101 protein-coding genes, 1 tRNA gene and 3 pseudogenes (1 of these 105 only partly in view) are annotated in these 114,755 nt (G+C 68.7%); 60 read left to right on the top strand and 45 right to left on the bottom strand.

Going from position 1 to position 114,755, the window contains the following annotated elements; translation table 11 throughout:
- The 4 genes from MTAB308_RS23925 to MTAB308_RS23940 all read right to left on the bottom strand — a co-directional run.
- Positions 1–1,262, bottom strand: a 1,262-nt coding sequence (locus tag MTAB308_RS23925; RefSeq protein WP_173842225.1) for a lytic transglycosylase domain-containing protein, incomplete at its 3' end; no start/stop codon positions are given.
- A 101-nt stretch (positions 1,263–1,363) separates the two neighbouring features.
- Positions 1,364–1,906, bottom strand: coding sequence for a DUF1003 domain-containing protein (locus MTAB308_RS23930; protein WP_077102741.1), 543 nt, complete (start codon positions 1,904–1,906; stop codon positions 1,364–1,366).
- Positions 1,903–3,213 (bottom strand): magnesium transporter MgtE N-terminal domain-containing protein, encoded by a 1,311-nt coding sequence (locus tag MTAB308_RS23935; protein WP_077102743.1) that lies wholly within the window; start codon positions 3,211–3,213, stop codon positions 1,903–1,905. The genes MTAB308_RS23930 and MTAB308_RS23935 overlap by 4 nt, the downstream gene beginning before the upstream one ends.
- A gap of 69 nt (positions 3,214–3,282) precedes the next feature.
- Positions 3,283–3,831 (bottom strand): DUF4190 domain-containing protein, encoded by a 549-nt coding sequence (locus MTAB308_RS23940; protein WP_077102745.1) that lies wholly within the window; start codon positions 3,829–3,831, stop codon positions 3,283–3,285.
- A 75-nt stretch (positions 3,832–3,906) separates the two neighbouring features.
- Here MTAB308_RS23940 and MTAB308_RS23945 point away from each other — a divergent pair, with 75 nt between their 5' ends.
- From MTAB308_RS23945 to MTAB308_RS23970, 6 genes are read left to right on the top strand one after another with little or no spacing between them, the layout of a single operon-like run.
- Positions 3,907–4,434, top strand: a complete 528-nt coding sequence (locus MTAB308_RS23945; protein ID WP_077102747.1) for a general stress protein — start codon at positions 3,907–3,909, stop codon at positions 4,432–4,434.
- A gap of 4 nt (positions 4,435–4,438) precedes the next feature.
- Entirely contained in the window at positions 4,439–5,851 is a 1,413-nt protein-coding gene (locus MTAB308_RS23950) for an extracellular solute-binding protein (protein WP_077102749.1), read from the top strand.
- Between the two features lie 32 nt (positions 5,852–5,883).
- Complete coding sequence (locus tag MTAB308_RS23955; protein WP_077104722.1) at positions 5,884–6,726, top strand: carbohydrate ABC transporter permease; 843 nt, start codon at positions 5,884–5,886, stop codon at positions 6,724–6,726.
- Complete coding sequence (locus tag MTAB308_RS23960; RefSeq protein ID WP_077102751.1) at positions 6,716–7,555, top strand: carbohydrate ABC transporter permease; 840 nt, start codon at positions 6,716–6,718, stop codon at positions 7,553–7,555. The genes MTAB308_RS23955 and MTAB308_RS23960 overlap by 11 nt, the downstream gene beginning before the upstream one ends.
- A gap of 4 nt (positions 7,556–7,559) precedes the next feature.
- Positions 7,560–8,738 (top strand): ABC transporter ATP-binding protein, encoded by a 1,179-nt coding sequence (locus MTAB308_RS23965; RefSeq protein WP_077102753.1) that lies wholly within the window; start codon positions 7,560–7,562, stop codon positions 8,736–8,738.
- Entirely contained in the window at positions 8,735–9,322 is a 588-nt protein-coding gene (locus MTAB308_RS23970) for a suppressor of fused domain protein (protein ID WP_108637393.1), read from the top strand. The genes MTAB308_RS23965 and MTAB308_RS23970 overlap by 4 nt, the downstream gene beginning before the upstream one ends.
- A gap of 106 nt (positions 9,323–9,428) precedes the next feature.
- Here the strand turns inward: MTAB308_RS23970 and corA are convergent, their stop codons facing one another.
- Entirely contained in the window at positions 9,429–10,532 is a 1,104-nt protein-coding gene (gene corA, locus MTAB308_RS23975) for a magnesium/cobalt transporter CorA (protein WP_077102755.1), read from the bottom strand.
- Positions 10,533–10,706: 174 nt separating this feature from the next.
- Between corA and MTAB308_RS23980 the strand changes: the two genes are divergently transcribed.
- The 3 genes from MTAB308_RS23980 to MTAB308_RS23990 are packed head-to-tail and all read left to right on the top strand — an operon-like array spanning position 10,707 to position 13,777.
- Complete coding sequence (locus MTAB308_RS23980) at positions 10,707–11,696, top strand: malate dehydrogenase (RefSeq protein ID WP_077102757.1); 990 nt, start codon at positions 10,707–10,709, stop codon at positions 11,694–11,696.
- A 60-nt stretch (positions 11,697–11,756) separates the two neighbouring features.
- Complete coding sequence (locus MTAB308_RS23985) at positions 11,757–12,929, top strand: NAD(P)-dependent malic enzyme (protein WP_077102759.1); 1,173 nt, start codon at positions 11,757–11,759, stop codon at positions 12,927–12,929.
- Positions 12,926–13,777 (top strand): glycine betaine ABC transporter substrate-binding protein, encoded by an 852-nt coding sequence (locus tag MTAB308_RS23990; protein WP_077102761.1) that lies wholly within the window; start codon positions 12,926–12,928, stop codon positions 13,775–13,777. The genes MTAB308_RS23985 and MTAB308_RS23990 overlap by 4 nt, the downstream gene beginning before the upstream one ends.
- A 26-nt stretch (positions 13,778–13,803) precedes the next feature.
- Here the strand turns inward: MTAB308_RS23990 and MTAB308_RS23995 are convergent, their stop codons facing one another.
- From MTAB308_RS23995 to MTAB308_RS24005, 3 genes are all read right to left on the bottom strand, one after another.
- On the bottom strand, positions 13,804–14,631 hold the full coding sequence (locus MTAB308_RS23995) for an SDR family NAD(P)-dependent oxidoreductase (protein WP_077102763.1): 828 nt from the start codon (positions 14,629–14,631) through the stop codon (positions 13,804–13,806).
- 318 nt (positions 14,632–14,949) lie between these two features.
- The gene (locus MTAB308_RS24000) at positions 14,950–18,630 is read right to left on the bottom strand and encodes a multifunctional oxoglutarate decarboxylase/oxoglutarate dehydrogenase thiamine pyrophosphate-binding subunit/dihydrolipoyllysine-residue succinyltransferase subunit (protein WP_077102765.1); all 3,681 of its coding nucleotides are present in this window, start codon (positions 18,628–18,630) and stop codon (positions 14,950–14,952) included.
- 173 nt (positions 18,631–18,803) lie between these two features.
- Positions 18,804–19,568 (bottom strand): hypothetical protein, encoded by a 765-nt coding sequence (locus tag MTAB308_RS24005; RefSeq protein ID WP_077102767.1) that lies wholly within the window; start codon positions 19,566–19,568, stop codon positions 18,804–18,806.
- A gap of 196 nt (positions 19,569–19,764) precedes the next feature.
- Between MTAB308_RS24005 and MTAB308_RS24010 the strand changes: the two genes are divergently transcribed.
- Entirely contained in the window at positions 19,765–21,501 is a 1,737-nt protein-coding gene (locus MTAB308_RS24010) for an MFS transporter (RefSeq protein ID WP_425436355.1), read from the top strand.
- On the opposite strand, the gene MTAB308_RS24015 is transcribed toward MTAB308_RS24010, so the two are convergent.
- Complete coding sequence (locus tag MTAB308_RS24015; protein WP_077102771.1) at positions 21,498–24,896, bottom strand: TM0106 family RecB-like putative nuclease; 3,399 nt, start codon at positions 24,894–24,896, stop codon at positions 21,498–21,500. The two genes, MTAB308_RS24010 and MTAB308_RS24015, sit on opposite strands and share 4 nt — an antisense overlap.
- Positions 24,897–25,001: 105 nt before the next feature.
- On the opposite strand from MTAB308_RS24015, the gene MTAB308_RS24020 reads away from it, so the two are divergent.
- Positions 25,002–25,361: a hypothetical protein gene (locus MTAB308_RS24020; RefSeq protein WP_077102773.1), complete on the top strand. Its 360-nt coding sequence runs from the start codon at positions 25,002–25,004 to the stop codon at positions 25,359–25,361.
- A gap of 65 nt (positions 25,362–25,426) precedes the next feature.
- On the opposite strand, the pseudogene MTAB308_RS24025 reads toward MTAB308_RS24020, so the two are convergent.
- Positions 25,427–25,982 (bottom strand): annotated as a pseudogene (locus MTAB308_RS24025) (LppP/LprE family lipoprotein).
- A 535-nt stretch (positions 25,983–26,517) separates the two neighbouring features.
- Here MTAB308_RS24025 and MTAB308_RS24030 point away from each other — a divergent pair.
- The 6 genes and pseudogenes from MTAB308_RS24030 to MTAB308_RS24055 form a co-directional block, all read left to right on the top strand.
- Complete coding sequence (locus MTAB308_RS24030) at positions 26,518–28,209, top strand: DEAD/DEAH box helicase (protein WP_077102775.1); 1,692 nt, start codon at positions 26,518–26,520, stop codon at positions 28,207–28,209.
- Complete coding sequence (locus MTAB308_RS24035; RefSeq protein ID WP_077102777.1) at positions 28,206–29,348, top strand: acyltransferase family protein; 1,143 nt, start codon at positions 28,206–28,208, stop codon at positions 29,346–29,348. The genes MTAB308_RS24030 and MTAB308_RS24035 overlap by 4 nt, the downstream gene beginning before the upstream one ends.
- Before the next feature lie 45 nt (positions 29,349–29,393).
- Positions 29,394–30,935 (top strand): DHA2 family efflux MFS transporter permease subunit, encoded by a 1,542-nt coding sequence (locus tag MTAB308_RS24040; RefSeq protein WP_083746734.1) that lies wholly within the window; start codon positions 29,394–29,396, stop codon positions 30,933–30,935.
- An 11-nt stretch (positions 30,936–30,946) separates the two neighbouring features.
- On the top strand, positions 30,947–31,753 hold the full coding sequence (locus MTAB308_RS24045; RefSeq protein WP_077102780.1) for a GNAT family N-acetyltransferase: 807 nt from the start codon (positions 30,947–30,949) through the stop codon (positions 31,751–31,753).
- A complete protein-coding gene (locus MTAB308_RS24050; RefSeq protein WP_108637395.1) occupies positions 31,740–32,996 on the top strand; it encodes a lysine N(6)-hydroxylase/L-ornithine N(5)-oxygenase family protein in 1,257 nt (418 codons plus the stop codon). The genes MTAB308_RS24045 and MTAB308_RS24050 overlap by 14 nt, the downstream gene beginning before the upstream one ends.
- 203 nt (positions 32,997–33,199) lie before the next feature.
- Positions 33,200–33,850, top strand: a pseudogene (locus MTAB308_RS24055) (PE family protein); the annotation flags it as partial.
- Positions 33,851–33,879: 29 nt separating this feature from the next.
- Here the strand turns inward: MTAB308_RS24055 and MTAB308_RS24060 are convergent.
- The 4 genes from MTAB308_RS24060 to tap all read right to left on the bottom strand — a co-directional run bounded on the left by MTAB308_RS24060 (position 33,880) and on the right by tap (position 38,506).
- Entirely contained in the window at positions 33,880–34,452 is a 573-nt protein-coding gene (locus tag MTAB308_RS24060) for a TetR/AcrR family transcriptional regulator (protein WP_077102786.1), read from the bottom strand.
- Positions 34,452–35,693, bottom strand: a complete 1,242-nt coding sequence (locus MTAB308_RS24065) for a cytochrome P450 (protein ID WP_173842226.1) — start codon at positions 35,691–35,693, stop codon at positions 34,452–34,454. Before MTAB308_RS24065 ends, MTAB308_RS24060 begins: the two co-directional genes overlap by 1 nt.
- Positions 35,694–35,886: 193 nt before the next feature.
- Positions 35,887–37,254: an FAD-binding oxidoreductase gene (locus tag MTAB308_RS24070; RefSeq protein WP_077102790.1), complete on the bottom strand. Its 1,368-nt coding sequence runs from the start codon at positions 37,252–37,254 to the stop codon at positions 35,887–35,889.
- A 10-nt stretch (positions 37,255–37,264) separates the two neighbouring features.
- The gene (gene tap / locus MTAB308_RS24075) at positions 37,265–38,506 is read right to left on the bottom strand and encodes a multidrug efflux MFS transporter Tap (RefSeq protein WP_077102792.1); all 1,242 of its coding nucleotides are present in this window, start codon (positions 38,504–38,506) and stop codon (positions 37,265–37,267) included.
- A gap of 62 nt (positions 38,507–38,568) precedes the next feature.
- Here tap and MTAB308_RS24080 point away from each other — a divergent pair, with 62 nt between their 5' ends.
- The 3 genes from MTAB308_RS24080 to MTAB308_RS24090 all read left to right on the top strand — a co-directional run bounded on the left by MTAB308_RS24080 (position 38,569) and on the right by MTAB308_RS24090 (position 41,686).
- Positions 38,569–39,396, top strand: coding sequence for a uracil-DNA glycosylase (locus MTAB308_RS24080; RefSeq protein WP_077102794.1), 828 nt, complete (start codon positions 38,569–38,571; stop codon positions 39,394–39,396).
- Positions 39,393–40,511, top strand: a complete 1,119-nt coding sequence (locus MTAB308_RS24085; protein ID WP_077102796.1) for an FAD-binding protein — start codon at positions 39,393–39,395, stop codon at positions 40,509–40,511. The genes MTAB308_RS24080 and MTAB308_RS24085 overlap by 4 nt, the downstream gene beginning before the upstream one ends.
- A 143-nt stretch (positions 40,512–40,654) precedes the next feature.
- Complete coding sequence (locus MTAB308_RS24090) at positions 40,655–41,686, top strand: LLM class flavin-dependent oxidoreductase (protein WP_077104730.1); 1,032 nt, start codon at positions 40,655–40,657, stop codon at positions 41,684–41,686.
- Between the two features lie 2 nt (positions 41,687–41,688).
- Here the strand turns inward: MTAB308_RS24090 and MTAB308_RS24095 are convergent, their stop codons facing one another.
- From MTAB308_RS24095 to MTAB308_RS24110, 4 genes are all read right to left on the bottom strand, one after another.
- Positions 41,689–41,895, bottom strand: coding sequence for a hypothetical protein (locus tag MTAB308_RS24095; RefSeq protein WP_077102798.1), 207 nt, complete (start codon positions 41,893–41,895; stop codon positions 41,689–41,691).
- A 74-nt stretch (positions 41,896–41,969) separates the two neighbouring features.
- Positions 41,970–45,944 carry a bifunctional diguanylate cyclase/phosphodiesterase gene (locus tag MTAB308_RS24100; RefSeq protein ID WP_083746645.1) on the bottom strand — a complete coding sequence of 1,325 codons (3,975 nt, stop codon included), beginning with the start codon at positions 45,942–45,944 and terminating at the stop codon, positions 41,970–41,972.
- 97 nt (positions 45,945–46,041) lie between these two features.
- Positions 46,042–46,491 (bottom strand): nitroreductase family deazaflavin-dependent oxidoreductase, encoded by a 450-nt coding sequence (locus MTAB308_RS24105; protein WP_077102800.1) that lies wholly within the window; start codon positions 46,489–46,491, stop codon positions 46,042–46,044.
- A 4-nt stretch (positions 46,492–46,495) separates the two neighbouring features.
- On the bottom strand, positions 46,496–46,930 hold the full coding sequence (locus tag MTAB308_RS24110) for an HIT family protein (RefSeq protein WP_077104734.1): 435 nt from the start codon (positions 46,928–46,930) through the stop codon (positions 46,496–46,498).
- A 47-nt stretch (positions 46,931–46,977) separates the two neighbouring features.
- Here MTAB308_RS24110 and MTAB308_RS24115 point away from each other — a divergent pair, with 47 nt between their 5' ends.
- The 4 genes from MTAB308_RS24115 (at position 46,978) to MTAB308_RS24130 (ending at position 51,897) form a co-directional block, all read left to right on the top strand.
- Positions 46,978–48,378: an amidase gene (locus MTAB308_RS24115; protein WP_077102802.1), complete on the top strand. Its 1,401-nt coding sequence runs from the start codon at positions 46,978–46,980 to the stop codon at positions 48,376–48,378.
- A 259-nt stretch (positions 48,379–48,637) separates the two neighbouring features.
- Positions 48,638–49,831: a hypothetical protein gene (locus tag MTAB308_RS24120; protein WP_157901007.1), complete on the top strand. Its 1,194-nt coding sequence runs from the start codon at positions 48,638–48,640 to the stop codon at positions 49,829–49,831.
- Positions 49,832–49,953: 122 nt separating this feature from the next.
- Complete coding sequence (locus MTAB308_RS24125) at positions 49,954–51,084, top strand: adenylate/guanylate cyclase domain-containing protein (protein ID WP_077102806.1); 1,131 nt, start codon at positions 49,954–49,956, stop codon at positions 51,082–51,084.
- A 243-nt stretch (positions 51,085–51,327) separates the two neighbouring features.
- Complete coding sequence (locus tag MTAB308_RS24130; protein WP_077102808.1) at positions 51,328–51,897, top strand: hypothetical protein; 570 nt, start codon at positions 51,328–51,330, stop codon at positions 51,895–51,897.
- A gap of 23 nt (positions 51,898–51,920) precedes the next feature.
- Here MTAB308_RS24130 and MTAB308_RS24135 read toward each other — a convergent pair.
- From MTAB308_RS24135 to MTAB308_RS24170, 8 genes and pseudogenes are all read right to left on the bottom strand, one after another.
- A pseudogene (locus MTAB308_RS24135) lies at positions 51,921–53,771 on the bottom strand (serine/threonine-protein kinase PknH/PknJ).
- Positions 53,772–53,919: 148 nt separating this feature from the next.
- Complete coding sequence (locus MTAB308_RS24140; RefSeq protein WP_077102812.1) at positions 53,920–54,552, bottom strand: class I SAM-dependent methyltransferase; 633 nt, start codon at positions 54,550–54,552, stop codon at positions 53,920–53,922.
- 6 nt (positions 54,553–54,558) lie between these two features.
- Positions 54,559–56,304 carry a serine/threonine-protein kinase gene (locus MTAB308_RS24145; protein ID WP_077102814.1) on the bottom strand — a complete coding sequence of 582 codons (1,746 nt, stop codon included), beginning with the start codon at positions 56,302–56,304 and terminating at the stop codon, positions 54,559–54,561.
- A gap of 180 nt (positions 56,305–56,484) precedes the next feature.
- Positions 56,485–57,663: a BTAD domain-containing putative transcriptional regulator gene (locus tag MTAB308_RS24150; RefSeq protein WP_425436314.1), complete on the bottom strand. Its 1,179-nt coding sequence runs from the start codon at positions 57,661–57,663 to the stop codon at positions 56,485–56,487.
- A 143-nt stretch (positions 57,664–57,806) separates the two neighbouring features.
- Positions 57,807–58,505, bottom strand: a complete 699-nt coding sequence (locus tag MTAB308_RS24155; protein WP_077102818.1) for a cysteine peptidase family C39 domain-containing protein — start codon at positions 58,503–58,505, stop codon at positions 57,807–57,809.
- A 174-nt stretch (positions 58,506–58,679) separates the two neighbouring features.
- Positions 58,680–58,967, bottom strand: a complete 288-nt coding sequence (locus tag MTAB308_RS24160) for a DUF732 domain-containing protein (RefSeq protein WP_077102820.1) — start codon at positions 58,965–58,967, stop codon at positions 58,680–58,682.
- A gap of 94 nt (positions 58,968–59,061) precedes the next feature.
- Positions 59,062–60,939, bottom strand: coding sequence for an ABC transporter ATP-binding protein (locus MTAB308_RS24165; RefSeq protein ID WP_077102822.1), 1,878 nt, complete (start codon positions 60,937–60,939; stop codon positions 59,062–59,064).
- Positions 60,936–62,678 carry an ABC transporter ATP-binding protein gene (locus MTAB308_RS24170; RefSeq protein WP_077104738.1) on the bottom strand — a complete coding sequence of 581 codons (1,743 nt, stop codon included), beginning with the start codon at positions 62,676–62,678 and terminating at the stop codon, positions 60,936–60,938. The genes MTAB308_RS24165 and MTAB308_RS24170 overlap by 4 nt, the downstream gene beginning before the upstream one ends.
- 110 nt (positions 62,679–62,788) lie before the next feature.
- Here MTAB308_RS24170 and MTAB308_RS24175 point away from each other — a divergent pair, with 110 nt between their 5' ends.
- Both MTAB308_RS24175 and MTAB308_RS24180 read left to right on the top strand, forming a co-directional pair.
- Positions 62,789–63,352: a DUF3558 domain-containing protein gene (locus MTAB308_RS24175; protein WP_108637396.1), complete on the top strand. Its 564-nt coding sequence runs from the start codon at positions 62,789–62,791 to the stop codon at positions 63,350–63,352.
- A complete protein-coding gene (locus MTAB308_RS24180) occupies positions 63,349–63,891 on the top strand; it encodes a DUF3558 domain-containing protein (protein WP_077102824.1) in 543 nt (180 codons plus the stop codon). The genes MTAB308_RS24175 and MTAB308_RS24180 overlap by 4 nt, the downstream gene beginning before the upstream one ends.
- Before the next feature lie 2 nt (positions 63,892–63,893).
- Here MTAB308_RS24180 and MTAB308_RS24185 read toward each other — a convergent pair whose 3' ends face one another.
- Positions 63,894–64,397, bottom strand: coding sequence for a SixA phosphatase family protein (locus MTAB308_RS24185; RefSeq protein ID WP_077104740.1), 504 nt, complete (start codon positions 64,395–64,397; stop codon positions 63,894–63,896).
- 5 nt (positions 64,398–64,402) lie between these two features.
- Complete coding sequence (locus tag MTAB308_RS24190) at positions 64,403–65,830, bottom strand: PE family protein (protein WP_077102827.1); 1,428 nt, start codon at positions 65,828–65,830, stop codon at positions 64,403–64,405.
- Positions 65,831–66,041: 211 nt separating this feature from the next.
- On the opposite strand from MTAB308_RS24190, the gene MTAB308_RS24195 reads away from it, so the two are divergent.
- The 3 genes from MTAB308_RS24195 to MTAB308_RS24205 all read left to right on the top strand — a co-directional run bounded on the left by MTAB308_RS24195 (position 66,042) and on the right by MTAB308_RS24205 (position 71,124).
- Positions 66,042–67,181, top strand: coding sequence for a metallophosphoesterase family protein (locus tag MTAB308_RS24195; protein ID WP_077102829.1), 1,140 nt, complete (start codon positions 66,042–66,044; stop codon positions 67,179–67,181).
- On the top strand, positions 67,178–69,808 hold the full coding sequence (locus MTAB308_RS24200; RefSeq protein WP_077102831.1) for an AAA family ATPase: 2,631 nt from the start codon (positions 67,178–67,180) through the stop codon (positions 69,806–69,808). Before MTAB308_RS24195 ends, MTAB308_RS24200 begins: the two co-directional genes overlap by 4 nt.
- A 62-nt stretch (positions 69,809–69,870) precedes the next feature.
- Positions 69,871–71,124 carry an alpha/beta hydrolase gene (locus MTAB308_RS24205; protein WP_077102833.1) on the top strand — a complete coding sequence of 418 codons (1,254 nt, stop codon included), beginning with the start codon at positions 69,871–69,873 and terminating at the stop codon, positions 71,122–71,124.
- On the opposite strand, the gene MTAB308_RS24210 is transcribed toward MTAB308_RS24205, so the two are convergent.
- From MTAB308_RS24210 to MTAB308_RS24225, 4 genes are read right to left on the bottom strand one after another with little or no spacing between them, the layout of a single operon-like run.
- The gene (locus MTAB308_RS24210) at positions 71,111–72,853 is read right to left on the bottom strand and encodes an ABC transporter family substrate-binding protein (RefSeq protein WP_083746646.1); all 1,743 of its coding nucleotides are present in this window, start codon (positions 72,851–72,853) and stop codon (positions 71,111–71,113) included. The two genes, MTAB308_RS24205 and MTAB308_RS24210, sit on opposite strands and share 14 nt — an antisense overlap.
- Positions 72,846–74,684 (bottom strand): ABC transporter ATP-binding protein, encoded by a 1,839-nt coding sequence (locus MTAB308_RS24215; protein WP_077102838.1) that lies wholly within the window; start codon positions 74,682–74,684, stop codon positions 72,846–72,848. Before MTAB308_RS24215 ends, MTAB308_RS24210 begins: the two co-directional genes overlap by 8 nt.
- On the bottom strand, positions 74,681–75,604 hold the full coding sequence (locus MTAB308_RS24220; RefSeq protein WP_077102839.1) for an ABC transporter permease: 924 nt from the start codon (positions 75,602–75,604) through the stop codon (positions 74,681–74,683). Before MTAB308_RS24220 ends, MTAB308_RS24215 begins: the two co-directional genes overlap by 4 nt.
- On the bottom strand, positions 75,601–76,575 hold the full coding sequence (locus MTAB308_RS24225) for an ABC transporter permease (RefSeq protein ID WP_077102841.1): 975 nt from the start codon (positions 76,573–76,575) through the stop codon (positions 75,601–75,603). Before MTAB308_RS24225 ends, MTAB308_RS24220 begins: the two co-directional genes overlap by 4 nt.
- Before the next feature lie 202 nt (positions 76,576–76,777).
- Here MTAB308_RS24225 and MTAB308_RS24230 point away from each other — a divergent pair, with 202 nt between their 5' ends.
- Entirely contained in the window at positions 76,778–77,269 is a 492-nt protein-coding gene (locus tag MTAB308_RS24230) for a beta-class carbonic anhydrase (protein WP_077102843.1), read from the top strand.
- Positions 77,270–77,348: 79 nt separating this feature from the next.
- Here MTAB308_RS24230 and MTAB308_RS24235 read toward each other — a convergent pair whose 3' ends face one another.
- A complete protein-coding gene (locus MTAB308_RS24235) occupies positions 77,349–77,768 on the bottom strand; it encodes a PaaI family thioesterase (RefSeq protein ID WP_077102845.1) in 420 nt (139 codons plus the stop codon).
- Between the two features lie 188 nt (positions 77,769–77,956).
- Between MTAB308_RS24235 and cysD the strand changes: the two genes are divergently transcribed.
- The 3 genes from cysD (at position 77,957) to MTAB308_RS24250 (ending at position 81,294) form a co-directional block, all read left to right on the top strand.
- Positions 77,957–78,886: a sulfate adenylyltransferase subunit CysD gene (cysD, locus tag MTAB308_RS24240; RefSeq protein WP_077102847.1), complete on the top strand. Its 930-nt coding sequence runs from the start codon at positions 77,957–77,959 to the stop codon at positions 78,884–78,886.
- Positions 78,886–80,727: an adenylyl-sulfate kinase gene (gene cysC / locus MTAB308_RS24245; protein WP_077102849.1), complete on the top strand. Its 1,842-nt coding sequence runs from the start codon at positions 78,886–78,888 to the stop codon at positions 80,725–80,727. The genes cysD and cysC overlap by 1 nt, the downstream gene beginning before the upstream one ends.
- An 81-nt stretch (positions 80,728–80,808) precedes the next feature.
- Complete coding sequence (locus tag MTAB308_RS24250) at positions 80,809–81,294, top strand: Rrf2 family transcriptional regulator (protein ID WP_077102850.1); 486 nt, start codon at positions 80,809–80,811, stop codon at positions 81,292–81,294.
- Here MTAB308_RS24250 and MTAB308_RS24255 read toward each other — a convergent pair.
- Together MTAB308_RS24255 and MTAB308_RS24260 are read right to left on the bottom strand one after the other, a co-directional pair.
- On the bottom strand, positions 81,291–81,680 hold the full coding sequence (locus MTAB308_RS24255) for a VOC family protein (RefSeq protein WP_077102852.1): 390 nt from the start codon (positions 81,678–81,680) through the stop codon (positions 81,291–81,293). The two genes, MTAB308_RS24250 and MTAB308_RS24255, sit on opposite strands and share 4 nt — an antisense overlap.
- 94 nt (positions 81,681–81,774) lie before the next feature.
- Entirely contained in the window at positions 81,775–82,188 is a 414-nt protein-coding gene (locus tag MTAB308_RS24260; RefSeq protein WP_077104742.1) for a VOC family protein, read from the bottom strand.
- Between the two features lie 39 nt (positions 82,189–82,227).
- Between MTAB308_RS24260 and MTAB308_RS24265 the strand changes: the two genes are divergently transcribed.
- Positions 82,228–83,106, top strand: coding sequence for an LLM class flavin-dependent oxidoreductase (locus MTAB308_RS24265; protein ID WP_077102854.1), 879 nt, complete (start codon positions 82,228–82,230; stop codon positions 83,104–83,106).
- A gap of 11 nt (positions 83,107–83,117) precedes the next feature.
- Here MTAB308_RS24265 and MTAB308_RS24270 read toward each other — a convergent pair whose 3' ends face one another.
- Together MTAB308_RS24270 and MTAB308_RS24275 are read right to left on the bottom strand one after the other, a co-directional pair.
- Complete coding sequence (locus MTAB308_RS24270) at positions 83,118–84,833, bottom strand: NAD-binding protein (protein ID WP_077102856.1); 1,716 nt, start codon at positions 84,831–84,833, stop codon at positions 83,118–83,120.
- Positions 84,834–84,993: 160 nt separating this feature from the next.
- Positions 84,994–85,365, bottom strand: coding sequence for a nuclear transport factor 2 family protein (locus MTAB308_RS24275; RefSeq protein WP_077102857.1), 372 nt, complete (start codon positions 85,363–85,365; stop codon positions 84,994–84,996).
- Here MTAB308_RS24275 and MTAB308_RS24280 point away from each other — a divergent pair.
- Both MTAB308_RS24280 and MTAB308_RS24285 read left to right on the top strand, forming a co-directional pair.
- Positions 85,364–85,939, top strand: a complete 576-nt coding sequence (locus tag MTAB308_RS24280) for an NUDIX domain-containing protein (RefSeq protein ID WP_083746647.1) — start codon at positions 85,364–85,366, stop codon at positions 85,937–85,939. The genes MTAB308_RS24275 and MTAB308_RS24280 overlap by 2 nt on opposite strands.
- An 80-nt stretch (positions 85,940–86,019) precedes the next feature.
- Complete coding sequence (locus MTAB308_RS24285) at positions 86,020–86,499, top strand: pyridoxamine 5'-phosphate oxidase family protein (RefSeq protein ID WP_216823692.1); 480 nt, start codon at positions 86,020–86,022, stop codon at positions 86,497–86,499.
- Here the strand turns inward: MTAB308_RS24285 and MTAB308_RS24290 are convergent.
- Together MTAB308_RS24290 and MTAB308_RS24295 are read right to left on the bottom strand one after the other, a co-directional pair.
- On the bottom strand, positions 86,487–87,026 hold the full coding sequence (locus MTAB308_RS24290) for a TetR/AcrR family transcriptional regulator (RefSeq protein ID WP_245831483.1): 540 nt from the start codon (positions 87,024–87,026) through the stop codon (positions 86,487–86,489). The two genes, MTAB308_RS24285 and MTAB308_RS24290, sit on opposite strands and share 13 nt — an antisense overlap.
- A gap of 11 nt (positions 87,027–87,037) precedes the next feature.
- Positions 87,038–88,027: an NAD-dependent epimerase/dehydratase family protein gene (locus MTAB308_RS24295; RefSeq protein WP_077102863.1), complete on the bottom strand. Its 990-nt coding sequence runs from the start codon at positions 88,025–88,027 to the stop codon at positions 87,038–87,040.
- 82 nt (positions 88,028–88,109) lie between these two features.
- Between MTAB308_RS24295 and MTAB308_RS24300 the strand changes: the two genes are divergently transcribed.
- Positions 88,110–88,922 (top strand): SDR family NAD(P)-dependent oxidoreductase, encoded by an 813-nt coding sequence (locus MTAB308_RS24300; RefSeq protein WP_077102865.1) that lies wholly within the window; start codon positions 88,110–88,112, stop codon positions 88,920–88,922.
- On the opposite strand, the gene MTAB308_RS24305 is transcribed toward MTAB308_RS24300, so the two are convergent.
- Positions 88,919–89,899, bottom strand: a complete 981-nt coding sequence (locus MTAB308_RS24305; RefSeq protein WP_077102867.1) for an Lrp/AsnC family transcriptional regulator — start codon at positions 89,897–89,899, stop codon at positions 88,919–88,921. The two genes, MTAB308_RS24300 and MTAB308_RS24305, sit on opposite strands and share 4 nt — an antisense overlap.
- A 128-nt stretch (positions 89,900–90,027) precedes the next feature.
- Between MTAB308_RS24305 and MTAB308_RS24310 the strand changes: the two genes are divergently transcribed.
- Together MTAB308_RS24310 and MTAB308_RS24315 are read left to right on the top strand one after the other, a co-directional pair.
- Positions 90,028–90,786, top strand: coding sequence for an SDR family oxidoreductase (locus tag MTAB308_RS24310; RefSeq protein WP_077102869.1), 759 nt, complete (start codon positions 90,028–90,030; stop codon positions 90,784–90,786).
- Positions 90,783–91,640: an LLM class flavin-dependent oxidoreductase gene (locus MTAB308_RS24315; RefSeq protein ID WP_077102871.1), complete on the top strand. Its 858-nt coding sequence runs from the start codon at positions 90,783–90,785 to the stop codon at positions 91,638–91,640. The genes MTAB308_RS24310 and MTAB308_RS24315 overlap by 4 nt, the downstream gene beginning before the upstream one ends.
- Positions 91,641–91,648: 8 nt before the next feature.
- On the opposite strand, the gene MTAB308_RS24320 is transcribed toward MTAB308_RS24315, so the two are convergent.
- Complete coding sequence (locus tag MTAB308_RS24320; protein ID WP_077104744.1) at positions 91,649–92,437, bottom strand: SDR family NAD(P)-dependent oxidoreductase; 789 nt, start codon at positions 92,435–92,437, stop codon at positions 91,649–91,651.
- A gap of 45 nt (positions 92,438–92,482) precedes the next feature.
- Between MTAB308_RS24320 and MTAB308_RS24325 the strand changes: the two genes are divergently transcribed.
- The 3 genes from MTAB308_RS24325 to odhI all read left to right on the top strand — a co-directional run bounded on the left by MTAB308_RS24325 (position 92,483) and on the right by odhI (position 94,136).
- Positions 92,483–93,049: a carboxymuconolactone decarboxylase family protein gene (locus MTAB308_RS24325; protein WP_077102874.1), complete on the top strand. Its 567-nt coding sequence runs from the start codon at positions 92,483–92,485 to the stop codon at positions 93,047–93,049.
- 5 nt (positions 93,050–93,054) lie between these two features.
- Positions 93,055–93,555 (top strand): nitroreductase family deazaflavin-dependent oxidoreductase, encoded by a 501-nt coding sequence (locus MTAB308_RS24330; protein WP_077104746.1) that lies wholly within the window; start codon positions 93,055–93,057, stop codon positions 93,553–93,555.
- Positions 93,556–93,743: 188 nt separating this feature from the next.
- Positions 93,744–94,136: an oxoglutarate dehydrogenase inhibitor Odhl gene (odhI, locus tag MTAB308_RS24335; RefSeq protein ID WP_425436356.1), complete on the top strand. Its 393-nt coding sequence runs from the start codon at positions 93,744–93,746 to the stop codon at positions 94,134–94,136.
- A gap of 33 nt (positions 94,137–94,169) precedes the next feature.
- On the opposite strand, the gene MTAB308_RS24340 is transcribed toward odhI, so the two are convergent.
- Positions 94,170–94,397, bottom strand: a complete 228-nt coding sequence (locus MTAB308_RS24340) for a hypothetical protein (RefSeq protein ID WP_077102878.1) — start codon at positions 94,395–94,397, stop codon at positions 94,170–94,172.
- A 299-nt stretch (positions 94,398–94,696) separates the two neighbouring features.
- Between MTAB308_RS24340 and MTAB308_RS24345 the strand changes: the two genes are divergently transcribed.
- Entirely contained in the window at positions 94,697–95,071 is a 375-nt protein-coding gene (locus MTAB308_RS24345; protein ID WP_157901008.1) for a hypothetical protein, read from the top strand.
- An 11-nt stretch (positions 95,072–95,082) separates the two neighbouring features.
- Here the strand turns inward: MTAB308_RS24345 and MTAB308_RS24350 are convergent, their stop codons facing one another.
- Positions 95,083–95,334 (bottom strand): hypothetical protein, encoded by a 252-nt coding sequence (locus tag MTAB308_RS24350; protein ID WP_077102882.1) that lies wholly within the window; start codon positions 95,332–95,334, stop codon positions 95,083–95,085.
- A gap of 271 nt (positions 95,335–95,605) precedes the next feature.
- On the opposite strand from MTAB308_RS24350, the gene MTAB308_RS29080 reads away from it, so the two are divergent.
- Complete coding sequence (locus MTAB308_RS29080) at positions 95,606–96,745, top strand: hypothetical protein (protein WP_157901009.1); 1,140 nt, start codon at positions 95,606–95,608, stop codon at positions 96,743–96,745.
- 261 nt (positions 96,746–97,006) lie between these two features.
- Positions 97,007–97,594, top strand: coding sequence for a TRADD-N-associated membrane domain-containing protein (locus MTAB308_RS30645; RefSeq protein WP_425436315.1), 588 nt, complete (start codon positions 97,007–97,009; stop codon positions 97,592–97,594).
- 117 nt (positions 97,595–97,711) lie between these two features.
- On the opposite strand, the gene MTAB308_RS24370 is transcribed toward MTAB308_RS30645, so the two are convergent.
- Positions 97,712–97,784: transfer RNA gene (locus MTAB308_RS24370), tRNA-Arg, on the bottom strand.
- Between the two features lie 87 nt (positions 97,785–97,871).
- Entirely contained in the window at positions 97,872–98,819 is a 948-nt protein-coding gene (locus tag MTAB308_RS24375; protein ID WP_173842227.1) for a GlxA family transcriptional regulator, read from the bottom strand.
- A gap of 128 nt (positions 98,820–98,947) precedes the next feature.
- Between MTAB308_RS24375 and MTAB308_RS24380 the strand changes: the two genes are divergently transcribed.
- From MTAB308_RS24380 to MTAB308_RS24455, 15 genes are all read left to right on the top strand, one after another.
- Entirely contained in the window at positions 98,948–99,406 is a 459-nt protein-coding gene (locus tag MTAB308_RS24380; RefSeq protein WP_157901010.1) for a tautomerase family protein, read from the top strand.
- Positions 99,403–100,017: an alanine racemase gene (locus tag MTAB308_RS24385; RefSeq protein WP_083746735.1), complete on the top strand. Its 615-nt coding sequence runs from the start codon at positions 99,403–99,405 to the stop codon at positions 100,015–100,017. The genes MTAB308_RS24380 and MTAB308_RS24385 overlap by 4 nt, the downstream gene beginning before the upstream one ends.
- A gap of 4 nt (positions 100,018–100,021) precedes the next feature.
- The gene (locus tag MTAB308_RS24390) at positions 100,022–100,546 is read left to right on the top strand and encodes a type III PLP-dependent enzyme domain-containing protein (protein WP_157901011.1); all 525 of its coding nucleotides are present in this window, start codon (positions 100,022–100,024) and stop codon (positions 100,544–100,546) included.
- Positions 100,547–100,660: 114 nt separating this feature from the next.
- Positions 100,661–102,313, top strand: coding sequence for an arginine--tRNA ligase (gene argS, locus MTAB308_RS24395; protein WP_077102895.1), 1,653 nt, complete (start codon positions 100,661–100,663; stop codon positions 102,311–102,313).
- On the top strand, positions 102,310–103,728 hold the full coding sequence (gene lysA, locus MTAB308_RS24400) for a diaminopimelate decarboxylase (RefSeq protein WP_077102897.1): 1,419 nt from the start codon (positions 102,310–102,312) through the stop codon (positions 103,726–103,728). The genes argS and lysA overlap by 4 nt, the downstream gene beginning before the upstream one ends.
- Before the next feature lie 3 nt (positions 103,729–103,731).
- Positions 103,732–105,057 (top strand): homoserine dehydrogenase, encoded by a 1,326-nt coding sequence (locus MTAB308_RS24405; RefSeq protein WP_077102899.1) that lies wholly within the window; start codon positions 103,732–103,734, stop codon positions 105,055–105,057.
- A complete protein-coding gene (gene thrC, locus MTAB308_RS24410; protein WP_077102902.1) occupies positions 105,054–106,136 on the top strand; it encodes a threonine synthase in 1,083 nt (360 codons plus the stop codon). The genes MTAB308_RS24405 and thrC overlap by 4 nt, the downstream gene beginning before the upstream one ends.
- A 3-nt stretch (positions 106,137–106,139) precedes the next feature.
- Positions 106,140–107,087 (top strand): homoserine kinase, encoded by a 948-nt coding sequence (gene thrB / locus MTAB308_RS24415; protein ID WP_077102903.1) that lies wholly within the window; start codon positions 106,140–106,142, stop codon positions 107,085–107,087.
- A 267-nt stretch (positions 107,088–107,354) separates the two neighbouring features.
- The gene (rho, locus tag MTAB308_RS24425) at positions 107,355–109,202 is read left to right on the top strand and encodes a transcription termination factor Rho (RefSeq protein WP_077102905.1); all 1,848 of its coding nucleotides are present in this window, start codon (positions 107,355–107,357) and stop codon (positions 109,200–109,202) included.
- 22 nt (positions 109,203–109,224) lie between these two features.
- Positions 109,225–110,799 (top strand): fatty-acid--CoA ligase FadD1, encoded by a 1,575-nt coding sequence (gene fadD1 / locus MTAB308_RS24430; RefSeq protein WP_077102907.1) that lies wholly within the window; start codon positions 109,225–109,227, stop codon positions 110,797–110,799.
- Positions 110,800–111,006: 207 nt separating this feature from the next.
- Positions 111,007–111,249 (top strand): 50S ribosomal protein L31, encoded by a 243-nt coding sequence (gene rpmE / locus MTAB308_RS24435; protein WP_077102909.1) that lies wholly within the window; start codon positions 111,007–111,009, stop codon positions 111,247–111,249.
- Between the two features lie 78 nt (positions 111,250–111,327).
- Positions 111,328–112,401: a peptide chain release factor 1 gene (gene prfA, locus MTAB308_RS24440; RefSeq protein WP_077102911.1), complete on the top strand. Its 1,074-nt coding sequence runs from the start codon at positions 111,328–111,330 to the stop codon at positions 112,399–112,401.
- A 62-nt stretch (positions 112,402–112,463) separates the two neighbouring features.
- Positions 112,464–113,324 (top strand): peptide chain release factor N(5)-glutamine methyltransferase, encoded by an 861-nt coding sequence (prmC, locus tag MTAB308_RS24445; RefSeq protein ID WP_077102914.1) that lies wholly within the window; start codon positions 112,464–112,466, stop codon positions 113,322–113,324.
- Entirely contained in the window at positions 113,321–113,974 is a 654-nt protein-coding gene (locus tag MTAB308_RS24450) for an L-threonylcarbamoyladenylate synthase (RefSeq protein ID WP_077102916.1), read from the top strand. Before prmC ends, MTAB308_RS24450 begins: the two co-directional genes overlap by 4 nt.
- Positions 113,975–114,019: 45 nt before the next feature.
- A protein-coding gene (locus MTAB308_RS24455; RefSeq protein WP_216823707.1) for a glycosyltransferase family 4 protein crosses the window boundary here: on the top strand, positions 114,020–114,755 show its 5' portion. Its footprint extends 452 nt past the window's final position; 736 of the gene's 1,188 nt are visible here — the first part of the coding sequence; its start codon is at positions 114,020–114,022; the stop codon falls past the right edge of the window.

A 114,755-nucleotide genomic window follows, 5' to 3' on the forward strand; every position in this document is an offset into this window, starting at 1 on the left:
AACGCCGGTTGCCCGAACTGCGGTTGCCCGAACGGCGGTTGCCCGAACGGCGGTTGCCCGAACGGCGGTTGCCCGAACGGGGGTTGCCCGAACGGCGCCGGCGGGGCCGCGTTTTGCGGGCCGATGCAGATCACGGTGCAGCCGGGCAGCTGCGTCGGCGCCTGCTGCGGCGTGGGTTGCATCCACGGGAACATCGGCTGCTGGCCGGTTTGCGGCGTGCCGCTCAGGTCGATCAGCGGTGTCCGCGAGAAGAAGTCGTCCGACGGCAGGCCGATGACGTTCATCGGCAGGTTGGGCCCCAGCCCCTCCGGATGGTCGTCGTGCGCATTGCCGAGTGGCGGCGGCGGTCCGGTCATCGGCGGCAGGTCGACCGGGACCACGCCGGTGGCGTACGCGGCGGCCCAGCCCAGCACGTTCTGCGCGTAGGGCACCGAGTTGTTGTAGCGCAGGATCGCCGACATCACCTGCATGGGGTCGCGCAGGTTGAGCCCGCCGCTGCACAGGTATCGGGCGGCGGCCAGCGCCGAGTCGAACAGGTTTTGCGGATCGGCGGTCCCGTCGCCCTTGCCGTCGACGGCGTACCGCGCCCAGGTGCCCGGCAGGAACTGCATCGGCCCCATGGCGCGCGCGTAGGTGGGGCGATTACCGGCCGTGCTCTGCAGGATGACCTCGTTGCCGGGCAGCGTGCCGTCCAGCGAGGGGCCATAGATCGGCACGACCGCGGTGCCGCGCGCATCGACGGCCCCACCGCCCGCGTGGCCCGACTCGATGCGCCCGATCCCGGCGAGCAGGTTCCAGCTGACGCCGCAGCCCGGGGCCGCGACGGCCATCTTCTGTTCGGCGCTGCGGTAGGCGGCCAGGGCGATCGACGGAATGCCCAGCGCGCCAGGCGCATTCACGATCATCGGGGGCGGCGGCGCCGACGGCGCGGCCTCGGCGATGTGGAAGGCGGTGGGGGTGCGGTCGGCGGCGATGACGACCGGCCCGGAGGTGTCGGGCACGCTCGGGGACACCGCGGCCACCGGGTAAATGGCGGCGCGCACCGGCGTGCCCTGGCTGTGGCCGGGTGGGACCTTGGCGTGCAGTGTGGGGCCGGCGCCCCCGACCGCCCCGGCGAAGACGAGGGGGGCGATCACCGCGACGCCGAACGCGGGCGTCTTGCTCACCCGAAGTTTCGTCACGCGGAGTTTTGTCACGCGAAGTGCTTGCTGTCGCACGGCAGCGGCGGCCGGGCGTGGACTCCAGCGTCCCCCAATGCGCACTCGACCGTCCTAATAGGTCGGGAAACTACTGCTTAGCTTCGTGAACCAGATCACAATACATAACCCCCGTGACGGGAGTGGCGCAATGGGTGAATTGATTCTTACCGGGATTTCTTAGCTATCCGGTCCCAGTCTTCGCTCGCCCCCGCGGCCTCCCCCTCCGCGCGTTCCGGCACCAGCTCGGTCAGGATAGAGCGCAGGTCTTCCAGCTCGTGGCGCAGGTACTCGCGCGTCACGACCTCGCCCACGGCCAGCCTCAGCGCCGCCAGTTCCCGGGCCAAGTACTCGGTGTCGGCCTTGGTCTGCGCGGCCCGACGACGGTCCTCTTCGAGTGCGACCCGGTCCCGGTTCTCCTGGCGGTTCTGGGCCAGCAGGATCAGCGGCGCCGCGTAGGCGGCCTGGGTGGAGAAGGCCAGGTTGAGCAGGATGAACGGGTAGGGGTCCCAGCGCAGCTCGGCCGCGGAGACGTTCAGCGCGATCCACGCCAACACGATGATGGTCTGAATCAGCAGGTAGCGGCCGGTGCCGAAGAATCGCGCGATGGATTCGGTGATCTGCCCCACGGCGTCGGGGTCGACGCGCGGCGAATACCTGCGGGAGGTCCGCGGGGTGTAGAGCCTTCGTGTTGCCGTGGACCTGCTCACCCGGATCCTCCCAGTCGTCGTTCGATCCGGCCGGTGGTGTCCAGCTGCTGCACATCCACGCGCCAGTCGTGCGGCAGCAGGTGGTCGAGCAGGTCGTCCACGGTTACCGCCCCCAACAGATGGTTCTGGTCGTCGAGCACCGGTCCGCACACCAGGTTGTAGGCGGCGAGGTAGCGGGTGACCGCGCCCAGTGGCGTCTCCGGCGTCAGGGTGAGCAGGTCACTGTCGACGATCCCGCCGACCAGCTCGGCAGGCGCCTCGCGGAGCAGCCGCTGCAACGGAATGCAGCCCAGGTAACGCCCGGTGGGGGTGGCCGTCGGCGGGCGCGCCACGAACACCATCGACGCCAGGGCGGCGGTGAGGTCGGGGTCGCGAACCCGGGCCAGCGCCTCGGCCACCGACGTGTCCGGCGTCAGCACCACCGGGTCCGAGGTCATCAGCCCGCCCGCGGTGTCGGGCGAGTGGGTCAGCAGCCGGCGCACCGGCTCGGACTCGTCGGGGTCCATCCGGGTGAGCAGCATCTCGGCGTCGGTCGGGTTGAGCACGCCGAGCAGGTCGGCGGCGTCGTCGGGGTCCATCTCCTCGAGCACGTCGGCCGATCGGTCGGTGCCCAGCTGCGAGAGCACGTCGGCCTGATCCAACTCGGGCAGCTCCTGCAAGACGTCGGCCAGCCGCTCGTCGTCGAGCGCCTTGAGCACCTCGTAGCGCCGCTTGGGCGGCAGCCCGCGGATGACGTCGGCGACGTCGACCGCCCGGCGCCCCTCGAACTGGGCGAGCAGCTGGGCCACCCCCTGACCCGGCAACGCCAGCGCCGACGGGGTCAGGCCCTGCACGTTCTGCCAGTCCACCACGTGGACGGGGCCGCGCCGTCCCAGCCTGCGCTGGGTGCGGACGGCGACCCGGGTGACCATCCAGTCCCGGGTTCGGGTCTGTTCGATCCCCAGGTCGGTGATCACCACGTCGAGGCCTGCCAGCTCGGGCAGTTCCGGGTCGTTGACCTTGACCGGGGTGTCGAGGATCTGGCCCATCGCCAGCACCTCGCCGGGACGTTGCTGAAAGTGGCGCAGGGACACGCTGCCGGTGTTGAGCGTCACCGCGTTGGGCTCGATCGCCGCGACCCGCAGCATCGGAATGAAAATGCTGCGGCGCGTGGCCAAGTCGACGATCAGTCCCAGGACGCGGGGCTGTTGGCGGACGATGCTGATGCTGATCACGACATCGCGGACGCGGCCGAAGTTTTCGCCGAGTGGACCCAGCACCAGCATCCGCGGGAGCCGCGCGACGTACACCCTGTTGGCCGGTCCCATGTAGGAGAGCCTATTCAGCCGCCGGGCCGATGGCGGGCGAGCCATGCCGTGTTCGGCGAATTGTCGCCGCTAGTGCGAGTGGATGCTGAACATCGCGATGACCAAGAACACCACCAGGGTGCCGACGCCGATCACGATGCCCGTGACCGCCAGGCCATAGCCCTCCTGGCGGGTCTGCTTGATCTGGTTCAGCGCGACCGCGCCCAGCACGATGGCCACGACCGAGCCGATGACACAGCAGAAGAAACCGGTGAACGACGCGAGGAGCGAGGCGATCGCCAGGCCGTTGGTGCCGGCCGAAACCCGGTAGTCCGGCACCCCGTACTGGCCGCCGGGATACCCCGGATAGGCGGGCGGCCCGTAACCGGGCACCGGCGGGTAGCCGGGGGGCGGGCCATATCCGGGAGACGGCGGCCCGTAGCCGGGCGGCGGGCCGTATCCGGCAGCCGGCGGGTAGCCGGCCGGGTAGCCCGGCGGGTAGCCGAGCGGTGCATACGGCTCGGGCGGGTACTCGGCCGCCGGCGGCTCCCACGGGGGTTGCCATGCGGGGCGCTCGGGGCCGCCGTCGCCGGGCGGCCGATTACCCTCATCGCCGCGGCCACCGCCGGGAGCTGCCATGGCGTTCAACCTAGCCGATGGGCTGCCGGCGGCCCGGGATGAAAGGATGGCCGATGCGGAGGAGAATGAGCACCGATGACTAGTCCTTTCCAGCCCGGACAGGTTCCCGGCGCCACGCCCGGCGGCGCGGCGGCCGCTCGGCGCGGCGTGCCCTCGCTGCCCACCCCGCCCAAGGGCTGGCCGGTCGGGTCCTATCCGACGTACGCGGAGGCGCAGCGCGCCGTCGATTACCTGTCCGACCAGCAGTTCCCGGTGCAGCAGGTGACCATCGTCGGCGTCGACCTCATGCAGGTCGAACGGGTCACCGGCCGGTTGTCCTGGCCAAAAGTGCTCGGCGGCGGCGTCATCAGCGGGGCATGGCTTGGCCTGTTCATCGGCTTGGTGCTCGGCTTCTTCAGCCCCAGTCCCTGGGCCGCACTGGCCACCGGCCTGGTCGCCGGGGTGTTCTTCGGCTTGATCACGTCCGCGGTTCCCTACGCAATGGCCCGTGGCACACGGGATTTCAGCTCGACTATGCAGTTGGTGGCCGGCCGCTACGACGTGCTCTGCGATCCGCAAAACGCAGAGAAGGCGCGGGATCTGCTGGCGCGCCTGGCGATCTGAATCGGTGGGCAGACGTCGTGGGCGCGCACGCCGAATAGGCGCATTCGTCCTGGCGACGCTCACGATCGCCGCGGCGCTGTCGGCCTGCGGGTCGGCCGGGGGCGGTCTGGTGATCAGCTTCTACACGCCGGCCACCGACGCGGCCACCTTCACCGCGGTCGCACAGGAGTGCACCAGGCAACTGGGGGGCCGGTTCGCGATCCGGCACGTCAGCCTGCCCAGTGGGCCGGGGGAGCAGCGGGTGCAGCTGGCCCGGCGGCTGAGCGCCCACGACCGCGGGCTGGACGTGATGGCGCTGGACGTGGTCTGGACCGCGGAGTTCGCCGAGGCCGGTTGGGCGCTGCCGCTCTCCGCCGACCCGGCGGGGCTGGCCGAGACCGACGCGACCGCCGACACGCTGCCGGGCCCGTTGGCGACGGCACGCTGGAAGCACGAGTTGTACGGCGCGCCCGTGACGACCAATACTCAATTGCTTTGGTACCGAACAGATTTGGTGAACTCACCGCCGATGACCTGGGACGCCATGGTGGCCGAGGCCGGCCGGCTGCACGCCGCGGGCCTACCCGCCTGGATTGCCGTGCAGGCCAACGAGGGTGAGGGCCTGGTGGTGTGGTTCAACACGCTGCTGGTCAGCGCGGGCGGACAGGTGCTCTCCGACGACGGCACCCGGGTCACCCTGACCGACACGCCCGAGCACCGGGCCGCCACCGTCGCCGCGTTGCGGGTCCTCAAATCGGTGGCCACCGCACCCGGGGCCGACCCGTCGATCAGCCGGACCGACGAGGGCACCGCGCGGTTGGCGGTGGAGCAGGGTAAGGCCGCGCTCGAGGTCAACTGGCCCTATGTGCTGGCGTCGCTGCTCGAGAACGCGGTCAAGGGCGGGGTGTCGTTCCTGCCGCTGAACCGGGACCCGGCGTTGGCCGGCAGCGTCAACGACATCGGCACGTTCGTGCCCAACGACGACCAATTCCGGATCGCTTACGAGGCCAGCCAAAAGGTGTTCGGTTTCGCGCCCTATCCCCGGGTGGCGCCGGGCCGGCCGGCCAAGGTGACGATCGGCGGGCTGAACCTGGCGGTGTCCAGCACCACCCGCCACCGTGCCGAGGCGTTCGAGGCCGTGCGCTGCCTGCGCAGCCTGGCCAGCCAGAAGTACGTATCGATCGAGGGCGGCCTGCCCGCGGTGCGCACGTCGCTGTATTCCGATTCGCAGTTTCAGGCCAAGTATCCGATGTATACCGTGATCCGCCGGCAGCTCACCGACGCCGCCGTGCGTCCGGCGACGCCCGTGTACCAGGCGCTGTCGCTGCGGCTGTCGACGGCGCTGAGCCCGATCGCCGAGATCGACCCGGAGCGCACGGCCGACGAGCTCACCGCGCAGGCGCAGCAGGCCATCGACGGGAAGGGGCTGCTGCCGTGAGCGCTTCGGTTTCCGAACGGCGGCTGGGCCTGATGCTGGTCGCTCCGGCGGCGACCCTGATGCTGGCGGTAACGGCTTATCCGATCGGCTATGCGGTGTGGCTCAGCCTGCAGCGCAACAACCTCGCCACCCCGCACGACACCGCGTTCATCGGGTTGGGCAACTACCAGACGATTTTGACCGACCGGTATTGGTGGACCGCGCTGGCGGTGACGCTGGGAATCACGGTGGTATCGGTGTCGATCGAGTTCGTGCTGGGCCTGACCCTGGCGCTGGTGATGCACCGCACGCTCGTCGGCAGGGGCCTGGTGCGCACCGCGGTGCTCATCCCGTACGGGATCGTCACCGTCGTCGCCTCGTACAGCTGGTACTACGCCTGGACGCCTGGCACCGGCTACCTGGCCAACCTGTTGCCGCACGGTAGCGCGCCACTGACGCAACAGATCCCGTCACTGGGCATCGTCGTGGTGGCCGAGGTCTGGAAGACCACGCCGTTCATGTCGCTGCTGCTGCTGGCCGGGCTGGCGCTGGTGCCCGAGGACCTGGTGAAGGCCGCGCAGGTCGACGGGGCCGGGGCGTGGCGGCGGCTGACCCGGATCATCCTGCCGATCATCAAGCCCGCGGTGGTGGTCGCGCTGCTGTTCCGGACGCTGGACGCCTTCCGGATCTTCGACAACATCTACGTGCTGACCGGCGGCGCCAACAACACCGACTCGGTGTCAATCCTGGGCTACGACAACCTGTTCAAGGGCTTCAACGTGGGGCTCGGCTCGGCGATCAGCGTGCTGATCTTCTGTTGCGTGGGCATCATCGCGCTCGTCTACATCAAGGTTTTCGGCGCGTCCTCCCCCGGGGGTGACGACGATGGGCGCTAGCGGCGGAGGCGCGCGGCGCGCCGCGTTGTGGGTCGTGGTCGACACGCTGGTCGTGGCGTACGCGCTCGTTCCGGTGCTGTGGATCCTGTCGCTGTCGCTCAAGCCGTCGTCAACGGTCAAGGACGGCAAGCTGATTCCGGCGTCGGTCACCCTCGACAACTACCGGGGCATCTTCCGCGGCGAGTTCTTCGCCTCCGCGCTGATCAATTCCATCGGGATCGGTTTGATCACCACCGCGATCGCCGTCGTGCTCGGCGCGATGGCGGCCTACGCGATCGCCCGGCTGAGCTTTCCCGGCAAGCGGGCGCTGATCGGGGCGACGCTATTGATCACCATGTTCCCGGCGATTTCACTGGTCACCCCGTTGTTCAACATCGAACGCGCGCTGGGCCTGTTCGATACCTGGCCCGGCCTGATCCTGCCCTACATCACTTTCGCTCTGCCCCTTGCCATTTACACGTTGTCGGCGTTCTTCCGGGAGATCCCCTGGGACCTGGAAAAGGCGGCGAAGATGGACGGGGCCACCCCGGGTCAGGCGTTCCGCAGGGTGATCGTGCCGCTGGCGGCGCCGGGCCTGGTGACCGCGGCGATCCTGGTGTTCATCTTCGCCTGGAACGACCTGCTGCTGGCGCTGTCGCTGACCGCCACCGAGGCGGCGATCACCGCCCCGGTGGCAATCGCGAACTTCAGCGGCAGTTCGCAGTTCGAGGAACCGACCGGATCGATCGCGGCGGGTGCCGTCGTGATTACCGTCCCGATCATCGTTTTTGTTCTAATTTTTCAACGACGGATTGTCGCCGGGTTGACCTCTGGCGCTGTGAAGGGATAGCGCGATGGCCGAGATCGTGTTGGAGCACGTCAACAAGAGCTACGCCGACGGCGCCGCGGCGGTGCAGGACCTGAGCATCACCATCGCCGACGGCGAGTTCCTGATCCTGGTGGGGCCTTCCGGCTGCGGCAAGACGACAACGCTGAACATGATTGCCGGGCTTGAGGACATCTCGTCGGGCGAGCTGCGCATCGACGGCGTGCGGATGAACGAGAAGGCGCCCAAGGACCGCGACATCGCCATGGTGTTCCAGTCCTACGCGCTGTACCCGCACATGACCGTGCGGCAGAACATCGCCTTCCCGCTGACCCTGGCGAAGATGAAGAAGGCCGAGATCGCGCAGAAGGTCGAGGAGACCGCCAAAACCCTTGACCTGACCGAGCTTCTGGATCGCAAGCCGTCCCAGCTGTCGGGTGGGCAACGGCAGCGGGTAGCGATGGGCCGCGCGATCGTGCGCCATCCCAAGGCGTTTTTGATGGACGAGCCGCTGTCCAACCTGGACGCCAAACTCCGGGTGCAGATGCGCGGCGAGATCGCCCGCCTGCAGCGCAGATTGGGCACCACCACGGTCTACGTCACGCACGACCAGACCGAGGCCATGACCCTGGGCGATCGCGTGGTGGTGATGCACGGCGGGGTCGCGCAGCAGATCGGCACGCCCGACGAGCTGTACGAGCGTCCCGCGAACCTGTTCGTCGCGGGGTTCATCGGGTCACCGGCGATGAATTTCTTTCCCGCGAGCCTGACGCCGACCGGCCTGACGCTGCCTTTCGGCGAGGTGATGCTGGCGCCTGAGGTCCAGCGGGTGATCGAGGGGCACCCGAGGCCGCAGAACATCATCGTCGGGGTGCGGCCCGAGCACCTGGCCGACGCTGCGTTGATCGACGGCTACCAGCGCATCCGGGCGTTGACCTTCGAGGCGAAGGTCGACTTGGTCGAATCGCTGGGGGCCGACAAGTACGTGTACTTCACCACCGCGGGCCCGGCCGTGCACGCCGCCCAGCTGGATGAGCTGGAGGCCGAGGGCGAAATGCATGAAAACCAGTTCGTGGCACGGGTTTCCGCCGAGTCGAAGGCGACCGTCGGACAGTCGATCGAGTTGGCACTCGACACGACGAAAGTGGTCGTCTTCGACGCCGACTCCGGGGCGAACCTGACGATCGCGCCGGCCTCCGCCGAGTGATCACAGACTTGGTGCGTGAGCACCTGCGCGCCCACTTCGCCGGCGCCGAGCCCGATTCGGCGAGCGTGACGTTTTTGGGCACCGAAACCCTCGAGGTGCTGCGGTTCCGCGCGGCCGCTGGGTTGGTCCATTTCGTGTCGCTGGGGTGCTCGCGCCATCCGATGACCGACCCGACGGACATGGTGGCCGACCGGGAGCGCGGCCCGCGCGCCGAGGTCGTCCTGCGGTTGCGGGATCCGGGGCCCGCCACCGGCATCGCCCGCAGCCTGGCGGTGCTGGCGGCCACGCCGGCCGTCGACGGCGTGGTGCTGGTCCCCGACGCCCTGATCGACCTCGGCTCGCCGCTGTGGGCGTGGCCGTCGGGGCGGGTGCCGTTCACCGCGGTGTTGTTGGGCCGCAGCGACATCGATGAGCTGCCGCTGGACCCGCCGCGCGACCCGGTGCAGTTCCTGTCGGCGACTCCGATCACCGCGACCGAGGCCGCGTGGGTGCGGCTCAAGGGCGCCGAGGCGATGCGGCACGCATGGCGCAACGACGGCGTCGACGTGCTGGACCCGAAACGCCCTGCCGCGCAACCGGGTTAAGCGCTAATGGTGTGCGCTCAGGGCTTTCAGTGTGCGGCCACGGCGGTCAAATCGCGAAATTCCCGCCCCGGATTCACACGCGAAGCCGCCGCCGCACACCAAATGGCTAGAGCCAGTTGTTGCGGCGGAATTGGAAGTACAGGACCAGGCAGACAAGGGCCATGCCGGCCATCACGCCCGGGTAGCCCCACGTCCAGTTCAGCTCGGGCATGAAATGGAAGTTCATGCCGTAGATGGCGGCGACCATGGTGGGCACCGCCAAAATACCGGCCCAGGCCGCCATCTTGCGCATGTCGTTGTTCTGCTGCATGCCCACGCGCGCCAGGGCCGCCTGGATCAACGAGTTGAGCATGTCGTCGTAGCTGGCGATGTGCTCCGCGGCCTCGGATTGGTGGTCGGCGACGTCGCGCAGGTAGCGCCGCACCTCCTTGGAGATCATGTCCTTGTTTTCCACCTGCATCCGGTGGAAGGCGCCGGAGAGCGGGCTGACGCACCGGCGCAGTTCGACGACCTCGCGCTTGAGCAGATAGATCGGTTCGACGTCGAGCTTGCGCCCCGGCGCGAACGCCACCTCCTCGATGGCGTCGATGTCGGCTTCGACGAGGCCGCTCACCTCGAGGTAATGGTCGACGACGTTGTCGGCGATGGCGTGCATCACCGCGAACGGCCCCAGGCGCGTCTGCTCGGGGCGGGCTTCCAGGCCCTTGCGCACGTCGGACAGCCCGCCGTGTTCGCCGTGGCGGACGGTGACCACGAAATCCTTGCCGACGAAGACCATGATCTCGCCGGTCTCGACGATCTGGCGGGCCGCCGCCACCGATTCGTGCGGGACGTAGTTGACGGTCTTCAGGACAAAAAACACCGTGTCGTCGTAGCGCTCCAGTTTGGGCCGCTGGTGCGCGCACACGGCGTCCTCGACGGCTAGCTCGTGCAGCCCGAAGACATCCGCCGCCTCCTGCATCTCGGCCAGGCTCGGCTCGCGCAGGCCGACCCAGACGAATGCCTCCTGCCCGACCAGTTCGAGCTGGCGCACCCGGTCGAGCGCGGCGGCGTAGGTGAACTTCCCCGGCAACCGGTGGCCGTCGGCGTAGACCGCGCAGTCGACCAGGGTCTCGTTGGGCGGCTGGGCGACGGGCTGAGTTTGCGGCTCGCGGGGCTCGCGCGCGAGCGGTCGCAGCACTTCGGGCAAGGCGTCAGGTCCGGGAAACACCTCTACCTCCGTTCACCGCGCAGGTCCGCCAAGCGGTGGTCAATGCTACGCGTCCTGGCGAAACACGACGTGAAGACTCCGCGGGGGCCCCGGACCGGAGGTTTCGGGCCGAGGGCGGTGCGCTAGTTTCGAGCACGACACAATCCTGAACTTCTCCATAAGGAGCCAACCGAAGTGAGCGCAAGTCCTGTCAAGGTCGCCGTCACCGGCGCCGCCGGCCAGATCGGCTACAGCCTGTTGTTCCGCCTGGCGAGCGGCGCGCTGCTGGGGCCCGACCGCCCGATCGAGCTGCGCCTGCTGGAGATCGAGCCGGCGCTCAAGGCGCTCGAGGGTGTCGTGATGGAGCTCGACGACTGCGCCTTCCCGCTGCTCGCCGGCGTCGAGATCGGCGCGGATCCGAACAAGATCTTCGACGGCGTGAACCTGGCGCTGCTCGTCGGCGCCCGTCCGCGCGGCCCGGGCATGGAGCGCGGCGACCTGCTGGAGGCCAACGGGGCGATCTTCACCGCGCAGGGCAAGGCGCTGAACTCGGTCGCGGCGGACGACGTGCGGATCGGCGTGACGGGCAACCCGGCCAACACCAACGCGCTGATCGCGATGAGCAACGCGCCCGACATCCCGCGGGAGCGGTTCTCGGCGCTCACCCGCCTCGACCACAACCGGGCCATCACACAGCTGGCCCGCAAGACCGGCGCCGCCGTCACCGACATCAAGAAGATGACGATCTGGGGCAACCACTCGGCCACCCAGTACCCCGACATCTTCCACGCCGAGGTCAAGGGCAAGAACGCCGCCGAGGTCGTGGGCGACCAGGCGTGGATCGAGAACGACTTCATCCCGACCGTCGCCAAGCGCGGCGCGGCGATCATCGACGCCCGCGGCGCCTCGTCGGCCGCGTCGGCCGCGTCGGCGACCATCGACGCCGCCCGCGACTGGCTGCTCGGCAGCCCGGAGGGCAACTGGGTGTCGATGGCGGTCATCTCCGACGGTTCCTACGGCGTGCCCGAGGGCCTGATCTCGTCGTTCCCGGTGACCACCAAGGGCGGCGACTGGTCGATCGTCACCGGCCTGGAGATCGACGACTTCTCCCGTGGCCGGATCGACAAGTCGACGGCGGAGCTGGCGGACGAGCGCAACGCGGTCACGGAGCTCGGCCTCATCTGAGCCGGCTCAAACAGCGAGCAGAGATTAGGCCTACTAATGGGTAGCCCTTACCCTGATGCGATGCCAGAGAGCGTGCAGCCGCAGGTCGCCATCGGAGACGACGAGATCTTCGATGCGCACGTAGGCGGGAAGCTTGCGGTGGCCCTGAGCGCGCCGCTGGACACCCAGCGCGCGTTGTCGATCGCCTACACCCCGGGCGTGGCGCAGGTCAGCCGCGCGATCGCGGCGGACCGCACCCTGGCCGCCCGCTACACCTGGTCGAACCGGCTGGTGGCCGTCGTCAGCGACGGCAGCGCGGTGCTGGGCCTGGGCGACATCGGGCCGGAGGCGTCGCTGCCGGTGATGGAGGGCAAGTGCGCCCTGTTCCAGGCCTACGGCGGTCTGAACGCGATCCCGATCGTGCTGGACACCAAGGATCCCGACGAGATCGTCGAGACCCTGGTGCGACTGCGGCCCACATTCGGCGCCGTCAACCTCGAGGACATCGCCGCCCCGCGCTGCTTCGAGATCGAGCGGCGCGTCATCGAGGCCCTGGACTGCCCGGTGATGCACGACGACCAGCACGGGACCGCGATCGTCGTGCTGGCGGCCATGATGGGCGCCAGCAAGCTGCTCGGCCGCGACATGTCGTCGCTGCGGGCGGTGGTCTCCGGCGCCGGCGCCGCGGGGGTGGCGTGCACGAATCTGCTTCTGACGATGGGCCTTTCGGACATCACCGTCCTCGACTCGCGCGGCATTCTGCACACCGGGCGCGACGACATGAACGGGGTCAAGGTCGACCTCGCCCGGCGCACCAACCCCGACGGCCTCACCGGCGGTCTCATCGAGGCGCTCGAGGGCGCGGACGTCTTCCTGGGGTTGTCGGGCGGCGTGGTGCCCGAGGAGCTGATCGCCACGATGGCGCCCGGCGGGATCGTCTTCGCGCTGTCCAACCCGGACCCGGAAATCCACCCCGAGGTGGCGGCCAAGTACGCGGCGGTGGTGGCCACCGGCCGCAGCGACTATCCGAACCAGATCAACAACGTCCTCGCGTTCCCGGGGGTGTTCCGCGGCGCGCTGGACGCCGGGGCGCGCCGGATCACCGAGAAGATGATGGTGGCCGCGGCCGAGGCGATCTTCTCCGTCGTCAGCGACGACCTCGCGGTCGACCGGATCGTCCCGAGCCCGCTGGACGCGCGGGTCGGGGAAGCGGTCGCCGCCGCCGTCGCGATCGCCGCAGACACGTCCGTGTGATCAGGCTGGCCGCGCTGCTGCTGGCCGCCCTCCTTGCGGTGGCCGGCTGCGGCGAACGCCGGCCCGCCCCGGAATTGGTGGTCGGATCCCGGCCCGACCCCGAGTCGGCGCTGCTGGCGGGGGTCTACGCGGCGGCGCTGCGGTCCTACGGTTTCGCGGCGCGGCCCCAAAGCGACGCCGACCCGATGGCGAAGCTGGACTCCGGGGCGTTCACCGTGGTCCCCGCGTTCACCGGTCAGACGTTGCGGCGGCTACAACCCGGTGCGGTCGCGATGTCCGACGCGCAGGTCTACCGCGCGATGATCGCGGCGTTGCCCGAGGGCGTCGTGGCCGGGGACTACACCACCGCGGCCGACGACAAGCCGGTGCTGCTGGTCACGCAGGCCACCGCCAAGGCCTGGGGTGGGCAGGACCTGACCGCGGACCTGAGCACCCTGCCCAAGCACTGCGACGGCCTGCTGCTCGGGGCGGTCGGCGGATTTTCCGCGCCAGCGTCCGTGGGATCGTGCCGGCTGCCCGCGTCGCGCCAATTCCCTTCGGAGGAAGCGCTTTTCGCGGCGGTGCGGGCCGGTCAGCTGACCGCGGGATGGACGACGGCCGCCGACCCGGCCAGCCCCACCGACCTGGTCGCGCTGGCCGACGGCAAACCCGCGCTGATCCAGGCCGAGAACGTGGTGCCGCTGTATCGGCGCAACGCGCTGAGCGATCGGCAGCTGCTGGCCATCAACGAGGTGGCCGGCGTGCTGGACACCGCGGCCCTCGCCGACATGCGCCGGCAGGTGGCCGGCGGCGCCGACCCGCAGGCGGTGGCCGGCGGATGGCTGGCCGAACACCCGCTGGGTCGTTAGCGCTCGCGCAGTCGCGGCGCGGAGCGTCAGACCTTGGGCATCAACCGGCCCATGACGGGCCCGAACAGCTGCTGGTAATAGGGGCCGGCCACCCGCACCATCAGGTCCATGACCTTGGCGTCGTTGCCGACCAGCACGCGCGCCTTCTTCTTGCGGACCGCGTCCAGGATGACCCGGGCGGCCTGTTGCGGGCTGGTCCTGGCCAGCCGCTTGTCGAAGAGCTTGGCCAGCTGGTCGCTGTCGAGCCCCTCGGCGGCGGTGGCGTTGCGGGCGATCGCGGTCTTGATGCCGCCGGGATGCACGGTGGTCACCGCGACCGGGTGGCGGGCCAGGATCATCTCCTGCCGCAGCGCCTCGGTGAAGCCGCGGACGGCGAACTTGGCCGAGTTGTAGGCCGCCTGCCCCGGCACCGAGAACAGCCCGAACACGCTCGAGATGTTGATGACGTGGCCGTCCCCGGAGGCGATCACGTGCGGAAGGAACGCCTTGGTGCCGTTCACGACGCCCCAGAAGTCGACGTCCATCACCCGTTCGATGTCCTTGAACTGGCTGATCTCGATGTCGCCGGTGAAGGCGATGCCCGCGTTGTTGTAGATCTGGTTGACCTTGCCGAAGTGCTCGGCGACCTCGTCGGCGTACGCGAGGAAGGCCTCGCGCTCGGTGACGTCGAGTCGGTCCGCCTTGACCGGCGCCCCGATCGCCTTCACCTGCTCCTCGGTCTGCGCCAAGCCCTCGGTGTCGACGTCGCTGATCGCGACCTTGGCCCCGGACCGGGCCAGCTCGACGGCCAGCGCCTGTCCGATCCCCGAACCGGCGCCGGTGACCACGGCGACCTTGCCGGCGAACCCCTTCATGAGCACTCTCCTGTCAGTCGGTCTGCGTCGAGGCTAGCCGGTACCCGCGGTACGGCCTTCGCAGGGCCGACGGACGAACGCGTGGCCGTCGGGCTCTAGTGCGCCGACGGGCCATTCTGGGCCTGGACGCATGGACCCTCCCGCGCACGCGCACCGGATGTTGGGGCCCGATCGGGACTACGAGCCCGATCTCGACACTTTGATTGCTGTTCAGGAATTGTGGCGCCTTGATTTCCTTGCGAACGTTTCCTAGCGCCGAACGTCGATTTATTGGCGCCGAATAGGGCTGGCGCGCACAACAAGTCGACGTTCGAGCAATCAGGCGAACGCGGTGTCGAGGATCTCCTGCTGCTCGACGGCGTGCACCTTCGACGAACCCGACGAGGGGGCCGACATGGCGCGGCGCGAGATGCGCTTGAGCCCGGTTAGCTTGTCGGGCAACAGCTCCGGCAGCTCCAGGCCGAACCGCGGCCAGGCGCCCTGGTTGGCCGGCTCCTCCTGAACCCAGAAGAATTCCTCGGCGGCCGGGTAGCGGTCCAGCGTCTCGCCCAGCCGGCGCTTGGGCAGCGGGGCGAGCTGTTCGATGCGCACGATCGCGACGTCCTCGCGGTTGTCCTTGGCCTTGCGGGCGGCCAGCTCGTAGTAGATCTTGCCGCTGGTCAACAGGATTCGACTGACCTTGCCGCGGTCGCCGACGCCGTCCTCGTAGGTCGGTTCCTCCAGCACCGAGCGGAACTTGATCTCGGTGAAGTCCTTAATGTCGCTGACCGCGGCCTTGTTGCGCAGCATCGACTTCGGCGTGAACACGATCAGCGGGCGCTGGATGCCGTCGAGGGCGTGGCGACGCAACAAGTGGAAGTAGTTGGACGGCGTCGAGGGCATCGCGATCGTCATCGAACCCTCCGCCCACAGCTGCAAAAAGCGTTCGACGCGGGCCGAGGTATGGTCGGGGCCCTGGCCCTCGTGGCCGTGCGGCAGCAGCAGCACCACGTTGGACAGCTGGCCCCACTTGGCCTCACCGGAGCTGATGAACTCGTCGATGATCGACTGCGCGCCGTTGACGAAGTCGCCGAACTGCGCCTCCCACAACACGAGCGCGTCCGGGTTGCCCACGGTGTAGCCGTACTCGAAGCCGACGGCGGCGTACTCCGACAGCGGTGAGTCGTAGACCAGGAACTTGCCGCCCGTGGGGGTGCCGTCGGGGTTCGTCGCCAGCAACTGCAGCGGGGTGAACTCCTCGCCGGTGTTGCGGTCGATGATCACCGAGTGGCGCTGGGAGAAGGTGCCGCGCCGGGTGTCCTGACCGGACAGCCGGACTAGCTTGCCCTCGGACACCAGCGAACCCAGCGCCAGCAGTTCGCCGAAAGCCCAGTCGATCTTGCCCTCGTAGGCCATCTCCCGGCGTTTTTCCAGCACCGGTTGCACGCGCGGGTGCGCGGTGAACCCGTCCGGCACGGCCAGGAACGCGTCGCCGATGCGGGCCAGCAGCGACTTGTCCACGGCGGTCGCCAGGCCCGCGGGCACGGGTTGATCGGCCTCCACCGATTCGCTGGGCTGCACGCCGTGCTTCTCCAAGTCGCGCACCTCGTTGAACACCCGCTCCAGCTGGCCCTGGTAGTCGCGCAGCGCGTCCTCGGCCTCTTTGAGCGAGATGTCACCGCGGCCGATCAGGGCCTCGGTGTAGCTCTTGCGCGCCCCGCGCTTGGTGTCGACGACGTCGTACATGTAGGGGTTGGTCATCGACGGGTCGTCGCCCTCGTTGTGGCCGCGACGTCGGTAGCACAGCATGTCGATGATGACGTCCTTGCAGAAGCGCTGCCGGAAGTCGACGGCCAGCTTGGCCACCCACGCGCAGGCTTCCGGGTCGTCGCCGTTGACGTGAAAGATCGGTGCTCCCACCATCTTCGCCACGTCGGTGCAGTACTCGCTGGACCTGGAGTACTCCGGTGCGGTGGTGAACCCGATCTGGTTGTTGACGATGATGTGGATGGTGCCGCCGACGCGGTAGCCGGGCAGGTTCGCCAGGTTCAGCGTCTCGGCCACCACCCCCTGCCCGGCGAACGCGGCGTCGCCGTGCATCATCATCGGCACCACCGAGAAGCTCTTGCCGCCGTCGTCATCGGCGCCGCGATCCAGCAGGTCCTGCTTGGCGCGCACCAGGCCCTCCAGCACCGGATCCACCGCCTCCAGGTGCGACGGGTTGGCCGTCAACGACACCTGAATGTCGTTGTCGCCGAACATCTGTAGGTATATGCCGGTGGCGCCCAAATGGTATTTGACGTCGCCGGAGCCGTGCGCCTGCGACGGGTTGAGGTTGCCCTCGAACTCGGAGAAAATTTGCGAATACGGCTTGCCGACGATGTTGGCCAGCACATTGAGCCGGCCGCGGTGCGGCATCCCGATGACCACCTCGTCGAGGCCGTGCTCGGCGCACTGGTCGATGGCCGCGTCCATCATCGGGATCACGCTCTCGGCGCCCTCCAGCGAGAAGCGTTTCTGCCCAACGTATTTGGTCTGCAGGAACGTCTCGAACGCCTCGGCGGCGTTCAGCTTGCTCAGGATGAACTTCTGCTCGGCCACGGTGGGTTTGACGTGCTTGGTCTCGACCCGTTCCTGCAGCCATGCCTGCTGCTCGGGTTCGAGGATGTGGGTGTACTCCACACCGATGTGGCGGCAGTACGCGTCGCGCAGCAGGCCGAGCACGTCGCGCAGCTTCTTGTACTCGCAACCGGCGAAGCCGTTGACCTTGAAGACGCGATCGAGGTCCCACAGCGTCAGGCCGTGGTTGAGAATCTCCAGATCGGGATGGCTGCGGAAACGGTTCGAATCCAGCCGCAGCGGGTCGATGTCGGCCATCAGGTGCCCGCGGTTGCGGTAGGCCGCGATGAGCTCCATGACCCGCGCGTTCTTGTCGACGATCGAGTCCGGGTTGTCGGTGCTCCAGCGCACCGGCAGGTACGGGTTGCCCAGCTCGCGGAAGATCTCGTCCCAGAACGCGTCCGAGAGCAGCATCTCGTGGATGACGCGCAGGAAGTCGCCGGACTCCGCGCCCTGGATGATGCGGTGGTCATAGGTCGACGTCAGCGTGATCAGCTTCCCGATGCCCAGCTCGGCTATGCGTTCCTCACTGGCCCCCTGAAACTCGGCGGGGTACTCCATCGCGCCGACGCCGATGATGGCGCCCTGGCCGGCCATCAGCCGGGGCACCGAGTGCACGGTGCCGATGGTGCCGGGGTTGGTCAGCGAAATCGTCACGCCCGCAAAGTCTTCGGCGGTCAGCTTGCCGTCGCGGGCGCGCCGGACGATGTCCTCGTAGGCGGTGACGAACTGCGCGAACCGCATGGTCTCGCAGCGCTTGATGCCGGCCACCACCAGGGAGCGCTTGCCGTCTTTGCCCTGCAGGTCGATGGCCAGGCCCAGGTTGGTGTGGGCCGGGGTGACGGCGGTGGGCTTGCCGTCGACCTCGGCGTAATGCCGGTTCATGTTCGGGAACTGCTTGATCGCCTGCACCAGCGCGTAGCCCAGCAGGTGGGTGAAGGAGATTTTGCCGCCGCGGGTGCGCTTGAGCTGGTTGTTGATGACGATCCGGTTGTCGATCATCAGCTTGGCCGGAATCGCCCGGACGCTGGTTGCCGTCGGCACGTCCAGCGACGCGGACATGTTCTTGACGACGGCCGCGGCGGCGCCGCGCAGCACCTGCACCTCGTCGCCTTCGGCCGGCGGGGGAGCGGACGACGCCCTGGCGGGCGCCGCGGCGCCGTTGCCGCCCCTGGGCTTCGCCGGTTCCGGAGCCGCCGCCGGCGCGGCGGGCTTGGCTTCCGGGGCGGGGGCTTTTGCTTCCGCGGCCTGCCCGTCACCCGTGTCGGCGGTGGGCTCGGGGTTGTAGTCGACCAGGAATTCGTGCCAGCTCGGGTCGACCGAAGAGGGGTCGTCGCGGAACTTGCGGTACATCTCCTCGACCAGCCACTCGTTTTGCCCGAATGGCGATATGTTGCTCACGGCCGCTGTTCGCCTCAATTCTTTTGCTCTGCAAGCGCTTTCCTCACGCCTGCGACTCTCCCGCGCCCCTGGTAGTGGGGCACCTCACACCCGCGCCGGTCCCGGAACGTTTCCGCCCCAATAAAGGCTAACCTTTTGCCGGCAATCCGCGAGAGCGACCGGTGAGTGAACCGCTAGCCGGCCTCGTGGACCGGAGGCAACACCCGCAGCGTGCTTGGCCAGCGGGTGGGCGCCGGCCCGAACGCCTGGCGCGCGTTGGTGACGATCTTTTTGCCCACCATCCGGTTGCCGGCGCCGCCGATCACGGCGCCGATGCCGACCGGCAGCGCCTTGCCGAACATCAGCGCACCCTTGCGCACCGTGTACCGCTTGACGAAGTACTTGAGCATCCGCGTGTTCAGCCGGCCCAGCGTCGGCAACGGTAGGGACGCCATGCCCTCGGCCAGCCAGCCGCCCTGGGTGCGGCCTGGACCGATCAGCTCGCCGATCGCGCGGCGGCTGTCGTCGCCGACCAGGACGGCGAGCACCAGCGCGCGGCGCCGTTCCCGGTGGTCGGCCGGGATGTTGTACACGGCGGCCTTCGCCAGCACGAATAGGGCCGTGGCCTCGACGAAGAACACGGTTTCCCCGGCGCCCGCGGACACCGCCGCCAGCGTCCCCACCCCGGGGAACGTCGCGGCCGAACCGACCGCGGCCCCGCTGGCCGTCAGCGCCGCCAGGAAGCGCTTTTCCAGCTTGGCGTCGATTTCGGCGGGAGTGGCGGCCGGGTGCGTCCGGCGCAGCCTGCTGACGTACGCCTCGGCCGCCGGGCCGTGGATGCGCGTACTGCGCTCGATGACCTGCGCCAACGCGCGCGCCGACGCTTTGGGCCGACCACCGTCGGCCGGCGTCTGCTCCGGCTTTGACGCGTGTGAAGCTCTGTTCCGTCGAGCCCGCATAGTGCCTCTCCTGGCCTTCCCCGCCGTATGGCGTCCTTCCCAGGCTAACCCGCGTTTGCCAAAACATCGGCCGGTCGCGAAGCCCAAGGAGCCCGCCGATTGCCGCATCGGGATAATGCGGGCAGGGTGAGGTACCGGCCGTTCGTTTCCAGGGGGAGGCCACATGACCAGGGCGACGTCGAGTCGCGCCGACTTCATGACGCGGTGGAACTCCGCGATGGCTTCTCATTCGCCGGCCTCCGGGAATCCCTGGAACGCGCTGTGGGCGCTGATGGTCGGCTTCTTCATGATCATGATCGACTCGACCATCGTCGTCATCGCCAACCCGACGATCAAGGCCGACCTACACACCGGGTACGCCACCGTGGTCTGGGTGACCAGCGCCTACCTGCTGGGATACGGCGTCGTGTTGCTGGTGGCCGGGCGGCTCGGCGACCGGTTCGGCACCAAAAACCTCTACCTGATCGGGCTGGCGGTGTTCACCGCAGCATCGATGTGGTGCGGGTTCTCGGACAGCGCAGCCATGCTGATCGCGGCCCGGGTGGTCCAGGGCGTGGGCGCCGGGGTGCTCACCCCGCAGACCCTCTCGACGATCACCAGGATTTTCCCGCCGGAGCGGCGTGGGGTGGCGGTGAGCCTGTGGGGTGCGACCGCAGGCGTGGCCACGCTGGTCGGGCCGCTGGCCGGCGGCGCCCTGGTCGACGGGCTGGGCTGGCAGTGGATCTTCTTCGTCAACGTCCCCATCGGCGTCGCCGGGCTGGCGCTGGCCGTGTGGCTGGTTCCCGTGCTGCCCACCCAGGCGCACCGGTTCGACCTGGTCGGCGTCGGGCTGTCCGGGCTGGGCATGTTCCTGATCGTGTTCGGGCTGCAGCAGGGCCAGGCCGGCCACTGGCAGCCCTGGGTCTGGGCGATGATCGTCGCCGGCGTCGGATTCATGTCGGTCTTCGTGTACTGGCAGGCCGTCAACACCCGCGAGCCGTTGATCCCGCTGCAGGTCTTCGCCGACCGCGACTTCACCGTGTGCAACGCCGGGGTCGCCGTCACCTCGTTCGCGACGACGGCGATGATGCTGCCGCTGCCGTTCTTTCTGCAGGCCGGATGCGGACTGTCGCCGACGCGCTCGGCCCTGGTGATCGCCCCGATGGCGGTCGCGGGCGGCGTGCTGGCGCCATTAGCGGGCCTGATCGTCGACAGGTACCACCCGCGCCCGGTGCTCGGCTTCGGCTTCTCGATGATGGCGATCGGGCTGACCTGGCTGTCGTTCGAGATGTCGCCGTCGACGCCGATCTGGCGGCTGCTGCTGCCGTTCGCGGTGATCGGCGTCGGGAGCGCGTTCGTGTGGGCGCCGTTGACGGCCACCGCGACGCGCAACCTGCCCGACGACCTCGCCGGGACGGGCTCCGCCGTGTACAACTCGGTGCGGCAGTTGGGCGCGGTTCTCGGCAGCGCGGGCATGGCCGCGTTCATGACGTGGCGGATCGGCGCCGAGATGCCGTCGGCGACTGCGGCGCCCGAGGACACCGCGTCGGCGCAACTGCCCGAGTTCCTGCGCGAGCCGTTTTCCACCGCGATGGCGCAGTCGGTGCTCCTGCCGGCGTTCATCGCGTTGTTCGGCATCATCGCCGCGCTGTTCCTGGTCGGGTTCGCACGTTCGGCCCTCACGGCGTGGGATGCGGCCGATGCGGGCGACGTCGTCGACGACGACTATGACGATGACGAGTACGTCGAGTTCATCCTGCTGCGCGAACCGGACGCCGGCCCCCCGCCGCCCGTGGGACCGGCGGCCCTTGCCCACAACGGTTCTCGTGGCTCCCATGTTTCTCGCGTCGAGGGCGGGAAGCCGCCCCGCCCGATGGTGTCACCCGGACACCGCCACCGACCCGATCCGGGTGAGGCGCCCACCGGCTACGGCCGGCACTCGTCGGGCAACTAGTCCCGCGTCAGCGCCAGGAAGGCGCCCAGGTCGATCAGGCCCGCGGGTGTGCCGGGGAGATACTCGGTGAGTGACTGCGAGCGGACGATCACCGCGGTGTACTGCGCCCGGCTGACGGCGACGTTGAGGCGGTTCCTGTTGAGCAGGAACGAGATTCCGCGTGGCACCACGTCTACCGACGACGCCGTCATCGAAACGAAGACCACCGGCGCCTGCCCGCCCTGAAACTTGTCGACGGTGCCGACGCGCACCGCGCCAAGCTTGGCGGAGTCCAGCCGCCGGCGAATCAGCGTCACCTGCGCGTTGTAGGGGGCCAGCACCAAGACGTCGGAGGCGGCCAGCGGCCGGGAGCCGCGCTCGTCGGTCCATGACCTGCCGAGGATGTGATCGATCTGCGCGGCGATCGCGTCCGCCTCCTCGGGGCTCTCGGTCGAATTGCCTTGGTGGGCAACGGTAATCACCCGCACACCGGGCGGGCAGCCGTCGAGGTGACGCGCCGCGGCGCATTCGTGGGAGCGCAGCCTGCCCTCGTAGGACAGCGCGGACACGGCGGCGCAAACCGCCGGGTGCATGCGGTAGGAGCGGTCCAGGAAGTAGCCGCGTTCGTCCGGCAGCGTGCGCCCGCCGTCCACCAGCCAGTCGAGCGCCGACGTGTCGACCGGTTCGGGATGCGTTCCCTGGCTGACCTGCGGCAGCTGCTGGGGATCGCCCAGCAACAGCAGATTGGCGGCCGCCGGCGCCACCGCGACGGTGTTGGCCAGGCAGAACTGGCCCGCCTCGTCGATCACCAGCAGGTTCAGGGCACCCGGCGGCACCCGAGTGGCATTGGCGAAATCCCATGCGGTGCCGCCGATCACGCAGCCTTGATTGCTTTCGATGAAGGCCGCGTACTCATTCGACTCGATCTCCCGCCATCGGGGTGCTTCGTGGCCGGCGGGTTTCTTCGCGACCCGCGCCGGGTCCAGGCCGGCGTCGATCACGCAGTCCAACAGGTTCTCCACCGTGGCATGGGATTGCGCCACCACCCCGATGCGCCATCCGTGCTCGGTGACCAAGCGTTGGATGACGCGCGCCGCGGTGTGCGTCTTGCCGGTGCCTGGCGGCCCGTGCACCGCCAGGTAGGACGAGTCCAGGTCGAGCGCGGCGGCGGTGATGTCGGCAACAGTGTCGGCGCTGCGGGGCAGCGGGTCGCCGGTGCGGGTGCGTGGCGCACGGCGCAGCAGCATGTCGGCGACGGCGCTGCGCGGTAGGCGCGGCAGCCCGGCGGCCACCGCAGCGGCGGTCGATTCGATGGACTCCCTCAATGCCGCCGTGGGGATCGGTGGGCCGGGGGTGAGCGCGAACGGCAGTTGGTGAAACGTGTTGCCGTCACTGCCGACTCGCTCAATGATGACGACCTCCGTGGGCACCGCCGGGTCGTCGACCGCGATGACGTCGGCGCGGCCGGCCGCGCGCCGGTCCGGGCTGTCGGTCATGCCCGGTGGGGCCGGGGGCTCGTAGAGGGCAAAGACGTTCGTCACCAGGTCGCCGCGCGCCAGTTGTCCGCTCAGCCGCACTTGTCGCCGCGGCTTGCGGGCGCGGGGCGGAGTGCGCCAGTCGGCGTCGACCGACGCCGACTCGGCGAGGAAGACGTCGGTGTCGTCGGACCATTCCTCGACGGGGAAGTTCAGCCGGTCGAAATGCGCCCACCAGAACGGCTTGTCCTCGCGCCGGGGGTAGCCGCGGGCCGCCGACACCAGGCCCACGGCCGTCTGCTCGGGCGTGCGGTCACCGACGCCGGCGGCGCCGGCGAACGTCGACAAGGCCGTCGCCAGCTGGTCGCGGTCTTCGACGGTGTTGCCCTCCGCAACCGGTTGGGCGCCGACCGGTACGACGCCGGCCTCGTATGCGCGCAGCATCAGCCAGTTGCGCAGCTCGCGGGTGGAGCGGCAATCGTAATGGTTGTAGTCCTCGATCTCCTTGAGCACGGACGCGGCACCGTCGTGCTCGCCGGCCGCGCGCAGTTCGCAGTAGCGGGCGTAGGAGGTGATCGATTCGGCGGCCGTGGTGACGTCACCGGCGCGCAGCTGTGTCCCCATGTAGAGCGGTTCGAGCGCCTTGAGGCTGAACGACTCCGCGCCTACGCGAATGCTCTTGCGCACCAGGGGATAAAGGTCGACCAGGGTGCCGCTGCGCAGCAATTCGTCGACCTCGTCTTCGCCGACCCCGTACCGCCCGGCGAGCCGCAGCAGCGCGGTCTTCTCGTAGGCCGCGTAGTGGTAGATGTGCATGTTGGGCCGGCGCTTGCGGCGCTTTTTGACCATCGCCAAAAAGTCGGTGAGCGCCTTGCGCTCGTCCATCCGGTCGTGCGCCCACAGCGCGTGAAATTTTCCCGTGGCGTCCAGGATGCCGAACAGATACTCGAGGCCCCAGTCGTGTGCGTCTGCCGTCCACAGCGGGTCGCCCTCGAAGTCGAAGAACAGATCACCGGGGTCCGGCTCGGGCAGCAGGGTCAGCGGCTGGGGGTCGACCATCTCGAATTGCGGTGTCCCGGTAGCGCGTTGGCGCAGCTGCAGTTTGGCTTGTGCCGTCAGTTTGTCCAGTGCCGGGGGCGCCAGGCCGGGCACCGAGGCGGTACGGCCGGCCAGCGTGGCGATCGTGGTGACCCCTGCGTCGATGAGCTTGTCGCGCTGGGCGATTCGCATGCCGGCGACCAGCAGCAGGTCATCGGTGGCACGCAGCTGCTCGGTGCACAACGGGCAGCGAAAGCAGGCGGCCACGCCGTCGTCGGCCCAGCGCACCGTGGTGCCCGCGGCATGGTGGGCATCGAGCAGTTGCTGCAAATGCGCGCGCTGCGAACGGTATACGGGAATCAGGTCACCGATCCGGTAGCGCACGACCGTGCCGTCGCCCAGTTCCAGTTCGGCCTCCGGCGCCACGGCGACGCCGGAGGCGACCAGCGCGTCGGCGTAGGCCGCCAGCTGCAGCAGGGCGGTGACCTTGGGCGAGCGCGCCAGCTTGGTGTCGGTGACCCGGTATCGCTCGTCGTCGAGAACCAGGAAGTCGGCGAACCCGGCGAAGCGCCCGTCGAACATCGCGGCCTGATACACCACCGGCGCACGGTCGGCGATCGCGCGCCGCGTCGCCTCGGCCGCTGCCATCAGCCCGGCGACGGTGTATGACGGGCGGCCGATGACCGCGACGCCCTCGCCGAGCTCCTCGCGGAATCGGGCGAGGCGTCGTCGTTCGTGCTCGGTGCCGAGAGTGGCCGTGCGCGCGAGTAATTCGTCCTCGACGCTGACCGAAGGACCCCAGCCGAGCTTTGCGTCGAAGTCCCTCAGCAGCGCGTACTCGCAGCGGGCGGCCGCCGCGAGATCCGACGCGCTGTAGACGATCCTGTCGTCGGTGACGAACACAGCAGCCACAGTAGGCGAGGGATCCGACACCGGACCGACGCGGCCGCAGTGTCGGGCCGACCGCCCTTCGGCCCTTCAGGCCGACGAAGCGGTAACTTCAGCGGGGTGATTACCGGGGCCTTTCTCGCCGAAGCGGCTTCGGTGGTGGACAACAAGCTCACGGTGTCCGGCGGAGTGCTGTCCGGCTTCAGGGTGGGGGACGACCGGTTAGCGCGGTTTGTGCTGGTCGTGCTCACCCAGGCGGAGACCGACAGTCCGGTCGGATTGGTCGAAGTCGAGATCAGACCCCCGACGGACGACGAGCCGCTCAATGTCGAATACGAGCTGCCGGAGGGCGCCGCCGGCGGCGAAATCGGGTTCGCCTTCTTCGACATCGAGGTTCGCCTGCCCTCCAACGGCCGTTGGGTGTTCGTGGTGACCGGTGGCGCGGGCGCGTTCTCGCTTCCGCTCCAGGTGAGCGGCTGACGCTCTTCGCTGGCGCGCGGCCGGCCAGTGGCCCCCTACCGCCCGAGTCGCTGAGCCATCCTCCCTCAACCGCCGGGCTTGTTCCCGATGAGCTCGACGCCGCTGCCGTTCCACCGGAACTTCACCGTGGTACTCAGGCCGATACCGCTGGGGTAGGTGAGCGCGACCGTGTCACCGGTGGTTTGCGCGGGGTCAACCCCGTTGAACCCGTAGGTGTCGGGCACGCCTTGCGGGATGAACTGGCCGAGGTGAAACAGCACCGCCCGGGTCGAGGGATTGCCCGCGTTGGTGTTGGCCTTGATGATCACCGCCGACAGCTGGGCGCACTCGTTGTAGTTGCCCGCCAGCGGCTCGGGGTTCCAGGCCTGCTGGCTGCGCGGATCACGTGGCAACTCAGAGACGACCTTTGCGATCGTGGGCGAGGCGAGGTTGACGGCGCACGGATCAGGCGCCGCGCTACCGGGGGGCGGGGCAGCCGCTGGCGTCGGGGGACGCCGTTTCGCTGGTTGTCGTCGCCTGCGGCGTCTTGGCGACGGTCGAATCCCCCGAACCGCAGGCGGTCAAAGCCGAAGTAGCGACGACGGCGAGGCCCGTCAGCGCGCGATGAATCAGCGAACACACACCGCGAAACCGTACCGTTATCGCGCCCGCGGGTGGGGCAGGCGTGGCCGAGGGCTCGCCCGGTGTCGTTCACTTGGGGGCAGTGGCCGTCGGCGACGATCGCCTCGGGGGAGGGGTGCCAGCGCTCCAGTTCGGGTTGGGCTGGCGTCGCCGCCGCGGCGGGGAACGTCGTCAGCGGTGCGTTGTTCATCCCTCTACGCGCGACGGCTCCCCGTCAAGCGCTTAAATGCCTGGTCGGGCGAGGTCATCGCAGGATACGCACGCCGCCGGCGGCAGTGCGTTATGCGCCCGCGCCGCGACCATACAGCTGTATTGTCGCCCGGTGGCTGCGCCGGATCCCCTTTGCGATGGTGCGCAGATGTACGGCTTACGCGGCGTGTCGCCGTACAAACACGCGCGTTCGCGATCCCTTAGGTGTGTGGTGACCCGCCACGCTCAGCTCCGCTGAGCTGGCGATCACCACGGGGCTCGATGGTGGTGACCCGCCACGCTCAGCTCCGCTGAGCTGGCGATCACCACTAGACTCCAGGTCCTGATGACCCTCCCCGACAGCCGCCCCGAGGCTGCCTCTCCCACGTTCGCCGACCTGCAGATTCACCCTGCGGTCCTGCGGGCCACCGCCGACGTCGGCTACGAGACGCCGACCGCCATCCAGGCGGCGACGATCCCTCCGCTGATGGCCGGGTCCGACGTCGTCGGGCTGGCGCAGACCGGCACCGGCAAGACGGCGGCCTTCGCGATCCCGATCCTGTCCAAGATCGACGTCAAGAGCACCGCGACCCAGGCGCTGGTGCTCGCCCCCACCCGCGAGCTGGCCCTGCAGGTGGCCGAGGCGTTCAGCCGCTACGGCGCGCACCTGCCCCAGATCCACGTGCTGCCGATTTACGGCGGGTCGTCCTACGGCGTGCAGCTGGCCGGGCTGCGACGCGGCGCGCAGGTGGTGGTCGGCACCCCGGGCCGGGTCATCGACCACCTCGAACGCGGCACCCTGGACCTGTCCCATATCGACTACCTGGTGCTCGACGAGGCCGACGAGATGCTCACCATGGGTTTCGCCGAGGACGTCGAGCGCATCCTGTCCGAAACCCCGGAATACAAGCAGGTGGCCCTGTTCTCGGCCACCATGCCGCCGGCCATCCGCAAGCTCACCAAGAAGTACCTGCACGATCCGTTCGAGGTCACCGCGAAGGCGAAAACCGCCACCGCCGAGAACATTTCGCAGCGCTATATCCAGGTCGCCGGCCCCCGCAAGATGGACGCGCTGACCCGCGTCCTCGAGGTGGAGCCGTTCGAGGCGATGATCGTCTTCGTGCGCACCAAGCAGGCCACCGAGGAGGTCGCCGAAAAGCTCAGGGCCCGAGGGTTTTCCGCGGCCGCCATCAACGGCGACATCCCGCAGGCGCAAAGGGAGCGGACCATCGCCGCGCTCAAGGAGGGAGGCTCCAAGGGCATCGACATCCTGGTCGCCACCGACGTGGCCGCCAGAGGCCTCGACGTCGAACGGATCTCGCACGTCCTCAACTACGACATTCCGCACGACACCGAGTCCTACGTGCATCGCATCGGACGCACCGGGCGGGCGGGGCGGTCCGGAACCGCGGTGCTGTTCGTCTCCCCGCGGGAGCGCCACCTGCTCAAGGCGATCGAGAAGGCGACGAGGCAAACGCTCACCGAGGCCCAACTCCCCACCGTCGAGGACGTCAACACCCAACGCATCACGAAGTTCGCAGACTCTATCACCGACACGCTCGCTAACCCGGGAATCGACCTGTTCCGCAAGCTGGTTCAGGACTACGAACGCGAGCACGATGTTCCGATGGCTGACATCGCTGCGGCGCTGGCGGTGCAATCCCGCGACGGCGAAGCGTTCCTGATGTCGCCCGAACCGCCGCCCGAACGGCGCGAACGCCGGGAACGTCCCAAAACGACAAGCGAAAGACCTAGGCAGTCAAGGGATTTCGCCACCTACCGGATCTCCGTGGGCAAGCGGCACAAGATCGGCCCCGGCGCGATCGTCGGCGCCATCGCCAACGAGGGCGGCCTGCACCGCAGCGATTTCGGCCACATCGCCATCGGACCGGACTTCTCGCTGGTGGAGCTGCCGGCCAAGCTGCCGAGGGCGACGCTGAAGAAGCTTGAGCAGACCCGCATCTCGGGCGTCCTGATCGACTTGCGACCCGACCGCTCACCCGCCAAGACCAAACCACGCCGGAAACACGCCGGATGACGCTGTCCGAAGAACGGGACGCCCAGGGCGGTCTCGAGCAGGTCTCCCACGTCGACCGCGTCGCATCCCTGACCGGCATCCGCGCGGTCGCCGCGCTCACCGTCGTCGGCACCCACGCGGCCTACACCACCGGTAAGTACACCCACGGCTATTGGGGCCTGGTCGGCTCACGGCTGGAGATCGGCGTGCCGATCTTCTTCGTGCTGTCGGGCTTCCTGCTGTTCCGCCCGTGGGTGAAGTCGGCCGCCACCGGTGGCCCGCCGCCGTCGCTGAGTCGCTATGCGCGGCACCGGGTCCGGCGCATCATGCCCGCCTACCTCATCACCGTGTTGTTCGCCTACGTGCTCTACCACTTCCGCGAGGCGGGCCCGAATCCCGGGCACACCTGGCTGGGACTGGTGCGCAACCTGACGCTGACGCAGATCTACTGCAACGGCTACCTGGGCAAGTACCTGCACCAGGGCCTGACGCAGATGTGGAGCCTGGCGGTGGAGGCCTCGTTCTATGTCGTGCTACCGCTGCTGGCGTACCTGCTGCTGGTGCTGATCGCCCGGCGGCGATGGCAGCCCAAGGCGATGCTGGCCGCGCTGGCGGGGATGGCGCTGATCAGCCCGGGATGGTTGGTCCTGGTGCACACCGATCACTGGTTTCCCGACGGCGCCCGGCTGTGGCTGCCCACCTACCTGGCATGGTTCCTCGCCGGCATGGCGCTGGCCGTGCTGCAGGCGATGAAAGTGCACTGCTACGCGTTCATGGCCATCCCGCTGGCGATCATCTGCTACTTCATCGCGTCGACGCCCATCGCGGGCGCACCCACCACGTCGCCGGCGACGCTGAGCCAGGCCATCTTCAAGACGGTGTTCTACGCCGTGATCGCCGCCCTCGCGGTGGCACCGCTGGCGCTGGGTGACCAGGGGCTGTATTCGCGGCTGTTGGCCAGCCGGCCGATGGTGTGGCTCGGTGAGATCTCCTACGAGATCTTCCTGATCCACCTCATCACGATGGAATTCGCGATGGTGTACGTCGTCCGCGCGCACGTCTACACCGGCTCGATGCTGTACCTGTTCATCGCGACGATGGTCATCACCATCCCGCTGGCCTGGCTCCTGCACCGTTTCACCCGGGTCAAGGACGGCTAGGTGGCCGGCGACGAAGGGGATGGGGGGACAGCGCTTCATCCTCGGCTGACGCTGCTCGCGGTCTGCCTCGCGGTGTTCATGTTGCTGCTCGACATGACCATCGTTTCGGCCGCGCTCGCCAACATCCAGGCCACCCTGGACGCCGACCTCAGCGGTTTGCAGTGGGTGGTCGACGCCTACGCGCTGCCGATGGCGGGATTGCTGCTCACCGCCGCGACGTTGGGTGACCGACTCGGGCGGCGACGTCTTTATCTGGGCGGGATGGCCGCGTTCACGCTGGCGTCGGCCGGCTGCGCGCTGGCCCGCAGCATCGAGATGCTCAACCTGTGCCGGGCCCTGCAAGGCAGTGGCGGGGCGATCCTGCTGGGCGTCTCGCTGCCGATGGTGGCCGCGGCCTTCCCCGAACAGCGGGGGCGGGGGATCGCGATCGCGATCTACGGCGCCGTGATGGGTGCGGGCGCCGCCGTCGGGCCGCTGCTCGGCGGGGCGCTGGTCGGAGCGTTCGGCTGGGAGTCGATCTTTTTGATCAACGTGCCGATCGGCGCCGTGGCACTGGTGATCGCCGTGCGGTTCGTCCCGGAAACCCGTGCCGCGCAAGATCGTCCACTCGACTTGGTCGGCACGGCCGTATTGTCGGCCGCGCTCTTCGCGGGCGTGTACGCGTTGATCGAGGGCAATCACCGCGGCTGGACCGACGGGGTGATCCTGGCGCTGGGCGCGTTTTCCGTATTGGGCCTGTTGGCATTCGGGTGGTGGGAGTCGCGGGTGAGCGCGCCAATGCTCGACCTTGGCGTGGTGCGTCGCCCGGGTTTCGCGGGGGTATCCCTCGCGGCGTTCGCCGCGGCTGGGACCCTGATCGCCGCGACCAACTACCTTGCGCTGTATTTCATGAACACGCTGGGGTACAGCCCATTTCAGTCGGGGCTGCGGGCGCTCCCGCTGACCGTCGCCTGCGTGCTGGGCGCCCCGCTGGCCATGACCGCCGCGCGTTATTTCCCGGCGTGGACGTCGATCCCGGGTGGTGTGGCGCTGATCGCGGTCGGGTTGTGGCTGATGACCGGGGTCGGGGAGAGCACGCAGTGGACGCACTTCATCGCGGGTTCCGTCGTGGCCGGGCTGGGCCTGGGCGGCCTGTTCGCGTTGACGTCCGACATCGCACTGCAATTCGTGCCGGTCGCCGACGCCGGAATGGCGACCGGCGCGGTGAGCACCGTTCGCCAGGTCGGCATCCTGGCCGGCGTCGCGGGCCTGGGGGCGTTATTCGGTCCCAGGGCGTCCGCCAGCGCCACGCACGAACTGGCTCAGCTCGGCGTCCTCGGCCCCGGCGCCGCACGCCGCCTGATCGACAGCGTGTCCGCCGGCGCGGGCCTGCGGGTGCTCGATTTCCTGCCCGCCGACTACCGTCCCGCGCTACCGGCCATCGCGCGGGCGGCCCGCCAGGCCAGTGCCGCCGGAATGCAGGCCGCGCTGGTGGCCGCGGCGGTCGCCGCCACCGCCGCCGCGGTCGCGACCGCGATCTTGATCGCGGTCGGCGCGCGCCGCCACGGTGAGCCCGAAATACCGTTTGCTGAAGGCATGTCCGTGTAACGTTCTCATCCATGTTGGGCGATGCGGTCCTCATCCCCGCGACGGATAACAACCGTTACAGCGTCATAATCTCCAGCGACCCCGCAAACATCGAAGCTGCCCAGCGGTTGCGCTACCAGACGTTTGCCGAGGAGATGGGCGCGGCACTGCCGCGGGCCGTCCGCGGACCGCTGACCGGGGACATGATCGACGTCGATCAATTCGATCCGTACAGCGATCATCTGCTGGCCCGAGACGAGACGACCGGACAGATCGTCGGGTGCTACCGGCTGCTGCCGCCCGACGGCGCCCGGGCCGCCGGCGGCCTGTTCGCCGACACCACCTTCGACATCGGTGGCCTGAACGAGTTGCGTGACCAGCTGGTCGAACTCGGGCGCGCAACGGTGCACGCCGAGCACCGCAGCGGAGCGGTGATGGGTTTGTTGTGGGCGGGAATCCTTCGATATCAGGAGATCAGCGGCTATCAGTTCGGAATCGGATCGCTGTCGGTCCGGATGGAGGACGGCGGCCCGCGCGGCGCACTGGTCCGGGGTGTGCGCGACGCGGCCCTGAGCGGGCATCGCGCCCCTGACCAATATCGGGTTTATCCGCGAAACCCCGTCACCGTCAACGGATTGAGCCTTTCCGAGTTACCCGACCCGGGCCGGGTGCGCATCCCGCCGATGGTGCAGGGATCGCTGCGGATCGGGGGGATGATCTGCGGAGAACCCTCCTACGATCCCGACTTCGACATGGCCGATTTCGTGGTGCTGATCAATAGGACCACCGTCCGCGAACGCTATCTGGAACGATTGGCGCGGTCCTATGCCCATTCCTGAACAGACCGGCCTGCTCGGCGTCGGCTTCGGGCCGTCGAATCTCGCTTTGGCGATCGCTTTGGACGAGCGAGGCTTGGCGGCGGTGTTCCTGGAGCGGCAGCCCAAGTTCGGTTGGCACCTGGGCATGCTGCTGCCCCATGCGCGCATGCAGATTCCGTTCCTCAAAGACCTGGTGACCCTGCGAAACCTGCACAGTGACTTCACGTTTCTGAACTACCTCGGCGAGCGCGGCCGCCTGGTCGAGTTCATCGGCCAGCACACGCTGTTTCCCAGTCGACTGGAGTTTCACGATTATCTCGAGTGGGCCGCGGCGCGGGTCGCCGCCGACGTCCGCTACGGCCACCGCGTCGTCGAAATCTCCCCCGGCGACACGGGGTTCGTGGTGCGGACCGAGCCCGACCGCGTTATCCATGCCGCGACACTGGTCATGGCGACGGGGCTGCAGCCGGAGCTGCCCGCGGGCGTGATCGAAACCCCCCGGCAGTGGCACAGCCACCGGCTGCTCGGTAACCTGGCCGCGCTGACGCCCTCTGCCCCAAAGCGATTCGCCGTCGTCGGCGCGGGCCAAAGCGCGGCCGAGGTGGTCGCCCACCTCCACCAGGCCTACCCGCAGGCCGAGGTGCACGCGGTTTTCGCCCGATACGGGTACAGCAGCGCCGACGACACCCCATACGCCAACCGGATTTTCGACCCGTCGGCGATGGACGAGTTCTATCGCGCCGACACGCAAGTGCGCGAACGACTGCTCGATTACCATCGCTCAACCAATTATTCGGCGGTCGATCCGCCACTGATCGACGAACTCTATTCGCGCGAGTACGCCGAGCGGGTGTCTGGTGCCCGCCGACTATTCATGCACAACACGTCCGAAGTCATTGCCGCGCAAGAATTCCCGGACAAGGTGCGACTGACGATATCCCACCTGATCGATTACTCGCGTGCCACGCTGGACTGCGATGCGGTTGTTTACGCGACGGGCTACGCTCCGATGGACGTCCGGCGCCTCCTGGGAGACCTGGCCGGCCGCTACGAATTCGATTCACACGGGCGGCCCGCCGTCACGCGGGACTATCGGCTGATACCGAAGGCGGGAGCCCCGGGCGACATCTATCTCAACGGCGGAGTCGAGCACACTCACGGCCTGTCGTCATCATTGCTGTCCAACGTGGCGGTGCGCGCCGGGGAAATCGTGACCGCATTCGAGGCGCGCCACCAGTGCAGGCCCCACGCCGCCTCCGCGTAGTGGCCCTGAGCGGCACGGAATTGATCCAATCGCGATTAGATATTTTCGGTGACAATCTCGGCAGACCGGGCGTGATGTCCCGAGCTGATCTGAGGACTTCGGGCTTCCTCTGACGCCGATTGCCGTACGTCTGTCGCAGGAGCACCTTCACGACTTCCTTCGTGTTCGCCGTTTCGGAGAACCCGGCCGACGCTTCGGCGAACCTGACCAGCCTCGGCTCATCGCTACAGCAGGCCCATGCGGCGGCGGCGGGGTCCACGACGCAGATCGCCACGGCGGCGCAGGACTAGGTGTCGGCAGCGATCTCGGCGGTGTCCGGCGACGTCGGCAAGGAATTTCAGGCGCTCAGCGCGCAGGCGGCGGCGTTTCATAGCCAGTTCGTTCAGGCGCTGAACGGCGGCGGGTTCGCCTACGAGGCCACCGAGGCCGCCAACGCGTCGCCGCTGCAGACGCTCGAACAGGACATCCTGGGTGTGATCAATGCGCCCACCCAGGCGCTCACGGGGCGCCCGCTGATCGGCAACGGCACAAACGGCGCCCCGGGGACGGGCAAAACGGCGGGCCCGGTGGGCTGCTGATCGGCAACGGCGGCAACGGCGGGTCAGGGGTGAATGGCAATGCGGCCGGTGTCGCCGGCGGACCCGGCGGTCACGGTGGCGCCGCCGGCCTCTTCGGCAACGGCGGTCTCGGCGGCGCGGGTGGAACCGGCGATACGCTGGTCAGGGCGGCACCGACGTCGACGCCGCCAACCCCGGCCCCGGCGGACTTGGCGGCGAGTCCACCCCGACGAACACCGCCGGCGCAGCTACGTCGCTGACAACGGCGGCCCCGGCGGCGCCAACGGTTCGATCGGAACGCCTGGCACCAACGCCGCCAACATCCCCTAGCGGGCGCCGACCGGCGCCACGATCGGGACGACGAACTCCTCGATCATCGCCCGCTCGTCGGCCTCATCGTGCCCCGGGAACATCAACAGCGACGTGAGCACCCGCACCACCCAGCGGGCCCGGCGCTGCACGGCGGCCGGCTCTTCCGGACCGAGCGAGCCGACGAAGGCCGCGGCCAACGCGGTGATCACCTCGGAGTGCCCGGCCAGCTCGCCGCCGAGCGGCGGGCGGCTGAGGGCGAACCACGATGACAGCGCAGGGCTTTCGCGGACCATCCGCAGCGTGGCGCTCATGCTGGCGACCAGCCGCACGCGCGGGTCCTCGATGCCGTCGATCTCGTCGGCGATCGCGCGGGCGAGCCGCCGGGTTTCGCGGTGCACGTAGGCCGTCCGCAGCGCCTCGCGGTTCTCGAAGTACCGATACAGCGTCGCACGGGAACACCCTGCAGCCCTGGCGATTTCGTTCATGCCGATCGACGCCTGGTCCCGCTGGGTGTAGAGCTGCTCGGCCGCGTCGAGGATCCGGTCGGCGGCGACTTCGCCCCGGTGGGGGGCCAGCCAGTCGGGCATCAGGCGTTCACCCGGATCGGCACCGACAGTGGCCGCCTCACATAGCTGCCGCCGGACCACACGATGCCGGACTCGTCGACTTCGAAATCCGGGCAGCGGGACAGCAATTCAGTCAGCGCCACCCGGGACTGCATGCGGGCCGCGGCCGCGCCCAGGCAGTGATGGGCGCCGTGGCTGAACGTCAGGATGTTGCGGGGGCAGCGGGTGACATCGAGTTCGCCGGCGTTGGGCCCGTATTGGCGTTCGTCCCGGTTGGCCGACCCGTACAGCAGCAAGGCCTTACGGCCGGCCGGGATGGTCGTGCCCTGAATCGTCACGTCGCGCGTGGCGGTGCGCGCCAGCCCCTGCACCGGCGACGTCAGCCGCAGCAGCTCCTCGACCGCGTCGGGAATCAAACCGGGATCGTCGACCAAACGCCGCCGCTGGTCGGGGCGCTCGTGCAGCAAAGGCATTGAGCCACCTAGCATTCCGGTGACGGTGTCATTGCCGCCGGTGACCATCGTGAACGTGAACGCGAGCACCGACAGCGTCCCGGAGATGTCGCCGTCCGCGCCCACCCCGGCCGCCACCAGGTGCGAGATGGTGTCGTCCTCGGGCTGGCTGCGGCGCCGCTCGATCAGACCGGTGAAGTAGGCCATCATCGACCCGATGGCCTCCCCGACGGTTTCCAGCGCCGCGCCGATCCCGCCGGCGACGGTGTTTCCCGCGACGATGGTCTCGGTCCAGCCGTCGAACTGCGCGCGATCCTCCTCGGGCACACCGAGGTAGTGGGCCACCACCATCGACGGCAGCGGCTTGAACAGCTCGGTGACGATGTCCCCGCCGCCGTCGGCGCGCAGCCTCTCGATGCGCTCGATGACGAAGCCGCGCACCTTGGGCTCCACCGCCTCGACCTGCCGGGGTGTGAAACCGCGCGACACCAGCTTGCGAAATTCGGTGTGCACCGGTGGATCCTGCATCACGAACGGGGGATTGTCTTTCAGCCCAATGAGATCCAGCTCGCCGTAATTGACGGTCAGGCCCTGCGCGGAGGAGAAGGTCTCGTGGTCGCGCGCCGCCGCCCAGACGTCGGCGTGCCGGGACAACACGTAGTAGTCGTGGTCGTGCCGGCCGTCGGGCACGACGTGGTGCACGGGGTCATGGTCGCGCAGCGCGCGGTACATCGGCCACGGAGCGGGCCAGGTGTCGGCGGTGGCGAGCCGGAACGCCGCCGGGGCCTCATGAGACATAACCGCAGCCATGTCTCATTCGTACGACAAGAGGGAGATGATGTCAAGGGCTGGCCAGAACGGGGCCACCTTCGCCAGGCATGCCTCATTCGGCGTGAGTTGACGGCTTCGAGGGTGCGTCCAGTGCGTAAAAACGCACGAAATCGCGCCCAACAGCGCACACCGAAAGCCACGGGCGCACACTCAACGCGCCGAGCGCACGGACCTAGATCGCCGCGCCCGGATTGAGGATGCCCAGCGGGTCCAGCGCGCGCTTGATGCGCTGGTTCAGCTCCATCACCTCGGGTCCCAGGTAGCCGTCGAGCCACGGCCGCTTCAGCCGGCCGACGCCGTGCTCGCCGGTGATCGTGCCGCCCAGCCCCACGGCCAGGTCCATGATCTCGCCGAAGGCCAGGTGCGCGCGCTCGGTCATCGCGGCGTCGGCGGGGTCGTAGACGATCAGCGGGTGGGTGTTGCCGTCGCCGGCGTGGGCGATCACCGAGATCATCAGGTCCCGCTCCGCGGCGATGGCCTCGATGCCGGTCACCAGCTCACCCAGCGCGGGCAGGGGGACCCCGACGTCTTCCAGCAGCAGCGAGCCCTTGGCCTCCACCGCGGGGATGCAGAACCGGCGGGCCGCGATGAAGGCCTCGCCCTCGTCCGGGTCGTCGGTCGAAAAGACTTCCGTTGCGCCGTTTTCCGCGAACACGGCGGCGATCACCCCGGCGTCCTGGCTGCCGGCGCGCCCCCTTTCGTCGGAGCCGGCCACCAGCATCGCGGCCGCCCCGCGATCCAGGTCCATGCGCAGGGTGTCCTCGACGGCGTTGATCGCCACCGAATCCATGAACTCCAGCATCGAAGGGCGCAGCCGCGCAACGGTTCCCAGCACCGCGTCGACGGCCGCGGAGACCGAGGCGAACGTGGCCACCACCACGCTCGACGTGTTCTGCGCGGGCAGCAGCCGCAGTGTCACCTCGGTGACGACGCCCAACGTGCCCTCGCTGCCGACGAAGAGCTTGGTCAGGGACAGTCCTGCGACGTCCTTGAGGCGCGGGCCGCCGAGGCGCACCGCGGTGCCGTCGGCCAGCACCACCTGCATGCCCAGCACGTAATCCGTTGTGACGCCGTACTTTACGCAGCACAGGCCACCGGCGTTGGTAGCGATGTTGCCCCCGATGCTGCAGATCTCGAACGACGACGGGTCGGGCGGGTACCACAGTCCGTGCTCGGCGACGGCCTTCTTGACTTCGGCGTTGAACAGTCCCGGCTGGCATACCGCGGTGCGCGTGACCGGGTCGACGGCGATGTCGCGCATCTTTTCCGTCGACAGCACGATGCCGTCGTCGAGCGCGGTGGCCCCTCCGGACAGGCCGCTGCCGGCCCCGCGGGTCACCACCGGCACCCGGTGGGCGCTGGCCCAGCGCATGACCGTCTGCACCTCCTCGGTGCGCCGTGGCCGGACCACGGCCAGCGGCTTGCCTGCCGACGGATCGAAGGCGCGGTCCTGGCGGTAGCCGTCGGTGATGGTCGGGTCGGTGACGACCATCCCGTCGGGCAGCTTGGCGATCAGCTCGGCCAGGGCGTCGGCGTTCACGCCCAAAATCCTACGGCGCGGGATCGACCGCCAACTCCGGTTCGCGGTCCAGTTCGCGCAGAGAGGGCAGCCAGCACGCGACGAGGCCGACCAGCAGGATCGGCACCGCCAGCGCCAGGAACGTGACCTTCAGCCCGGCGGCGTCGGTCAGCGGACCGGCGACCAGCAAGCCCAACGGGCCCGCCGCGTACGTCAGGCCCGCCATCACGCCGACCACTCGACCGCGCAGGTGGCGCGGGGCCCGCGTCTGCATCACGTAGTTGTAGATCGGTTGGATCGGGCCGTAGACCACTCCGGTCACCGCGCACAGCACCAGGATCACCGGCAACGGCGGCAGGAACGCGATGCCGACCGCCGCCGCACCGAAGGTCAGCATCGCGGTCAACACGGCCGTGCGCCGCCGCACGTGCGTCGACAGCACGGCGTAACCGAGCGCGCCCACGACGCCGCCGCCCGCCAGCGCCATCAACGCCCAACCCAGCTGCGCGGGCTGACGATGGTCGCTGAAGTACTTGGGAAACAGCACGCTCTCCATCGGCAGGTACAGCGCGGTGACGACCAGGTCGATCAGCCCGAGCGCCCGCAACACCCGCAGGTTCCACACGAATCGCACCCCCTCGGCGACGCCGGACACCAACCCGGCGGGCCGGGTCGCGAGGTGCGGCTTGCCGGCACCATCGAGCCGGAGCGCCCCGATCGCGAGGAAGGACAACGCGAACAAACCCGCCGTGATCCACATCGTCTTGACGCCGCCGACCGCGGCGATCGTCAATCCGCCGATGCCCGGTCCCACGATGAACCCCAGGTTCTGAATCGCCTCGTAAATGCTGTTGGTGCGGTCCAGCGACCAGCCCGCGCGGTCGGCGGCCTCCGGCAGCATCGATTGGCGCGCCGTCATCCCGGCCGGGTCGAAAGCGGCCGCGAAGAAGGCCAACACGGCCAACACCGCGACGGTGAGCGCGGCTCGGCCGGCCGTCAAAGCGATGAGCGGAACGGCGGCCACCGCCGTGCCGGACAGCGAATCGGAGATCAGCGACACGCGGCGGCGCCCGAAGAAGTCGACCGCCGTTCCGGCGACCAGCGTGGCGAACACCAGCGGCACCGTCATCGCGGCGGCCACCACCGAGGCGTCCTTCGCGCTGCCGTGGTGCTGCAACGCCAGCCACGGGAACGCGACGATCGAGATGCCGGTGCCCGCGGTCGCCATCAGGGTGGCGAACAGGATCAGGAACGCGGGGCCGCTGCTTTTCATGGGATATCGCGGCTGAATGTAGCGCCCAAGCGGCAGCCGCGGCGACCGATTTTTCTCCGCTCATGCACGATGTCCATGTGCTCGCCCACCCGCATACCGGCCAGGCGTTCGCGTCTCCGGTGGTGCCCGGCACCGGATGGCCGGGCGACCCGGCCACGCCGGCCACGCCGGTCGCTGCCGACCCGACCCAGGTCGCCGCGCTGGCCGCCCAGGCCGCTTCGATACCGGACCTGGACGCCGCGATCAGCGTGTGCCGCGCCTGCCCGCGGCTGGTCGCTTGGCGCGAGGAGGTGGCCGCGGTCAAGCGCCGGGCCTTCGCCGACCAGCCCTACTGGGGGCGGCCGGTGCCGGGCTGGGGTTCCGAGCGGCCTTGGTTGCTGATCGTCGGGCTGGCTCCCGCCGCGCACGGCGCCAACCGGACCGGGCGCATGTTCACCGGCGACCGCTCCGGCGACCAGCTGTACGCGGCGCTGCATCGGGCCGGGCTGGTCAACCAGCCGACGAGCGTCGACGCGGCGGATGGCTTGCACGCCAACGGGATTCGGGTCTCCGCCCCAGTGCGCTGCGCGCCGCCGGCCAACGCGCCGACGCCCGCGGAGCGGGACACCTGCTGGCCCTGGCTGCAGGGCGAATGGCGGCTGGTGTCCGAGCATGTCCGCGTGATCGTCGCGCTGGGCGGGTTCGGCTGGCAGATCGCGCTTCGCCTGCCGGGCCTGTCCGGCCGGCGCAAACCGCGCTTCGGCCACGGTGTGGTGGCCGAGCTGGAGTCCGGTGTGCGATTGCTGGGCTGCTACCACCCGAGCCAGCAAAATATGTTCACCGGTAGGTTGACTCCGGAAATGCTCGACGACATCTTCACCAACGCAAAGAGGCTGGCAGGCATCACGTGACGGACATCCTGGTTTCCGGCGCCAGCGTGGCCGGCATGACGGTAGCGTATTGGCTTGGTCGCCATGGCTATTCGGTCACGGTGGTGGAGCGCCATCCCGGGCTGCGGCCGGGGGGCCAGGCCATCGACGTGCGCGGGCCGGCGTTGACGGTGCTCGAACGCATGATGCTGCGGGCCGCCGCCGACCACGTGCGGACCCGAATCCGGGGCGCGTCCGTGGTGGACCGCGACGGCAACGAGCTGTCGGAGGACACCGAATCGACTCCGACGGGCGGGCTCATCGCCAGCCTCGACATCGAGCTGCTGCGCGACGACCTCGTCGAATTACTTTATGACTCAACAAAACTCGATACAGAGTACATGTTCGACGACAGCATCGCGGCGTTGGAGGACGACGGCACCTCGGTCAAGGTGACGTTCGAGCGCGCCGACGCGCGCAGCTTCGACCTGGTGATCGGCGCCGACGGCCTGCATTCCAACGTGCGCCGGCTGGTCTTCGGCCCCGAGGCGCAATTCATCGAGCGGCTGGGCACCCACGCGGCGATCTTCACGGTGCCGAACTTCCTCGACCTGGACTACTGGCAGACCTGGCATTACGGCGACAAAACCATGGTCGGCGTCTACAGCGCGCGCAACAACACCGAGGCGCGGGCGATGGTGGGCTTCATGGAGGCCGACCTGCGGATCGACTACCGGGACACCGAGGCGGTGTTCGCCGAGCTCGAACGGCGCATGGCCGACGACGGCTGGGTCCGGCCACAGCTAATGGAGTACATGCGGACCGCGCCGGACTTCTACTTCGACGAGATGTCGCAGATCAAGATGGACCGCTGGTCGAAGGGCCGGGTTGCCCTCGTCGGCGACGCCGGCTATTGCTGTTCGCCGCTGTCGGGCCAGGGCACCAGCGTCGCGCTGCTGGGCGCCTACATCCTGGCCGGCGAACTCGCGGCGGCCGGGGAGGACTATGAAGCCGGTTTCGCCAACTACCACGCCGAGTTCCACGACTACGTCAAGCGCAACCAGTGGCTGGTGATCGACAACATCCCGGGGGGTGCGCCGATCCCGCAGGAGGTGTTCGACCGCATCGTCAACTCCATCACCCTGAAGGACTACTGAGCCGGCTCCGCGTGTGAATTGCTGGCTTTGCGTGTGAAGCGAGGGTGAAAAATCGGCCGAAATCCCGCCCTGTGTTCACACCGCAAGCCGTCAGTGCACAGTCGCGGGGGAACGTTCGAGCGCCGAAGGGCGTTGACGCCATCGTGCGACTTTCCGTCCTTGATCTCGTCCCGGTGCGCACCGACCAGAGCACCGGCGACGCGCTGGCGGCCACCGTGCAGCTCGCCCAGACCGCCGACCGGCTCGGTTACACCCGCTACTGGGTCGCCGAGCACCACAACATGCCGTCCGTCGGCGCCACCAGCCCTCCCGTCCTGATCGCCTACCTCGCCGCGCAGACCACGCAGGTAAGGCTGGGATCGGGCGGCGTGATGCTGCCCAACCACGCGCCGCTGGCGGTCGCCGAGCAGTTCGCGCTGCTGGAAGCCGCCGCCCCCGGCCGCATCGACCTGGGCATCGGGCGCGCGCCCGGCTCCGACCCGGTGACGTCGTACGCCCTGCGCGGCAGCCGCGGCGACGAGGACATCGAGAACTTCCCCGAATACCTCGACGACGTGGCCGCGCTGATGAGCGCGCGGGGCGTGATCGTGCCGCTGTGCTCGGGGGACTACCGGCTCAAGGCCACCCCGGCGGCGGCGAGCGAGCCGCGGCTGTGGCTGCTGGGCTCGTCGATGTACTCCGCGCACCTGGCGGCGGCCAAGGGGCTGCCGTACGTGTTCGCCCATCACTTCTCCGGCCAGGGCACCGAGGAGGCGCTCGAGGTCTACCGCTCGAAGTTCAAGCCGAGCAAGCTGACCCCCGAGCCGCTGACGTTCTTGACGGTCAACGCCGCGGTGGCCGAAACCCGTGACGAGGCAACGGCTTTGATGCTGCCCAACCTACAGATGATGGCGCGGCTGCGCACGGGTCAGCCGCTCGGGCCGGTGCCGCGGGTCGAGGAGGCCGAAGTGGCGCAGCTCGGTCCGGAGCAGCAGCGCATCGTGGAGAGCGGGTTGCGCCGGGCCGTCCTCGGCACCCCCGCGGAGGCCGCCGAGCAGGTGCGGGCGCTGGCCGAACGGTTTGGCGTCGACGAAGTGATGGTCCACCCGGTCGCGTCGGCCCACCTCGGCACCGACCCGTCGACCGCGCCCGCGCGGGTCGCGACGCTGGAGCTGTTGGCCAAGGAGCTGTTCTAGCCCTAGACGCCGCCGTTCCCGCCGGATCCGCCGGGCAGCCCGGCCTCTGCGAGAACCCCGCCGCCGCCGGTACCGCCGCCGGCGGGACCGTCAGCGCTGCTGTTGTGGGGGTACGAGTTGCCGGCCTTGCCCGCCAGCGCCACTCCCCGCGCCGCGTCATCGGCGATTGCGCGCGTGGTCTCCCCGATTTCGTGGTCGCGGCCGATCATGGGCCAGTGGTCGAGCGCAGCAAAATGTCAGCCAGGCTTTTGCGTCCCGTCGCGGAATCGGGCCCTCCGGCCGCTCAGTCGGTCACGCGCGATTTGCTCCGCTGGGAACTGGGCGCATGGATTTCGATCCAGTCGCGCAGGTCATCCGGAGGCAACGGCGGGCTGTGCACGAAGCCCTGGGTGATGGTGCAGCCATACCGGCGCAGCGCGCGCAGGGTGACCTCGTCCTCGACCCCCTCGGCGACCAGGTCGGCGCCCAGGCTGCGGGCCAACGCCACGGTGGAGCGCACGATCGCAACCGATCGCGGGTCGTGGGCCAGCCGTGACACGAAGACCCGGTCGAGTTTCAGCTCGTCGACCGAGACGTCCTGCAGGCGGGCCAGCGACGACCATCCCGTGCCGTAGTCGTCCAGGGAGATACGAACGCCGAGGGCCTGCAGCGCGGCGACGGTGTGGCGGGAGCGCGCCGAGTCGACGAGGGCGCTTTCGGTGATCTCGACGATGAGTGAGTCGGCGGGCAGGCCATGGGTGCGCAGCAGCCCTTCGATCGTGCTCACCAGGTCCAGGTCAAGCAGGTTCGTCGTGGACAGGTTCACCGCGACGGGCAGTGGCATACCCTGCTCGCGCCAGGACCGGGCCTGCTTGAGGGCGAGGTCGATGGCGCGGTTGGTGACCTGGCGCATCAACCCGGCGCGTTCGGCGGCGCACAGGAACTCCTCCGGCAGCAGCAACCCGCGGTGGGGATGGCGCCAGCGCAGCAGCGCCTCCACGCTGTGGACGCTGTCGTCGCTGGCATTGATCTTGGGCTGGTAGTACACAGTCAGCTGCTCGTCATCGAGCAGCGCGACGCGCAATTCCTCGACGAGGTTGGGGTCGTTGTCGCGGTACATCTCGTACGCCGAGTCGTACACCGCGATCTTGCCGATGGCGGATTTCGCGTGGGGCATCGCGATCTCGGCTCGATTCAGCAGATCCTGCGGACGGTCACAGTGGTCGGGGCACAGCGCGATGGCGATGCGGGCATCGACCTGCACGGTGATCGGGTCGAGCGCGAACGGATCGCTCAGGGCCTCGAGCAACCGGCCCGCCTGGGCGCGCGCGGCGATGAGGTCCGACCCCTCGGCGAGCAGGATGGCGAATTCGTCGTCGTTCACGCGCGCCAGCAGGTCGTCGCTGCGCACGCAGTGCGCCAGGCGGTTTGCGACGTGGCACAGCAGCTCGTCGCCGAAGTGGGCGCCGATCGAGTCGCTGATCTCGTCGAACTCGTAGAGGTGCAGCAGCAGCAGCGCCCGGCGCGAGGTCGCCCCGGCGACCGCCAGGGGCCCCGGCGACGCCGAGTCGGACAGCTCCGTCAGCGCCGTCGCCAGCGACCGCCGGTTGGGCAGTGCGGTCAGCTCGTCGGTCATGGCCTGCTTGTGTCGTTCGGCCAGCATGCTGACGTCGCGGAAGGTCGCCGAGAAGCGCGCCGCGACGGCGAGCAGGCTCAACGCTGCCAGAGCCGCTGCCAGCCTTGAGTTGTGCCCGACGACGGCGACGGCGAGCGCCACGACGGTACACACCACCGGCACCGTGTAGGAGACGAGTCCGCGTTTGGGTGCGGGCGCTGTCGACGACCACGGCGCCCAGCTCGCCATGGCCACCAGCAGCGACGCGGCGGGCCACAGCGCGTCCAGCGTCGTGCCCACGCGGTACGTGCCTTCGGCGGTCTCGAAGAGATAGGCCGTGTCGGCGACGGCAAAGGCAATGAACCCTACAACCAGAAGGCCCCAGCGGAATCCGTTGCGCCAGCCCAGGATTGGCAGCATGCCCGCGGTCAGCGCCAACAGGACCAGGTCGCCCCACGGGTAGATGAGCCCCACCAACACGGTCGCCGGCGCGCGGAGCGCGGCCGCGTGGATGGGCCCCGCCCGCAGCGCCACGCCCACCGCGGCCGCGGCCAACGCGCATACCAGCGCATCGAGCCGGATCGGCAGTGGCACCGACCTCAGCCGTGACCGCATGAGCAGCAGCAGCCCGGCATACAGGAACGGGTAGAACGCGAGGTACTCCGGATCGGCGGCCGACGGCGACTGGCCCTCCGGGACCCACGTGGCGTAGACGATGTCACCGGCCGCCGACACCGCCATGCCGGCCGAGATCAAGACCCAGGCGAGGCGGTCGGCCGTGACGCGGTAGGCGCGAACGACGATCAGCGCCGCCGCCGACAGGTTCAACGTGGGATACAGGAACTTGGCAAAGAACGCGCTGCGCGCGACACCCGGATCTAACACGCTCGTCAAGGCAAAGACCGCGACACCAATCCCCAACGCGGCCAAGGCAATCCGGATGAATGTCGGCGGCCACCGCATGCCCGCCGGGATCTCGCGCGTTCGCTCCCGGTGTGAGGTCGCGGCCGCGGCGATCGGCGCCAGCGACCGTGCCAGCTTGGTCTGGGTGCCGAAGGCGCCCGCCGGGGGCGGGGCGGCCGCCCGGTCCACGCCCGCCGGCCGTTCTTGAAGCGCCGACCCCCCCGACTCCGCGAGCTGAGGGAGGGCGTAGGGGAAGGGAAAGTCGGGCAAGAAGCCCCGAATGCATTGGCCACCTTCACGTTTGGCGGCGTACATGGCCAAGTCTGCGTGCCGCAGGAGCTGGTCGACGGTGCAGTTCGACGCGGCGGTGGCCACCGTGAAGCCGATGCTCGGCCTGACCTCGATGGGAACGCCGTCGATCACGATCGCTGTGCCGAACGCGTCGAGAACCCGATTCGCGGCCGCCTGCGATTCTTCGACCGGGGCCTCGATGAGGACGGCGAATTCGTCGCCGCCGAGGCGTGCGACGATGCCGGTCTCGCCGAGCGCGGCCGTGAGCCGGTGGGCCACCCGGACGAGCAGCTCGTCGCCGGCCGGGTGGCCCAGGGCGTCGTTGACCGATTTGAAGTTGTCGAGGTCGAGGCACAACACCGCGATGGGTCCGCCGTCGCGACGCTGCCGCGCGACCGCCTGTTCCAGGCGATGCAGGAAGTGCGCCCGGTTGGCCAGACCGGTCAGGCTGTCGCGGAACGCCTCCCGGGCGACTTCGGTGAGCAGGCCCTGGTTTTCGACGAGCACGAGGAACTGCCGGGCGAGCACCGCGGCGACGAGGATTCCGAGGGCGGCGAGCAACGGCCCGTGCGCCATCAGTCCCACCGCGTGACCCAGGCCGACCGCCGCGGCCAGCATGAGCGGCAGGTAGGGCAGCCACAGCAGGGCGGGGGACATGATCTCGGCCCGCGGCTGGTCCGTGCCGGTTTCGTGGACGCTGGCCACGCCCGCCAGCGCGAGCAGCCCGAATCCGGCCACCCGCCCCAGGTCGGTCACATCGCCCAGGTGGTAGCTGCCCACCCCGGTCTGGAAAACCATCGCGATGTCGGCGGCGGCGATCGTCGCGATACCGCCGGCAAGCAGACCCCGGCTCGGGATGTCATTGGAGCGAACCCGCGACAACATCAGGATCGCCGTCGTCAAGATAACGACGTCGGCGAAGACCTCGATGAGGGTGGCGAGCCGCGAGCCCGAGTCCTCGCGCAACTGCTTGTCCAGAACGAACACCCACGAGATGACGAACAGCGAGGTCGCCACGATGAGGCCGTCCAACACCAGCCGCCGGGGGCTGTGTCGGGACAGGTGCGACAACAGCGTCAGCGACGCCATGGCGCCCAGCGGGTACAAAGTGAACACGGCCTCGGCCAGGGCGGGGTGGGTGGCGTGCTCGATCTCCGGACGCACGTCGTAACTCGTCCAGAGGACCTCGCCGGCAGCCCATCCCAGCAGGCCGATCACCAGCGCCAGCCATCCGAACCTGCGGCGACCGGTCGAGAAGCGGGCCGCGTAGCCGGCGCTTGCGCCGGCCACGAGCAGACACAGCGCGAACGCGGCCTCGTCGACCGGCCGCGTCCCGTACGCGCCGCGCCACCTGAACAGCGACGAGGCCACCACCAGCAACGCCGCGACCGCGTAAACGCTGACGAGGAGCCAACCCGCGCGGGCGGACAGCCCGAACCGCCGCCACGGATTTCCCGCCCGCCGTGTCATAGCCGCTCCAGCCGATCCCGCGCTTTGCGGTGAGCGTTCACCGCGCGTGTCAGGAGAATAGACCGCTGCGCGGCTATCCGGGCCTACCTGGCAATTTTCACCGCGGAGTCAATACAAAGATGGGGATGGGCCGCGCCGTGCGGCTTTGATAGCCGTTGTAGCGGTTGCCGTTGTTCTTGTTGACGATGTCCCACAGCCGCGCATAGTCGGAGTCGTCGGGCCCGACCTGGCGGGCGGTCACCGCGATCCGCCTGGGGCCGGCGCTGATTTCGCAGTCGGGACGTTTGCGCAGGTTGTGGTACCAGGCGGGGTTGTGGTCGTCGCCGCCCTTGGAGGCGACGACCAGGTAGGAGTCGCCGTCCTTGGCGTACGTCAGCGTCGTGGTGCGCTGCCGACCGGTCTTGGCGCCCGTCGTGTGCAACAGCAGGCTGGGCGGCATCCCCGGTATCCGGTGACCGATCCTGCCGTCGGTCTTGCGGTAGATGGTGTCGTGCAGGCGCAGGAACGGCAGCAGGACAAACTGCTCCAGCGGGGTCAGATTGCTCATGGGCTCAGTCTTGCTGACTCGCGTCGATCCGCGCCACGGCGTCCCGCAGGATCTTCGCGGTGGCCTCCCGGTCCGGGTCCCGGCGCACCAGCATCCCCTTGGCCACCGAGAGCTTGTCGCCGTTGCGGCGCGGCAGCACGTGCAGGTGGATGTGGAACACCGTCTGAAAGGCGGCGCGGCCGTCGTTGATGGCGATGTTGGTCGCGTCGGCCAGCTCCGTCGCGCGGGCGGCCCGGGCGATCCGCTGGCCGATGCCGACCATGCCGGCCAGCGTCTCGGGCGGGGTGTCGGTCAGGTCGACGGTGTGCCGCTTGGGGATTACCAGCGTGTGGCCCCGGGTGAACGGGCGGATGTCGAGGATGGCGAGGAAGTCGTCGTCTTCGTGGATCTTCAGGGCCGGGGCCTCCCCGGCGACGACCGCGCAGAACACACAGGGCATGTCGCCCACGGTACTGACCGCCGCGAACCGCGGGATACGCTGCCGCAGTGGACGCCCGCGATGTGGCTTACGCCGGCGCGGCCGCGCAGGCGCGGATGCTGGCCGACGGTGAACTGACCGCGCCGGAGCTGCTGGAAATCTACTTGGAGCGGATCGCGCGCCTGGACAGCGAGCTGCGCTGCTACCGCGTGGTGTTGTCCGACAGCGCGCGTGACGAGGCGGCCGCGGCGCAGGACCGCCTCGACGCGGGGGAGCGGCTGCCGCTGCTCGGCGTGCCTGTCGCGATCAAGGACGACGTCGACGTCGCCGGCGAGGTGACCACTTACGGCAGCGGCGGGCACCGTCCCGCCGTGAGCTCCGACGGGGAGGTGGTCCGCCGGCTGCGCGCGGCCGGCGCGGTGATCATCGGCAAGACGAACGTGCCCGAGCTGATGATGTTCCCCTACACCGAGTCCCTGACGTTCGGGGCCACCCGCAACCCCTGGAACCTCAAGCGCACCCCCGGCGGCAGCAGCGGCGGTAGCGCCGCCGCGGTGGCCGCCGGGCTGGCCCCGCTGGCGCTCGGGTCCGACGGCGGCGGCTCGATTCGCATCCCGGCGACCTGGTGCGGCGTGTTCGGCCTCAAACCGCAGCGCGATCGGGTGTCGCTGGAGCCGCACGACGACGCCTGGTACGGGCTGAGCGTCAACGGCCCGCTGGCCCGGTCGGTAATGGACGCGGCGCTGTTCCTCGACGCGACCGCCACGGTTTCCCAAGTGTCCGGCCCGAGGGGCGAGTTCGTGGCCGCGGCCGCCCGCCACCCCGGCCGGCTGCGAATCGCCTTGAGCAGCAAGGGCCCAACGCCGCTGCCCGTCCGGGTCGGCAAGGCGCAGCTGGCGGCGGTCCATGAGGCCGGCGCCTTGTTGCGCGATCTGGGCCACGAGGTCATCACCCGTGACCCCGACTATCCGCCGTCGGCCATCATCACCAACTACCTGCCCCGCTACCTGCGCGGCATCAGCGACGACGCGGACTCGTTGGCCCACCCCGAGCGGCTCGAGGCGCGCACCCGCAACCTGGCGCGCGCCGGCGCGATGTTCTCGGACCGGCGGATGACCGCCCTGCGCGACAGCGAGGCCGCGGTGACCGCCCGGATCCAGTCGATCTTCGATGACGTCGACGTCGTCGTGACGCCGGGCAACGCGACGGGCCCGTCCCGCATCGGCGCCTACCAACGCCGCGGCGCGGTGTGGACGCTGCTGGCGGTGGCCCAGCGGGTCCCGTACCAACAGGTCTGGAACCTGACCGGGCAGCCCGCCGCGGCGGTGCCGTGGGACTTCGACGGCGACGGCCTGCCGCTCGGGGTGCAGCTGGTGGGCCGGCCCTACGACGAAGCGACCCTGCTGTCGCTGTCGGCGCAGATCGAGACCGCGCGTCCTTGGGCCCACCGGCGACCGCCGGTGTCCTAGGAGGGACGCACGCCGGGCCGCCGGCTTGACGCCCGGCCGTATCGCGTGCGTTCGCCAAAGTCGTTGACCGCCAACGTTTTCACATCGACCACATCGAATCGATGCTGCCGACGCGACCGCAGGTGTGCAGCACAATGTCAAGCCCGGTGTTCGCTCGCCGATTGCGAATTGTTGGCCTAAACGCGCAGCGGCTAGCGGCGAGTCGGTGTTAACGTGAACCAGACCGGGCATCTCCTGTTCCCGGCGGCCCCGTCCGTCGGTGATCGTCGAAATCCGGGAGGTCTCAATGGCAACGTGGCGACCGGGCGATCTCAATGTTGTGGCCAAACACCACCCGGCGCCCACGGCCGCGGGCACTCCGTTCGCCTACGGCATCCCCGACTGCTCCGAATCGGGGGAGTTCGATACCAGCGGTTGTCCAATACGCGTTGCCCGCGTGGTTTACCGTGGGGCCGACTTCAATATCTACGAGCTGGCCCTGGTTAACGGACAATGGGAATGCAACAACCTTTTGGTCGCGGCCGGCACCGACTCTGCGGAGGGGCTGCCGGCGCAGGCCGTGTCCGATCCCACGGCGTACGTGGGTATCTGGAATAACCCAGGCGTGGGGGCGGTGAATTACGCAGACGAATTCGGCAACATCTTCCAACTGCTGTTGACCGGTCTTGGTTGGAGTTACATCAATATCACCAACTGGTTCACAACGCCACCCGCGACACCGGCGGCGGGCAACGTTTTTGGGTATTGGGACTTTTACAACGACATCGATCGGCTGATTTATCGGGGGCTTCACAACGACACTCAAATTTATGAAATTTCCGATCAGAACGGTAATTATATTTGCAGTAACCTCTCCACCAACGATAAAAGCGAGAAACCGGCGCCGCCGGCCGGGGGGAATCCTTTCGGGTATTGCTATGGCGACGTCCCGCGGGTGATTTACCGGGGCGCAGACGGTCATGTTTACGAACTACATCCACAGCCGTATTGGAAATGCAGCGATCTCTTGGAAGCCAGCGGCGGCGCCCCACGGGCCGCGAGCGATCCTTACGCATATGTGCCGGACATCGCTCGAGTGATTTACGCGGACACCGATCGACAGATCATCGAATTGAGTCTGGAGGGCAATTGGAAGTGGGCCAATCTCTCGACGAACGATAAAACCGCCTCGGCGCCGGCGCCGGCGGCCGCAGGCAATCCTTTTGGGTACCAGACGAGTGACGGTGTCCTGCGGGTGATCTACAGAGGTTTTGACGGCCACATTTACGAGCTACGTTCCGACCCGTCGACGATGCACGTTTGGAAGTGGGCCGATCTCTCGACTATTGATAAAACCGCTAAGCCGGCGCAGCAGGCCGCGGGCGATCCTTTCGGGTATGAAATCGTCGATAACATCCCACGGGTGGTTTACCTGGGAACTAACGGCCACATTTGCGAGCTGGCGCTGTACTGATCTGCCCCGCTAGGTGTACTGCTTTAGCGGACACCATTTGTTACCGGCCTTAGCTGCCGGTGCCCACACCTTCGGCCAGGTCGGCCCTGCGTAATGGCCTGCCAAGGTTATACGTTGGCCCAGTGGACGACGTGGGCGCCGACGACAACATCGACGATCTGCTCGAGGGGCTCGAGGGCGCCGCGCGCACCGAGCGGGCGGAACTGGTGCACTGGCTGCTGGATCAGGGCGTCACCGCCGACGAGATCCGCAGCACCAACCCGCCGCTGCTGTTGGCCACCCGCCACCTCATCGGGGACGACGGCACCTACGTGTCCACCCGGGAGATCAGCGAGACCTACGGCGTCGACCTGGCGCTGCTGCAGCGGGTGCAGCGCGCCATTGGCCTCGTCCGGGTGGACGACCCCGACGCGGTCGTGCACATGCGCGCCGACGGCGAGGCGGCCGCGTTCATCCAGCGGTTCGTCGAGCTGGGCCTGGATCCCGAGCAATTGGTGCTCGTGGTCCAGGTGCTTGCCGACGGCCTGTCGCGCGCCGCGGAGGTCATGCGCTACACCGCCCTGTCGACGATCATGCGCGCGGGAGCCACCGAGCTGGAGATCGCCCAGGCGTCCAAGGCGCTGGTCAGCCGCATCGCGCCCGAGCTCGGCCCGATGATCCAGCACATGCTGTTCATGCAGCTGCGGCACATGATGGAGACCGAAGCGGTCAACGCCGCGGAGCGGGCCGCCGGCAAGCCGCTTCCGGGAGCGCGCCACATCACCGTCGGCTTCGCCGACCTGGTCGGCTTCACCCGGATCGGCGAAGCCGTGTCGGCCGAGGAGCTGGGCCACTTGGCCAACCGGCTGGCCCACCTCGCCCGGGACATGACCGTCCCGCCGGTGCGGTTCATCAAGACGATCGGCGACGCGGTCATGTTCGTCTGTCCGGAACCGCAACCCCTGCTGGACGTCGTCTTGAAGCTCGTGGAGGCCGTCGATACCGACAACGACTTTCCGCGGTTGCGAGCCGGAGTCGCCGCCGGCATGGCGGTGAGCAGGGCCGGCGACTGGTTCGGCAGCCCGGTCAATGTGGCCAGCCGGGTGACCGCGGTGGCGCGCCCGGGCACCGTGCTGGCCGCCGACGCGGTCCTGGAAGCCCTCGGCGACCGCGGCGATTTTCAGGGATCCTTTGCCGGCGCGCGCCGGCTCAAGGGCATCAAGAGCGAGGTGAAGCTGTTTCGGATCCGTCGCGGGGAGGGTCCTTCCGCATAGGCAGGCCCGGGCGACTCTAGGGGGCGTTTGACGCTTAGGTCGCACGCGGCTGGTTTCCTACCCCGTTTCCCAGCGCTTCGAATCGGTCGCTTCCGGGCCTGCTTCGCTACCAAAAATACAACTCTGGACAGCCCTGAACAAGGGCGCCCACCGCGGGCTCCACCCACGCCGCTGGCCCCCGAAGTGTTCGCCCCCGGTGAAACGGGATTCCACTTACATGTGTAATGGTGTAATTATGTAATCATGAAATCCCACCACACACACGGGCGGCGTTACGGCCGCTCCGGGGGCTGGCAGCAGGCCCAGCAGCCCGACGCCAGCGGCGCGGCGGAATGGTTTGCCGGGCGCTTACCCGAAGCCTGGTTCGACGGCGACCCCACGGTCATCGTCGACCGCGAAGAGATCACCGTCATCGGCAAGCTGGCCGAACCCGCCAACTCCGAAGACGAGAGCGAGGCCCGCGCCGAAGGCCGGGTCTCGCGATTCCGCGAGGAGACCCGCTCGGAGCGGATGCGCATCGCCGACGAAGCGCAGGATCGCTACGGGCGCAAGGTTTCCTGGGGCGTGGAGGCCAACGGCGAACGAATCCTGTTCACCCACATCGCCGTACCGGTGATGACGCGCCTCAAGCAACCCGAGCGCCAGGTGCTCGACACGCTGGTCGACGCCGGCGTCGCCCGGTCCCGCGCCGACGCGCTCGCGTGGACGGTCAAGCTGGTCGGCGAGCACACCGAGGAGTGGCTGGCCAAGCTGCGCAACGCGATGTCGGCCGTCGACGACCTGCGCGCCGAGGGGCCCGACCTCCAGTCGTAGGCCAATGACGCAGTGCGCCTTGGCTACTCGTTTTCGACCTTGGCGAGGATCTTGTCGATGACCTGCCCGCCCTGATCGCTGATGTGGTAGCCGCACGCGTTGACGTCGGCGACCACGTTGTTCGCAACGCCCATGGCGCGCTGGCACTCCCAGCCGTCGGCGCCCTCCTGGGTTTCCAGCATGGTGATCTTCGGTGGTGCGCCGTTGAGTTGAGCGAACGTCCACCTGAATGTCTTGGTCTTGTTCGTCACGGTGACCGTCTTGCCGGAGCAGGCCTTCCACTTGTCCGCCGAAGCCTGCAGGAACGCCTTGGCTTTCTCGGCGGAGGGGAAGGCCACCGCGGCCTGGTTGACCCAGTGGTCGTAGTCGTCGCCCGGTTCGGAGGACACCAGCCCGCTGATCCCGGTGTAGCCGGTCCCCGCGTACACCGGGTCCTGGCTGGTATACAGCGAACTCAGACAGTTCGGGAGCGAGAGCGTCACCGTCGAGGTGTCCGTCGACGTGATGGGCTTGCCGGGCGTCATCGAGGACGAGCCCATGATGGTGTTGATGCCCGACGGATCCAACAGCAGGGCGTTGAGCCGCCCGGGCGGTACGGGGTCCGGAGGCGGTGGTGCCGGCGCCGGGCGGGTCAGCAGCCAGATCCCCACGCCGCCGCCGGCGAGGACGACCAGGGCGACGACCGCGGCGACGACGGGCCACGGGTTGCGTTTGGGCTTGGGGGCCGGCTGATTCCAGGGAGCCGGGCCGGTGAACTGTGACGGCGGGCCGCTCCAATTGCCACCGCCGCCCGGGTAGGCCTGCGGTCCGGACGGCACGGGGGCGCTGTCGGGTGCCCAGGGGCGCTGGGTCGGGGCGGCCTGTGGCAGCGGGCCGGAACTGGGCGCCGTGGAGTAGGGCGGCGGTGAACCAAGATCGTGCGTCGCAGCCAGGAGGCCACCCTGCCCGCCACCGCTGTCCGCGGTGTGGGCCTCGGCGGTGGCGGGCAGGGTGGCCTCCTGGCTGCGACGCACGATCTTGTTGGCGTGGTCCTGATCGGGGTCGCTGAGGGCCTCGTGGGCGGCCAGCGCCAGATCGCCGGCGCTGGCGTAGCGGTCTTCGGGTTTCTTGGCCATGCCGCGCGCGATCACCGCGTCGAAGGCCTTGGGGACGCCCGGGCGCACGGCGCTGGGCTTGGGGATCGGGTCCATCAGGTGCGCGGTGACCAGGGTGCTGGCGCTGTCGGCGCGGTAGGGCGGCGACCCGGTCAAGGCCTCGTGCAGCACGCAGGCCAGCGCGTAGATGTCGGCGCGATAGGTCACCTCGTCGTTGGAAAACCGTTCGGGGGCCATGTATTTCCAGGTGCCCACCGCGGTGCCGAGCTGGGTCAGTTTTTCATCGGTGGTCGCGCTGGCGATGCCGAAGTCGACCAGGTAGGCGAAGTCGTCGCGGGTGACCAGGATGTTGGGCGGTTTGACGTCGCGGTGCATCACCCCGGCGGCGTGGGCCGCGTCCAGCGCCGAGGCGATCTGGGTGATGATGGCCACCGCGCGCGGCGGGGTCAGCGGGCCGAATCGCTTGAGCACCGAGTCCAGGTCGGTGCCCTCGATGAGGCGCATCTCCATGTACATCTGGCCGTCGATCTCGCCGTAGTCGTGGATGGGCACCACGTGGGGTTCCTGCAAACGGCCGGCGATGCGGGCCTCGCGCTTCATCCGCTCGCGAAACACCGGGTCCTTGCTGAACGTGTCCGACATCAGCTTGACGGCTACCGTCCACTCCTTGACGGTGTGCTCGGCCTCGTAGACCTCGCCCATCCCACCGCGGCCCAGCAGTCGCTTTAGGTGATAGGGCCCGAACATCGAGCCCACCCGTGAGGCCTGCGCGTCGCTCATCCCTGACCCTCCAAACCAACCCCGGACCCGCCGACCATATCAACATCGTCCGACCCCAACGGCCAACCGCAGGACCCGACTCAGCAATCAAGACGGTAAGCCCGCGGCGGCCCCGCCGCAGGACAATCCGACATTCGACGCGACCTCGCTAAACGGGGCGCCGCCACAGCAGGAGATAACGCCAGAACAGCAGCCGACGGACGCGGACGCCGGGCAGGGTCGCGGCGGCGACTTCGCGGGCCTGCCGGGTGGTCAGCGGCGGATCGACAACTTTGGGCATCGCCTCGTTGGTCGCGTCCAGTCCGTACCAGTCGCCGCGGCCCGCCGTCCGCAGCGCGGCGAACACCGCGCCGAGCACCGGATTGGCAGCCGCCGCAATGATTTCGGTGGGCGCCTCCCGGGGCAGGTCGACGCGCGGCAAGACCACCGCGGCCAGCACGCCGCCCGGGCGCAACGCCGGCGCCAGGTGCCGCAAGGCGTCGGCGAGCCGCACATGGTGCAACGCGGTGACCGACACGATCGCGTCGTAATGCGCCGCGGGCAAGGCTGCCTCCGTCACGTCGGCGAGGCTGCAGGTGACGTTGGCCGGCGCGCGCTGCCGGGCCGCCTCGATCATCGCCGCCGACTTGTCGATCGCGTCGACGTGATCGGCGCGGCCGGCCAGTCGCGCCGCGAATGCCCCCGCGCCACAACCGACGTCGAGGACCCGTGCGCATCGAGGCGGCAGTTGCCGCAACAACACTCGTTGGTAGTACGCGTTGTGGTCCCAGTGCAGCGTCATGAGGGGTTAGGAGTGCGACGCCCACCACTTATACAGCTGATCCAAGTTCGGCCCCTGCGCATTTCCCCCGACGACCGCGAACACCATGGTCTGCTGGTTTGTCCACATCACCTTCGGCTCATCTCCCGTATAGGTTCCGCAGGCGATTTGACCGAGGATGGTGTTCGGGTCTTTGTTGTGCCACCAGGTGCCGGGTGAGGCCTTGTCTCCCGGGCACTTAACGAGCGTGTCGGTTCCGGTGTAGCGGTTGAACGCCTGCTGCACGCCTTGCAGATCGGCGAACAGCGCGTAGGCCGAGATCGTGGGGCCATTGGGGTCGGTGTTGGGCCCGCACGAGACGGATACGATCGCGCCCGGCATCGATTGGGGGTCTGGCGCGCACGTGCCGGCCGGATATCCGGCGGGCAGCAGGCTCAGCAGCCGGTTGGTGGCGCTCGGCGGCGGCGTGGATGGCGACGCTGAGGTCGTCCGAGGTGTGGTCCTCGCGGTGCTGCGGGTCGACGCCGTCGTGGTGGTGCTGGCCGCGGTGGGGGTCTCGCTGTCGTCGTTTCCGACGGCCATCGAGATGCCGATCACCGCGGCGACGAGGACCACGACGGCGGCGGCCGCGGCGACGATGACCCACGGCTTGCGCCGGCGCGGGGGCGCCGGCGGGCGCCCGGGGCCCCAGGGCGCGGGGCCGGCGAACTGCGGCGGCGGGCCGCCCGCAGGCGGCGGGCCACCGAAGGGGGCTTGGTACCCCGGAAGATTCGGTCGGGGCGGGCCCGCGGGGTGCATGGGCTGCGGTATCCCCCCGGATCCCCCCGGATCGGCCGGCCCACGGGCGGGCCGCTGCGCGGGTCCGACGGCGCCTTTCGGCACCGGCGATGTGGATTGCTCACTGTGGCGCAGGATGTTGACGGCCTGGGTCTGCTCCGGATCGGTGAGGGCGTCGTGGGCGGCATGCGCCAGGTCGCCGGCGCTGGCGTAGCGGTCTTCGGGTTTTTTGGCCATGCCGCGGGCGATCACGGCGTCCAAGGCCCGGGGGATGCCCGACCGCTTGGCGCTGGGCTGGGGGATGGGCTCCAGCATGTGGGCACTGACCAGCACCCCGGCGCTGTCGGACGGGTACGGCGGGGACCCGGTCAAGCATTCGTAGAGCACGCACGCCAGGGAGTAGATGTCGGCGCGGTAGGTGACCTCGTCGTTCGAAAAGCGCTCGGGGGCCATGTATTTCCAGGTGCCCACCGCGGTGCCGAGCTGGGTGAGCTTCTCGTCGGTGTTCGCGCTGGCGATGCCGAAGTCGACCAGGTAGGCGAAGTCGTCGCGGGTGACCAGGATGTTGGGCGGTTTGACGTCGCGGTGCGTCACCCCGGCGGCGTGCGCGGCGTCCAGCGCCGAGGCGATCTGGGTGATGATGGCCACCGCCCGTGGCGGGCTCAGCGGGCCGAACCGTTTGAGCAACGAATCGAGGTCGGTGCCCTCGATCAGGCGCATCTCCAGATACATCTGGCCGTCGATCTCGCCGTAGTCGTGGATGGGCACCACGTGGGGTTCCTGCAAGCGGCCGGTGATGCGGGCCTCGCGCCTCATCCGCTCGCGAAACACCGGATCCTTACTGACGGATTCCGACATCAGCTTGAGCGCCACCGTCCAGCCCTTCACGGTGTGTTCGGCCTCGTAGACCTCACCCATCCCGCCGTGGCCAAGTGCCCGTTTTAGCTCGTAGGGTCCGAACCTCGACCCCGAACGCGAGCCCGGCGCCCCGCTCATCGATCCTCCCAACCAACCCAGACCCGCCGACCATATCAACACCGGCGCGGGCCCCCGGGTCGACGCTTAGGCGGTGACGACCATCAGCTCGTTGCTGGCGTCCCATGCCTTGGGGAACAGCTTCTCAACAAGTTCTTGGCGACCGGCGAGCCGCGCCGATGAGCGTGGCGCGCTTGAGGTTTATTCGCTGCCGGCCTTATTCCCCGCGGCGATCTCGAACGTGAACTCGTGCTCACCGATGCGGACGCGATCGCCGTCGTGCAGCGGAGTCGCCCTGCGGATCCGCTCGTGTTGCACGTGCACGCCGTTCGACGAGCGCAGGTCGTTGATGACGAAGCTGCTTCCGGTGTCGACGATCATGGCGTGGTAGCGGCTGACTTTGGGGGTGGCCAGCACGATGTCGTTGTCGCTGAGACGCCCGATGCGGGTCGTCGCCTCGTCCAGCGGGTAGCGTTCGCCGGAGTCCTCGCGCAGGTAGGCGACGGCATCGCGTTCGGACACCATCGTGTATTGGTCCATGACCGTGAGCGTCACGGCGGCGGTGGTCACGGCGGACTTCTTGACGTCCAACGGTTCCTGGCGCAGGATCCGGTCGTTGAGGTCGCGCAGGTTGTGGCCCGGGTCGATGCCGAGGTCCTCGGCGAGCGTCTCCTTCACGCGGCGGTAGGCCGCCAACGCGTCGGATTGGCGGTCGGTGAGGTAGTAGGCCGTGATCAGCTGCGCCCACAGCGGCTCGCGATAGGGATGCTCCGCGGTCAGGGCTTCGAGCTCGGTGATCACGGCAGACGCGCGTCCGCAAGCGATTTCGGCCTCGGCCTTTGCCGTGTGGACGAGGATCTTCTCCTCGACCAGGGAGGTGGCGAAGGTGTCGACGAACTGAAAGTCGCGCAGGTCCTCGAGCACCTGCCCGCGCCATTCCGCGAGCGCCGCCGAAAGGTGCTTGCTGGCTTGTTCGAACCGCCCGCCGGCGGCCGCCTGCACGCCCGCGGTCTTCTCGGCGATGAATCGCCCGATGTCGCAAGCGTCGTCGGCGATGCTGAGGCGGTAGCCCGGGGGCGCGGCGGCCAGCACCACCCGCGAGTCCACCCCGACGCCGCCGAGGATCTTCCGCAGGTTGGACACGTAGGAGTGGATGCTGGCCCTGGCCCCCGACGGCGGCGACTCGTCCCAAAGAGCCGTGGTGAGCCGGTCGACGCCCACCGGACTGTTGCGGTTCATCAGCAGCAAGGCCAAAACGGCCCGCTGCTTGGGGGTGCCCGGCGGCACCAGCGTGCCGTCCACGCTCATCTCCAGCGGTCCCAGCAGGCCGAACTCGAGGCGTTTGTCCACCATCGCGCGTAACACCCTCTCGCGTGTCATTGAGGTGCCTTGTAGTGATTGTGATACCAACTTGGCCAATTCGGTAACAACCCGGGGAACGCTCGCGTTGCGCAAATGCGGTCCCCGGCAACGCGATCTCGAATGGCCTGCGCGAATCAGATTGTGGTGCAGCGGAACACGTGTCAGAGGGTGACGACCATCAGCTCGTCGCTGGTCTCCCAGGACCGGAGGAAGAGCTGCAGGGGAACCTGCTCGTCGCGCCCGTCGGAGGTGCCGCTGTCGTTGAGGTGAACGATGCCGTTTGTGGCGTCGACGCCGGTCACCACCACCGCGTGGTCGGACAGCGGGTTGCCGTTCTTGTCCTTCTCCTCGACGGGCTGGTGCCAGATGAGTTCGCCGTTGAGGCTGACGATCACCTTGTGGCCGCTGCCCAGCGCCTGCTTGAGCCCCGCGATGCCCGGGCGGATGCCGCTTCTGGCGGTGTCGTCCCGGTCCATGACGACGGCGGTGACGTGGTATTGGGCGAGCAGCGCCGGCACGTCCGCCAGGCTGGCTCCGTCGCCGGAGTTGGGGTTGTCCGGATCGGCCGGCTTGGTGTAGATCGGGCCCGCGTGCACGACGCTGGGGGTCGAATGGGCCTTGGCGATGATGGCCTGCTCCGAGGGCGCCTCGCCGGTGAGCTGGCCGATGACGTCGGCGCTCGACATGAGGACGCAGTCGTCGTAGCGCTGCTCGTGCCAGTACTCGGCGGCGGCAACCGGGTCGCCATACATCAGTTCCGATGCGGCGTTGGCCGGGGCGGCCACGCCGAACGCGATCGCCCCGGCGAACACCGCGAAGGTGACGGTCCTGGCGACGGCGGCGATCGTGGTGGCCTTCATGGCGTGTCCTTTCGTCTCCGATTTCGCTTTCACCCTGTGCGGGGCGGTTGAGAAAAGGCTCCGACGCCGGCCTTGTCGGTATCTCCACGAATTCTTGGAACGCCCCGGGCCACGCCACTCCAGTGGCGGACGGGGGATTCCGTCAGCGGAATCCCCCGTCGCGGTGGGTGATTGCTAGGTCGCCTGACCGGCGAATTGCGGGCAGTAGAACTTCGTTGCGGCGGCCACGAAGTAACCCGCCTGCCGGGGAGACATCCTCGCCTGGGTCGTCAGCATGAGCGCGACGGCCGCCTTGCTCTTGCCGGCGGCCAGCTCGGTGCACACCTGGTGGCCCGCCTGGATGGCGTCTTGGTTCGTGCTGAAAGTGGTTGCCCCGGCGGCGCCGGCGGTCGCGACCGCGAGCCCGACGGCGGCGGTGCCCAGGGCGGTGGCAACGGCTGCGGTGATGCGGGTAGTGAACATCGTTGTGGTCCTTTCGGGTTCGGCCTTGACTGCGCCCAGCCTCGGGCCGGCCCCTTGGGGGATCCTCGACGAATTCTTGGTGGCTCGCGGGTGGCTAAGCCCGCGTCATCGCGTAGTAGGCGCCGCGGCGGGCCAGCAACTGGGCGTGGCTACCCTGTTCCACGATGCGGCCGTCGTGGACGACCAGGATGCGATCGGCATCCTGGATCGTCGAAAGGCGATGCGCGATAATAAAACTCGTTCGGTCCCGGCGAAGCTCGCGCATGGCGCGCTGCACGAGGGCCTCGGTGCGGGTGTCGACCGAGCTGGTCGCCTCGTCCAGGATCAACAGCTGCGGGCGGGCCAGGAAGGCGCGGGCGATGGTGATGAGTTGCTTTTCGCCGGCGCTGATGTTGGCGCCGTCCCCGCTGATGCGGGTCTGGTAGCCCGCCGGCAGCGTGTGCACGAACCGGTCGACGTAGGCCGCCCTGGCGGCCTCGACCACCTCGTCGTTGGTGGCCGCCGGACGCCCGTAGGCGATGTTCTCGGCGATCGTCCCGTCGAACAGCCAGGTGTCCTGCAGCACCATGCCGATCCGCGAGCGCAGCGACTGCCTGCTCACGGTGGTGATGTCGACCCCGTCGAGCAGGATTCGGCCGGAATCGACGTCGTAGAACCGCATCAGCAGGTTCACCATGGTGGTTTTGCCCGCCCCCGTCGGTCCGACGATCGCCACGGTGCTGCCGGGTTCGGCCACCAGCGACAGGTCGTTGATCACCGGCGTGCCCGGCCGGTAGGCGAAGTTCACCCGCTGGAACTCGACGCGGCCGCCGTTGGAGCGCGGTAGGGCGCGCTCGGGGGCGGCCGGCTCCTCGGGCTCGTCGAGCAGGTCGAACACCCGCTCGGCGCTGGCCACCCCGGATTGCAGGGTGTTGTACATGCCGGCCACCTGGCCGACCGGGGCGTTGAACTGCCGCACGTATTGGATGAAGGCCTGGATGCTGCCCAGCGTGATCTGCCCGGTCGCCACCTGCAGGCCCCCGACGACGGCGACGGCGACGTAGCCGATGTTGCCGACGAACGTGGTCGCCGGCGCCACCAGCCCGGAGAAGAACTGGGCGCCGAAACTGGCCCGGTACACGTCGTCGTTGCACCGGCGGAACTGCTCGCGCGCCGCGGCCTGGTGGCCGAACGTCTTGACCACGGTGAACCCGCTGTAGGTCTCCTCGATGTGGGCGTTGAGGCGTCCGGTGCTTCTCCACTGCGCCACGAACAGGCGCTGCGAGCGCCGCGCGATCGCGCGGGTCGTCAGCAGCGAAACCGGCATCGCCAGCAGGGTGATCAGGGCCAGCGGCGGCGAGATGGACACCATCATCGCCAGCACGGCCACCACCGTCAGCACCGCCGTTACCAGCTGGCTGATCGTCATCGACAGCGACGACTGAACGTTGTCGATGTCGTTGGTCACCCGGCTTAGCAGCTCGCCCCGCTGGCGCCCGTCGAAGTAGGACAACGGCAGCCGGTGAATCTTGTCCTCGACGTCGCGACGCAGCGCGACCATGGTGCGTTGCACGGTGCGGTTCAGCAGCCGGGCTTGCGCCCAGATCAGCAGCGCGGCAACGACATACAGGACCAGCGCCAGCGTCAGTGTCCTGCCCACGGCCGGAAAATCCACACCCCGGCCGGGCACCACGTTCATCCCGGACAGCAGGTCGGCGAAGGCGTTGTCGCCGCGGGCCCGAGCCGCGGCGACGGCCTGTGCCTTGGTGATTTCGGCGGGCAGCCGCCGCCCGATGACGCCGTTGAACAGCAGGTCGGTGGCGTGGCCCAGGATCCGAGGAACGACGACCCCGATCACCGTGCCCGTGATGCCCAGCGTGATCACCGCGATGCTCAGGTGTCGTTGCGGCGCAAGCCGTTTCACCAGCCGGGCCGCCGAGCCCCAGAAGTCGCGGGACCGCCCCGCCGTCGGTGCCACCGGCGCCACGGTCATTGCAAGGCGCCCACCGACTGCGAGTCGGCGAATTCGGCGTAGGTTGGGCAGTCGGCCAGCAGCGATTCATGCGTTCCCGCACCCACCAGCTTTCCGCCGTCGACGACGATCACCTGGTCGGCCTGGGCGGCAGTCGAAACACGCTGCGTGACAACGATGATCGTGGCGCCACTGGAGCTCTGCGCCAGCGACGCGCGCACCCGCGCGTCGGTGTGCACGTCGAGCGCGGCGAACGAGTCGTCGAACAGGTAGATGGCGGGCCGGCGGATCACCGCCCGCGCGATCGCCAGCCGCTGCCGTTGGCCGCCCGAAAAGTTGATCCCGCCCTGGGCCACCCGCATGTGCAGCCCACTATCTGCCGGGCCGTGTGCCCGCACGAACCCGTCGGCATCGGCCACCCGCAAGGCTTCCCACATCTCGTCATCGGTCGCGTCGTGCTTGCCGTAGCGCAGGTTGTCCGCGACGGTGCCGGTGAACAGGTAGCCGCGTTGGGGGACCAGGCCGATCGCCGACCACAGCCGTTCGGTGTCGTAATCGCGGACGTCGACGTCGTCGACCAGCACGGCACCGCCGGTCACGTCGTAGAGCCGGCAGATCAGCGACACCAGCGTCGACTTGCCCGAACCGGTGCTGCCGACGATCGCCGTGGTGGTGCCGGGCCGTGCCGTCAGCGAAATATCTTGCAGCACTGGGCGGTCGGCACCTGGGTAGCTGAAGCTCGCGCCGTCCAGCCGCACCAGGCCGGTGATCCCGCCCCGCGGAAACCTGGGATCCGGTGGGTTTTGCACCGCGGCGCGGGTCGAGAGCACCTCGGTGATCCGTTCGGCGCACACCGACGCGCGCGGCAACACCACCAGCGTCATCGTCGCCATCAGTACCGCCATCAGGATCTGGGTGAAGTAGGCCAGGAAGGCGGTCAGCGAGCCGACCTGCATCTGGCCCCGATCGATTCGCAGCCCGCCGAACCAGATCAGCGCCACGCTGGACACGTTGATGGTCAGCGTGGTCACCGGCAGCATCAGCGCCTGCAAATTGCCCGTCGTCAGCGCCGTGTCCGAGAGCGCGGCGTTGGCGCGCGCGAACCGGTCGCGCTCGAAACCCTCGCGCGCGAACGCCCGGACCACCCGGACACCCGAGAGCTGGTCGCGCAGCACCCGATTGATGCCGTCGATCAGGCCCTGCATCCGGCGCAGGAGCGGCAGCATGCGCGCCATGATCAGGTAGTTGGCTACGGCCATGATCGGCACGCTGACCAGCAGCAGCCAGGTCAGCGCGGCCTCCTGATGGATGGCCATGACGATGCCGCCGGCGCACATGATCGGCGCGGTGATCAGGACGGTGCCGGAGATCTGGACCAGGTATTGGATCTGCCGGACGTCGTTGGTGCTGCGCGTCAAGAGGGTGGGCGCGCCGAAACGGGCGGTCTCGCGTTCGGAGAAGGTCGTGACGTGTTCGAAGATCGCCCGGCGCAGGTCGCGCCCGAAGCCCATTCCGGTCCGTGAGCCGGAGTAGACGGCGCCGACGGCGCACAGCACCTGCAATCCGGTGACCGCGAGCATCACCATGCCGAGCCGCACGATGGTGGCCGCGTCGCCCTTGGCCACGCCCTCGTCGATGATCGCGGCGTTGACCGTCGGCAGGTACAGCGACGCCAGGGTGCTGGTCAGCTGGAGCGCCATCAGCACCGCAACAAGCCGTCGGTACGGCCGGATGTACTGGCGCAGCAGTGCCAGGAGCATGTCGTAACTGTCCCACACGGCCGGCGCCGCGGTCGTGACCACCGCATTGAAATGCCTGCTCACGCGCCGCGTCCGCGGTTGACCGCCCGGCTGCCGCTACAGTGCATCGTGTGACCAGCAGTAGGCGAGGCGCGAGGGCGCTGGCTCTAGCGGCGTCGGCTCTGACGATCCTGATCCCGACGATCGCGGGCTGCTCGGGTTCCGACAACAAGCCCGGAGCGACGGCTTCGTCGACGCCCGGCGGCGGGGAGGGTCACCACGGGCCGATGTTCCCGCAATGCGGCGGCATCAGCGATCAGACGGTGTCGGACCTGACCAAGGTGACGGGGCTGGTGAACACCGCCCGGAACTCCGTGGGGTGTCAGTGGTTGGCGGGCGGCGGCATTCTGGGCCCGCACTTTTCCTTCTCCTGGTATCGCGGCAGCCCGATCGGACGCGAGCGCAAAACCGAGGAGCTGTCGCGCGCCAGCGTCGACGACATCAACATCAACGGCCACGGGGGCTTCATCGCCGTGGGCAACGAGCCCAACCTGGGCGACTCGCTCTGCGAAGTGGGCATCCAGTTCGCCGACGACTTCATCGAATGGTCGGTCAGCTTCAGCCAGAAGCCGTTCCCGCCACCCTGCGACATAGCCAAGGAACTGGCCCGCCAATCGATTGCGAACTCGAAATGATCAGAACCGCCCGTGCCGGCGCGGCCGTGCTGCTCGCCGCGCTGTTGGTCCTGACGGGCTGTTCGAGGTCCATCGGGGGCAACGCCGTCAAGGCGGGCGGCAACGTCCCCCGCAACAACAACTCCCAGCAGCAGTATCCGAACCTGCTCAAGGAATGTGAGGTGTTGACCACCGACATCCTGGCCAAGACCGTGGGCGCCGATCCGCTCGACATCCAAAGCACCTTCGTCGGGGCGATCTGCCGGTGGCAGGCCGCCAACCCGGCCGGCCTGATCGACATCACGCGGTTCTGGTTCGAGCAGGGCAGCCTGGGCAACGAGCGCAAGGTGGCCGACTTCCTGAAGTACAAGGTGGAGAACCGTTCGATCGCGGGCATCGAGTCGATCGTGATGCGCCCGGACGACCCGAACGGCGCCTGCGGCGTGGCCAGCAACGCGGCGGGCGTGGTCGGCTGGTGGGTCAACCCCCAGGCGCCCGGCATCGACGCCTGCGGGCAGGCCATCAAGCTGATGGAGCTGACGCTCGCGACGAACTCGTAGGTCTAGCGCGGAACTTCGAAGCCCGTCAGGGCGGCGCGGCCCGGTTCCAATTCCGCCCACGCGCAGGGCACGCTGAGCACGGCGATCGCCGACGTCGGGAATTTCGCTGAAATGCGTTCCACGACAGCGTCGTCCGTGGCGCCGTCGTCGGCCAGCAGCAGCGCCAGTGTCGACGTCGTCGGTTCGTGACCCACGACCAGCAGCGTGCCGATTTCCTCGGCCGTCGCGTTGATCTCCTCGATCACCGTCCCCGGTGCGGCGCCGTAGAGCCGCTCGCTGTAGCGCACCGGGGCGGCCACGCGGGTGTTTTCCAGGGTCTGGCGCGCCCGCGTCGCCGTCGAGCACAACACGGCGTCGACGGCAGACACGTTGGCGCGCAGCCAATCCCCGGCCAGGCCGGCCTCCCTGATGCCGCGCGGCGCCAACGGCCGGTCGTGGTCGGCGACCCCGGCCGGGTAATCCGATTTCGCGTGCCGCATCAGCAGCAACGTGTGCCGATCGTTCATCGGGTTCACACCGGCAGCACGATCCCGGTGGCGGGGCCCAGGATGATCTGCTGGCCACCGGGGGGCACGTAGCCGCCCGTGGTCCCGTAGAGGCCGTAGAGCGGGCTCAGTGGGCCGTGCAAGGCGTAGATGTCGTTGATCCAGCCCGTGGACAGGGTGTACACGGCCTGGGTGTCGCCGCCCGGGGAGAAGGAGGTGGCCAGCTGCGAGACGAAGTCGATGACGGGCTTGTTGCCCAGCAGCGAGTCCACATGCGAGCCGTTGACCAACTCCACCCCGGTGAACTGCCCCGGATACAGGCTGACCAGTTCATTCGTGGTGGCGCCGAACGCGTTCCACGCCTGCGGCGGCGAGGCCACCACATAGTCGGGGATGTTCAGCGTCTTCAGGTTGGCGATCGCCGCCGCGAAGGCGGTGGAGTCATTTGCGACGCCGTCGAACATGATGACACCCAGCAGGTGGTTGTTGGCGGTGTTTGTCCCGAGGTCCGCGATGTAATCGCCGGCGGCGAGCGTGGCCAGGCCGCCGCCGGCGGAATGCCCGGTGATCATGAAGTTTTGTGGCAGCGTGCCGTGGTAACCGGCCTGGTTTGCGCTGAGGTTCAGCGCGCTCTCGTTGCCCAGGAACAACGAGCCCACCGCCTGGTGCATCTGGGTGCCGCCCAGCCAGGCGCCCATCGGCAACGGAATCGACGAGACGGTCGGGACGACCACGATGCTGTCGGTGCCGTACGCGAGGGCGGTCGCCAAACTGCCGTACCAGCCACCCGTGCCCAGGAAGCCGTGCTGCAGATAGATGACGCCGCGGGCGTTCACCGTACCGTCCGCCTGCGTCGGGAAGTACCAGCGCGCCGGGGCGTCGTAGCCGTTGGGACCGACGGCCAGGTTGAGATAGGAGAAGCCCTCCCGGACCCCGGTCACCGGGCCGGGGGTTCCCGTCCCCTGATACACGCCGCCGCTCTGATTCGCGAGAGTCCCGTTGAAGAAGCCGGTGAGCAGCCTGCCGAGCAGCCCGGGGCCGGTGGTCCCGGTGACGGCGGGCCCGACGGCACCTTCACCGAAGAGCGGATGCCCGGTCAGGTAGGTGAACGGTGAAAAGAAACCCACGTCGAAGAACTGCTGCTCCAGCCCCTTGATCAGCAGCGACACGTTCGTGAGCTCGCCGGCGGCGTAGGTGGCTCCGGCGGCGCCCAACGAACCCGCGAACCGGGTATGAAACAGCGTCGTCTGCGCGGTCAGCGCGTGAAACTCCTCGGCGAAGTCGCCAAAGACACCGGCGATGGCCGTCGACACTTCATCGGCGGCCGCCGCGGCAATGCCCGTCGTCGAGGGCGCCGCCGCGGCGGAGGCCCCCTTGATGGCCTCCTCGATCCCGGTCAAATCCGCCGCGGCTGCCGCAAGAGCCTCAGGCGCTGCGATCACTGACGACGGCATCGGCGGCTCCCATTCTCGGTGGAGAAATGCTAAACGAGGTCGGACCTGGTGCGGTTCGTAATGCGAGATTCGGAATAAGAGCCGTTCTCGCCGCCCGCGGCCGGCATTGCGCAGCACACCACGGACCTGCCGGGCAAGGTCCCGCGTCTTGTCGGCGCTCAGACCTAGACTTCGCGGTGCCCTGATAGCCACGTGATCCGAGGTTGCCGCCATGCGATTCCTGCACACCGCCGACTGGCAGCTGGGCATGACGCGGCACTTCCTCGCCGGCGACGCCCAGCCACGGTATGCGGCCGCGCGCCGGGACGCGGTGGCCGGCCTGGGCGCGCTGGCCGCCGAGGTGGGCGCCGAGTTCGTCGTCGTCGCCGGCGACGTCTTCGAACACAATCAACTCGCCCCTCAGGTGATCGGGCAGTCCCTGGAAGCCATGCGCGCCATCGGGATTCCGGTGTACCTGCTCCCGGGCAATCACGACCCGCTCGACGCGTCGTCGGTGTACACCGGCGCGCTGTTCACCGCCGAACGCCCCGACAACGTCGTCGTGCTCGACCACGCCGGGGTCCATCGAGTAAGGCCGGGGCTCGAGATCGTCGCCGCCCCGTGGCGGTCGAAGGCGCCGACCACCGACCTCGTCGCCGAGGTCCTCGACGGCCTGAGCCCGGGGCCCGTCACCCGCATCCTCGTCGCCCACGGCGGCGTCGACGTCCTCGACCCGGACCGCGACAAACCCTCGCTGATCCGGCTCGCCACGCTCGACGACGCCCTGGCCCGCGGCGCGATCCACTATGTGGCGCTGGGGGACAAGCATTCGCTCACCAAGGTCGGCGACGGCGGCCGGGTCTGGTACTCGGGCTCACCGGAAGTCACCAACTTCGACGACGTCGAATCCGACCCCGGTCACGTACTCGTCGTTGACGTCGACGACGACGGCGTCACCGTCGAGGCCCGGGACGTCGGCCGCTGGCGGTTCGTCACCCTGCATCGCCACGTCGACACCAGCCGCGACATCGCCGACCTCGACGTGAACCTGGACCTGATGACCGACAAGGAGCGGACCGTCGTGCGCTTGGCGCTGACCGGTTCCCTGACGGTCACCGATCGTGCCGCGCTCGACGCGTGCCTGGACCGCTACGCGCGGCTGTTCGCCCACCTGGGCACCTGGGACAGCCACACCGACCTGGCGGTGGTGCCCGCCGACGGCGAGTTCACCGATCTCGGCATCGGCGGGTTCGCCGCCGCGGCCGTCGACGAGCTGGTGGCCACCGCGCGCGGGGGCGACGCCGGGTCCGCCGCCGACGCGCAGGCCGCGCTGGCGCTGCTGCTGCGCCTCGCCGATCGGGGGGCCGCATGAGGCTGCACCGCCTCGCCCTGACGAACTACCGCGGCATCGCGCACCGCGAGATCGAGTTCCCCGACCACGGCGTGGTGGTGGTCAGCGGCGCCAACGAAATCGGCAAGACGTCGATGATCGAGGCGCTCGATCTGCTCCTGGAATCGCGGGACCGCTCCACCAAGAAGGAAGTCAAGCAGGTCAAGCCGACCCACAGCGACGTGGGATCCGAGGTCGGCGCCGAAATCAGTTGCGGCCCTTACCGTTTCGTCTATCGCAAACGATTTCATAAGAAATGCGAGACGGAGCTGACGGTACTCACGCCGCGCCGCGAACAGCTGACCGGCGACGAGGCCCACGAACGGGTCCGCGCGATGCTGGCCGAGACCGTGGACAACGACCTGTGGCACGCCCAGCGGGTGCTACAGGCCACGTCGACGGCCGCGGTGGATCTGTCCGGATGCGACGCGCTGTCACGCGCGCTCGACGTCGCGGCCTCAAACTCCCGGGCCGCCGCCGCGCTGCAGGGCACCGAGCCGCTGCTGATCGAGCGGATCGACGCCGAGTGCGGCCGCTACTTCACCCCCACGGGGCGGCCCACCGGCGAGTGGGCCGCCTCGATTACCCGGCTGGCCGCCGCGGAGGCCGCGGTGGCGCACTGCGTTGCGGCGGTGGCCGAGGTCGACGACCGGGTGCGCCGCCACGCTGAGCTGACCGAGCGGCTGGCCGAACTGTCGCGGCAGCGGGCCGCCGCCGGCCCCCGGCTGGTCGCCGCGCGAGCCGCCGCCGACCGGATCGCCGAGCTCACCAACCAGGCGCGCGAGGCGGGGCTGGTCGCCGAGGCCGCCGCCGCGACCGGCGCCGCGTCCGCGGCCGCGCACGAGGCGCGCCTGCGGCAGCTCACCGAAATCCAAAGCCGCACGGCAACCGTCGCCGCCGCCGCGGCCGAGGCACAACAGGCCGCCGAAGCGCAGGCCGCGGCCAAAGCCGAAGCCGAGGCGGCGGCCGCCGCCGCCGAGCGAGCCTCCCAACTGCTGACCGACCTGCAACGCCGCGCCGAATCCGCGCGGCGCGCCGTCGATCACCTCGCCGAGCGCGAGGAGGCCGACCGGCTGAGCGCCCGATTGGCCAAGATCGCGGCCATCGAGCGCGACCGGGAGGAAATCTGCGCGGAGCTCTCCGCGGTGGTGATCACCGACGAGCAGTTGCGGCGAATCGAAGACGCCGCGTCCGCCGCCGATCGCATCGGCGGGCAACTGGCGTTGACGTCCGCCGCGGTGGAGTTCACCGCCGTCGCCGACGTCGAGCTCGCCGCCGGCGACCAACGGGTGGCGCTGACCGCCGGCCAAAGCTGGTCGATCACCGCGACCGGCCCCACCACGGTCGAGGTGCCCGGCCTGCTGACGGCGCGGATCACGCCCGGCGCGACCACCCTGGACATCCAAGCCAAACACGCTGCGGCACAAGAGGAGTTGGCCGCGGCACTCGAGAAGGCGGGCGTGACGGACCTCGCGGCGGCGCGGTCCGCCGACGCGCGCCGCCGCGAGCTGCAGGGCCGCCGCGACCAGCTCGACGCCACCGTGGCCGGGCTCTGTGGCGAGGAACCGGTCGATCAGCTGCGGGCCCGGCTGGCCGAACTGCGCTCCGACCAGCCCGCCGAACCCGACCTCGTCGCGACCGACAAAGACGCCGCCCGCGCCGAACTCGAGGCCGCCGAGGCCGCCAGCGCGGACGCGGCCGCCGAGTGCGAGGCCCGCCGCCGGGCCGCGGCCGCCGCCGACGCGGCGCTCGCCGAATCGGCCACGCGCGCAACGGTTTCTCAGCACAAGCTGGACACCCAGCGCGCCGAGCTGGACGCGGCCGCCGACCGGCTCGGCCGGGAGCGGGCCACGGTCAGCGACGAGGGCCTCACGTCGGCGGCCGAAGCCGGGCGCCGCGCGTCCGAGGCCGCGCAGCGTCGGGTCGCAGAGCTGGCCGAGGAGCTGGCGGCCGCGGCGCCCGACGCGGTCGCCGCCGAATTTGCGGCCGCCGCAGCGGAATCGAAGTCGCTAAACGACCGCCACGAGGACGCCGCGCGCGCGCTGCGCGAAATCGACATCGAGCTTTCGGTATTCGGCACCGAGGGCCGCCAGGGCAAGCTGGACGCCGCGCAGATCGAGCGCGAGCACGCGGCCGGCGAACACGCGCGCGTCGGCAGGCGCGCGCGTGCCGCGCAGCTGCTGCGCTCGGTGATGACCCGGCATCGCGACACCACCAGGCAGCGCTACGTCGAGCCCTACCGCACCGAACTGCAGCGGCTCGGCCGCCCGGTGTTCGGCCCCACCTTCGAGGTCGACATCGACAGCGATCTGTGCATCCGCAGCCGCACGCTGGATGGGGTCACGGTGCCCTACGACTCGTTGTCGGGCGGGGCCAAGGAGCAACTCGGCATCCTGGCCCGGCTGGCCGGTGCGGCCCTGGTCGCGAAGGAGGACAGCGTTCCGGTGGTGGTCGACGACGCCTTGGGTTTCACCGACCCCGACCGGCTGGCCAGGATGGGGCGGGTCTTCGACACGGTGGGCGCCCACGGGCAGGTGATCGTGCTGACCTGCAGCCCCGACCGGTACGACGGCGTCACCGGCGCACACCGCATCGACCTCAACGTTTAGCATGTAGCGCTCGACGGTATTTCTCCGAAGGTGTCACCGGGAAGCGTGGCGGACTGATCGCTATGACCATGAACGCGAAACGGCGCCGGATGCAGAAAAAGCTGGCCGCGTTGCCCGGTGTGCGGCCGGTGCGTCGGCCGGTCTCGCCCGGTAGCTCCGAAGAGTTCGATCTCTACTACGTGCGCAGCGGCCGCAAGTCCGCCCAGCCGCTGGTGATCATCCCGGGTGGTCCGGGAGTGGCGTCGGTGCAGATGTACAAGGGGCTGCGCCGGCGGGCGGCCGCCACCGGCCTCGACGTCATCATGGTCGAGCATCGCGGCGTGGGATTGTCGCGTCACGACGATTCGGGCGCCGACCTGCCGCCGCGCGCGCTCACCGTGAACCAGGTCGTCGACGACGTGGCGGCCGTGCTCGACGACGCCCGCGTCGACACCGCCGTCATCTATGGGACGTCGTACGGCACCTACATCGCGGCCGGGTTCGGCGTGCGCCATCCGGGCCGGGTTCGGGCAATGGTGCTGGATTCACCGCTGCTGTCCCGCCACGACATCGTGACCGTGCGACGGGCGATCCGCCGGCTGCTGCTGCGGGGCGACAGCCCCGACACGGCGCCGCTGGCGCCCAAGGTCCGCAAGCTGGTCGACGCCGGGGTGATGACGGCGGCGGCCACGCAGGTCGTCGCGACGATCTACGGCTACGGCGGCGCCAGGCTGCTCGACCGCCAACTCGACCTGCTGTTGGAGAACCGAAAGTTGTTGTGGTGGGCGGTATCCCAGTTCGCCACGCTGGGCAACCTGCCGTACCGCTACGAGGAAGATCTGGTCAGCCGCATCGCGTTCCGCGAACTCGACTACGCCGCCGAACCCGACGGCCTGCCGCTCGACCCCGCCGTCGCGGAACGCGAAGCCCGCACCCAAAAGGTCAGCTTCGAGGACGAGCCGTACGACCTGCCGGCCGAGATGCCGAATTTCAACTGGCCCACGGCGGTGATCTCCGGCGGCCGCGATCTCATCACCCCGCCCCCGGTCGCCCAGCGGGTGGCGTCCCTCATTCCTCGTGCCGAGCTCTTGAAACTTCCCACCATGGCCCACAGCGCGCTGGACTTCCGGGAACCCGCGGCGCTGGCCGTTGCCGGCGCGGTGTGCCGCGGCGAGGTCGAGGGGCTGGCGGCCCAGGCCCCCGCGCTGGATGCGCTCCCGCCGCGGCCCGAAATTCGCCTGCTGTGGAAGGCGATCGAAGTGGCCGCCATCGTCGAGGGCACCCTGCCCGCGGTGCGGGTGCCCATGCCGTCGCGGTGGCGGCTCAGTTCCGCATGAACCCGATCGCGGTGTAGTTGAGGTCGGCGAGGCCGACCGCGCCGAAGTTGGCCAGCGTGCTGCGCACCGCGACGTCACCGGGGGATTGGGTCAGCGGGAGGCTGAACCCCTCGGCCCAGATCAGCTTGTCGAGGTCGTTGGCCAACGCCCGCGCCTTGGCCGGATCGAGCTCTTCGAGCGTCCGCTCGATCGCGGCGTCGATCTCCGGGCTGCCGATCTTGCCGAAGTTGCTTGCCCCGTCGGACTGGTAGATCTGCGTCAGCGACGACAACGGGAACGCGTCGCCCAGCCAACCGAACTGCGCGATGTCGAACGCGCCGACGTTGATGTAGTTGGTGAAGAACCCGCTGCCGGACCTCGCGACGAGTTCGAGCTTGACGCCGATCTGGGCGAGGCTGTGCTGGGCGATCTGCGCGAACGCGCGGCTGCCCTGCGCGTCGTAGAACAAGTCGCGGATGACGAGCTGGCGGCCGTCCTTCTCCCGGAACTGGCCGCCCCGCTTCCAGCCCAACTGGTCCAATTCCCGGCTCGCCTCGGCCGGGTCGTAGGGGACGATGAAGCTGTTGTCCTGGTAGCCCTCCTGCCCGGCGACGTAGATGTGGTTACCCAGCGCCACCGGGTTGTCGGTGAGCCCGTACTGGACGACCTTGGCGATGGTCTGCCGGTCAATGCCCTTGGACACGGCGACGCGCAGCGCCCTGTCCTCCAGGATCGCCCCGTGGGACCCGTTGAAGGTGAAGTGCGACCAGCTCGGCGCGGGCGCGCGGCGGATCGAAATGCCCTTGGTGCGTTGGGCGATCGTCAGCTGATCCACCGTGCCGATCCCGGTCGCATCGATCGTGTTGTTCTGCAGCGCCGGCAGCCGTGCCGCGTCGTCGAGCACCAGGTACGTGATGCTGTCCAGGCGGGGCCGCGCGCCCCACCATTTCGGGTTGCGGGTCAAGACGATTCGCTGCGTGGTCCGGTCCAACGACGACACGACGAACGGACCGGCGGACGGGCCGGGCCCGTCGAGCTGGCCCTTGTTGAACACCTCGGGCGTGGCGGTCATGCTGGCAGGCAGCAGCATGCCGTTGCCGGCGAACATGCCGCGCCACTCGGCGTACGGCTTGGCGAACGTCATCACGGCCTCCCGGTCATCCTCCCCGCGGGTGACCGAAGCGACCCGGTCCGCGCCGCCGGGACCGGCGATCTCGAACGTCTTGTCGGCGCCGGACAGGGCGCGGATCTGGCTGTCGATGTCGCGCCAGGTGATCGGCGTGCCGTCGGACCACACGGCTTTCGGGTTGATGGTGTAGGTGACCACCTGCGGGTTGGTCCCGGTGAGCTCGACGCTGGTGAAGTAGTCGGTGTCGACGGTCGTCGACCCGTCCGGCCCGATGACGAACGCGCGCGGCAGGGTCGCCTTCATCATCCCGGCGACCTCGGCCGAGTTGCCGTCGATGCTCAGGATGTTGAAGTTCGGCGGAAAATCGCTGAGCGCCAGCCGCAGGTTTCCGCCGTCGCGCAGCGTCGCGGGATCCCGCGGGTTGACGTCGCTGGTGGTGCCGATCGAGGCGTTGTTGCCGGTCGGCGGCGCCAGGTCGATGGCCGGCGAGCAGCCGGTCAGCGCCAAACCGGCGATTACCAACAGGCTCAGCACCCGCCGAGCCCGCGTCCAGGGCGCGGATTTGCCCCCAAACCCCGCGCTGAGCGCAGTCTCGGCGCCGAAGGATCCCGCCCTAGACATGCTTGCCCGGATCCGGTTGCGGCACCGCTCCCAGCAGCTGGCGCGTGTAGTCGTGCTGCGGGTTGCGGAACAGCTCGTCGCTGTCGCCCTGCTCCACGATGGCGCCGGCATGCATCACCGCAACCCGGTGGGCCAGGTGCTTGACCACGGAAAGGTCATGGGAGACAAAGAGATACGACAGGCCGAACTGCTCTTGCAGGTCGAGCAGCAGGTTGATGATCCCGGCCTGGATCGAGACGTCGAGCGCGGACACCGGCTCGTCGAGGGCCAGGATCTTGGGCTGCAGCGCCAGCGCCCGCGCGATGCCGATGCGCTGCTTCTGGCCGCCGGAAAACTCGGCGGGGTAGCGGGCCGCATCGGCGCGGCGCAGCCCCACGATGTCGAGCAGCTCGGCGACCCGCGCGTTGGTGTCACTCTTGCCGAAGCCGTTGGCCCGCAACGGTTCGGCGAGCAGCTCGAAGACGGGCAACCTCGGGTCCAGCGACGCGACCGGGTCCTGGAACACGACCTGGATGTCGCGGCGCAGCGCGCGGCGGCTCGCCGGCGTCAACGAAGCCGCGTCGTGGCCCAGCACCTCGATCGACCCCGACTGCGGCGCAACCAGTTCCAGGATCTCGTGCAGCGTGGTCGACTTGCCCGAGCCGGATTCCCCGACGATGCCCAGGGTGCGGCCCTGTCGCAGCTCGAAACTGATGCCGTCGACGGCGCGGACCTCGCCGACGGTCCGGCGCAACACCACGCCCTTGGTCAGCTTGTAGGTCTTGACCAGGTCGCGCACCCGCACAACGACGGACGAGTCTCCGACGGCCGCCGCGCGGGCGGAGGTGTTGACCCCGTAGATGTCCGCGGCGCTGCGCTCGCCCACCTGGTCGGTGCGGATGCAGGCCGCCCGATGGTCCACGCCGACCTCCACCAATTCCGGTTCCGCGGAGCGGCATTCGTCGATCACCAGCGGGCAGCGCGGCGCGAACGGGCAGCCCGGCTCGAGCCCCACCAACGACGGCGGCGCGCCGGGGATGGGCACCAGCCGGGTGCCCTGGGCGGCGTCCAACCGGGGCACAGATCCCAACAGCCCCACCGTGTAGGGCATCTGGCGGACGCGGTAAAGCTCCGTCACGCCGGCGAATTCGACGACCCGCCCGGCGTACATCACCAGGGCCCGGTCGGCGAACTCGGCGACCACGCCGAGGTCGTGAGTGATGATGAGCACCCCGGCGCCGGTGACGTCGCGGGCGGTCTTGAGCACCTCCAGGATCTGCGCCTGCACCGTCACGTCCAGGGCGGTGGTCGGCTCGTCGCAGATCAACAGGTCGGGGTCGTTGGCGATCGCGATCGCGATGACCACCCGCTGCCGTTCGCCGCCGGACAGCTCGTGGGGAAACGCGCGGGCGCGCCGCTCTGGCTGCGAGATGCCCACCAGCTCAAGCAGTTCCACCGCGCGCCGGCGGGCCGCCTTCCTGCCGATCTGCGGCTGGTGCACCTCGATCGCCTCGGCGATCTGGTCGCCCACGGTGTAGACCGGCGTCAGCGCCGACATCGGGTCCTGGAACACCATGCCGACCGCCTTGCCGCGGAGCCGCGACATCGCATCGTCGTCGAGCCCCAGCAGCTCGGTGCCGTGCAACCGCACCGAGCCGCGCACGCGCGCGTATGCCGGCAGCAGCCCCACCACCGCCATGGCCGACACGGACTTGCCGGAGCCCGACTCGCCGACCATGGCCACCACCTCGCCGGGCTCGATGTGGTAGCTGATGCCGCGCACCGCTGTCACCGGCTGGCCGTCGGTCGGGAAGTCGACGGCCAGGTCGGTCACCTCCAGCAGCGGGCTCATCGGGCGCCGCCCCGCCCCATCCCGCTGCCGGGGTCGAGCGCGTCACGCAGCCCGTCGCCGGTCAGGTTGGCGCACACCAGGATCAGCACCAGAACCCCGGCCGGAAACAGAAACACCCAAGGGAATGTGGTCGCGGATTGGGTGCCGTTGGCGATCAGCGTGCCCAGCGACACGTCGGGCGGCTGGATGCCGAAACCGAGGAAGCTCAGGCCGGTTTCGGCCAGGATGGCCGAGGCGACGTTGAGCGCGGCGTCGATGATCAGGATCGAGGCCACGTTGGGTACCACGTGACCGATGATGATCCGGCGGCTGGAGACACCCATATACCGTGCGGCGCGGATGAATTCGCGCTCGCGCAGGCTCATGGTCATGCCGCGGACCATGCGCGAACTGATCATCCAGCCGAAGGCGGCCAGCAGCAGCACCAGCAGCAGGACGCTGGAGGACTTCTTGACCCGCGGCGTGAGGATGGCGATGAGGATGAAGCTGGGCACCACCAGCAGCAGGTCGACCACCCACATCAGCACCCGGTCGCGCCAGCCGCCGAAGTAGCCGGCGATGGAACCCACGGTGGCGGCAATCCCGGTGGAGATGAAGGCCACGCACACGCCGATCAGCATCGACTTCTGCATGCCCCGCAGGATTTGCGCCAGCAGGTCCTGGCCCATCGCGTTGGTGCCCAGCCAGTGCCGGGCGTTCGGCGGCTGCAGCAGCGCGCTGAAGTCGAGATCGTCGTAGGAGTAAGGCAGCAGCGACGGCAGCGCGTAGCAACCGACGAACAGCAGCACGAGCAGCGCCAGCGACGCCACCGCGAGCCGGTTGCGGCCGAACCTGCGCAGCACCAGGGTGCGCCGCGAGGCGAACTCCACCTCCTCCGGAGCCGAAAGACCCTGTGCGGCAGTGGTTTCAGCGCTTGTCATGACACCCGCACCCTAGGATCGAGTGCGGCGTAGAAGACGTCGGAGAGCAGGCCGGCCAGCAGCACCACCGTGCCGGAGAACAGGGTGATGGCGGCGATGATGTTGGTGTCCTGCGTGGATATGCCCTGCACCAGCCATTCGCCCATGCCGTGCCAGCCGAAGATCTTCTCGACGAACACCGCGCCGGTGACCAGCCCGGCCACCCCGTAGGCGAACAGCGTCGCCAGCGGTATCAGCGCGGTGCGCAGCCCGTGTTTGAGCAGCGCGCGCCGGCGGGTGAGGCCCTTGGCGCGGGCGGTGCGGATGAAGTCCTGGCCGAGGACGTCGAGCATCGCGTTGCGCTGGTAACGGCTGTAGCCGGCGGCGGCCATCAGCGAGAGCGTCAGCGTGGGCAGGATCAAGTGCCGCAGCCGGTCGAGCACCTCGTGCCAGCCGCCGTCCACGCCCGGCGACGTCTCCCCGGTGTAGTCGAAGAGCTGCAGGCCGGTGGCCCAGTTCACCCGCAGCGCCCCGAGGATCAACAGGTTGGCGATGACGAACGACGGGGTGCTGAGCACCAGCAGCGCCAGCATGGTGACGAGGCGGTCACTGAGCCGGTACTGGCGAATCGCCCCCCAGGCCCCCGCCACGATGCCCAGCACGGTGCCCACCACCGAGCCGACCACCAGCAGCCGCAGGGTCACTCCGACGCGGCGCCACAGCGTGGTGCCGACGGGCTGGCCGGTGATGGTGGTGCCGAAGTCGCCGCGCACCACGTGCGAGGCCCAGTGCGCGTAGCGGATCGGGATCGGCTGGTCCAGGCCGAGCGCGTGGGCCTTGGCGTCGATGACCGCCTGCGGCGGGCGTGGATTGCGCTGTAACAGGCTGTCCAGCGGCGAGAACGCCAACGAGGTCAGGCAATAGGTCAGAAACGAGGCCAGCGCCAGCAGCACGATGTAGTTGAGCACCCGGCGCGCCAGAAACCGGATCATGCCCGCCCGTTCCGCATTGGGACAGGTTAACGAGCCGACGGCGGAGCGGCAGGGTCCCCGTCGCGCAGCGTCGCCGATTGTCGCTGCGAGGTGGACAAAAGACACCCATCGGGCCCCCGACGTCCGCCCTGATTTTTACCCGTGAACTCCGGATGGCCGGTTGCTACGATCCACTCCGCACTGACCGATCCAGGAGGCTTGCGTGACGGTTACCGATGACTACCTGGCCAATAACGCCAAATACGCGAGCGGCTTCACGGGCCCTCTGCCGATGCCGCCGAGCAAACACGTCGCGGTGGTCGCCTGCATGGACGCCCGGCTCGACGTCTACCGCGTTCTCGGGCTCAACGAGGGGGAGGCCCACGTCATCCGCAACGCCGGCGGCGTCGTCACCGACGACGTCATCCGCTCGCTCGCCATCAGCCAGCGGCTGCTGGGCACCCGCGAGATCATCCTGATCCACCATTCCGACTGCGGGATGCTGACGTTCACCGATGACGATTTCAAGCGCGCCATCCAGGACGAGATCGGCGTCAAACCGCCGTGGGCCGCCGAGGCGTTCCCCGACGCGGCGGAGGACGTCCGCCAGTCGCTGCGTCGCATCGAGAACAGCCCGTTCGTGACCAAGCACGTGTCGCTGCGCGGCTTCGTCTTCGACGTCGCCACCGGCAAGCTCAGGGAAGTCACCCGCTAGCGCTGCTCCCTTCGCCGAGCGTGATCTCAGGGCGAGAAATTGGCCATTTTTTCGCCCTGAGAGCACGTTCGGCGGCGGCTCAGCCCACCTTGTAGGTCGCCAGGGCCTTGGCGACCAGCGTGCCGTCGGCGTCGACGATCTCGGCCTCGCAGTTGACCAGCGACCGCCCCCGCCGCAGCACCCGGCCGATTCCGATGACGTCGGTGGCGCGCGCCGGCGCCAGGAAGTCCAGCGCCATCGACACCGTTACCCCGCGCAGTTGCGGCGGCGCGTCCGCGCCGCACCACGCGGCCGCCATGACGGTCAGGTCGGCCAGCGTCGCGATGGCGCCGCCGTGGACCACGTCGCCGACGGTGACATTGGACGAATCCCACGGCAGCCGCAGGCGCACCTCGTCGTCGCCGAGCTCGTCGGCGACGATCCCCAGCTTCGCGACGAAGGGCGATTGGGGGAGGAATTGCGCAATAACTTCGCGGCCGCTCTGCGTTCCAGTTGTCATGCGCCCATGCTGTCGCACCGGAGGGTCGCCGCAAAGGGGTTACCGGCCGCGTGGCGCGATGCGTCGGGCGGTCGTCGCGTGCGCCAAAGCATTGACACCGGCGGGGCCGGCTGGTTCCATAGACGGCAATGACCATAAAGATGGTCAATCCGATCACCTTTATCAGGAATAAGACGACGAGGTAGCCGATGACCAGCGCTGTGAACGCGGCCCCCGCCGCCGGCCAGTACGAGTTGAGCCACCTGCGCTCGCTCGAGGCCGAGGCGATCCACATCATCCGGGAGGTGGCCGCCGAGTTCGAGCGGCCGGTGCTGTTGTTCTCCGGCGGCAAGGACTCCATCGTCATGCTGCACCTGGCGCTCAAGGCGTTCCGTCCCGGGCGGCTGCCGTTCCCGGTGATGCACGTCGACACCGGCCACAACTTCGACGAGGTGATCGCCGCCCGCGACGAACTGGTCGCCGAGTCCGGGGTGCGCCTGGTGGTGGCGTCGGTGCAGGAGGACATCGACGCGGGCCGCGTCGTCGAGACCATCCCGTCGCGCAATCCGATCCAGACCGTGACGCTGCTGCGCGCCATCCGGGAGAACAAGTTCGACGCCGCGTTCGGCGGCGCGCGCCGCGACGAGGAAAAGGCGCGGGCCAAGGAGCGGGTGTTCAGCTTCCGTGACGAGTTCGGGCAATGGGACCCCAAGGCCCAGCGGCCCGAGCTGTGGAACCTCTACAACGGCCGGCACCACAAGGGCGAGCACATCCGCGTCTTCCCGCTGTCCAACTGGACCGAATTCGACATCTGGTCCTACATCGGCGCCGAGAAGGTCAAGCTGCCGTCGATCTATTTTGCACACCGCCGCAAGGTGTTCAGCCGCGACGGCATGCTGCTGGCGGTGCACCGGCACATGCAGCCGCGCGCCGACGAGCCGGTGTTCGAGGCGACGGTGCGGTTCCGCACCGTCGGCGACGTCACCTGCACCGGGTGCGTGGAGTCGGAGGCCTCCACCGTGTCGGAGGTCATCGCCGAGACGGCGGTGTCCCGACTGACCGAGCGCGGCGCGACCCGGGCCGACGACCGCATCTCGGAGGCCGGGATGGAAGACCGGAAACGACAGGGCTACTTCTGATGACAACGTTACTGAGGCTGGCGACCGCGGGCTCCGTCGACGACGGCAAGTCCACCCTGATCGGGCGGCTGCTCTACGACTCCAAGGCCGTGATGGAGGACCAATGGGCGTCGGTGGAGCGCACGTCCAAGGAGCGCGGCCACGACTACACCGACCTGGCGCTGGTCACCGACGGCCTGCGGGCCGAGCGGGAGCAGGGCATCACCATCGACGTCGCCTACCGCTACTTCGCCACTCCCAAGCGGAAATTCATCATCGCCGACACCCCCGGCCACATCCAGTACACCCGCAACATGGTGACCGGCGCGTCGACCGCTCAGCTGGTGATCGTGCTCGTCGACGCCCGCCACGGGCTGCTCGAGCAGTCCCGCCGGCACGCGTTCCTGGCGTCCCTGCTGGGCATCCAGCACATCGTGCTCGCCGTCAACAAGATGGACCTGATCGACTGGGACAAAGAGAGATTCGAGTGGATCCGCGACGAGTTCCACGCCTTCGCGGCGCGGCTCGACGTCCAGGACGTGGCGACCATTCCGATCTCGGCGCTCAACGGCGACAACGTGGTGACCAAGTCGGACAACGCGCCCTGGTACGAGGGGCCGGCGCTGCTGTCGCACCTCGAAGAGGTCTACATCGCCGGTGACCGCAACCTGGTCGACGTGCGGTTCCCGGTGCAATACGTCATCCGGCCCCACACCCACGAGCATCAGGACCACCGCAGTTACGCCGGCACCGTGGCCAGCGGCGTGATGCGCCCCGGCGACGAGGTGGTCGTGCTGCCGATCGGCAAGACCACCCGGATCACCGCGATCGAAGGCACCAACGGCCCTGTGGAAGAAGCGTTTCCGCCGATGGCCGTCTCGATCAGCCTCGCCGACGAGATCGACATCTCGCGCGGTGACATGATCGCCCGCACCCACAACCAGCCCAGGGTTGCGCAGGATTTCGACGCGACCGTGTGTTGGATGGCCGACGGTGCGGCGCTGGAACCCGGCCGTGACTACCTGATCAAGCACACCACCCGAACGACGCGCGCGCGGGTCACCGCGCTGGAGTACCGGCTCGACGTCAACACCCTGCACCGCGACAAGGCCGCAACGGCGTTGCAGCTCAACGAGCTTGGCCGCATTTCGCTGCGCACCCAGGTGCCCCTGCTGCTTGACGAGTACACCCGCAACTCCAGCACCGGCTCGTTCATCCTCATCGACCCGAACACCAACGGCACGGTGGCGGCGGGCATGGTGCTGCGGGACGTTTCGACCCAGGCGTCCAGCCCGAACACCGTGCGGCACAAGTCGCTCGTCGGTGCGGGATCCCGCCCACGGGGCAGGACGATCTGGTTCACCGGGCTGTCGGGCTCGGGCAAATCGAGCGTGGCCATGGAGGTCGAACGAAAGCTGCTCGAAAGTGGTTTTCCCGCTTACGTTCTGGACGGCGACAACCTGCGCCACGGCCTGAACGCCGACCTGGGTTTTTCCATGGCCGACCGGGCGGAGAACTTGCGCCGGCTGGCGCACGTGGCCGCGCTGCTTGCCGACTCCGGCCAGACCGTGCTGGTGCCGGCGATCAGTCCACTGGCCGAGCATCGCGAACTGGCGCGCAGGGTCCACGCCACGAGCGGGCTGGAATTTTTCGAAGTCTTCTGCGACACCCCGCTCGACGACTGCGAGAAGCGTGATCCCAAGGGGCTATACGCCAAAGCGCGCGCCGGCGAGATCGCGAACTTCACCGGCATCGACAGCCCGTATCAGCAGCCGGAGAACCCGGATCTGCGGCTCACGCCGGATCGCGGCATCGACGAGCAGGCGCAGCTGGTGATCGATCTGCTGGAGTTGCGCCCCTAAAGCGCCCTTACTGCGCCAGATTGCCCCGCCCCGCCTCGCGGACCGCATCGTCGTCTCGGCGCCGGGTGGCACAATCCTCACATGCGGATGTCGGCCAAAGCGGAGTACGCGGTGCGGGCGATGGTCCAGCTCGCGACGGTCGACACCGGCACTCTGGTGACGACCGACGAACTGGCCCAAGCCCAGGCCATACCGCCGCAGTTCCTCGTCGACATCCTCACCAACCTGCGCACCGACCGGCTGGTGCGAAGCCATCGCGGCCGCGAGGGCGGTTACGAGCTGGCCCGCCCCGGCAGCGAGATCAGCATCGCCGACGTTTTGCGCTGCATCGACGGCCCGCTGGCCAGCGTCCGCGACATCGGGCTGGGTGACCTGCCGTATTCCGGGCCCACCGCGCCCCTGGCCGACGTCTGGCGCGCGCTGCGGGCCAGCATGCGCTCGGTCCTGGAGGAAACGACCCTGGCCGACGTCGCGGCCGGCGCCCTGCCCAAGCACGTCGCACAAATGGCCGATGACTATCGCAGCCAGGAACACACGCGGCACGGCTCACCGCGCAGCGGCGATTAGCCGTCCGAGCCGTACGGCCGGGTCAGGATCTCCATGGCGTGGCCGGAGGGATCCAGGAAGTAGACGCCGCGCCCCCCGTGGTTGTGGTTGATCTCGCCCGGCCGTTGTTGGCGAGGATCCGCCCAGTGCTGCAAGCCACGCGCGGCGATCCTGCCGTAGATGGCGTCGAAGTCGTCGTCGGAAACCAGAAACGCGTAGTGCTGGCGCCGGATCTCCTCGCCCTGCGGCGCATCGGCGTAGTCGAGGTTGACGCCATGCTCGAGCGTGACGGCCATGAAGTGGCCGAACGGTTGGGGGCTGGGCAGGCCGAACAGTTCGGCGAGAAATTCCGCGGACTCCCGCTTGTCGCGCGCGGCGACGATGGTGTGGTTGAAACTGATCGCCATAAATCCCTTTTACCCCTCCGACGAGCGTGCGTGTTTGTCCGGCGACACGCCGCAGCGACCGGCATTCTGCGCACGCTCGCGCGAGGGCCAGGCGCTACTTCGGCGCCGTGAGCTCCAGCGCGATGTTGTCCGGGTCGCGGAACTCCAGGATGTAGGACGGCCCAATGTCTTTGACGGGCTCGTGCCCCACGCCGACTTCGTCGAGATGGGCGGCCGCGACGTCCAACTCGGCCTTGCTGCCGACCCGGAACGCAATGTGGTCGAGGCCGACGCGATCCTCGTCGAAGCGGTCCGTTGCGACGGGCCGCAGTCCGAGCAGCGTGCCGCCGAGGTCGTAGATGACGCCGCCGAACAGGAAGCCGTACTGGCTGCGGGTGGCTTCGTCGGCGTTCTCGGGGACCTCGAGCAACACCGGCCAGCCGAAGACGCTCTCGTAGAACTGCCGGGACCGCTCGATGTCGGTCACGGTCAGCCGGACGTGCGCGATCGAGGTGCTGGTGAAACCCACCCAGCCCATGCTGCCAGAATCGCGTCTGTGCAGATAGCGATGACCATGCCGGTAATGGAGCCGGATTTGGATGCGGTGGTGCTCGAAAACTGGGCCCGCGCCATCGATGACGGCCCGTTTTCGTCGCTGTGCTGGGGCGAGCGGATCGCGTTCGACAACCCGGACAACCTGACGCTGCTCGGTGCGCTGGCGGCCTGGACGCACCGGGTGCGGCTGCTGACGACCGTGATCGTGCCGCAGCTGCACGACCCCGTGATGCTGGCGAAGGCGCTGGCCACCGGGGACATGCTGTGCGGCGGGCGGCTGACGGTCGGCATCGGCGTGGGCGGCAGGCTCGAGGACTATCACGCGGTGGGGGCCGACCCGGCAACGCAGACGATGCGCGGCATGGCCGAGCGGGTGGCGGTGATGAGGAGGGTGTGGGCCGGCGAAAAGCTGACCGAGTCGGTGCTGCCCGTCGGCCCGCCCCCGGTTCAGGCCGGCGGTCCGCCGCTGTTCGTAGGCAGCATCGGGCCGAAGACCATCCGCGGCGCCGCGGCGTGGGCCGACGGGCTGGCCGGCACCACGCTGGACCTCGACGTCGCCAAGCAGAACGAGCTGTTCGACGTCGCGCGCGACGCGTGGGCGCAGGCCGGTCGGCCGCAACCGCATCTCGTGACGTCGTTCTGGTTCGCGTTCGGCCCGCCCGAGGAGGCCCGCGCCCAGGTGCATCGCCACCTGCGGCGCTACATGAACTGGATACCGGCCGAGTATGTCGACGCGATGGCGCCCATGACCGGCTGGGCCGGCAGCGAGGACGAACTGCTGGCGGTGCTGCGCAAGTTCGAGGGCATCGGCACCGACGAGGTCCAGCTCATCCCGACGAGTTCGGACGTCGACCAGCTGCGCCGCGCGGCCGACGTGGCGGCCCAGCTCTAGTCCAACGGCAGCTAGGCCGGGCGGCGCTCGCCCGCGATCTCGGGTTGCTGGGGCGGCTGCCCCTTGCGCAGCGTCGCCAGCAGCTCGCGGTACGGGCCGACGAGGTAGACGGTATCGCCGGCGCACAGCCGCGCATCGCGACGCGGGTGTAGCTGGACCGGCGCGTCCTCCCGGGTGATCGCGATGACCCGGGTGTGGGTCGATAGCTCGAACATCCGCAGCCCGTCCAGTTCGCTGCGGGCCGCCACGTGCATGCCGCCGACCATGAACGAGCGCTGCCCGACCCAGAATGTCCCGAGCACCTGCAGCCCCATGGCGGCGCCGATGAACCACGGCGCGGCCAACTCGACGGTGGAGCGAACGTGTTCGAAGCCGAACCGCTGCCCCACGGCGACGCCCAGCGCACGGTCGAAGATCCGCAGCACGATCGGCACGTCGGGCCGGATGACCTCCGGCATCACCCGGGGCCCCAGCATCTCGCGCAGGACGATCCCGATCTCGATGTTGACCATGTCGTCCTGGGTCAGCACCGCGACCGCGCGGGCGTGCTCAACCCGCGCCGACTCCAGTGTCTGAGGCAGGGTCGCGTCACCGAAGACCACGGGCACCTCGAGGTCGGCCGCGGTCGACAGGAAGCGGTTGTTCTCGTCGCGTTCGATGACCGCCACGTCGTATCCGGCCGCGACCAGATCCGCGACCACGCGGCTGCCGAACGACCCCAGCCCGACCACGATGATGTGGTTGCGCAGGTGGCGCGCCTGCCGACGGCCGGCCGAGTAGGCGAAGCGGCGCGACAACAGCAGGTCGGCGATGAACGCGACCAGCAGCGCGGTGGTCATCACCCCGGCGAACATCAGCGTGATGCTGAACAGCCGCAACCAGGTCGGTTGGTGCAGGAAGCTGAAGTCCCCGTAGCCGACGGTCGCGATCGTCTCGGTGCTGAAGTACAGCGCATCGACCCACGTCATCCCGGGATGGGGCTGGTAGGTGAACCGCAACACGATCGTTGACCCGATCAGCAAGCTGAGCGCGGCGGCCAGCGCGCGGAAAAACATCGGGTTGACGTCGTTGCGCAGCGTCCGCACCGCGTCGAACGCGCGCCGCAGCTGGGGCGGGCGGGTGCGCACGCGGGTCGGCCGGGGGATCTTGATGCCCAGGCCGGCCAGCTCGTCCGGGGTGCCGATCATCGCGGTCCAGTCGCCGGCGTGCACCGGCAGGTCACGGCCCGGGCAGGCCGCCACCTCGCCCGGGGTGGGGGAGTTGGGGCCGTGAATCACCGCCACCGGCGCCAGATCGCCGTAGATCTCGCGCAGGGTTCCGTCCCGGGGCGCCTCGGCGTCGGAGACGACGAACGTGATGCCGGCCGCCTCGAACGGGTGCGTGCTGTGGGCCAAGCACGCCTCGACGACCGAGGGCGCCGCGAGCTCGGCGACGTCGAGGATGGCCCCCGGGCCGTTGTCGTCGGCCACCGCTTCACGGAGAACGTCGTTGCCCAGCCGCGCGACCACGCGCACCCGGGGGTTGGCTTTCCTTGCCAGCAAGGCGATTTCGAGGTTTATCGCATCATCGTCCCCGGCGCAGACGACGGCGAGCGCGCGATCGGCCTCGACGTGGGCGAGCTCGGCGGGGCTGGTGAGCTTGACGACGCTGACGCCGGCGTTGTTCAGCTCGTCGATGATCGTCGTGGCCAGCGCGTCGTCACCGCTGACGATGATGTGCCGTCGCATGCTAGAGCGGTGGATCGCCGTCTTGAGGGGTCATCGATGCATTATCGCCGCCGAGGCGGCAAGACACGAGTTCACGCGCCGGTTTGCTACCTCGTCGACACGCCGGATCGGCCCACCGGCGACGGACGCAGCGGGGCTGAACCGTTGTCCCGCAACGAAATCAGAGGACCTTGACGTCGGACGGGGACCAGAACGCCCGCATCGACAAGATCTTGGCGTCCTCGTCGAACGTCATGTGCGAGATGGGCGAGATGCGGCTGCGGCTGTCGCCGGTGACGAGCGTGAGGTGCCACAGATAGGCCGCCTCGCTGCCGCCGACCCGCAGCTGCGCGAGTTCGGTTTCTTTCTCGATGTCTTGGAAACCCGCGTAGAACCCGCGGATGGCGTCGTGTCCGCGGAGCACGTCCGATCCGATCGGGTCCTCGACGGTCGCGTCGGCGGCATAGAGGGTCAGGATCTCGTCGGTATTGCCGGCGGCGACGAGCTCGAGGTAGCGATTGACGGTCTGCGCGATGGCTTCCTGGGAGGGCATGGCTTGGAAACATACTCCTCGCCGCGATACTGGCGGTGTGCCTTTCATCGAATGCGTCGCGTCCCGCGAGGTCTACCGGAACCGCTGGCTGGTGATCCGCGAGGACGACATCCGCCGTCCCGACGGCAGTCTCGGCATCTACGCCGTGGTGGACAAGCCGACCTACGCGCTGGTGATGCCGTACGACGGCAACCGCTTCCGGCTGGTGGAGCAGTTCCGGTATCCGCTCGGCGCGCGGCGCTGGGAGTTCCCGCAGGGCAGCGCCCCGGACCTCGTCGACGCCGAGCCGTCGCGGTTGGCCGAGCGCGAGTTGCGCGAGGAGACCGGGCTGCGCGCGACGTCGTTCGAGGCGCTCGGCCAGCTCGACGTCGCCGCCGGGATGAGCAGCCAGCGCGGCTGGGTATTCCTGGCCACCGGGATCGTCGAGGGTGAGTCGGATCGCGAGCACGAGGAACAGGACATGCGCAGCGAGTGGTTCTCGCGCGACGACGTCGAGCAGATGATGCGCACCGGGGTGATCGTCGACGCGCAGTCGGTCGCCGCCTACGGCTTGTTCCTGCTGCGGGATGGATGACTTCCGGGTCGGTCGCCGGTCAGTACCGGCATGACGATCACATTCCGCAATCTCGACGGGTACGGTGCGCCGCCCATTGAGTGGGACCGCGTCCGGGCAGTGCTGGACGGCGAGCTGACGCAGGCGCCGGGGACCGGCGGACCGCACCGCCACACCGTCTGGCTGAGCACGATCAATCCCGGCGGCAGCCCGCACGTCATGGCGGTCGAGTTACCCAGGATGACGGCACCTGGTACTTCACGTCCGGCCCTGCGACCCGCAAGTCGCGCAATCTGGCCCGCGATCCGCGATGCGTGGTCACCGTCGCCACGGAACCGTTCGACCTCGTCATCGAGGGTGTCGCACGACGGGTGACGTCCGCGGGCGAACTACGTTCCGTCGCAGATTCTTTCGTCAAAGGCGGCTGGCCATGCGAGGTCGCGGGCGACGCCCTGACGGCGGAATGCAGCGCACAGTCGGCCGGCCCGCCGCCGTGGCACGTCTACCGCGTGAGCCCGTCGACGGTGTTCGCGCTGGGCACTGCGGGACCGTTCGGCGCGACAAAGTTTCAGCTGGACTGAGCGGGAAGTCCGGCCGCCGCCCGGATCTCGCGGCGCGCCGCGGCACGATCGGCGTCGGGAAAGATGTAGTGGGTCAACGCGGTTCGCGCGATCGCACCGGCGAGGTCGCGGGGATCCACCGCCGTGGCGAAGGCGCCCTCGCGGGCGCAGCGCCGCAATACGGTCGTCAAACCCTCGGCGAGCATCGGCAACGCCTGGGCCATCTGATCGTGCGCGAACGCCGGCTCCAGGTCGAGCAGCCGGCCGGGCGGTTGGGCCTCGACGAAGGTCGCGACGACGTCCACCGCGGCCTGCAGCCGTGCAACCCCGACGACGCCGGACATCGCGTGGTCCATCGCGGCGTTGAAGCGACGGCGCTCGCGTTTGCCCAACGCGTCGATCAGCTCCTCTTTGGAGGCGAAGTAGCGGTAGATCGTCGGCCGCGACACCCCGGCCCGCGCCGCCACGTCTGACAGCGACAACTTGCGTGCCCCGGCCCGGAACACCAGCCGCTGGGCCGCGTCGAGGATCCGGTCGGTCAGATCCACCTCGCCGGCCCCTACAGTTTGCCGAGCCCGCGCAGCCACGAGATCAGCAGGCGCAGGCCGTCATCGAAGGACATGGGCGCATAGCCCAGGCGCCGGGTGGTCAGGTTGTCGGTCGCCCTGGGCCTGCGCTCGCTCTTGGCCGCGGCGGCCGCGATGGCCATCAGGGTGGGGCCGAATTCGGCGGTCAACGCGTCGGGGTCCGTGCGGTAGTCGAGATCCTCGACGCGATGGTCGATCCCGGCGATCTCACACGCGCGGTTGATGCCCCCGGCGGTGCTGAAGGTGTCCTCGGGCCGGCCGACCAGCAGGTAGCGCTCACCGGCGACCCCCTTGTCCAGCGCGGCGATGGAGCCCTTCGCGACGTCGGCGCCCGCCACCCAGGTCACCGGAAAAGCCAGGTAGCGCTTGATCTTTCCGCGCATGCCGGCCAGCAGCACTCGGTTGAAGCTGGTGCGGTGCAAGGCGCGTTCGACGACCAGGCCGGGGCCGAAGATCGCGCCCGGGTGGCAGGTCAGCACGTCCTCGCCCGCGGCGGCGCGCTCGTGTGCGTCCAGGAACGCGGCGAGCTTGGTGACGGTGTAGGGGTCGCCCGGCGGGTTGCGCAGCACGGGCGCCTCTTCGAAGTCGACGCCGGTGCTCAGATCGAGGAACGTGGCGGTGCTCAGCGCGACGACGCGACGCATGCCGTGGGCTTTGGCCGCATCCAGGACGTTCGCGGTGCCGACCATGTTGACGGCCTTGAAGTCCTCCAGGTCCTGGCTCGCGCCGCCCAGCAGCGCCGCGCAATGAATGGCCGCCTCGGCCCCGTGGGCCGCGCGCAGCACGTCGCCGGCGTCGGTGATGTCGCCCTTGACCAGCTCCACGCCGAGCCCCGCCAGCGCCGTCGCCTCGTCGGGGTTGCGCACCAGCGCGCGCACGCGGTCGCCCCGCTCGATCAGCTGCTGGCACACGTTGCCGCCGGTCTGCCCGGTCGCGCCGGTGACGAAGATCGTGCTGCTCATGGCGGCCCTCCACTGGTTACAGATCAAACATATTTAGTAAAGACTGTAAACCCTGACATGGCATTGTTCTATATTCAGCTGCATGGCACTGGATCCCTCAAGCGTTCTTCTCACCGACCGTGTCGCGGTGGTCACCGGCGGGGGCGCCGGCATCGGCCGCGGCATCGCGGCGGGCCTGAAGGCCTTCGGCGCGCGGGTCGCGATCTGGGAGCGCAACCCCGAGTCATGCGCGTCCGCCGCCGACGAGATCGGCGCGCTGGGGCTTCCCGTGGACGTCCGCGACAGTGCCGCGGTGGACGCCGCGCTGGAGCGGACGACCGCCGAGCTCGGCACGGTGACGATCCTGGTCAACAACGCGGGCGGGGTCTTCTGGTCGGGGATCCTCGACACCAGCGAGAACGGGTGGGACGCGCTGTACAAGGCGAACCTGCGTCACGTTTACCTGTGCACGCAACGGGTGGCGCGCATCCTCGTCGACCAGCAGCTGCCGGGCTCCGTCATCAGCGTCACCTCGATCGAGGGCGTGCGCGCCGCGCCCGGTTACGCCACCTACGCCGCGGCCAAGGCGGGTGTCATCAACTACACCAAGACCGCCGCGCTGGAACTCGCGCCGCACGGCATCCGGGTCAACGCGCTGGCGCCCGACATCACCCTGACCGAAGGCATCAGGGCTATCGCGCCGCCCGGTTCCGAGCAGCGATTCGGCCTCACCGTGCCGATGGGACGCGCCGGCCACGTCGACGAGATGGCAGGCGCGGCCGTCTTTCTCGCCTCCGACATGTCCAGCTACATCACCGGCCAGACGATTCACGTCGACGGCGGCACCCACGCCGCCGGTGGCTGGTATCACCACCCGGAGACCGGTGCGTACGCGCTCGGGCCGACGAGCAGCTAGGCGCGGATTAACCGGCCGCGCGAAACCAGCGAGCCCACCTGCTTGAGCCGCTTGCTGCGGACGCTGACGTCGTAGGCCTGGATGTGGTCGACGTCGGCCAGGCGCTCGGCAACGTAGCGATAGAGGTCGCCGGCGTCGCGGCAGATCACGACGACCATCAGGTTGGCCGGACCGCCGATGGCGACGACCGAGGCGACCTCAGCATGCCGCGCGATCTGTTCGGCCGCCGACACCAGGTGGCGCGGCGCCGTGGAGATCCAGATTATGGCGTTCAGCATGAATCCGAGCCGCTCCGGCAGCATGTCCAGGTCGTAGGCGAGCGTGTCGGAGGCCTGTAGCGCGGCCAGTCGGCGCTTGACCCGCGCCGGTGACCACCCGGTGAGCTTCGCCAGCGCGCTGTCGGTGATGCGCCCGTCGTTGGCCAACGCGTCCAACAGTGGCCGGTCGTCGGCCGTGGGCGCGGCGGGCCGATCCGGATGCGCACCCTCGACCTGTTGCTGCAACGCCTTGATCTGTTCCTCGTCCAGGGCGTGGCCGTGGCCGGTCCAATGTGCACCTGTGGGTGAGCCGAACACATTGAGTACCAAGTTGATCCGCATCTCGAGGACGGCCGGCGTGCGGGGCAGACGCTGCAGCAGGCCGTCGCCGGCGTCGCCGATCGGCGCGCGGATAACGCAGACGAGTTCGGTGCCTCCAGATAACACGTTGGCATGGGTGGCCTCGGGCCTGCGGACCAGCGCCTCGGCGAGCCGGGGCAGGTTGTCGGGTTTGGCGTGCACCCGCACGATCCACTGGCATTCGCCGTACAGCCGAGGATTCACCACGCCGACCACGCGGAGCGCACCGTCGCGCCGCAGGGCTCGGTAGCGGCGCGCGACGGTTTGTTCACCGGCGCCGATCACTTCGGCGATACGCCGGAACGGCGCCCGCGGTGCGAGCTGCAGCGCGTGCAGAATATGACCGTCAAGCGGCTCCATCGTGATGAAAACACTACAGAATTTGGTGCTATTTGTCCTATTTTTGCCGCCCATCCGGGTATTTCTGGCCAGGAACGATGGCGGGGCCGATGCTGGGGACACCTTGTTGTCGAAAGCGGAGGCACCCAATGGAACTGACGGGCAATACCGTCCTGGTCACCGGTGGCGGCACCGGGATCGGACGGGCGATCGCCATCGCGTTGCACCGACGGGGTAACCGGGTGGTGATCGCCGGCCGGCGCACTGCCGCGTTGCGAGCCGTCGCCGAGGCGCATCCGGGTATCGAATGGCATCCGTTGGACATCGCCGATACCGCGTGCATCGGGTCGTTCGTCGCGATGCTGGAACGCCGGTGGACCGATCTCAACGTGCTGGTCAACAACGCGGGCGTGATGGCTATCGAAAGCCCCGAGACACCCGACCCGGCGGTGTCGACATCCGTCGTCGCAACCAATCTGCTCGGCCCGATCGTGCTGACATCGTTGCTGCTGCCGACGCTGCGCAGCCGGCCTGATGCCGCGATCATCAACATCACCTCGGCGCTGGCCTTCGTGCCGCTGGCGATCGCCCCCACCTACAGCGCAACCAAAGCGGGGCTGCACGCGTATACCGAAGCTCTGCGTATTCTGTTGCACGACAGTGGTATTCACGTTATCGAGGTCGCTCCACCGCGTGTGAGTACGGAGATGGACGGCCCCGGAGGTCCCGACTCGGTCGACGTGGACGAGTTCGTCGCCGAGGTGATGGCGTCGCTCTCCGCGCAGCCGCCGGTTACGGAAGTCGTGGTCGACGCCGCCCGTGCGCTGCGCTACGCCGAACGGGAGGGCCACTACGGTCGGGTCCTGGCCGCCGTCAACTCCGATGTCACGGCGGAGGATGTGCTGTGAAACTCGGCATCGGGCTGCCGAACCATATCGCCGGCGTCTCGGGCCCGGCCGTGGCCCAATGGGCCCGCCGCGCCGAGCGCCGCGGGTTCGAATCCGTCACGACGATCGACCGCCTGATCTACCCCGGTATCGACTCGCTGATAGCCCTGGCCGCCGCGGCCGGCGCCACGACAGACGTGACCCTGGTGACCAATGTCCTGCTGGCCCCGGTGTATCCAGTCGTTCCGCTGGCCAAGCAGCTCGCCAGCATTGCGCATATGTCCGGCGAGCGACTGGTCGTCGGCCTGGGTGTGGGTAACCGGTGCGACGATTACGCCAGCACCGGCGCCGATTTCCGCAGACGCGGCCGGATCCTCGACGAACAGGTCGAGCGCATGCGCCGGTTGTGGGCCGGCGGACCCGTCGCCGATGACACCGCGTTATGCCCTGCGCCCGCACATATTCCGCTGCTCTTCGGCGGACGGTCCGCGGCCACGGTGCGGCGGGTGATCAGCGTCGGCGACGGGTGGGCGGCCGGCGCCGTGCGCCACTATGACGAACAGGCGGCGTTGGCGGAGCGCATCCGCGCCGGCTGGCGGGCCGCGGGGCGGCCCGGGCGCCCCTACCTGCAGGCATCGGTGAACTTCGGGCTCGGATCGGCCGAGGCCGTCGCGGCGGGAAGGGAGCATCTCGCGCGCTATTACGGGTTCGTCCCGGCGTACGCACAGGTGAACGTCGCCGATATGGTCTGCTCCGCGGACGATGCGCGCGGCACCGTCCGCCGGTATCGGGAGCTGGGCTTCGACCGGCTGCTGTTCCATCCGACGGGCGGCGCGGTCGAGCAGGTCGACCGCCTCGCCGACGCGATCCTCTAGAGCGAGTTCTAGTCGCCGGTGTCCAGGCCCGCGTGCGCCGACATCCCGCCGTCGATCGCGATCATTTGCCCGGTGATGTAGCGGGACTGCTCCGAGGCGAGGAAAACGACAAGCTCGGCAACGTCTTTCGGTTCGCCGAGGTACGGCGTCAGCGTGGCGCGGCCGAGGCCGGCGATGATGTCCTCGGACAGATGCGCGCGAACGGCGTCCGTGAGGATCAATCCCGGCACGATCGTGTTCGCGCGCACGCCGCCCTTTCCCTCGCTGGTCGCGACGTACATCGTCAGCGCGTGCACCCCGGACTTCGACACGCCGTAGGCCAGGCGGGTCTTATCACCCGACAGCGCCGCGCCCGACGACATATTGATGATGGAACCGCCTCCGCCCCTTCGCATTTCGGGGACCGCGTATTTGCACATCAGTAGCTGACTTCCGAGGTTGACGTCCAGGGAGCGGCGCCACACGTCCAGCGGCATCTCGGACACCGTGGTGTCGCGGGACAGGAAGTCGCTCGCGGTCAGCGCCGCGTTGTTGTGCAAGACGTCGAGCCGGCCGAACTCCGCCACGGTGGACACCACCACGCGGCGGGCCGTGTCCTCGTCGGCGAGGTCGCCGCCGAGTGCGAGCGCGCGCGCCCCGGTCCGCCGAATCGCCTCGGCAACCCCGGTGGCCTTGGCCTCGTCGATGTCGACGACCGCGACGGCGGCGCCTTCGCGTGCCAATTCGCGCGCGGCCGCCGCGCCGATTCCGCCCGCGCCCCCGGTGACTATCGCGACCTTTCCGGCGAGTCTGGACATCGAGTTCTCCTTTTGGCCGACGCACAAAAAAGTTAGCCTGATTCGATGCCGCGTATTGCGCCAATCCCGATGGAAGAGCTCAGCTCCCATTCCCGCGAAATCGTGGAGGCCGGTGTCGCCGCCGGTCTGTATGCCACGCCGGTGCCCCTGCAGATCTTCGCCTATCGCAGCGCGCAGCTCGACCAGGTCAATGCCGCCAGGACCACGCTGGGGGCCGGCACCCTGCTCGGCGGCCGGATCCTGGAGTTACTGCGCATCCGGAGCGCACAGCTCGGCGAGTGCGAACCGTGCAGCCAGTCGCGCAAGCACGACTCGATCACCGACGAGGACGTCGCGTGCCTGCTCGCACCGGGCCACGGTGCGCTCACCCCGCAGGAACAGATGGCCGTCGAGTTCCTCGACCTGCTCTCGTCCGACCACCACGCCATGGACGACGAGTTCTACAAGCGGTTGGGGGAGCACTTCACCGCCGCGCAGATCATCGAACTCGGATTCACCTGCGCCGGGGTGATGGGAGTGCACCGCTTCATCCACACCCTCGACGTCTACGGCGACTCGCCGCCCGTCATCGAATACGGCCAGGACCAGGTCGACACCACCAAGCCGGTGTGATCGGAGTGGCGGACCTGTCCTTCGACCATGCCAACGCGTTCCATCGGTTCATGCGCAACTTCGCGGCCACGAAGGCGGGCGGGGCGCTTCTGCGCCCGACGGCACACCACCTCGACCGACTGCTCACCAAGGTCACCGGCGGCAAGAGCAGCTTCGCGGGGCTGGTGACCGGAGTTCCGGCGGTCATCCTCACCACCACCGGTGCCAAGTCCGGGGAACCGCGCACCGTCGCGCTGTACGGCATCCCGCACCCCGACGGGGTGGCCCTGATCGCGTCCAACTTCGGCGGCGCCAGGCACCCCGCCTGGTACCACAACCTCAAGGCGCACCCGCAGGCCACGGTGTCGATCGGGCGCGACACCTGGCAGGGCACCGCCCGGCTCGCCACCCCCGAGGAACGCGACGAGATCTGGGCAAAGGGCCTCACGATGTATCCCGGCTGGAGCAAGTACGAGGTGCGCGCCGGCCGGCGTCACATCGAGGCGTTCATCCTCCGCCGCGCCTGAATTGCGTTGTGCCTGAGGCGTAAGACCGTCGGAACTTGGGTACTTCAGGCTGGCGGGTACTGTGATCGTGCCCCAGAGTTCAGGTAAGGGCGCCGTTTAGCGGGCGGCACCAAGCGAGGCGGGCCAGTGGCCGGCGGTGGGAGCAACACGTGAACCGCGGCGACGACGACCAACACCTCACCCAAGCGGTGGGGGAGAGCACCGCGGACTACGGCACCCAGTTCCTCGACGAGCTGGATGACGGCTCGGCCGCCACCGCGGCGGAAATCACCGAAGGGCTGCCAAGCGGATCCGCGCTGCTCATCGTCAAGCGTGGCCCGAACGCCGGTTCCCGGTTCCTGCTCGATCGGCCGGTCACCTCGGCGGGGCGCCATCCCGACAGCGACATTCTTCTCGACGACGTCACCGTGAGCCGCCGTCATGCGGAGTTTCGCCTCGACGAGGACGGCAATTGGGCCGTCGCCGACGTCGGCAGCCTCAACGGCACCTACGTCAACCGGCAGCCGGCCGACGCGGCGGTGCTGGCCAATAACGACGAGGTGCAGATCGGTAAGTTCCGGCTGGCGTTCCTGACCGGATGAGCCCGGCCTCGGCGGGCTTTTCGAGCGACGAACTCAGCCCTTCATTCCTCGTTCGCTTCTGATGAGCAGGGCGGGCCCGCCGAGCATGAGTGCCAGCGCGAAGCCGGTGACGTCGGTGCTGGTGGGTTGGTGCGTGCTCATGTCGAACGCGGTGATCCCGAAGGTGACGAGCAGGGTGAGCACGAAGGTCATGCCGGTGTAGCGGGTCGGCGCAACGGCGAGGAAGACCAGCCCGATGACGGCGATGAAGAGCGACAACATCAGGTCGACGCCTGAGCTTCGCGTGCCACCAACCTAGCCTCCTCACCGCCAGGCACACAGATTAGCTGGCGCGATATGGGCACGGGAGGTAAATCCTCGGTTGAACTGCGTGAATGTGGTGCCCCCGGCAGGATTCGAAAGTGCTGGTGCGCTAAACTAGCAACGTGCCGATGACGTGCATAATACCCTCTGATCTGGAACGACATGACAAGCGTTCAATGGACAGCGAGTGTCGGCGAGTGCCAAGATCGGCGTCAAGAATGCACGGAGAATGCACGCCGAAGCGAAGGGGCAGCTAGATGGCTGGCAAAAAAGGGATGCGCCTGCGGGCCGGGGGCACACTGCGGCGGCTGCCTTCCGGTAAGTGGCAGGCCAGCTACACCGGTCCCGACCTGGCCCGCCACGTCGCGCCTGTCACGTACACCGCGAAGATGGACGCCGAACGCTGGCTGGCCGACGAGCGCCGCAGCATCGAACGCGACGAGTGGACAGCGCCACGACTGCGCGCCGAAGCGCAACGCGCCCGCTCCAAGACACTCGGTGATTACACGGGCGATTGGCTGGAAACGCGGAACCTCAAGCCGCGCACCAAAATCGGCTATGAAGCGGGATACGGAGACGTCGCCTGCACCACGTGGTGGGACTGGTCGTGCCGTCGCGGCGGGCTCCGGTAAGAGAGGCGCATCTAGATCGGCGCGTAAGACGAGGGGATGACGTGCGCGTGGTCGCTCGGTGAAAAGGGCCAGTCAGTCGTCGTAATCGGGTCCGTACACCGCGTCAATGAGGTTGTCGTTGACGCAATCCCGTGCGGGAATAGCAGGCTTGCGGCGTCGAACAGGTCCGTGTTCTGTTCGTCGCGGGCCAGCATCGCCATCTGAGCGGGTATTAGCTGGTCGGCCAGGTCACGCCACGTCTGCGCAGTGTTCTCAACAGTCATAGCGGGCAGCGTACGTGACCGAAATCCGGAGGGGAACGGCATCTTTCGGGTTACATGGTGAGCGGTCGAGCTGTCCGCTGAGCGGTCATCCACCAACTGAGTCGCATGACTCGGTTGGGTACCCACTGCAGCCGTCACCGGTCCCGCGACGACGCACCGATTGCGTCTAACTACAGAACCGGGCAGCTGTGGCGCGCTAATCTACGAACTGTCAGGTAGCTAAACCCGGTTGCGGGTGAATCGCATAACGTTCTGCCAGGGAGCAACGACGGTGTCGGAAATTCTGGACTCTGCGCGCGAAAGGTCGTCCAAGGCGAGTCGCGAGAATCTGCGATTAATCCTTGATGGTGACATTTCATTCAATCGACCACAAGTCGATGAGTGTGTGAAAGCTCTGTCCGACATGATCACAATGATTGGTGAGGCGACCGAACGCTACGAAAAGAATTCCCTTGAGCTGAGGGGCTTTTTCGTACCGTCGGAGACTTCACCTCTAAACCAACATGTTGCGGTGATCGCGGAAACACTAGACCTTTTAACTGACAACGTTGGCGTTGTCCAAGACCTGTATAGGAGGGATGGTGCCGTAACGTTTCAGCTCGGACAATTGTGCCGAACTGACGGTCTTGAAGCACTTGCTGGTATTACACGTGAGCGAATCGCGAAAATGCAAGCGCCGGATCAGTCCTTGAGTGGTGTTACCAGCGATTTCGCGAGTGTAATTGGCGGTTTTCAGGCCGGTGAGATAGACCCGGCGATCCGCGTCCTCCAAGAGATTTCCGCAAACAACGATCAAATGGATGTGTCATTGGGTCAACATGCGAACTCTCGCCTCACGAAGATACAAGCGACGCGCGTCAGTGAAATTGAGGGTGAAGCCGAACGTAGCCTGGAAAATATTCGCGCCGCAGCACACGGCGTCGGAGTCGGCCGCTTGGCAAAAGACTTTGAAGCTGGTCGCAATGACGAACGGTCGAGCGCGAAATTTTGGACATCTGCCGTCTTTGTCTGCGTGGCAGCTGCGGTATCGCTGCCGATCCTCATCCACTCAGTCGATACCCACCTCTTCAGTCAGCTGTCGGGTACTACAGGCGTCATCGTCAAAGCATTGACCGGTCTCCCATTCCTCGGGTTGGCGGGATACTGCGCGCGCATAGCGTCCCAGCACCGCGAGGCGGCTCGACATCTAGCGATTCTGACGACGCAGATGGACGCGTTGCGTGCCTACGTAGACGGCCTGCCGGGCGAAGATCAACGCGAAATCACCATGATTCTCGGTAGACGCGCTTTCTCCAATCCTGAACTTGGGACGCGGGATAGCGGACAGGTCAACATGCTCCCTGATGATGCATTGAAGGTGCTGGAGAAAGCCGTCGATCTCGCGAAGGAAGCGCAGAAGCGCTCCCAGTAGGGCGCACGACTCCCGATCCTTTGTCTAGCCGCGCCAGGCACGTGACCGGGTAGCTAGCGTTGTGTGTGGCCGCGCGAACTTGAGCTACGAGGGGGGAAGCCCGATGTCGCCATCCGATATCGCGGTTGCGGCAGGTGCAGGGATTCCCTTAATCGCGGGCGCGGTGGTCACTTACCTCGGATCACGGCGTGAGCAGAAGCAGAACGAGGAACAGATCGCGGAGATCGGTGTAGTCATGACCGCGCGACGCAGCTGGAAACAATGTGGGACGGCACCGTTCGCGTCCGGCCAGTTCCCGGCGAAATCGAAACCCGCGGGGGTGCCAGACCCCCAAGCGCAGAGGTCCGCGAGAGGTCATCGACTACACCAGATCAGCGCTTACTAGATGCCGTAGCGGGGCGCGCATCGACGCGGTTCAAAATTCAGGAAGCCCATTACGCCAACGCATTACGTCAAAGCACTACCTATTTCTATGTGTCGCTCCTCGTGGGACTTGTGGGCTTCGCCCTATTGATGGCTGGCGTTGCACTCGCACTGGCCGACTCTGTGCAAGTCGGTACCGTCACCTCCCTCGGGGGCCTCCTTACTGACGGCGCAGCGGCACTGATCTTCAATCAGGCAAACCGAGCGAAATCAGACGCTCAGTCCAATCTCAAGACAATCGCTCACGCTGCCGAACGGGACGAAAGTAACCTCATGGCGTTCATCCTGGCGTCACGGATTGACGATGACGGGATAAGAGATGCCACCCACGCCGATTTGGCGCGACAGTTGATCATCGCCACTTCCGCACCGACACCGCAGGTGCCACAAGACGGGCCGTCAGGTAGCACCGGGGACGATGACTGACAGCAAAACTTGGTAGGGGGCGCGACGTGCTTGACCTGCGGTAGCAACAATGCACGGAAAATGCACGAACTGAGCGGTGAATGCCTGAAAACCGGCTCTTACCTGCAATGATGAGAGTGCCCCCGGCAGGATTCGAACCTGCGGCCTTCTGCTCCGGAGGCAGACGCTCTATCCCCTGAGCTACGGGGGCGCACCGATAACGATGTTGCGCCATTGGGCCCAGCCAGAGTAACGCATTGACGTGACGGTCGTGACCCCGCCACAGCTCAAGAGCCGATCACGAGGCCCTCGCCTGAGCGCTCGGGCGCAGCGCGCCGGGCGATCGCCCGGTGTGTTTCTTCACCAGTCGGTGCAGCGTCGCCGGATCCGCCAATCCCACTGCGGCAGCGATCTCCTCGAGCGGCATGCGGCTGGTGCGCAACAGATGCAGCGAGCGCTCCAGGCGAACCCTCTGCACCAGCTGCAGCGGACTGAGGCCCACGGCATTTCGCGTCCGGCGCGCCAGGGTTCGGGTGCTAAGGCCGCACAACCTGGCCAGCGAGTCGAGCGTGTGCGGTTCGTTCAAACGCGACCGGACGAAACGCTCCAAAGTCGCGACCGCGTCGTCGCGCGCCGCCAAGTGCGAGGGAATGAGAAAGCTCGCCTGCGAGGTGCGCTGATCGGCCACGAGCCGGTTCGCGAGTTCGTCAGTGAGCGCCGCGCCGCCGAGGTGGCGCATCAGCGCGAGCATCAGGTCGATGTGGGCGAAGGCGCTGCCTGCCGTCCAGACCGGCCCGTCGCGAACGACCATTTCGTCGATGACGACGCGGGCCGCCGGCGCGACCCGGGCAAGATCGGCGCCGAGCCACCACGTCGTGACGCAGCGCCGTTGATCGAGAAGCCCAGCGGCGGCGAGGACGAATACGGCCGTGCAGGAGGCCGCGAGTTCCGTGGCGCGGCCATCGACACCCGCCAGCCACTCGGCGGCGACGGCGACGTCGGCGCCGCCGAGCCGCTCGGCGATCTCCTCGGGCTGCGCGGCGCCCAATCCGGGCACGACGACGACCTCACGCGCGCAGGCATCCGCCAGCGGTTGCGCGGCGACCGTCAGGCCACCGCGCAGGGCGACGTGCCGTTCCGGCGAGACGAACCGAAGGTCGAACGCGGGTTTGCCCAGGATCCGGTTGGCCGCCGAGACCACGTCGATCGTGACACCCACCGCGCTGGCGCTGGCCCCGTCGAGCACCAGCGCGTCAAAACCGATCATGTGGCGAATTATGCAAGAAAGCTGTCTGCCCTGCCACTGGATTCCGCGGCGAAGGTGGAGGAAATTACGACAGCAAGACCCCGTGAAAGGACGATGCCATGCCGTTGATGCGCGTAACACTGACGCCGGGGGCCTTCGACGAGAACGGCAAGGAGCGTCTGGTGACAGGTCTCACCGAGGCGGCATGCCGTGCCGAGTCGGTGCCCGACCAGCCCCTACACCGGATGCGGGCCCTGGTCCTGCTGCACGAGCTCTCGCCCGGAGGCTTTTACTCCGCGGGCGTCCCGGCGGACGCCGCGCTCGCCGGCGTATTCATCGATTGGCAGGTCAGCGCCGGGGTCCTCGACGGCGCCCGCAAGGCGCAATTCGCCGGCGAACTTCAGGAGGTCGCCGAATCGGCGGCCCGCGGCGACGGCGACGGTAGCGGCGACAAGACGGTCGTCACGTCGTGCGTCATCCACGAAGTGCCCGAAGGCCAGTGGGCACAGATCGGGGCGATCCGCCGACTCCCGGACATCGTCCCGCTTGCGGGATTCGAGCACCTGACCTCCGTCGCGCCCGGATGACGATTCGTCCGGCGGACGCGTTGGCGCAAGCCATGATTGGCGAGCCGAACTCCCGCTTCCGCCTGCCCACGCCGGCACTCATTTTGGACGAGGCGGCGCTGGACGCCAACATCAGCCGAATGGCCGAGCGCACGCGCGGCAGGGTTGCCCTGCGCCCGCACGCGAAGACGCACAAGTGCGCCTGGATCGCCAGAAAGCAGATCGCCGCCGGCGCCGTAGGGATCTGCTGCGCCAAAATCGGTGAAGCCGAAGCGCTTTCGGCGGCCGGCGTGCGCGGCATTCTCCTGACGTCGCCGGTCGCCGATCCGCTGATGCCGAAGCGGCTGTGCGACGTGGCGGCGCTCGACCCGGGGTTTGCTTGTGTGGTGGATCATCCCGATCCGGTGATCGTGCTGAACCTGGAAGCGTGCCGCCGCGGCATTCGCGTCAATGTCCTCATCGACGTCGACGTGGGGCTGGGCCGCACCGGCGTTTTCCGGTCCACAACACGCGGTCGCGCTGGCCGAGCACGTCCATCGGTGCGGCGGGCTGACGTTGGCCGGCGTCCAGGGCTACGGCGGTCATTGGCAGCACATCGCCGGCCTCCAAAAGCGCTGCGACGCAGTCAGTGACGGCATGGAGCGGCTTTCACGCGCGGTCGACGCGCTTCGAACCGCCGGTCACCGGGTCGGCGTCGTCACCGGCGGCGGCACCGGAACCGTCGCGGCCGATCTGGACCTGGGTGTCCTCAACGAAGTGCAACCCGGCTCCTATGTGTTCATGGACGTCGAATATTCGGACGCGTTGGGCGACGACGACGACGGAGCCTTCGACACCAGCCTGTGGGTTTCGGGCCAAGTGATCAGCGCCAACGCCGACGCGATCGTCACCGTCGACGCCGGCCTCAAAGCTTTCGCGACGGACGGCCCCCTGCCGCGGCCGACCGGCGCGCGGTTCGGCGGCTCGACGTACATGTTCTTCGGCGACGAGCACGGCGCGCTCACCCGGCCCGCCGGCTCACCCGTCAGCCTCGGGGAACGCGTGGAGTTCGTCACCCCGCACTGCGACCCCACCGTGGATCGGTATGACGCCTACCACATTGTCCGCGGCGACCGGCTCGTCGACATCGCGCCGATCGAGGCCGCCCGCGCCAGCCGATAGCGACCGGGCCTGCCGCGTGTCCGCGCCCCGAGCGGGCGCAGGCCCCGGTGCGGCAGCGCTGCCACCTGCAATAGATTCGGGGCCGGGGGACTCTAGCCAATAGGATGGACGCTCGTGACCCCCGCCGACCTGGCCGAGCTGCTCAAAGCCACCGCTGCCGCGGTGCTTGCCGAGCGCGGGCTGGACGCTGCCGCGTTGCCGGCGACGGTCACCGTGGAACGGCCGCGTAATCCCGAGCACGGCGACTACGCCAGCAACCTGGCGCTGCAGCTGGGTAAGAAGGTCGGCGCCAACCCGCGTGAGCTGGCCGGATGGCTCGCCGAAAAGCTGGCCGAAGCGGACGGCATCGCTTCGGCGGAGGTGGCCGGGCCCGGCTTCATCAATATGCGCCTCGAGGCTTCGGCGCAGGCCCGGGTCGTCAACGACGTCCTCGACGCCGGCGACGAGTTCGGCTACTCGGACGCGCTGGGCGGGCAGAAGATCAACCTGGAATTCGTCTCGGCCAACCCGACGGGGCCGATCCACATCGGCGGCACCCGCTGGGCCGCGGTCGGCGACGCGCTGGGCCGGTTGCTGTCCACGCAGGGCGCCGACGTGGTGCGCGAGTACTACTTCAACGACCACGGCGCCCAGATCGACCGGTTCGCCAGCTCGTTGATCGCCGCGGCCAAGGGCGAACCGACCCCCGCCGACGGCTACGCCGGCACCTATATCCATGACATCGCCGCGCAGATCCTGCAGAAGGCGCCCGACGCGCTGAGCCTGCCGGACGCCGAGATGCACGAGACCTTCCGGGAAATCGGCGTCGACCTGATGTTCACCCACATCAAGGAGTCGCTGCACGAGTTCGGCACCGACTTCGACGTCTACACCCACGAAGACTCCATGCACACCAGCGGCCGCGTCGACCAGGCCATCGCCAGGCTGCGCGAGTCCGGCAACGTCTATGAAAAGGACGGCGCAACCTGGTTGCGCACCAGCGCTTTCGGTGACGACAAGGACCGCGTCGTGATCAAGAGCGACGGCAAGCCGGCCTACATCGCCGCCGACATCGCCTACTACCTGGACAAGCGGCAGCGCGGGTTCGACTTGTGCATCTACATGCTCGGCGCCGACCACCACGGCTACATCGCACGGCTCAAGGCCGTGGCCGCCGCCTTCGGCGAGGACCCGGCCACCGTGGAGGTGCTCATCGGGCAGCTGGTCAACCTCGTCCGGGACGGCCAGCCGGTCCGGATGAGCAAGCGGGCCGGGACGGTGCTCACCCTCGACGATTTGGTCGAGGCGATCGGCGTCGACGCGGCGCGTTACAGCCTGATCCGCTCGTCGGTGGACACCGCCATCGACATCGACCTGGCGCTGTGGTCCTCGGCGTCCAACGAAAACCCGGTCTATTACGTGCAATACGCGCACGCACGGCTGTCGGCACTGGCCCGCAACGCCGCCGAGCTCGGCCTGATCCCCGATACCGCGCACCTCGAGCTGCTTACGCACGACAAGGAGGGCACGCTGCTGCGCTCCATCGGCGAATTCCCGCGCGTGCTGAAAACCGCGGCCGCGCTGAGGGAACCGCACCGGGTATGCCGGTACCTGGAGGACCTCGCCGGCGACTACCACCGGTTCTACGATTCGTGCCGGGTGTTGCCGCAGGGCGACGAGCAGCCCACCGACCTGCACACCGCGCGCCTGGCGCTGTGCCAGGCGGCCCGCCAGGTCATCGCCAACGGGCTGACGATCCTGGGCGTCAGCGCGCCGGAGCGAATGTGAACGTCCATCCCGCCGGTCCCCGCCACGCCGACGAGGCCCGGCACGCCGAGAGCCCCCCACGGCCGCAATCCCCCGAGGAGCTGCTGCGGCTGGCCCCGCACGTGTGGCCGCGCAGCACGACTCGCGACGAAAACGGGGCCGCGGTCATTGGCGGCCTACCGGTGACCGACCTCGCGCAGGAGTACGGGACCCCGCTGTTCGTCGTCGACGAGGACGACTTCCGCTCCCGCTGCCAGGACCTGGCGGCGGCCTTCGGCGGCGGCGACAACGTGCACTACGCCGCCAAGGCCTTCCTGTGCACCGAGGTGGCGCGCTGGATCAACGAGGAGGGCCTCTCGCTCGACGTATCCACCGGGGGGGAACTGGCCGTCGCGCTGCACGCCGACTTCCCGCCGGAGCGAATGATCTTCCACGGCAACAACAAATCCGTCGCGGAGCTCACCGCCGCCGTCAAGGCAGGGGTCGGCCACATCGTGCTGGACTCGATGATCGAGATCGAACGCCTCGACGCCATCGCGGGGGAGGCGGGCATCGTCCAGGACGTGCTGGTGCGCCTCACCGTGGGGGTCGAGGCGCACACCCACGAGTTCATCTCCACCGCACACGAGGACCAGAAGTTCGGGCTATCGGTGGCCAGCGGCGCCGCAATGACGGCGGTGCGCCGGGTGTTCGACACCGATCACCTGCGGCTGGTGGGGTTGCACAGCCACATCGGCTCCCAGATCTTCGACGTCGACGGCTTCGAACTCGCCGCGCACCGCGTCATCGGCCTGCTGCACGACATCGTCGCCGAGTTCGGCGTCCACAAGACGACCCAGCTGTCGACGGTCGATCTCGGTGGCGGCTTTGGCATCTCGTACCTGGCGCCCGACGACCCGCCGCCGATCGCCGAGCTGGCGGCCAAGCTGAGCGCCATCGTGCGCAACGAGTCGGCTGCGGTCGGGCTGCCCACGCCCAGGCTGGTGGTCGAGCCGGGGCGCGCGATCGCCGGGCCCGGCACCATCACGCTCTACGAGGTGGGCACCGTCAAGGACGTGGACGTGAGCACGACCGCGCACCGGCGTTACGTCAGCGTCGACGGCGGCATGAGCGACAACATCCGCACGGCGCTCTACGACGCGCAGTACGACGCACGGTTGGTCTCGCGGCTCAGCGACGCGCCGGCGGAGCTGGCGCGTATCGTCGGAAAGCACTGCGAGACGGGCGATATCGTCGTTCGCGACACCTGGGTTCCGGGTGACCTGCAGCCGGGCGACCTGCTCGGGGTCGCCGCCACCGGCGCCTACTGCTATTCGCTGTCGAGCCGTTACAACATGATCGGCCGCCCCGCCGTGGTCGCCGTGCGCGGGGGGCGCGCACGGCTGATCCTGCGCCGGGAAACGGTCGACGATCTGCTGAGTCTGGAAGTGAGGTGACCCGTGCCCGGTGACGAAAAGGCCGTCGGTGTAGCGGTACTCGGGTTGGGCAACGTCGGCAGCGAAGTCGTTCGCATCATCGAGGGCAGCGCCGAGGATCTGGCCGCCCGCGTCGGCGCGCCGTTGGTGCTGCGCGGGATCGGGGTGCGTCGCGTCGCGGCCGACCGCGGGGTTCCGGTCGGCCTCCTGACCGACAACATCGAAGAGTTGGTCTGCCGCGAGGACGTTGACATCGTGGTCGAGGTGATGGGACCGGTGGAGCCGGCCCGCAAGGCGATCCTGTCCGCGCTGGAGCACGGCAAGTCCGTCGTCACCGCCAACAAGGCGTTGCTGTCCACCTCCACCGGGGAGCTGGCGCAGGCGGCCGAAAACGCCCACGTCGACCTGTATTTCGAGGCGGCGGTCGCGGGTGCGATTCCGGTGATCCGCCCGCTGACCCAATCGCTGGCCGGCGACACGGTGCTGCGGGTGGCCGGCATCGTCAACGGCACCACCAACTACATCCTGTCCGCGATGGACAGTACCGGCGCCGACTACGACAGCGCCCTGGCCGACGCCGGCGCGCTGGGCTACGCCGAGGCCGACCCCACCGCCGACGTCGAAGGCTACGACGCCGCCGCCAAGGCCGCGATTCTGGCGTCCATCGCCTTTCACACCCGGGTGCACGCCGACGACGTCTACCGCGAGGGCATCACCAAGATCACCCCGGCCGACTTCGCGTCCGCGCGATCCCTCGGGTGCACCATCAAGCTGCTGTCCATCTGTGAGCGGATCACCGGCGACGATGGCCAGCAACGGGTTTCGGCGCGCGTCTACCCCGCGCTGGTGCCGCTGTCGCATCCGTTGGCCACGGTCAACGGCGCGTTCAACGCGGTGGTGGTTGAGGCCGCGGCCTCGGGGCGGCTGATGTTCTACGGCCAGGGGGCCGGCGGCGCGCCGACCGCCTCGGCGGTCACCGGCGACCTGGTGATGGCCGCGCGCAACCGGGTCCTGGGCAGCCGCGGCCCTAAGGAGTCGAGGTATGCCCAACTCCCCATCGCCCCAATGGGTCTCATCTCGACCCGCTACTACGTCAGCATGAACGTCGCCGACGAGCCGGGCGTGTTGTCCTCGGTGGCGGCGGAATTCGCCAAGCGCGAGGTGAGCATCGCCGAGGTTCGCCAGGAAGGCATGGTGGACGAGGACGGCCGGCGGGTGGGAGCCCGCGTCGTGGTGGTCACGCACACCGCCACCGACGCCGCCCTTTCCGAAACCGTCGATGCGCTCGCCGATTTGGATGTTGTGCGGAGCGTGACAAGCGTGCTGCGATTGGAAGGAAACGGCCTGTGAGCGTCCCCCGGACGGCCACCCATCAACCCTGGCCGGGAGTGATCGCGGCGTACCGCGACCGGTTGCCGGTCGGCGACAACTGGACCCCGGTCACGCTGCTCGAGGGCGGTACCCCGCTGATCGCGGCGACCCGGCTCTCCGAAAGGACCGGCTGCACCGTCCATCTCAAGGTCGAGGGCCTCAATCCCACCGGCTCCTTCAAGGACCGGGGCATGACGATGGCGGTCACCGACGCCCTGGCCCGCGGCCAGCGGGCGGTGTTGTGCGCCTCCACCGGCAACACCTCGGCCTCGGCCGCCGCGTACGCCGCGCGCGCCGGGATCACCTGCGCGGTGCTGATCCCGCAGGGCAAGATCGCGATGGGCAAGCTGGCGCAGGCGGTGATGCACGGCGCCAAGATCATCCAGATCGACGGCAACTTCGACGACTGCCTGGAATTGGCACGCAAGATGGCCGCCGACTTTCCGACCATCGCGCTGGTGAACTCGGTCAACCCCGTGCGCATCGAGGGACAGAAGACGGCGGCGTTCGAGATCGTCGATGCGCTGGGCGCCGCGCCCGACGTGCACGCCCTGCCGGTCGGCAACGCCGGCAACATCACCGCGTACTGGAAGGGCTACACCGAGTACCACCAGGAGGGCGTGATCGACAAGCTGCCGCGGATGCTCGGGGCCCAGGCCGCCGGCGCGGCCCCCCTGGTGCTCGGCAAACCGGTCAGCCAGCCCGAGACCATCGCGACCGCGATTCGCATCGGCGCGCCGGCGTCATGGACGGCCGCCGTCGCCGCCCAGCAGCAATCCAACGGGCGCTTCCTGGCCGTCACCGACGAGGAGATCCTGGCGGCGTACCACCTGGTGGCCGCCTCCGAGGGCGTCTTCGTCGAGCCCGCATCCGCGGCCAGCATCGCAGGGCTGCTCAAGGCCGTCGACGACGGCTGGGTGGCGCGCGGCTCGACGGTGGTGTGCACGGTGACCGGCAACGGCCTCAAGGATCCCGACACCGCGCTGAAGGACATGCCGACCGTGTCCCCGTTGCCGGTGGATCCGGCGCTCGTCGTCGAACAATTGGGTCTCGCGTAAGAAATGAAGTCCCAGATGCTGCCCGCCGGGCTGGTGGCGAGCGCCGTGGTGTCGGCGTCCAGCGCCAATCTGGGTCCGGGGTTTGACAGTATCGGCCTGGCGCTGAGCCTGTGCGACGAAGTCGTCGTGGAGACAACGGATTCCGGCTTGGTCGTGGTGGTCGAGGGCGAGGGCGCCGGGCAGGTTCCGCTCGACGCCGAACATCTGGTGGTGCGCGCCATCCAACACGGGTTGCGCGCCGCCGGGGCGGCCGCCCCCGGCCTGGTGGTGCGCTGCCGCAACGCCATCCCGCACTCCCGCGGTCTCGGTTCCTCGGCGGCCGCCGTCGTCGGGGGCCTGGCGGCGGTGAACGGCCTTGTCGCGCAAACGGATTCGACACCGCTGAGCACCGATCGGCTGATCCAGTTGTGTTCGGAATTCGAGGGTCATCCTGACAACGCCGCAGCCGCGGTGCTGGGGGGCGCGGTGGTTTCGTGGACGGACCGCACGGGCGCCGAGCCCCGGTATGCGGCGGTGTCGCTGCGCCTTCACCCGGACATCCGGCTGTTCTGCGCGATTCCCGAGGAACGTTCGCTGACCGCCGAGACCCGCGTGCTGTTGCCCGGCCGGGTCAGCCACGAAGACGCGAGTTTCAACGTCAGCCGCGCCGCCTTGCTGGTCGTCGCCCTCACCGAACGGCCCGACCTGCTGATGCCCGCCACCGAGGATGTGCTGCACCAACCGCAACGCGCCCCCGCGATGCGGGGATCGGCGGAATATTTGCGGCTGCTTCGGCGTCATAACGTTGCGGCGACGCTTTCCGGGGCCGGTCCCTCCCTCATCGCACTGAGCACGGAACCGGAGTTACCCTCGGAGGCGCTGGAGTACGGGGCCGCACACGGATTTACCCTGACGAAGATGACCGCCGGCGAAGGAGTTCGCTGGAGCCCGGGCGTCACCGTCGCCGGTTAATCCACAGCGTGGCCGGAGGGTTTGCTTGCTTCCGACAGGGATGCAGGTTATCCTCGGACCCGTCCAGCAATCGCAGCATCTGCATCTGCACACATACTGCCTTGCCGCTAGGACAACACCAATTCTTCTCGTAAACGAGGTTCGCCGTCTTCTCCGCTGATCCCGGGCGATCACCGTCGCAGAGTCGATGATTGGGCGCACTCGCCAATTTGGCTGAATGCAACGACCCCCCGTATGACCTGTTCGGCGGGGGAAGAAAGGAAATCCGTGACTGATACGGACCTATTCACGGCTGGCGAAAGCACCGACAGCAATCCGGTGCCGGACGCCGTGACCACAGACACTCCGGACGTCAAAACCAACGCCTCGAGCGGCTCCCTGTCCACCATGGTGCTGCCCGAGCTGCGTGCGCTGGCTAACCAGGTCGGCGTCAAGGGGACGTCGGGGATGCGCAAGAACGAACTCATCGCCGCGATAAAGGAAATCAGGGGACAGGCCAACGGGACTTCGGCCCCGGCCGCCCCGGAGGACAGCGGCAAATCCGACAAGACCGACACCAGCGCCGCCGAAGCGCCGACCGACGCGCCCGTGGCTCAAGCGGAACAGAACGGTGCCACCGAGGCGCCCCCGCGCCGGGAACGGCGCAATGCCAACCGCGACGCGGGATCGCCCGGCCGCACGCCCGACGAGCAGGATCGCGAGGACTCCGGCTCCCGCAAGGGCGGAGCCAATCCCGACGCCGACAAGCGCCACGGGGGCCAACAGGACAGCAAGACCGACGAGCGGGGACAAGACTCCGGCGGCGACCAGGGTTCGGGCGGCCAGCAGTCCCGCGGCGGCTCCAACCAGCAGGACGACGACGGCGAGGGCCGTCAGGGCCGGCGGGGACGCCGGTTCCGCGACCGCGACCGCAGGCGGCGCGGTGAGCGCTCGGGCGATGGCGCCGACGCCGAACTGCGCGAGGACGACGTCGTCCAGCCGGTCGCCGGAATCCTTGACGTTCTCGACAATTACGCGTTCGTGCGCACCTCCGGCTACCTGGCCGGCCCGCACGACGTCTACGTCTCGATGAACATGGTGCGCAAGAACGGCCTGCGCCGCGGCGACGCGGTGACCGGCGCCGTTCGGGTGCCCCGGGACGGCGAACAGCCCAACCAGCGGCAGAAGTTCAACCCGCTGGTGCGCCTGGACAGCGTCAACGGCGGCTCCGTCGAAGACGCCAAGAAGCGGCCCGATTTCTCCAAGCTGACGCCGTTGTACCCCAACCAGCGGCTGCGCCTGGAAACCACGCCCGACCGGCTGACCACCCGGGTCATCGACCTAATCATGCCGATCGGCAAGGGCCAGCGCGCGCTGATCGTCTCGCCGCCCAAGGCGGGCAAGACGACGATCCTGCAGGACATCGCCAACGCGATCACCAAGAACAACCCGGAATGCCACCTCATGGTCGTCCTCGTCGACGAGCGGCCCGAGGAGGTCACCGACATGACGCGCTCGGTCAAGGGCGAGGTCATCGCCTCGACCTTCGACCGGCCGCCGTCGGACCACACCTCGGTTGCCGAGCTGGCGATCGAACGGGCCAAGCGCCTCGTCGAGCAGGGCAAGGACGTCGTGGTGCTGCTGGACTCGATCACCCGCCTGGGCCGCGCGTACAACAACGCATCGCCCGCGTCGGGCCGGATCCTGTCCGGCGGTGTCGACTCCACCGCCCTGTATCCGCCCAAGCGCTTCCTGGGCGCCGCCCGCAACATCGAGGAAGGCGGGTCGCTGACCATCATCGCCACCGCGATGGTCGAGACCGGCTCCACCGGTGACACGGTCATCTTCGAGGAGTTCAAGGGCACCGGTAACGCCGAGCTCAAGCTGGACCGCAAGATCTCCGAACGCCGGGTCTTCCCCGCGGTCGACGTGAACCCCTCCGGCACCCGCAAGGACGAGCTGCTGCTGTCGCCCGACGAGTTCGGCATCGTGCACAAGTTGCGTCGCGTGCTGTCGGGTCTGGACCCGCATCAGGCCATCGACCTGCTGATGTCGCAGCTGCGCAAGACGAAGACCAACTACGAGTTCCTGGTCCAGGTGTCCAAGACGACCCCCGGGTCGATGGACAACGATTAGTTAGCGACTAGCGTCGCAAGCTGTGGCGGACACGCTGCAGCACCTGCTTCGTGAGCGCGTAGACCAGGACACGCCGGCGCTGAAGTACGGCGACCGGGTCTGGACCTGGCGTGAGTACCTGGCCGATGCCGCGGCCACCGCGGCGGCCGTCATCCGTGCCGCCGACCCGGGCCGTCCACTGCACGTCGGGGCGCTACTGGGCAAGACCCCCGAGATGCTGACCGCCATGGCGTCGGCCGCGCTCGGCGGCTACGTGCTGTGCGGCGTCAACGACACCCGCCGGGGTGCCGCGCTGGCCAGGGACATCGTGCACGCCCATTGCCAGATCCTGCTGACCGATCCGGCGCACAAAGCGCTGCTCGACGGCCAGGACCTGCCCGGTGTGCAGGTGTTCGACGTGTCCGGCGAGTCCTGGTCGGCGCTGCTGGAGAGCGCCGGGCCGCTGACCCCCCATCGCGAGGTCGCCCCCACCGACACGTTCATGATGATGTTCACCTCGGGAACCAGCGGCGAGCCCAAGGCGGTGCAGGTCACCCACCTGACCGTGCTGTTCGCCGGCGCCACGTTGATCGCGCGCTTCGGTCTCGACGCATCCGACGTCTGCTACCTGTCGATGCCGCTGTTCCACGCCAACGCCCTGTTCGCCGGCTGGAGCGTGGGGGTGGGCGCCGGCGCGGCGATGGTCCCCGCGACGTTCTCCGCGTCCGGGCTGCTGCCCGACCTGCGCCACTACGGGGCGACCTTCATGAACTACGTCGGCAAACCGCTGGCCTTCGTGCTGGCCACGCCGGAGCGGCCCGATGATCGCGACAACCCGCTGCGCGTCGCCGTCGGCAACGAGGCGAGCGATCGCGACATCGCCGAGTTCAGCAGGCGCTTCGACTGCACTGTGTGGGACGGCTTCGGATCCACCGAGGGGGCGATCATCATCACCCGCGAGGAGGGCTGCCCACCCGGGTCGCTGGGCCGCGGCTTCCCCGGGGTGGCCATCTACGACCCGGACACGCTGGCCGAGTGCCCGCCCGCCGCCTTCGACGGGGACGGCGCCCTGACCAACGCCGACGAGGCGATCGGGGAGCTGGTCAACACCACCGGCGCGGGCCTGTTCGCCGGCTACTACAACGACCCCGAGGCCACCGACGAGCGCCTTCGGCACGGCATGTTCTGGTCCGGCGACCTGGCCTATCGCGACGCCGACGGGTGGATCTACTTCGCCGGGCGCAGCGGCGACTGGCTGCGTGTCGACGGCGAGAACATGACCACGGCGCCCATCGAGCGGATACTGCAGCGGTTGGCCCCGGTCAGCCACGTCGCGGTGTACGCGGTGCCCGACGAACACGTCGGCGACCAGATCATGGCGGCGATCGTGCTCGCCGACGACGCGCGGCTGACGCCCGAGGAATTCGGCCAGTTCCTCGCCGCCCAGCCCGACCTGTCGCCCAAGGCGTGGCCCCGCTACGTCTGGCTCACCGATCGGCTCCCGACCACGGCGACCAACAAGATCCTCAAGCGCGAGCTGACCGCGCGCGGCGCCACCCCCCACGGCGGCGTGCTGTGGACCCACGGCGCAAAAAGCCGCGTCTACCGCGACACATAACCCACGCACACGACACGCCGGGCGGGAGTCGCAATGGCTGATGTCTCGACGAATCGTGAGCCGCCCCCACGCCCGGGAATGCGTGGGGGCAGCTCCGCGTTTGGGCTGATGTAGGTTGACCTGGCATAATCGACGGTCGACTACCCCCGAGGACCAGTTCAGGTCCCAGGAGTTCGCGCCGGGGCGCAAAAGATCGCAGAGGACACGATGAAAACTGATATTCACCCCGCCTACGGGGAGACCACGGTGCACTGCGGGTGCGGAAACACCTTCACCACGCGCAGCACCAAGTCCGGCGGCAACATCGTCGTCGAGGTCTGCTCGCAGTGCCACCCCTTCTACACCGGCAAGCAGAAGATCCTCGACAGCGGCGGCCGGGTGGCCCGCTTCGAGAAGCGCTACGGCAAGCGCAAGGCCGCAGCCGACAACGGCGAGTCGACCGACAAATAGCTGGTTTACCGACGCCCGAACTGTGCCCAACGCTGCACAGGCCGGGCGTCGGTTCGTGTTCGGGGCAGGAGGGGTGAGATGACGCAGCCGGTGCAGACCATCGACGTGCTGCTGGCCGAACACGCCCAGCTCGAGCAGCGGCTGGCCGACCCCGAACTGCACAGCAATCCCGACGAGGCGCGCAAGGCCGGGCGCCGGTTCGCCCGGTTGGCTCCGATCGTCGGCACCTATCGCAAGCTGGCGGCCGCGCGCGGCGACCTGCAGGCCGCCCGCGAGCTGGCCGCCGACGACGAGTCGTTCGCCGACGAGGTGACCGAACTGGAGACGCGGGTGGCCGAACTGGACACCCAACTCACCGACATGCTTGCACCGCGCGATCCCCACGACGGCGACGACATCGTGCTGGAGGTCAAATCCGGTGAGGGCGGCGAGGAATCGGCCTTGTTCGCCGCGGACCTGGCCCGGATGTACATCCGCTACGCCGAGCGGCACGGCTGGACGGTCACGGTGCTGGACGAAACCACCTCGGATCTGGGCGGTTACAAGGACGCGACGCTGGCCATCGCCAGCAAGGGGGACACGGCCGACGGGGTGTGGTCGCGGATGAAGTTCGAGGGTGGCGTCCACCGGGTGCAACGGGTCCCGGTGACGGAATCCCAAGGGCGCGTTCATACTTCGGCGGCCGGCGTGCTCGTCTATCCCGAACCCGAGGAAGTCGCCGAGGTGCAGATCGACGAGTCGGATCTGCGCATCGACGTCTATCGCTCGTCCGGCAAGGGTGGACAGGGCGTCAACACCACCGACTCCGCGGTGCGGATCACCCACCTGCCCACGGGAATCGTCGTCACGTGTCAAAACGAACGGTCCCAGCTGCAGAACAAGGCGCGCGCCCTGCAGGTGCTGGCCGCGCGGCTGCAGGCCCTCGCCGAGGAGAAGGCGCTGGCCGACGCGTCGGCCGATCGGGCCAGCCAGGTCCGCACCGTCGACCGCAGCGAACGGATCCGCACCTACAACTTCCCGGAGAACCGCATCACCGATCACCGCATCGGTTTCAAGGCGCACAATCTGGATCAGGTGCTCGACGGCGACCTCGACCCGTTGTTCGACGCGCTCGCCGCCGCCGACAAGCAATCGCGGCTGCAACAGGCATGAGCGCGTCGGCGACGATGCGGTGGGGGCACCCCCAGCCGCGTAGCGGCGAGGGGGACGGAGCGATGAGGAGCGGCGCCATGACTCGGTTGCGACGCGCGATCGACTCGGCCGCGGAGCAGCTCGCCGAAGCCGGGATCGATTCCGCCCGGTACGACGCCGAGGAGTTGGCCGCCCATCTGGTCGGCGCCGAACGCGGCCGGCTGCCCCTGATCGACGCGCCCGGCGACGAATTCTTCGGGCGTTACCGCGACATCGTTGCCGCGCGCTCGCAGCGAGTCCCGCTGCAGCACCTCACCGGGACGGCCGCGTTCGGACCGGTGACGCTGCGGGTGGGACCCGGCGTGTTCATCCCCCGCCCGGAGACCGAGGCCATGCTGGAGTGGGCCACCGCGCAGGCGCTGGGCGCTCGGCCCGTGATCGTCGATGTGTGCACCGGCTCGGGCGCATTGGCCGTGGCCCTGGCCCGCCACCGTCCCGCCGCCCGTGTCATCGGCATCGATGACTCCGACGCGGCCCTGGCCTACGCGCGGCGCAACACCGAGGGCACTGCCGTCGAGCTGGTGCGCGCCGACATCGCCGCCACCGAAGTGCTCACCGAGCTCGACGGACTGGTCGACCTGGTGGTGGCCAACCCGCCCTACGTGCCCGACGGCGGCGCCGTGGAAGCCGAAGTGGCCCAACATGATCCGCCGCACGCGGTGTTCGGCGGGGCGGACGGGATGGCGGTGATCGTCGCGGTCATCCGCCTCGCGGGCCGCTGGCTGCGCCCGGGTGGCCTCTTCGCCGTCGAGCACGACGACACCACGTCCGCGCGGACAGTCGAAATGCTCGACGGCACAGGGCTTTTCGAGGACATCGAGGCCCGGTGTGATCTGGCCGGACGACCGAGGTTCGTGACGGCCCGACGGGGGGAGCCGTCGTGACCTCCGTCTTCGACTGCGCCGACCCGGACCAGCGCTCGCTCGGCATCGCCTCGGCCTCGGGCGCCCTGAAAAGCGGCCGACTCGTCGTGCTGCCCACCGACACCGTGTACGGCATCGGCGCGGACGCCTTCGACAGCACCGCGGTGGCGGCGCTGCTCGCGGCGAAGGGGCGCGGCCGCGACATGCCGGTGGGCGTGCTGGTCGGCTCCTGGCACACCATCGAAGGCCTGGTCTACACGATGCCCGACGGGGCGCGTGACCTCATCCGCGCCTTCTGGCCCGGGGCGCTGAGCCTGGTGGTGCGCCAGGCGCCGTCGTTGCAGTGGGACCTCGGCGACGCGCGGGGCACCGTGATGCTGCGGATGCCGTTGCACCCGGTCGCCATCGAGCTGCTGCGCGAGGTCGGGCCCATGGCGGTGTCCAGCGCGAACGTCTCCGGCCGCCCACCCGCGGTCGACGCCGACGAGGCGCGCAGCCAACTCGGCGATTTGGTCGACGTCTATCTCGACGCGGGCCCGGCCCAGCAGCAGGCCGCCTCCACGATCGTCGACCTGACCGGTGACACGCCGCGCATCCTGCGCGCCGGTCCGGTGAGCGCCGAGCGGATCGCGGAAGTGCTTGGCACGGACGCGGGAAGCCTGATCGCCTAGCGCAACGCGGCCAATCCCGTCTCAGGCTGGTGCAGTACGGTTTCGCTGGTGTCCAGCCTTGCCGGCGGTCTGCTCGCCCTGTCCGATCGGGGCACCGGCGTCCCGCTGCGCGAGCTCGCACTGGTTGGCCTGACCGCGGCCATCATCACCTACTTCGCGACCGGCCCGGTGCGGGTGCTGGCCACCCGCTTGGGTGCGGTCGCCTACCCGCGGGAACGCGACGTGCACGTGACGCCCACCCCGCGCATGGGCGGCCTGGCGATGTTCGTCGGCGTTGTCTCGGCCGTCTTCCTGGCTTGGCAACTCCCGGCCCTTACCCGCGGATTCGTCTACTCCACCGGCATGCCCGCCGTCCTGGTGGCGGCCGCGGTGATCGTGGGCATCGGCCTGATCGACGATCGCTGGGGCCTGGACGCGCTGACCAAGTTCGCCGGCCAGATCACCGCCGCCAGCGTGCTGGTCACGATGGGCGTCGCCTGGAGCGTCCTGTACATCCCGATCGGCGGGGTCGGCACCATCGTGCTGGACCAGGCCTCCTCGATCCTGCTCACCCTGGCGCTGACCGTGTCGTTCGTCAACGCGATGAACTTCGTCGACGGGCTCGACGGCCTGGCCGCCGGGCTGGGCCTCATCATGGCGATGGCGATCTGCATGTTCTCGGTCGGCCTGCTGCGCGACCACGGCGGCGACGTGCTGTTCTATCCGCCCGCCGTCATCTCCGTCGTGATCGCCGGGGCCTGTCTGGGATTCTTGCCGCACAACTTCCATCGGGCCAGGATCT

Source organism: Mycobacterium terramassiliense, from assembly GCF_900157385.1.
Taxonomy (GTDB): Bacteria; Actinomycetota; Actinomycetes; order Mycobacteriales; family Mycobacteriaceae; genus Mycobacterium; species Mycobacterium terramassiliense.

Excerpts from the sequence above, each read along its gene's own strand:
- MTAB308_RS24155 (WP_077102818.1), bottom strand. The coding sequence starts at position 58,505 with ATGAAGGCCACCACGATCGCCGCCGTCGCCAGGACCGTCACCTTCGCG.
- MTAB308_RS24385 (WP_083746735.1), top strand. The coding sequence starts at position 99,403 with ATGACGATTCGTCCGGCGGACGCGTTGGCGCAAGCCATGATTGGCGAG.
- MTAB308_RS23995 (WP_077102763.1), bottom strand. The coding sequence starts at position 14,631 with ATGAAGGGGTTCGCCGGCAAGGTCGCCGTGGTCACCGGCGCCGGTTCG.
- thrB (WP_077102903.1), top strand. The coding sequence starts at position 106,140 with ATGAAGTCCCAGATGCTGCCCGCCGGGCTGGTGGCGAGCGCCGTGGTG.
- cysD (WP_077102847.1), top strand. The coding sequence starts at position 77,957 with ATGACCAGCGCTGTGAACGCGGCCCCCGCCGCCGGCCAGTACGAGTTG.
- MTAB308_RS24310 (WP_077102869.1), top strand. The coding sequence starts at position 90,028 with ATGGAACTGACGGGCAATACCGTCCTGGTCACCGGTGGCGGCACCGGG.
- MTAB308_RS24110 (WP_077104734.1), bottom strand. The coding sequence starts at position 46,930 with ATGCCCTGTGTGTTCTGCGCGGTCGTCGCCGGGGAGGCCCCGGCCCTG.
- MTAB308_RS24270 (WP_077102856.1), bottom strand. The coding sequence starts at position 84,833 with ATGCGACGGCACATCATCGTCAGCGGTGACGACGCGCTGGCCACGACG.
- MTAB308_RS24050 (WP_108637395.1), top strand. The coding sequence starts at position 31,740 with ATGCCCATTCCTGAACAGACCGGCCTGCTCGGCGTCGGCTTCGGGCCG.
- MTAB308_RS24180 (WP_077102824.1), top strand. The coding sequence starts at position 63,349 with ATGATCAGAACCGCCCGTGCCGGCGCGGCCGTGCTGCTCGCCGCGCTG.
- MTAB308_RS24340 (WP_077102878.1), bottom strand. The coding sequence starts at position 94,397 with ATGTTGTCGCTCTTCATCGCCGTCATCGGGCTGGTCTTCCTCGCCGTT.
- MTAB308_RS24065 (WP_173842226.1), bottom strand. The coding sequence starts at position 35,693 with ATGGCTGCGGTTATGTCTCATGAGGCCCCGGCGGCGTTCCGGCTCGCC.
- MTAB308_RS24130 (WP_077102808.1), top strand. The coding sequence starts at position 51,328 with ATGAAATCCCACCACACACACGGGCGGCGTTACGGCCGCTCCGGGGGC.
- MTAB308_RS24170 (WP_077104738.1), bottom strand. The coding sequence starts at position 62,678 with ATGCTCCTGGCACTGCTGCGCCAGTACATCCGGCCGTACCGACGGCTT.
- MTAB308_RS24275 (WP_077102857.1), bottom strand. The coding sequence starts at position 85,365 with ATGCCCTCCCAGGAAGCCATCGCGCAGACCGTCAATCGCTACCTCGAG.
- MTAB308_RS24220 (WP_077102839.1), bottom strand. The coding sequence starts at position 75,604 with ATGACAAGCGCTGAAACCACTGCCGCACAGGGTCTTTCGGCTCCGGAG.
- MTAB308_RS24140 (WP_077102812.1), bottom strand. The coding sequence starts at position 54,552 with ATGACGCTGCACTGGGACCACAACGCGTACTACCAACGAGTGTTGTTG.
- MTAB308_RS30645 (WP_425436315.1), top strand. The coding sequence starts at position 97,007 with ATGTGGGACGGCACCGTTCGCGTCCGGCCAGTTCCCGGCGAAATCGAA.
- MTAB308_RS24150 (WP_425436314.1), bottom strand. The coding sequence starts at position 57,663 with ATGACACGCGAGAGGGTGTTACGCGCGATGGTGGACAAACGCCTCGAG.
- MTAB308_RS24345 (WP_157901008.1), top strand. The coding sequence starts at position 94,697 with ATGGCTGGCAAAAAAGGGATGCGCCTGCGGGCCGGGGGCACACTGCGG.
- MTAB308_RS24010 (WP_425436355.1), top strand. The coding sequence starts at position 19,765 with ATGACGCGGTGGAACTCCGCGATGGCTTCTCATTCGCCGGCCTCCGGG.
- MTAB308_RS23940 (WP_077102745.1), bottom strand. The coding sequence starts at position 3,831 with ATGGCAGCTCCCGGCGGTGGCCGCGGCGATGAGGGTAATCGGCCGCCC.
- MTAB308_RS24165 (WP_077102822.1), bottom strand. The coding sequence starts at position 60,939 with ATGACCGTGGCGCCGGTGGCACCGACGGCGGGGCGGTCCCGCGACTTC.
- prfA (WP_077102911.1), top strand. The coding sequence starts at position 111,328 with ATGACGCAGCCGGTGCAGACCATCGACGTGCTGCTGGCCGAACACGCC.
- MTAB308_RS24225 (WP_077102841.1), bottom strand. The coding sequence starts at position 76,575 with ATGATCCGGTTTCTGGCGCGCCGGGTGCTCAACTACATCGTGCTGCTG.
- rpmE (WP_077102909.1), top strand. The coding sequence starts at position 111,007 with ATGAAAACTGATATTCACCCCGCCTACGGGGAGACCACGGTGCACTGC.
- MTAB308_RS24250 (WP_077102850.1), top strand. The coding sequence starts at position 80,809 with ATGCGGATGTCGGCCAAAGCGGAGTACGCGGTGCGGGCGATGGTCCAG.
- MTAB308_RS24280 (WP_083746647.1), top strand. The coding sequence starts at position 85,364 with ATGGCTTGGAAACATACTCCTCGCCGCGATACTGGCGGTGTGCCTTTC.
- MTAB308_RS24200 (WP_077102831.1), top strand. The coding sequence starts at position 67,178 with ATGAGGCTGCACCGCCTCGCCCTGACGAACTACCGCGGCATCGCGCAC.
- MTAB308_RS23965 (WP_077102753.1), top strand. The coding sequence starts at position 7,560 with ATGGCCGAGATCGTGTTGGAGCACGTCAACAAGAGCTACGCCGACGGC.
- prmC (WP_077102914.1), top strand. The coding sequence starts at position 112,464 with ATGAGGAGCGGCGCCATGACTCGGTTGCGACGCGCGATCGACTCGGCC.
- MTAB308_RS24205 (WP_077102833.1), top strand. The coding sequence starts at position 69,871 with ATGACCATGAACGCGAAACGGCGCCGGATGCAGAAAAAGCTGGCCGCG.
- MTAB308_RS24100 (WP_083746645.1), bottom strand. The coding sequence starts at position 45,944 with ATGACACGGCGGGCGGGAAATCCGTGGCGGCGGTTCGGGCTGTCCGCC.
- MTAB308_RS24350 (WP_077102882.1), bottom strand. The coding sequence starts at position 95,334 with ATGACTGTTGAGAACACTGCGCAGACGTGGCGTGACCTGGCCGACCAG.
- MTAB308_RS24215 (WP_077102838.1), bottom strand. The coding sequence starts at position 74,684 with ATGAGCCCGCTGCTGGAGGTGACCGACCTGGCCGTCGACTTCCCGACC.
- MTAB308_RS23935 (WP_077102743.1), bottom strand. The coding sequence starts at position 3,213 with ATGGGACCGGCCAACAGGGTGTACGTCGCGCGGCTCCCGCGGATGCTG.
- MTAB308_RS24235 (WP_077102845.1), bottom strand. The coding sequence starts at position 77,768 with ATGACAACTGGAACGCAGAGCGGCCGCGAAGTTATTGCGCAATTCCTC.
- MTAB308_RS23945 (WP_077102747.1), top strand. The coding sequence starts at position 3,907 with ATGACTAGTCCTTTCCAGCCCGGACAGGTTCCCGGCGCCACGCCCGGC.
- MTAB308_RS24005 (WP_077102767.1), bottom strand. The coding sequence starts at position 19,568 with ATGCGGGCTCGACGGAACAGAGCTTCACACGCGTCAAAGCCGGAGCAG.
- MTAB308_RS24255 (WP_077102852.1), bottom strand. The coding sequence starts at position 81,680 with ATGGCGATCAGTTTCAACCACACCATCGTCGCCGCGCGCGACAAGCGG.
- MTAB308_RS24160 (WP_077102820.1), bottom strand. The coding sequence starts at position 58,967 with ATGTTCACTACCCGCATCACCGCAGCCGTTGCCACCGCCCTGGGCACC.
- MTAB308_RS24080 (WP_077102794.1), top strand. The coding sequence starts at position 38,569 with ATGCACGATGTCCATGTGCTCGCCCACCCGCATACCGGCCAGGCGTTC.
- MTAB308_RS24030 (WP_077102775.1), top strand. The coding sequence starts at position 26,518 with ATGACCCTCCCCGACAGCCGCCCCGAGGCTGCCTCTCCCACGTTCGCC.
- MTAB308_RS24185 (WP_077104740.1), bottom strand. The coding sequence starts at position 64,397 with ATGAACGATCGGCACACGTTGCTGCTGATGCGGCACGCGAAATCGGAT.
- MTAB308_RS24390 (WP_157901011.1), top strand. The coding sequence starts at position 100,022 with ATGGAGCGGCTTTCACGCGCGGTCGACGCGCTTCGAACCGCCGGTCAC.
- MTAB308_RS24300 (WP_077102865.1), top strand. The coding sequence starts at position 88,110 with ATGGCACTGGATCCCTCAAGCGTTCTTCTCACCGACCGTGTCGCGGTG.
- MTAB308_RS24305 (WP_077102867.1), bottom strand. The coding sequence starts at position 89,899 with ATGGAGCCGCTTGACGGTCATATTCTGCACGCGCTGCAGCTCGCACCG.
- MTAB308_RS24190 (WP_077102827.1), bottom strand. The coding sequence starts at position 65,830 with ATGCCGTCGTCAGTGATCGCAGCGCCTGAGGCTCTTGCGGCAGCCGCG.
- MTAB308_RS24320 (WP_077104744.1), bottom strand. The coding sequence starts at position 92,437 with ATGTCCAGACTCGCCGGAAAGGTCGCGATAGTCACCGGGGGCGCGGGC.
- MTAB308_RS23955 (WP_077104722.1), top strand. The coding sequence starts at position 5,884 with ATGCTGGTCGCTCCGGCGGCGACCCTGATGCTGGCGGTAACGGCTTAT.
- MTAB308_RS24210 (WP_083746646.1), bottom strand. The coding sequence starts at position 72,853 with ATGTCTAGGGCGGGATCCTTCGGCGCCGAGACTGCGCTCAGCGCGGGG.
- MTAB308_RS23960 (WP_077102751.1), top strand. The coding sequence starts at position 6,716 with ATGGGCGCTAGCGGCGGAGGCGCGCGGCGCGCCGCGTTGTGGGTCGTG.
- cysC (WP_077102849.1), top strand. The coding sequence starts at position 78,886 with ATGACAACGTTACTGAGGCTGGCGACCGCGGGCTCCGTCGACGACGGC.
- tap (WP_077102792.1), bottom strand. The coding sequence starts at position 38,506 with ATGAAAAGCAGCGGCCCCGCGTTCCTGATCCTGTTCGCCACCCTGATG.
- MTAB308_RS24105 (WP_077102800.1), bottom strand. The coding sequence starts at position 46,491 with ATGAGCAATCTGACCCCGCTGGAGCAGTTTGTCCTGCTGCCGTTCCTG.
- MTAB308_RS24045 (WP_077102780.1), top strand. The coding sequence starts at position 30,947 with ATGTTGGGCGATGCGGTCCTCATCCCCGCGACGGATAACAACCGTTAC.
- MTAB308_RS24265 (WP_077102854.1), top strand. The coding sequence starts at position 82,228 with ATGACCATGCCGGTAATGGAGCCGGATTTGGATGCGGTGGTGCTCGAA.
- MTAB308_RS23985 (WP_077102759.1), top strand. The coding sequence starts at position 11,757 with ATGCCAGAGAGCGTGCAGCCGCAGGTCGCCATCGGAGACGACGAGATC.
- MTAB308_RS24380 (WP_157901010.1), top strand. The coding sequence starts at position 98,948 with ATGCGCGTAACACTGACGCCGGGGGCCTTCGACGAGAACGGCAAGGAG.
- MTAB308_RS24145 (WP_077102814.1), bottom strand. The coding sequence starts at position 56,304 with ATGAGCGGGGCGCCGGGCTCGCGTTCGGGGTCGAGGTTCGGACCCTAC.
- MTAB308_RS24325 (WP_077102874.1), top strand. The coding sequence starts at position 92,483 with ATGCCGCGTATTGCGCCAATCCCGATGGAAGAGCTCAGCTCCCATTCC.
- MTAB308_RS24295 (WP_077102863.1), bottom strand. The coding sequence starts at position 88,027 with ATGAGCAGCACGATCTTCGTCACCGGCGCGACCGGGCAGACCGGCGGC.
- MTAB308_RS24060 (WP_077102786.1), bottom strand. The coding sequence starts at position 34,452 with ATGCCCGACTGGCTGGCCCCCCACCGGGGCGAAGTCGCCGCCGACCGG.
- MTAB308_RS24195 (WP_077102829.1), top strand. The coding sequence starts at position 66,042 with ATGCGATTCCTGCACACCGCCGACTGGCAGCTGGGCATGACGCGGCAC.
- MTAB308_RS24035 (WP_077102777.1), top strand. The coding sequence starts at position 28,206 with ATGACGCTGTCCGAAGAACGGGACGCCCAGGGCGGTCTCGAGCAGGTC.
- MTAB308_RS24095 (WP_077102798.1), bottom strand. The coding sequence starts at position 41,895 with ATGATCGGCCGCGACCACGAAATCGGGGAGACCACGCGCGCAATCGCC.